The sequence below is a fragment of the Amycolatopsis sacchari genome (assembly GCF_900114035.1).
Taxonomy (GTDB): domain Bacteria; phylum Actinomycetota; class Actinomycetes; order Mycobacteriales; family Pseudonocardiaceae; genus Amycolatopsis_E; species Amycolatopsis_E sacchari.
In genome coordinates this window covers 57,672-171,062 of record NZ_FORP01000014.1, presented here as the reverse complement: position 1 = coordinate 171,062, position 113,391 = coordinate 57,672, and the positions used below count along the sequence as shown (strand labels likewise).

Below are 113,391 nucleotides of genomic sequence, written 5' to 3'. Positions count from 1 at the left end.
GTGGCGCGGCGGATCCGTATGCACATCGAGACGTGGGACCGGACGTCGCTGGAGGAGCAGGAACAGGTCATCGGGCGGACGAAGGGCAGTGGGGCGCCGCTGGGCCAGCAGGCCGAGTTCGACCCGGTGGACCTGCACGTCGGTGGCGCGGGCGGGGAGCCGCTCGTGCCGGTGGACGCGCACATCCGCCTGGCGTCGTCGGAATCGCTAAACGGGGCCAAGATCCTGCGCCGCGGCTACAACTTCGTCGACGGCTCGGACGGCCTCGGGCACCTGGAGGCGGGCCTGTTCTTCATCTGCTTCAACCGCGACCCGCGCAAGCAGTTCATCCCGATGCAGAAAGCGCTTTCAGCGAAGGACGCGATGATGGAGTACATCCAGCACACGGGTTCCGCGCTGTTCGCGGTCCCGCCGGGCGTCTCGGAAAGCGGTTACTGGGGCGACACGCTCTTCGAGGGTTAGGGCTGTTCCGGCTGGGGGCGGCGGGCGTCGCGAGCCAGACATGGCGCCGGGCGGGGCGGCGGGGGGCCGGGCGGGGCGGCGGGGGGCCGGGCGGAGCGGGGCCAGGCGCGGCGGCGCCACGGTGAGCCACCTCGAGCGCGGCCAGCCGGGGTGATCAGGCGGCCTCAGCGAGGCGGGCGGAGCGGGGCCAGGCGCAGTGGGCGGCGCCCGAGCCATCTCGGGTGTGGCGGCGCCGAGCCACCTCGGGCGCAGTGAGCCCCGGCGCTCAGGCGGCCTCGGCAAGACGCCGCCCGGCGTGGCGGCGCCGGGCCACCTCGGGCGCGGTCGGCCCGGGTGATCAGACCCACCCCGGCGAGGCGACCACACCGCCCAGCCACCCCCGCCGTCCCGGCAGGCAGATGCCGCAGCCCCCGACCAACCCCCGGCGCCCAGGCACTCAGCCCAGGCACTCCAGCGCCGCCCGGACGTAAGCCTCCGAGCGGTCCGAGCCTATGACCCCCGCCGCCATCTTGTTCATCGCGTAGCTGATCGTCGTGCGGGTGTCGAGGTCGGCGATCACCACCGAACCGCCCCAGCCGCCCCAGTAGCAGGCGCGGCCCTGCGGCACGTACGGCACCGTGTCGGTTTCGGGCAGCGCGTACCCGATGCCGAACCGCAGCGGGACGCCCAGCACGAGGTCCACGCCGTGGCTCTGCTCGTCGAAGATGATCGAGATCGTGTCGGGGGACAGCAGCCGCACCCCGTCCACGGTGCCGCCCCGCGCGAGCGCGCTGAGGATCCGCGCCAGCGACCGCGCGTTGCCGTGCCCGTTGAGCGCGCCCAGCTCGGCACGGCGCCACTCCGGGGTGTTCGCCAGCTCGGCGCTGAGCGGCGCCCGCATCAGGGTCTTGAACGCCGGGCTTTCCCGGTCCACCTGGCTGAAATCGAAGTCCAGCGGGGGCGGCGGAGTGACCGGCGCGATGCGCGACAAGTCAGCCTCGTCGGCGCCCAGCCGGAAGTCCGCGCCCAGCGGGCCGGCGATCTCGTCCGCGATGAAGTCCGTCAGCGACTTCCCGCTGCACCGCCGCACCAGCTCGCCCACCAGGTGCCCCTGGGACTGCGCGTGGTACCCCGACGCGGTCCCCGGCTCCCACCACGGCGCCTGCGTCGCGAGCCGCCGCGTCGCCTCTGCCCGGTCGTACATGTCTTCCGGCTCGAACGGCTCGTCCCAGCCGGAGACCCCGGCGGTGTGGCTCAGGATGTGCCGGACCTCGACCCGCTCCTTGCCGTTCTCGGCGAACTCGGGCCAGTACTTCGCCACCGGCGCGTACGGGTCGAGTTTGCCCCGGTCCACCAGCATCAGCGCGGCGAGGTTGGTGACCATTTTCGTCGACGACCAGACGTTGGTGATGGTGTCCCGCGTCCAGGGCTCGTCCGCGGTCCGCCTGCCGCCCCAGATGTCGACGACCGTGCGCCCGTCGACGTCCACCACGATCCCGGCGCCGAGTTCGTTCCCGGAGTCGAGCTGCTCTGAAAGCGCTTCCCGCACCGGCTCGAAAGCGGTGTCGCACCGTCCCTGAACCTCCGCCATGGCGCCGTCCTTCCTGCCGCCGAGATCACCAAGGCACAGTCTTGCCGAATCGGTCGAGGTATTCCAGGCCCGGTTTTCCCAGCCGCGACAACAGGACATCCACGATCAACGGCACGGTCTCCGCTACGGTGAACGGCGCTTTCGGCCCGCCGAGCCCGGTGCGGATCCAACCGGGTGCCATGAGCACGAACGAACGCCCGGTTTCACCCTGACGGGCAGCGAAACTGCGCATGAACATGTTCAGCGCCGCCTTGCTGCCGCGGTACACCTCCCGCATTCCGGTGGTGTTGTTGGTGATGCTGCCCTGCCCCGACGACATCGCCCCGATGAGCCCGTCCGGCGCCACCAGGTCTTCGAGCGCTTCGATGACGCGCATCGGGCTGAGCGCGTTGGTGACCATCACCTCGACGAAATCAGCCGTCGGCACCTGCCCGATGGGCGTCCCCTCGTTGTTCGTGGTCCCCGCGTTGACGAAGAGCATGTCCAGCGGCCCCAGCCGGTCGTGCAGGGGTGCGAGCTGGGCGGGCTCGTTGATGTCCAGGTGTTCGACGGTGACGCGGCCGCCGGAGCGGTCCGCGAGTTCGTGCAGGGGCGTCCGCGCGGTGGTGTCCCGGACCGTGCCGACGACGTTCCACCCCCTGCCGAACAGCTCGGCCACCAGCGCGTGCCCGAGCCCGCGCGACGCGCCCACGATCAATGCTGTTGGTGCTGTCATGGCACAAGTCTGTCCCCGTCGTCGCGATCGGAGCACGGATTTCGTACGATTGCCTTCCTCAAGGGAGGCGTCATGGCTGAATCCGGCAGTTTGCACCCGGACGATGTGCGAATCATTCGCGCGCTCCAGATCGCTCCCCGCGCGTCGTTCGCCGCCATCGCGTCCGCGCTCGGGCTCACCGAAAGCACCGTGAACCGCCGGTACCGCCGGCTGCGGGCGGACGGGGTCATCCGCGTCGTCGGCATCATGATCCCCGGGGCGCTGGGGCAGAGCGAGTGGCTGGTGCGGCTGCGTTGCCGCCCGGGCAGCGGCGTGGCGATCGCCGAAGCGCTCGCGAAGCGCGAAGACGTCAGCTGGGTGGCACTGGTCGCCGCGGGCTCGGAGATCACCTGCGCAGTCCGGTCGAGGACTCCGGAGCAGCGCGACGACCTGCTGGGACACCAGCTCCCGCGCACCGCGGCCGTGCTCGACATCAACGCGGCCGCGATGCTCCGCCAGTTCCTCGGCGGCCGGGGCCACTACTGGGCCGCGCTGCAGGGCACGCTGACGCCCGAGCAGGAGGCTGCGTTGGGCAGCGAGGGCGGCCCGTTCACCGAATCTCCCGTGGTGGCGCGGGATCCCGTACCGCTCACGACCGAGGACGAGAAGCTGCTCGCCGCACTCGCCGAGGACGGCCGCGCCGGTCTCGTCGACCTCGCCGCGGCGGCGGACCTCACCCCGGGCCGCGCGTCCCGCCGGCTGCAGACCCTGCTCACACACGGCGTCGTCCACATCGACGTCGAAATCGTCGCGGCGGCGCTGGGGTACCGCGCCGGGGCGAACCTCTGGGTGCGCGTGCACCCGTCGGCGGTCAAAAGCGTCGGCCGCACGTTGGCGGAGCTACCGGAGATCGGCTTCGCCGCGGCCGTCACGGGGCCCTACAACCTGCACGCCGTCGCGTACTGCCGGGATCTCGACGAGCTGTTCGAGTTCACGTCGGACCGCATCGGTTCGCTGCCGGGGTTGCAGAGCATGGAGGTCTCGCCGCTGCTGCGGCACGTCAAGCAGGCAGGGACGCTGCTGTCCGGCGGGCGGCTCGCCTAACCACCCGAGGGCCAGTACCGGCGCCAGCCGTCCGCTTCCAATGTGGACGGTTCGACGCCGGCCGCGCGGGCGTTCGCTTCCGCGGCACGCACATCCGCGGCGAACTGCTTCGCCACGGCGCGGAGTTCGCCCTCCGGGTCCACCCCGGCACGGCGTGCCGTCGCGGCCAGGACGAACAGGCGGCTGGCCGCGTCCTGCCCCGCGGGGAACAGGTCCAGCGGGATTCCCGCGCGCCCGCTGCGCTGGCCGAGCTTCCCGGCGAGCGCGGTCGCGGGCTGGCCGAGCGCGACACCGTCCACTATGGACTTGCGCTGCTTCTCGGCCTGCTTGAGCTCCTCCCACTTCACTTCCTGCCGCTCCGCGGTCGCGATGCGCTCCGCGTCGGCGAAGACGTGGGGGTGCCTGCCGACCAGTTTGGCCACCAGCTCCCCCGCGACGGTGTCGATGTCGAACGGGTCCCCCACGTGCTCGGCGGCGACACGGGCGTGGAAGAGCACCTGCAGCAGCACGTCGCCCAGCTCCTCGCGCATCGCCACGCGGTCCCCGTCCTCGATCGCCTCCAGCAGCTCGTACGTCTCCTCGACGAGGTACTGCCGCAGCGATTCGTGCGTCTGCTCCGCGTCCCACGGGCAGCCGCCCGGCGAGCGCAGCCGGTTCATCACCAGAGCGGCGTCGACGAGCTTCGCCCCGGACGGCTGGCCGATCACGACCGCGCCGGGCAGCACCCGCACCGCCGGGTCGTCCGTGGACGCGGCGAACAGCACCACCGCGCCCTCGGCCGCTTCGGCGGCGAGCACCGCCGGGTCGGGCGCCGGTTTCGCGCCCAGCAGGTCGGTCACGTCCTCACCCAGCCCGCTCGCGTACACGGCACGGGCACCCCGCAGGTGCGGGAACGCCGCGGGCGGCACCCCCGCGGCGGCGGAGGTCAGGAGGACGACCGTGGCGGTCAAGGCTGGGCCCCCTTCCCTCGGACGACGAAGCCGGTGGTCTCGGCGGCGCTGGGCGCGACGGACATCGCCACCGGGTCCCACACACCGTAACGCGGGTTGACCTTCAGCCCGCCGTCGTCCGCGTACGGCTGCAGCAACCGCATCCCGATCGCGACCAGCTGGTTGGCCGACGGGTCGGAGGACTGGTCCCCCGCCTGCTGCGGGGTGGACAGGTCGCGCTGCCGGACTACCGCGATGATCCACCCGGCCTGCTCGCTGCTGGGCTGGAACGCCACGACGTCACCGGGCAGCGCCCCGAACACGACGGTCGCCGCGAGGTCCGGCGCCTGCACGGCGGGGATGCGCTCGCCCACGTTCGTCTGCGTGCCCGAGGCGGCGTCCTCCCGGATCACGCGCGTGGCGGCGTCCGGTCCCGCGGCCATCCGCTCGGCCTTGGCAAGCGCTTTCTCGCGCATGCTCTTCGGCTGGGCGCCGCCGTCGTCGGACACGACGGAGGTGTAGTCGAGCGTGACGGTCATGCGCGGGAAGTACTTCTGCGCCAGCGCCTGCATCAGCACCTGGTCGGTGATGGCCTCGCGGTGGTCCCGCGCGCGGTACGCGATCTGGCGCGCCAGCTGCGACGGGTCCACACCGGTGGTCGGCACCGGCACGGCGAGCGGGTCCTGCGCGAGCGTCCGCTCGACGAGGGCCTCGTCGACGACCAGCCCCTCCCGCTGCGCGGCCCTGCCGACCAGCTCGTGCAGCACGAGCTGCGTGACGACCTCCCGCCCCAGCAGGTCGAGCTTGTGCTGCTGGGCGAGCTGCTGCGCGGCGGGCTGGTCCCGCACCGCCTTGTCGATCAGCCCCTGCACCCTGTCCTGCGTGACCTCGCGGTCCCCGAGCAGGAACGCGGCGCCGACCTGGCTCGGCCCCGAGCCGCACCCGGCGAGCAGCAGGCAGGCGGCGAGAACGGCGATCAGCGCCCGCGGGCGCCCCATGATCCGCATCACACCCCGTACCCTCTCACAACCGCCGGGCTTCCGGGACCCCGGTCAGCCGACCGCCGCCGGTTCCTTGGTCAGGTTCGTCAGCAGCTTCGCGCACCACTCCAGCAGCGCCTCGTCCCGCAGCGGCGGCGCGCCGATCCGGCCGCCCGCCGGGCCCTCCGTCGGCTTCGGCACCGAGACCGTGTTCGTGACCGCCTTGAACGTCGCCTTCGGGTACAGCCGCTTGAGCCGGACCAGTTTGGACTCGGGCAGCGGCAGCGGCGCGAACCGGATCGTGTTGCCCTGCATGGTCACCTCGGTCACGCCGGCCGCGCGGCACGAGTGCCGGAACGCCGCGACCGCGAGCAGCCGCCGCACGGGCGCGGGCGGCTGGCCGTAGCGGTCGATCAGCTCGTCCTCGACCGCCGCGAGCGCCTCGCCGTCCGGCGCGGACGCGATCTTGCGGTACGCCTCCAGGCGCAGCCGCTCGCCGGGCACGTAGTCGTGCGGGATGTGCGCGTCGATCGGCAGGTCGACGCGGACCTCGCGCAGCTCCTCCTCCTCGGCGGACTCCACACCCGCGTTGCGGCGGAACACGTCCACGGCCTCGCCGACGAGCCGCACGTACAGGTCGAAGCCGACACCCGCGATGTGCCCGGACTGCTCCGCGCCGAGGATGTTGCCGGCGCCGCGGATCTCCAGGTCCTTCATCGCGACCGCCATGCCCGCGCCCAGCTCGGTGTTCTGCGCGATCGTCGCGAGCCGGTCGTGCGCGGTCTCCGTCAGCGGGGACTCCGCCGGGTACAGGAAGTACGCGTACCCGCGCTCGCGGCCACGGCCGACGCGGCCGCGCAGCTGGTGCAGCTGCGCGAGGCCGAGCAGGTCGCCGCGCTCGACGATCAGCGTGTTCGCGTTGGAGATGTCCAGACCGGTCTCGACGATGGTGGTGCAGACCAAGACGTCGTACTCGCGCTCCCAGAAGCCCTGGATGATCTTTTCGAGCTTCTCCTCGTTCATCTGCCCGTGCGCGGTCACGACACGCGCCTCCGGCACCAGCTCCCGCAGCCGCCGCGCGGCCTTCTCGATCGACGAGACCCGGTTGTGCACGTAGAAGACCTGGCCGTCACGCAGCAACTCGCGCCGGATCGCGGCCCCGACCTGCTTGTCGTCGTACGCGCCGACGTAGGTCAGGATCGGGTGCCGGTCCTCGGGCGGGGTGAGGATCGTGGACATCTCGCGGATGCCGGCCAGCGACATCTCCAGCGTGCGCGGGATCGGCGTGGCGGACATCGTGAGCACGTCGACGTGCGTGCGCAGCGCCTTGATGTGCTCCTTGTGCTCGACGCCGAACCGCTGCTCCTCGTCCACGATGACCAGGCCGAGGTCCTTGTACCGCACGCCGGTCTGCAGCAGCCGGTGCGTGCCGATCACGATGTCCACGTCCCCGGAGGCGAGCCCCTCCAGCACGGCGTCCACTTCGGACTTCGCGGTGAACCGCGACAGGCCCTTGATGGTCACCGGGAACGACTGCATGCGCTGGGCGAACGTGTTGAGGTGCTGCTGCGCGAGCAGCGTCGTCGGCACGAGCACGGCGACCTGCTTGCCGTCCTGCACCGCCTTGAACGCCGCGCGCACCGCGATCTCGGTCTTGCCGTAGCCGACGTCACCGCAGATCACGCGGTCCATCGGGACGCCGCGCTCCATGTCCGCCTTGACCTCGTCGATCGCGGCGAGCTGGTCGTTGGTCTCGGTGAACGGGAACGCGTCCTCCAGCTCGCGCTGCCACGGCGTGTCCGGCCCGAACGCGTGACCGGGCGCGGCCTGGCGGGCGGCGTAGAGCTGCACCAGCTCGGCCGCGATCTCCTTGACCGCCTTGCGTGCCTTGGCCTTGGTGTTCTTCCAGTCCGAGCCGCCGAGCTTGTTCAGCGTGGGCAGCTCACCGCCGACGTAGCGGGAGACCTCGTCGAGCTGGTCTGTCGGCACGTACAGCCGGTCCCCCGGCTGGCCCCGCTTGGACGAGGCGTACTCCAGCACGAGGTATTCGCGCGTGGCACCGGAAATCGTGCGCTGCACCATCTCCACGAAGCGCCCGATGCCGTGCTGGTCGTGCACGACGTAGTCGCCCTTCTTCAGGGCCAGCGGGTCCACCGCGTTGCGCCGACGGGACGGCATCTTCGCACCGAGGTCCTTTGTGGACGAACTGGCCGAGGCGCCGCGGCCCGTCAGGTCCGCCTCGGTGAGCACCACGAGACCCAGTTCGGGCGCGACGAAACCCTCCGTCAGCCCACCACACACGACGGTGACGACCCCGGGCGCCGGTGCCTCCCTCAGCCCGTCCCCGGCCAGCGTCGCGGGGACGTCGGCGCCGGACAGCTGTTCCACGGCTCGGCTCGCGGTGCCGTGCCCGGCCACCACCAGCACGCCCGTGCCGCTCGCCGCGAGGTGCGCACGCAGGTCGGTGACGGCGCGCTCCAGGTCACCGCGGTAGGCGGGCGAGGCCTCGATGGCCACCTGGTACACGTCTTCGCTGGTCAGCTGGGACAGCGTCCACCACGGCCGGTTCGTCTCACCCGCGTGCTTCGCCACCTCGGCGAGGTCGCGGTAGGCCGACGCGCCGAGGTCGATGGGCGCCTGCCCGCCACCGGCCGCCGCCATCCACGACGCCTCCAGGAACTCCTGCCCCGTGCGCACCAGGTCGTGCGCACGGGCGCGGATCTTCTCCGGGTCCGCGAGCAGGACGTGCGTACCCTCGGGCATCGCGTCGGTGAGCAGCTCCAGCTCGCCGTCGCACAGCACCGGGATCAGCGCCTCCATGCCCTCGGACGGCACCCCGCCCGCGAGCTTGGTCAGCATCTCCGCCAGCTGCGCGTCCGCCGCGTACTGCTCGGCCAGCTCGCCCGCCCGCGCCTTGACCTCGGGCGTCAGCAGCAGCTCGCGGCACGGCGGGGCGTGCACGGCCTGGATCTCGCCGGGCAGCGACCGCTGGTCCGAGACCGCGAACGCGCGGATCTCGCTGACCTCGTCGCCCCAGAACTCCACGCGGTACGGGTGGCTGGCGGTCGGCGGGAACACGTCCAGGATGCCGCCGCGCACGGCGAACTCCCCGCGCTTCTCCACCATGTCCACGCGCGCGTACGCCAGCTCGACGAGCCTGTCCAACACGCCCTCGAAGTCGTGCTCCTCGCCCACCCGCAGGTCGATCGGGCTCAGCGCGCCGAGCCCCGGCGCCATCGGCTGGATCAGGCTGCGCACCGTCGCGACGACCACGCGCGGCGCGTCCGGCCCGCGCAGCCGGTGCAGCACGTCGAGCCGGCGGCCCACGGTGTCCGCACGCGGGGACAGCCGCTCGTGCGGCAGCGTCTCCCACGACGGGAAGTCCGAGACCAGGTCGGGGCCGAGCAGGCTCGACAGCGCCGACGTCAGCTCCTCCGCCTCACGGCCCGTCGCGGTCACCGCGAGCACCGGGCGCTTGGCCCCCTCGTCGGCGGCGAGCGCCGCGACGACGAGCTGGCGGACGGTGGTCGGGCCCTGGAGATCGAGCAGCGGTGAGCCGGCCCGCTCCACCACCCCGCGCAGCGCGGGATCGGCGAGGACGGACGACAGCAGACCGGACAACACGCCGTCTGTCACGAAAAACTCCCCTGTACGCAGACATGCGGACGGACCCCTGCCCGGGACGAGACCGGCTGCAGAGGCTCTACCCCAGCCTACGTCTCAACACCGACAGAAGTTCCGCGGCCATCTCCAGTTGACCCGCGTAGGTGCCGGGATCGACCGCGGCGATCCGCAGCAGGACATGCCCGGCGCCCGCCTCGGCGAAACGCGCCAGTTGGGTCGCCAGATCGGGTCCGGTGAGCATCGCCTGGATACGACCGACGAAATCGAGCGGCCGCGCGTACACGGCCCGGCAGTACTCGTCGAGCGCCCGCGTGCCGCGCTCGGCGTCGTCGTCCAGGTACACCGTCGCGAACAACGCGGGCGTGACGTCCCGCCCGCCCTCCCGGATGGTCGCCAGGCCCTTCGCGTAGTCCGCGGGATCTGGTGGGTACGGCAACCACCCGTCATAGAGCTGCCCGGTGCGGCGGAGCGCGGCCGGGGTGATCCCGCCCAGCCACACCGGTGGTCCGCCAGGCTGCACGGGCCGCGGCACCTCGGGCAGCCAGTCGTAGTGCAGGACCTTCCCGTCGAACCGGGCCGGGCGCCCGGTCCACAGCTGCCGCCACAGCGTCACCGTGTCGTCGAGGTGCGAGAACCGGGTCTTGAACCGCACGCCGACCAGGTTGAACTCCTGCTCGCTGAACCCGGGGAACCCGGCCCCGACGCCCACCACCAGGCGGCCGCCGGAGAGCACGTCCAGCGAGGAGAGGGTGATCGCGGCCTGCACGGGGTGCCGGTGCGCCGGGATGAGGACGGCGGTGCCGAGCCGGACCCGTTCCGTCGCCTGCGCGACGGCGCTGAGCAGGGTGAGCGGCTCGAGCCGGGCACGCACCATCGAGTCACCGGCCCACACCGAATCGAAGCCGAGCCGTTCCGCGGTGACGGCGGTGTCGACGATCGCGCGGGACGGCACCTGGGCCGAACCCGAGGGGAGGAGCAGTCCGAATTCCATGATCCCCACGTTCGCCGCTGCCGGGTATCGCCTCAATTCCCCGGCGGGAATCGCCCGGGGTGCCAGGATGATCACGTGCACGAGTTCGGCCCGGCACTGCGGGAATGGCGGAGGCGGCGGCGGTTGTCGCAGCTGGAACTGGCGCTGCGCACCGGCACGACGCAGCGGCACGTCAGTTTCCTGGAAAGCGGCCGGTCCGCGCCCGGGCGGGGCATGGTCGTGCGGTTCGCCGAGTCGCTGCAACTGCCGCTGCGCGAACGCAACGCACTGCTGCTCGCCGCCGGGTACGCGCCCAGCTACCCCGAAACCCGGCTCGACGATCCCGCGCTGCGCCCCGTCCTCGACGGCCTCCGCCGCCTGCTCGACGGGCACCGCCCGTACCCGGCGATCGTGGTGGACCGCTTCGGCGACCTCGTCAGCGCCAACGACGGGCTCGGCGTGCTGACCGAGGGTGTCGCGCCGGAGCTGCTCGAACCGCCGGTCAACGTGCTGCGGCTGGCGCTGCACCCCGAGGGCATGGCCCCGCGGATCGTCAACTTCGACGACTGGGCGCGGCACGTGCTCGAACGCCCCCGCCAGGAGCAGGCCCGTGCCCCGCACGAACGGCACACCGAGTTGCTCGCCGAACTGGAGGGCTACCTGCCGCGTCCGGCGTCCCCGTCGGCCGACCACCTCGGCTTCGCGGTACCGCTGCGCCTGCGGTGGCGCGGCGGGGAACTGCGGCTGATCACCGCGATCACCACGTTCGCGACAGCCGTCGACGTGACCGTTTCCGAACTGCGCCTGGAAACGTTCCTGCCCGCCGACGAGGCCACCGCGGAGGCGCTGTCTCGGGCAGACTGACCGCATGCGCCGGATCGGAATCGTCCTGATCGCCCTGTTGCTGACCGCCTGCACCAGTTCGCCCGCCGCCGTGCGGCAGCAACCCGCCCAGCCCGGGAGCCTCCGCGTCGACGTGGTGGCGAGCGGGCTGGAGCACGGCTGGGACGTCGGGTTCCTGCCGGACGGCAAGCTGCTCGTGACGCAGCGCCCCGGCCGGTTGTCGCTGGTGGACGGCTCCGGCGCGCACGACGTGGCCGCGGATCTGTCCGACGTGTACGCCCGCGGTGAAGGCGGGTTGATGGGGCTGGTCGTGCACCCGGATTTCGCGCAGACGCGGCGGTTCACGATGTGCCACACCCACCAGGAGGGCGGCCGCGCGGTGGACATCCGGCTCACGACGTGGACGCTGTCGCCGGACGAGCGCGGTGCGACGCGCGTGCGGGACCTGCTGACCGGGCTGCCCGTGAACCCCAGCGGACGGCACTCCGGCTGCCGCCCCGCGGTGGCGGCTGACGGCGCGCTGCTGGTCGGCACGGGTGACACGGCGCGGGCTTCGGTCTCGCAGGACCGGCACAGCCTCGGCGGGAAGGTGCTGCGGATCGACCTCAACACCGGCGCACCGTTGCCGGACAACCCGTTCATCGCCTCGGCCGACCCGAACGAACAGCGCATCTACACCTACGGCCACCGCAACGTCCAGGGCGTGGCGGTCCGGCCGGGCACGGGCCAGGTGTTCACGGCGGAACACGGCCCGGCGTTCGACGACGAGGTGAACCTGTTGCGGGCGGGCGGGAACTACGGCTGGGACCCGTCGAAGGGTGACACGGAGACATCGTACGACGAGAGCGTCCCGATGACCGACACCGACCGCTTCCCCGACGCCGTCCGTCCACTGTGGACGTCCGGCGACATCACGGAAGCCATCTGCGGCGCGGCTTTCCTCACCGGCCGGCAGTGGGGCGCCCTCGACGGGCGGCTGGCCGTGGTGGCGCTGAAGGGGCAGAAGATGCTGCTGTTCGGCGTGGCCGGTGACGGCACGATCACCGAGACCACGCTGCCCCGGGAGTTCAACGACACCTACGGCCGCCTCCGCGCCGCCCGGACCGCCCCGGACGGCGCCCTGTACGTCACCACTTCGGACGGCAACGACGACAAGGTCCTGCGGATCACGCCGTCCGGTACCTGACGTGCGTCACGAGCGAGGTCGTCCGGCCCGACAGCAGTTCCAGCTCGCGGCTCGGCAGGCCCTCGAAAAGCCGTTCGCCGCCACCGAGCACGACGGGCGCGATGTGCAGGCGCAGCTCTTCGAGCAAGCCGGCCGCGAGGTACTGGTTGATCGTCGAAGCGCCACCGGCGATCGCGATGTTCTTCTCGCCCGCCGCCTCCCGCGCCTGCTTCAGCGCGGACTCGATCCCGTCGGTGACGAACGAGAACGTGGTGCCGCCCTCCATCACGATCGGCTCGCGCGGGTGGGAGGTGAGCACGAAGACGGGCGCGTGGTACGGCGGTTCGTCGCCCCACCAGCCCTGCCAGTCGAGGTCCCACTCGCCGCGGATGGGGCCGAACATGTTGCGCCCCATGATGTAGGCGCCTGATTCGAGGATGCCGTCCACCTCGGCCCTGTTCTCGTCGACCTTCTCGAACTGCCAGCGGTGCAGCAGCTCGCCGCCCTCGCCGAGCGGGTTCTCACGGCTCTGGTTCGGCCCCGCGACGTACCCGTCCGCCGACACCGACACGTCACACACGACCTTGCTCATGACCGGGCTCCTTCCCTGACTGATTGCGACTTGCAACCGGTTGCCGAGAACTGTACGCATCTCAGGACCGGTTGTAAACTGCAATCGGAAAGAAGGTGGGGTTCGCGTGGACGAACGGCGGTCGGGCTGCCCGATCAACCTCGCGGTCGAGGTGCTGGGCGACAAGTGGTCACTGGTGGTGATCAGGGACATGATGTTCGGCAACCGCAGGCACTTCCGCGAGCTGTTGCAGAACTCGGAGGAGGGCATCGCGTCGAACATCCTCGCGGCGCGGCTGCAGCACCTCACCGACCAGGGACTCGTGACGCGCGCGCCCGATCCGGGGCACAAGCAGAAGGTGGTCTACAGCCTCACCGAGCCGGCGATCCAGCTGGTGCCGGTGATCGCGCACCTCGGCGCGTGGGGCCGTCGCCACCTGCCGGTCACGCGGGAGCTGGCCGTGCGGGCGGAGCTGCTGGAGCGCGGCGGCCCGCAGCTGTGGGAGGAGTTCATGGACGAGCTGCGGGAGCAGCACCTGGGCGTGCCCCGCCCGGCGGGCCGCGAATCGGTGTTCGCCCGCCTCCGGGCGGCTTACGAGGCGGAGCTGGCCCGGGTCCCGGAGGAGCAGCTCGACTGACCGGCGAGGCCACCGCGCCCTCACCGGAGTTCGGCGGCCGGGCGGTGGTGGGCAGCCGCGCGAGAACCTCCCGCGATGACAAGCGCCGTGCGGCGGCACACCGGCGGGGCCCGCGCCCGCCTGCGAGGCGGAGCTGCCTCGCCCGGAGAGCAGTTCGACCAAGCCCACCCCCGAAGAAGCCCGCGCTTGGCCGCAAGCCGCCCCAGGGCGATGACAAGCCGGCCCCCGAAGGAGCCCGAGCGGCCTAACGCCCGAGGTGGGCCCCGCCGTTGAGGTGCAGCACCTGCCCGGTCAGGTGTCCCGCGCCGGGGCTCGCCAGGTAACCCACCAGCTCGGCGACGTCGTCCGGCTTGCCCGCCCGCTTCGTCCGGGTGTGCGCGATCAGCGTGCGCCGCCGCTCCTCGGTGAGCGTGCCCTGGAAGAACTCCGTGTCCTCGATCAGCCCCGGCGCGACGACGTTCGCCGTGATGCCGCGCCGCCCCAGCTCGCGCGAAATGCCCGCGGTCCACGACTCGATCGCCGCCTTGGCCGCGCCGTACGAGCCCGAACCGTTGCTCGCCGCGATGGAGCCGATGCTCACGATCCGCGCCCCGTCGGAAAACCGCGGCGTGAGCGCGGTCGTCACCAGCACGGCGGACAGCACGTTCGCCGCGAAGTTGTCCCGCCAGCTTTCCGCCACCGCGGCCAGATCGCCGATTTCCCGGTGCCAGTCGGTGTTCCCGCCCGCGTTGTTCACCAGCACGTCGACGCGTTCCGGCAGTTCGGGCAGCGCGGCCGTCACCGCGGCGGGGTCGCTCGCGTCGAACGGCACGTACCGCGCCCCGAGCAGGGACGCGGCTTCGAGCAGCACCTGCTCGCGCCTGCCGGTGATCGTGACCCGCTCGCCCGCCTTCGCGAACCACGACGCCACGGCGAAACCGATTCCGGTCCCGCCCCCGGTCACCACGACTTCCCTCGCCACAAGCAGATCCTTTACTGTTAAAGTACCTCGCGTGGCCGACGATACCGAGCAGCCGGAAATCCCGTCAAGCGACGGGGCGGACGCCATCCAGCAGGCGTGGGCCCGGGAACGCCCCAGCACGCCGGTCGGCTCGATCGGGGTCATCACGCGGATCTGGTGGATCGCCAAACTGCTCACCGACGACCGGCGCGCCACGATGCTGCGCCTGGACATGGACGCCGGCACGCTCGACCTGCTGTCCACGCTCCGCCGCGCGGGCCCGCCCTACCGATTGCCGCCGAGCGAGCTGGCGCGCCGCACACTCGTCAGCCCTGGCGCGGTTTCGCAGCGCGTGGCCCGCTGCGAGCGGGACGGGCTGGTGCGACGGCTCCGCTCCCCCGAGGACGGACGCGGCGTGCTGGTGGAACTCACCGAAGCGGGGCACGCGGAGATCGAACGCACGGTGGACGACCTGCTGACCCACGAGGAAGGCCTGCTGTCGGCGCTGACCCCGGAACAGCGCGACCAACTGGCGGGGTTGCTGAAGATCCTGCTGGCGGACCTGAACCGCCGCGCGGGGAACTAGTACAGCCGCAGCTTCGGCTTGTGCTCCAAATGCGACAACCCGTTCCACGCGAGGTTCACGAGGTGCGCGGCCACCTCGTCACGCTTGGGCTTGCGGGCGTCGAGCCACCACTGGCCCGTCAGCGCGACCATGCCCACGAGCGCCTGCGCGTACAGCGCCGACAGCTTCTCGTCGTAGCCGCGGGCGGCGAACTGCTGGCCGAGGATGTGCTCGACCTGGCTCGCGATGTCGTTGAGCAGCGTGGAAAAAGTGCCCGTCGAACTCGCGACGGGCGAGTCGCGCACGAGGATGCGAAAGCCGTCGTGCGAATCCTCGACGTAACCCAGCAGCGCGCTCGCCGCCTGTTCCAGCATCGCCCTCGGATGCCCACCGTGCAAAGTGGACACCATGCGGTCGAGCAGCAGCTGGGTCTCCCGGTCGACGACGACGGCGTAGATGCCTTCCTTGCCACCGAAGTGCTCGTACACCACGGGCTTGGAGACGTTGGCGCGGTGCGCGATCTCCTCGATGGAGGTGCCGTCGAAACCCTTTTCCGCGAACAGGGCGCGGGCGACGTTGAGCAGTTGCTGCCGCCGCTCCGCGCCCGTCATGCGGACACGGACGACCGGCTCCGGAGGCCGGGCGCCCGTGACAGCGTCCTTCTTGCGTCGTCTTCCCGCCACTGGGGCAGGCTACTAATAGGTGGTTATTCGGCGGCCAGGCGGGCGAGCCTCGTCGGGGTCGGCCAGCGCACGTCGTGCACCCAGCCGAACTTCTCGAACAGCCAGATCAGCCGCGCGGAGATGTCGATCTGCCCGCGCTTCACGCCGTGCCGCGCGGAGGTCGGGTCCGCGTGGTGCAGGTTGTGCCACGACTCGCCGAAGGACAGGATCGCCAGCGGCCAGAAGTTCGCCGACTTGTCCCGCGCCGCGAAGGGCCGCTCACCGATCATGTGGCAGACCGAGTTCACCGACCACGTCACGTGGTGCAGCACGCACACGCGCACGAGCCCGGCCCAGAAGAACGCCGTCACGCCGCCCCACAGCGACCACGTCACGAGGCCGCCGATGAGGCCCGGCACGACGAGCGTGAGCAGGGTCCACAGCCAGAAGTAGTCGTCGACCTTCTTGATCGCCGGGTCCTTGAGCAGGTCCGGCGCGAAGCGCTCGGCGTTGCTCTGGTCGCGCTCGAACAGCCAGCCCATGTGCGCGTGCCAGAAACCCTTGGCGATCGCGACCGGCGACGTGCCGAACGCCCACGGTGAGTGCGGGTCCCCGTCGCGGTCGGAGAACGCGTGGTGCCGCCGGTGGTCGGCGACCCAGGTGATGACCGGCCCCTGCACGGCGAGGCTGCCCGCGATGGCGAGCGCGACGCGCAGCCAGCGCTTCGCCTTGAACGAGCCGTGCGTGAAGTACCGGTGGTAGGACACGGTGATGCCGAGACCGCTGATGCAGTAGAAGACCACGAAGAGCGCGACGTCCACCCAGCTCAACCCCCACCCCCAGGCGAAGGGGACCGCGGCCAGCAACGCGACCAGCGGGAGGATCACTCCGAGGTACACCGAGAACTGGACGCCGAAGGGGCGTTGTCCACTGATGACCGGTTTCGGGCCTTTGGTGGGAGTGGGCTCAAGGGTAGCCGTCATGCGCAACCACTTCTTCCTGCGAGAACGACCTGTCACAGGGTCGCCTAACCTACGTTTCCGTAAGTTACGGTACAGGAGGTTTACCCCGCTGGGGAGTGCTCAAACGGCCGCCCAACCCCTCGCCCGCGCGGGGTTTCCGGCGTCGGTATTCTGACCAGGCACGATCCGCCGTAGTGTAATTGGCAGCACTTCAGATTTTGGTTCTGACAGTTCAGGTTCGAATCCTGGCGGCGGAGCTGGAGCGTGCCCGACCCCGACGAGCGAGGGGGTGCCCCCCTGCAAGGCGAAAGCGAGACGAGCAGAAGACCGGCTCTGGCCGAAATGTCGGATGCCTGGCTGGTGGGGCGCGCCCGGGAACTGATCGCCGCGGTCCAGCACACGGACCACGAGGAGCAGCTGGACATCGTCCGCACCCTCGACGAACTGCTCGACGAGACCCAGCGCCGCGGCGAACCGGTGCTGGTCGCGCAACTGCTGCGCGCCGCCGCGCTCGCCCGCCTGGTCACGCGGGGCTACGCCGCGGAAGCCGAGCCCCTGCTCGACGAGATGCTCGCGCACACGCGCCGTCACGGGCTGTCGCTGTACCGCGCGGACGCGCACGCGCTGCGGGGCCGCAGGCTCGTGCTCGCCGCGCAGGAGGACGCCGCGCTCACCGAGATCGCCCGCGCGCTGGCGATCCTGGACGACTCCGACCGGCCGGACATGCACATGCCGCGCCGGGAATGGGCGAAGACGCAGTCGAGCGCCTTCATCGACTGCTGGCTCGTGCTGAACCAGCTCGGCGTGTACGAGGCCGCCGAGGAGGTCATCGCGAGGGCGCACCAGGCGGTCCGCGAAACGGCGGGCCCGCACGAGATCACGCTGCAGCTGATCAACCGCGTCAAGATGCTGCTCGGCTGGGGGCTGCGGCTCGAACGCGTCGACCGGCACCGCGAGGCGGCCACGAAGTTCGAGACGGCCGCGTCGATGGCGGTCGCGGTCGAGGCGCCGTTCGCCGAATCCCTGTTCCCGCGCCGGATCGGCGTGCCCGCGGTCGACCAGGTCGGCGTGCTCGCGGCCGCGCTCGCGTTCGCCGGCCCCGACCCGTCGCACGTGGACCGGTTGCAGCGGCTGCTCATCGAGCCCGGCTACCCGCACGAGCAGGTCATCGTGACCATCGCGCTCGCCCGCTGCCTCGACATCGCCGGCCGCCGGGACGACGCGCTGAAGGCGTTGCAGGCCACCAGGTCGAGCCTGGACGAGGACAACTCGCAACCCTCCATGCGGCTCAACCTGATCCGCGAGCTCGCGCGGCTGGACTTCGAGGAGAACGCGGACCGGGACAGGCTGAACTCCGTCGTCGAGTACGCCACCGTGCTGGAGATGGAGCTGTGGTCGCTGCGCGAGTCGCAGATCGCCACGCTCAACACCCGCCGCGAGCACGAGCGGTTGTCGGCCCAGCACGGCGCGATCAGCCAGCAGGCGTTGCAGGACCCGCTCACCGGCCTGCCGAACCGCCGCGCGCTGGACGAGCACCTGCGCACGCTTTCCCAGTCCACCACGGCCCAGCCGCTCGCCGTCGCGCTGATCGACCTCGATGGGTTCAAGGGCGTCAACGACGAGCATTCCCACGCGGAGGGTGACGACGTGCTCCGCGTCGTCGCGAGCACGCTGCGGGACGCGTTGCGCGGGGACGACATCGTGGCGCGCTACGGCGGGGACGAGTTCGTCGCGCTGCTGCCGGGCGCGCCGGTGTCCGCCGCGAAGCAGGCCTTGATGCGTGCGGTCAACGCGGTGTCGTCCCTGCCACACCACCTCTCACACGGGGTAACCCTGTCGGTGGGCCTCGTTTCGCTGCGCCCGCAGGAGCGGGCCGACCAGGTCCTCGCGCGCGCCGATGCCGCCATGTACCAGGCGAAACGCGGCGGCGGTGACCAGGTGGCGACGGCGAACGCGGTGCCGGGGGACGGGGCGGGGCCGTGGGCGGAGACCGACCCGCCGTCGCTTTCCGAAGAGCTTCCGTAGGATCGGAGCGGCCCGGGACTCGCGCCCCGGTGAAGCAACGCCGTCTGCAGTTGGGAGTGCCGTGACCGGCCCCTTGAGCACACTGGTCCTCGCCGCGGGCGAGGGCACCCGGATGCGTTCCGCCACCCCGAAGGTCCTGCACCCCATCGCGGGCAGACCGCTCGTCGAGCACGCGGTGCGGGCCGCGGCCGGGCTGCACCCCGAGCACCTCGTCGTCGTGGTGGGGCACGGGCGCGAAGCCGTTTCCGCGCACCTGGACCAGCTCGGCAAGGCGCTGGGGCGGCCGATCACCACGGCGGTGCAGGAGACCCAGCAGGGCACCGGGCACGCCGTGTCGTGCGCGCTGGCCACGCTGCCGGCGGAGCTGACCGGCACGGTGCTGGTGAGCTACGGCGACGTTCCGCTGCTGGACACCGAAACGCTGGCCGCGCTGCTCGCCGAGCACCGCGACGAGGGCAACGCGATCACCGTGCTGACGGCCGTCCTCGACGACCCGACCGGCTACGGCCGCATCATCCGCGACGCGGACGGGGCCGTGCGCGGCATCGTCGAGCAGCGCGACGCGACCGAGGACCAGCTGGAGATCTCCGAGATCAACTCCGGGGTGTACGCCTTCGACGCGGCGCTGCTGGCCGACGGGCTGACGCGGCTGTCCACCGACAACGCGCAGGGCGAGCTGTACCTGACCGACGTGCTCACCAATGCCTGCGCCGACGGCCGCAAGGTCGGCGCGCTCGTGGTCGACGACCCGTGGCTCACCGAGGGCGTCAACGACCGCGTGCAGCTGTCGGTGCTGGGGGCGGAGCTGAACCGCCGCATCGTGCGCCGCTGGCAGCTGTCCGGCGTGACCGTCGTCGACCCGGCGACCACGTGGCTGGACGCGGGCGTCACGCTCGCCCGCGACGTGCGGATCGAGCCGGGGGTCCAGCTGCACGGCGAAACCAGCATCGGCGAGGGCGCGGTGATCGGCCCCGACACGACGCTGACCGACGTGAAGGTCGCCGCGGGCGCGAGCGTCGTGCGCACGCACGGCTCGGAGTCGGAGATCGGGGAGCGGGCCAGCGTCGGCCCCTTCGCCTACCTGCGCCCCGGCACGGTGCTGGGCGAGTCGGGCAAGATCGGCACGTTCGTCGAGACCAAGAAGGCGAACATCGGCAAGGGCTCGAAGGTCCCGCACCTGACCTACGTCGGGGACGCCACGATCGGCGAGCACAGCAACATCGGTGCCTCCAGCGTGTTCGCCAACTACGACGGCGTCCGCAAGCACCACACCACCATCGGTTCCTACGTCCGGACGGGCTCGGACACCACGTTCGTCGCCCCGGTCGAGGTCGGTGACGGCGCCCACAGCGGGGCCGGCACCGTGATCAGGCGGAACGTCCCGCCGGGGGCGCTCGCGGTCTCCACCGGACCGCAGCGCAACATTGAAGGCTGGGTGTCCCGGCGCAGGCCGGGCACGCCCGCGGCGGAGGCGGCGGAAGCCGCGCTCGCCGCTGAAGGGAAAACGGAAACCGAGCGGGAGTCGTCAGAATGAGTCCTAAGTCCGGCACGCCGAAGAAGAACCTGATGCTCTTCTCCGGCCGCGCACACCGGGAACTCGCGGAAGAGGTCGCCGAGCACCTCAACGTGACGATCACCCCGCAGACCGCGCACACCTTCGCCAACGGCGAGCTGTTCGTGCGGTTCGAGGAGTCGGTGCGCGGTACGGACGCCTTCGTCATCCAGAGCCACACCACGCCCATCAACGAGTGGGTGATGGAGCAGCTGATCATGGTGGACGCGCTCAAGCGCGCGAGCGCCAAGCGGATCACCGTGGTCATGCCGTTCTACCCCTACGCCCGGCAGGACAAGAAGCACAAGGGCCGTGAGCCGATCTCGGCGCGGCTGATCGCGGACCTGTTCAAGACCGCGGGCGCGGACCGGATCATGACGGTCGACCTGCACACCGCGCAGATCCAGGGCTTCTTCGACGGCCCGGTGGACCACCTGTTCGCCCAGAACCTGCTGGCCGACCACATCAAGAAGACCTACGGCGACGCGGACATCGCGGTCGTCTCCCCCGACTCGGGCCGGGTGCGGCTGGCGGAGAAGTGGGCGGCGCAGCTGGGCGACCGGCCGATCGCGTTCATCCACAAGACCCGCGACCCCGACAAGCCCAACCAGGCCGTCGCCAACCGCGTCGTCGGCCAGGTCGAGGGCAAGCTGTGCGTGCTCGTCGACGACATGATCGACACCGGTGGCACGATCGTGAAGGCGTGTGACGCGCTGCTGGCCGAGGGCGCTGCGGACGTCGTCATCGCCACCACGCACGGCATCCTGTCCGACCCGGCCACCGAGCGGCTGTCGGAGTGCAAGGCGCGCGAGGTCATCGTGACGAACTCGCTGCCGATCCCCGAGGAGAAGCGGTTCCCCGGCCTGACGGTGCTGTCCATCGCGCCGATGCTGGCCGAGGCCATCCAGCAGGTGTTCGAGGACGGCTCGGTGACGAGCCTGTTCGACGGCCACGCCTGAGCCTTCCGCCCGCGGCGAACGACCGGTGCGCGCCGGTCGTTCGCCGCGTTGGTTTCCGGCACGGACTTCCGGTTCGGGATCGCACTGGGCACGGTGGACGCGGGGTTCGCGGCGAAGTGCCGCCGCGCCGAGGAGCTCGGCTACGACGTCATCTCCATCCCCGACCACCTCGGCGCGCCGGCGCCGTTCCCGTCGGTGGTCGCCGCGGCGGCCGCGACCGAGCGCATGCGGGTCGGGACGTTCGTGCTCAACGTGCCGTTCTACAACCCGGCGCTGCTGGCGCGTGACATCCAGTCCACCAGCACGCTGACCGGCGGCCGGTTCGAGCTCGGCGTGGGCGCGGGCCACATGAAGAGCGAGTTCGACGACGCCGGGCTGCCGTGGTGGCCCTCGAAGATCCGCATCGGGTTCCTCGCGAAGACCCTCGAACAGCTGCGCGAACGCGTCCCCGACCTGCCGCCGCTGCTGATCGGCGGCCACGGCGAGGGGATGCTCTCGCTGGCCGCCCAGCACGCCGACATCGTCGGCTTCTCCGGCATCAAGCAGGTGCCGGGCAAACCGCCCGGCACGTTCGAGCAGGCGGACGCCGACGAGCTCGGGAAGCGCGTGGCGTTCGTGCGGGACAGGGCCGAGCGGGAGCAGGAGTACAACATGCTCATCCAGGGGGTCGTGCCCGAGGACCACCCCTACGCCGGCGCCCCGCAGGTCCTCACCGGCAGCCCGGAACGGATGGCGGAGGAGCTGCTCGCGCGCAGCGAGCGCTACGGCTTCACGTACTACACGGTCCTGGAGCCGTCGATGGAGGCGTTCGCGCCGGTCATCGACCTAGTGCGGCCGCGGCCTCGCGCTTGAGCTCGCCCGGGTCGACGGTCGCCACCGGTTCGGCGGTGACCATGGGCGCCGCGGCGACCTTCGCGGAACCGCCCAGCCGCGGCAGCGAGAACTTCACCGAGCACGACAGCGTCGTGCCGGTGTCGAGCGGAGCCACCAGTTCCTGACCGCAGTCCTGCTCGCCGAGCTTCGGCGAGGACACCCGCGACCTGAGCACCAGCCTGGCCGAGGCCTTCGGCGCGTTCCCCAGCAGCTTGGTGTCCACGTGCACGGTGTCGGTGCAGGAGCCGGACGCGCCGCAGTCGAGCGTGTGCCCGGTGACCGTCGTCGTGACCACCGGCCCGGCGACGAACGGCTGCCCGAGGCTGTCCACGGCGTCGTCGAACTCGCGTCGCACCGCGCCGAGACCGGCACCGGGGACGGGCCGCACGCCGATCTGCGCCGGCCCGAAGGTCTGGTCCACGGCGGGCGCCAGCAACGCGGACGCGAAGCTCACCACCCGGTACGGCGGGATCGCCGTGACCCGCAGCCCGGACAGGTCGAACACGTCGAGCCCGTCCGCGAGCGTGGTCCGCACCGGCCGCACGACGTCCGGCACCGCCGCCCGCAGCGCCCGCGCCACCGCCGGCGGGGCGAACGTCCAGCCGGGGTCGAAGCCCAGCGCCGAGCGGGCCCACCGCGTGCCGTACTCGATCGCGCGGTCGGCCGCCATGCCCTGCGCCTGCCAGTGCGCGGCGGGCGCCCGGAGGTAGAGGTCGCCCCCTGCGCGCAACGCCCGGACCTGCTGGCCCCGGATCGGCAGCACGCCGCTGACGAGCCCGTTCCCGGTCACCGTGAACGCGGCTTCCCCGCCCGGCTCGTACGTCACGGCCGTCTCGTCGGCCAGCGCCCCGAGCGCGCCGTCGACCGCCGCACGCACGTCGGGCCCGGCGCCCGACGGCGAAGCCTCGCACGCCGCCAGCGTCAGCACCGCGACGAGAGCGAGAAAGGCGGTCACGGTCCAGCGCGACATTCGGACACCCCCTGACTCAAGCTTCCTACTGGGCCCAGCGACCCACCGCAAGCCCTCGGCCGGGGGTTGCTTACACTGAACAGGTTGTCTCGGCGAGGCGGGCACTCCAGGTACCCCCAGGGCCCGACGTGATCGACGCGGCGGCTTGAGTAGAGCCACGCGCTGTGCACGTTCCGGAAAGCTCGCCGCCGCAGACACCACCCGCCTGATCCCCGTGCGACCGAGTTCCACCGTTGAAGGAGTGCAAGACCGTGTCCGAGGTACGTCTGTCCGTCGAGCCGCGCACCGAGTTCGGCAAGGGCGCCGCGCGCCGCACCCGTCGCGCCGGAAAGATCCCCGCCGTGCTGTACGGCCACGGCACCGAGCCCCGGCACCTGGCGCTGCCGGCGCTGGAGTTCGCCCGCGTCGTCCGCGAGAACGGCAGCAACGCCGTGCTCACGCTGGACGTGGAGAACAACACCGAGCTGGCGCTCACCAAGACCATCACCGTGCACCCGCTGAAGAACTACATCGAGCACGTCGACCTGCTCGTGGTCAAGCGCGGCGAGAAGGTCACCGTCGACGTGCCGGTCGTCATCACCGGCGAGCCCGCCCCCGGCGGCCTGGTCAACCAGGACGTCGACACGATCTCGGTCGAGGTCGAGGCGCTGCACATCCCCGAGCAGTTCGAGGTCTCCATCCAGGGCGCCGAGGTCGGCACCCAGATCACCGCGTCGCAGGTGACCCTGCCGTCGGGCGCCACCCTGCTGACCGACCCCGAGGCCCTGGTCGTCGCGGTCACCGAGCCGCAGGCCGAGACCGCTGACGAGGCCGGCGAGGGCGAAGGCGAAGAGGCCGCCGCGGAGTGACCACCCCCGAGCTGCCCGGGACCGGCGAGCAGGTGCTGCTCGTCGGTCTCGGCAACCCCGGGCCACGTTATGCCGGCAACCGGCACAACGTGGGTTTCATGGTGCTGGACGAGCTCGCGGCGCGGGTGGGCGGCAGGTTCAAGGCGCACAAGGGCGGCGCGGAGGTCGTCGAAGGCCGGCTGGCCGGCCGCCGCGTCGTCCTGGCGAAGCCGCGCTCGTTCATGAACCTCTCCGGCGGGCCCGTCGCGGGCACCGCCAAGTTCTACAAGCTCGAGCCGGCGGGCGTCGTCGTCGTGCACGACGAGCTGGACCTGCCGTTCGGCAGCCTGAAGCTGAAGCTCGGCGGCGGCGACAACGGGCACAACGGGCTGCGGTCGATCACCAAGTCCCTCGGGACGAAGGAGTACTACCGGGTGCGCTTCGGCATCGGGCGGCCGCCCGGCCGGATGGACCCCGCCGATTTCGTGCTGAAGGATTTCTCGACGGTCGAGCGCAAGGAGCTCCCGTTCGAGGTCGACCGCTGTGCTGACGCGGTCGAGGCGCTGATCAGCAAAGGGCTGGTCGCGGCCCAGAACACCTTCCACGCTGGGTAGCGGCTCTTCACCCACACGCGTGGGCTGGTTCTCACCATCGAGTTCATGCGCCGGTCGAACCTTCCGACCGCGGCGTGGCGCGGCTAGGACTGTGTGCGGGAAGCGTCCCGTCCTAGCTGAAGGTGGAGAACTCTTCATGTCCCTTACCGCCGAAGACGTGTACCGCGTGGAGTTCGGCAACGCGCCGATCGGCCGCCGCGGTTACGCCAAGAACGAGGTCGACGCGTTCGTCCGGCGCATCGCGAAGACCCTCGAGGACCAGGACGACCTCACCGCGGCCGAGGTGCACCACGTCATGTTCGACAAGCCGCTGCTGGGCAAGCGCGGCTACGACGAACGCGAGGTCGACGAGTTCCTGGAGCGCGCCGAGGAGACGCTCGCCGCCCGCACGGGGCAGGCGCACCCGCTGCCGAAGGCGCGGACCGGGGCGGAGGAGCCCGGGGTGCACACCCCCGCGCCGCCGCCTCAGGGGGCGGAGTTGAGCAAGTTCTGAGGTTTTGAGGAGGCGGAGCAGGGGGCGGGGCGCTGGGGCGTTCCGCCCTCTTTGCTTGTGTCTGGGGGTGGGGTTGGGCTCTCGGCTTGGGGGCTGGGTCTGGAGCTGCGGCTGGAGCTGAGTTCGGGGCCTGGGGCTGGGTCTCGGCTCGGGGGCTGGGCTGGGCTGGTTCGGTTGGGCTGGTTCGGTTGGGCTGGTTCGGTTGGGCTCGGGGCCTGGGCTGCGGCTGGAGCTGGGCTCGGCGCCTTGCGACTTGGCCTGGGCTCTGGGCCCGGGCTCGGCTGGCGTTGCGCCTGCGGCTGGGATTGTGTCTGCGGTGGGGCTGCGGCAGGAGCTGGAGCTGCGGCTGGGGCTTGGCCTGGACTCGGCTGGCGTTGCGACTGCGGCTGGGGTCGGCGCTGGTGACCGGGCGTGGCCGCCCTGCTTGGGTGCCCCACCCCCGCCCCGATCCTTGAGTGTTCACGGCCGATCGAGGCGCGTAAAGAGCGCCTTCGGCGTCCCTTCGGGATGGCTTCGCCACTCTTGACACGCCAGATCGGCCGTAAGTGCGGCTGGGGATCGGGGCGGGGGTGGGTGCGGGCGGTGGGGCTTCGGTTGGTGCCTTCGGGAAGCGTTCACCGGTGGGCGGCGGGGTTTGCCTCGCCTGTCCGCCGCAGACCGGCGACCGCACAGCCGCCGCTCACCCTCGCTCGGGCCCCAGCCCGGGTCCGGCAAGCTCAGCCGCCAGCCCTCGGGAAAGCGCTTCCCCAGCGCGGCAGCGATCGTGAGCTGCGAAAGGGCAACCCAGCCCAGTCTCCGCCGGAGTTGGAAAGCGCTTCCTCGCGCCGAAGCCCGGCCAGGCCAGGAGACCCAACCCCCGCCGCTCGGGAAAGCCCTTCCCGGCCACCTCACCAGCCCTCCGCCGCCGCGGGAAAGCGCTTCCCGGCCACCTCACCAGCCCGCCCACCGCCCCGGAAAGCGCTTCCCCGCCAGCCCTCCGCTCAGTGCCCTGCCGACTGGTGGATCCGGTCGGCGAACTGCACCGCCGTCGCGGCGCGTTTTACCTTGCCTGAGGGGGTTTTGGGCAGGCTGCCGGTCGGCAGGACGACCACCGCGTACGGGCGCAGGTCCACCGCATCGCGGACGCGCGCCGCGACCTCCTTGGCCAGCGTGCGCTCCGCCTCCGCGTCACCGGCGAGCTTCGATTCCAGCACCACCGCGAACCGCTCGCGCCTGGTGCCCGCGTCGATCCGCACCGCGACCGCGTTCCCCGCCCGCACACCGGACACCGAAGTCGCCGCGCGTTCGATGTCCGTGGGGTAGATGTTGCGGCCGCCCATGATGATGACGTCCTTCTTGCGGCCGCAGATCACGATCTGCCCGTCCACCAGGTACCCGAGATCGCCCGTCGCGAGCCAGCCGTTCTCGTCCTGCGTCGGGACCGGGCCGTCGACCGTCAGGTACCCCGGCGTCACCGCCTCGCCGCGCAGCCGGATCTCCCCGACCTCCCGCTCGCCCAGCCGCTTCCCCTCACCGTCGACGATCTCGGCTTCCAGCCCGTCCAGCGGCCTGCCGAGCACGGCGAACGACCGCACCTCGTCGGTCCCGCGGCGCGGATCGTCCTCCGGCACCGGGACCGCCCGGTTGTCCGCCTCCAGCGCGTCCGCCTCGACGTGGTCCAGCGTCAGCCCGGTGAACAGCGGCGCGAACGACACCGCGAGCGTCGCCTCGGCCATGCCGTACGCGGGGAAAACGCACTCCGGCGGCATCTTGAACCGCGCGCCCGCGTCGGTGAACGTCTTCACCGCCGTCTCGTCGATCGGCTCGGCGCCGTTCAGCGCGATGCGCAGCGTGGACAGGTCGTACGCGTCGTCCTCCTCGACCTTCGCCAGACGGCGGCCGACGATGGCGTACGCGAAGTTCGGGGCGGCGGTCGTCGTCGCGCGGTACTTGCTGATCAGCGCGGGCCAGATCAGCGGCCCCGACAGGAACTCGACCGGCGTGATCTTGATCAGCTCGACGCCGAACGTCATCGGCACGGTGAGGAACCCGACCATGCCCATGTCGTGGAACGTCGGCAGCCAGGACACCATGATGTCCTGGTCGAACACGAACTCCGCGCGGTCGACCATCGCCTTGATGTTGGTGTACAGGTTGCCGTGGGTGATCCGCACGGCCTTCGGCTCAGCCGTCGAACCGCTGGTCAGCTGCAGCAGCGCGAGATCGTCCTCGCCCACCGGCACGGGCTCGGCCAGCGGCTCGGCGTCGAGCAGGTCGGTGATCATCCGGAACGCGATGTCGTGCTCCGTCAGCACCGGCGCGAGCGCGTCGAACGGCTCACCCAGCAGCACCAGCCCGGCGCCGATCATGTTCAGCACCTTGACGGTGTCCCCGGCCCACTCGGCGAGGTCGGTGCGCGGCGTCGGCTGGTGCAGCATCGTGACGCTGCCGCCCGCGAGCCACACGCCCTGCACGGTCGGCGCGATCAACGCCGGCGCCGCCGCCAGCACCGCGACCGGCGTGCCCGGCCGCAACCCGCCCTCGACGAGCCCGCCCGTCAGGCGCTTGGCCTGCTCGTGGACCTCGGCCCACGTCCGGCGCACCGGCTCCTTGGGCTCCCCCGTGACCATCCCCCGCTGCTGACCGCCCCCGGCCGCGGTGGCGACCAGGGTGTCGACGAACCTGCTCATGGGCAAGACAGTACTGCGACGCGCAGCGTCTCGATGAGGGGTGGCGGTCGGGCGAGGGGCCGGCCGGGAGGTACGGCGAGACGGTCAACGAAGACCGAACCGCTCCCGGAAACGGGCGGTGAACAGATCCGCGCCCTTGCGCTGGGAAACCGTCTCGAACGTCGCCGGGGCGACGCCGTCTGCCGCCGGGAGCTGCCCGACACCGCCACGCGTGCCCAGTGGCAGCAGGATCATCAGTGCCGGCATCGGCCGGTGCACGGCTTCCGCTCGTTCACCCGCGAGCTGCGCCCTGATGTTCCGCACCACCACCGGGGCCTGGGTCTGCGCATACGACGCCATCTTCGGGTCGGGGAGATCAGCGAGGTCGCCCAGCGCGTAGACGTGCTCGTACCCCTGGACCTGCAAGCGTTCGGTGACCGGAACCGTGCCACTGCCGGTGAGCGCCACGAGCCTGCCGTCCGCCAGGTAGTCGCTGTTCACCCGGACCCCGAACGCGCGGAACCAGATGTCGGCCGCGAGTTCGCCACCGTCGCCGGTCGTGGCGGTGAACGGACCGAACCGCCCGGGTTCGGTCGGGGGCAGCGCGGTCAGGCCGGTGTCCAGCCGCAGTTCCACCCCGAGTTTGTCGAGCTGGTTGCACAGGTCGTCCCGGACCTCGGGCAGCAGGCGCGGGATCAACCCGCCGGTCGGATCGACGACGGTCACCTGCTTCTCCGGCCAGACCTCCTTGATCTCCCCGGCCAGCTCCACGCCGACCGCCCCGGCACCGAGGATCAGCACGCGCCCGGCGCGGGACAGCTCCCCGTGGCTCGCCCGGAGATCGGCCAGCGCGTCCGCAGTGGACGCCCGCTTCGGCCGGATCGGATAGGGGTAGCTGGAACCCGTGGCGAGCACCAGGTAGTCGCCCTCGACCCGCTCGCCGGAAGAAAGCTCCACTCCTCCCGAGTCGACGGAAACGGCTCTGTCGCGCACCACGCGCCCTCTGTCGAGCAATCCGTCGAAGGGGAAGAAGATGTTGGGCGCCCAGTCCGGCCGGGTCAGCGCCCGGAGCCCTCCGGCGACGTTGACGAACGCGTCCCGCGGGTCGACGAGGACGACCTCCGCGTCGGCGTCCAGCTCCTTGGCGACCAGGGCACCTCCGTAGCCCCCGCCGACTACCACGATCCGGCTCATTTCACCCTCCTGGAAGTTCGCACCTCGAACGATCTTAGTTCGCAGGATGAACGATATTAGTTCGTAGGTCGAACATCAAGGAGCAAGTTGGACAAAGCTGGGGCAGAGGTCAGGAACGAGGAGTCTCGGACGGCTCCATGAAGACCACCGACACCTTGTTGTCGGCCACGACCCGGCTGAGCAGCTGGGCGAGCGTGCGGCGTTCGGTCGCCGTCAACGAGATCTGGAGCTCCTCGATCCGCCGGTAGATGTCGGCGAAAAACGCCTCCGCGATCTCGCGTCCGTGCTCCGTGAGCGCGACCCGGACCGCCCGCGAATCGCCCGGGTCCCGCTCCCGCCGGACCAGGCCGGGCCTCTCCGTCCGGTCGATCAGCCCCGTGACGGTCGATTTGGCCAGCCCGAGCACCGCGCCGAGCTCACCCATCCCCATCGGCCGCGACCGCAGCACGGACAACAGCTGCCCCTGCTGCGCGGTCAGCCCGTATTCGCGGCTCGTTTCGAGGTACGCCGCGTTCACCAGGAAACCGGTCCTGGCCAGGGCGGTGACGATCCTCAGCTGACCACCTTGCGCGCCCACGCGATCAGCATATCCCCAGCCTGCCGAGCCGCTCGGCCCCGGCGAAGACGTCGATCTCCGTGATCAGCCCGTTCGTGACGGTGAAGCCCATGACCACGACCGGCTTGCCGTCGTGCATGCCGACGACCCCCGCCGCGCCGTTGACCAGCGCCGGGACCGGCGCGCCACCGGCACCCGCCCGCGAGAACAGGAGCGCCTGCCCGGCGACCTGCGCGGCGCCCCGCACCCGGCGGCCGGTGCCGTCGTCGGCACGCAGCGCCACGTCGGGGTGCAGCACCGACACCAGCGCGTCGAAGTCGCCGTTCCGCGCGGCGGCGAGGAAGGCGTTCACCACCTCGCGCTGGCGGGTCAGGTCGGCGTCCGGCTCCGGCGCGCCCCGCACCCGCCGCCGCGCACGGCTGGCGAGCTGGCGCGTCGCGGCGGGTGAGCGGTCCAGGATGCCCGCGATCTCGTCGAACGGCAGGCCGAACATGTCGTGCAGCACGAACGCGAGCCGCTCGGCGGGGTCGAGCGTGTCGAGCACGACGAGCAGCGCCAGGCCGACCGAATTCGCCAGCACCGCCTGCTGTTCCGGGCCGTCGAGCAGCTCCACGACCGGGTCCGGCAGCTCGCCGGTCAGCTCCTCGCGCCGCGACTTGCGCGAGCGGAGCAGGTCGAGGCAGACGCGGCTGGTGACGGTCGTGAGCCAGCCACCCAGGTTCTCGACACCTTCGTCACCGGCTCGCGACAACCGCAGCCAGGCCTCCTGCACCGCGTCCTCGGCCTCGGTCATCGAGCCGAGCATGCGGTACGCGACCGCGCGCAGGTGACCGCGGTGCTCCTCGAAGCGTTCGGCCAGCCAGTCCTGTTCGGTCATCGAGCCCCCTCCGGATCCGTGTCACTCTCCCTGACGGACGGGGCGCCGCCGGTGTGACCGGATCACTCGACGAGTTCGGAGGTTTCCAGCCAGCGGGCCTCGACGTCGTCCTTCTCGGCCAGCACCGCCTTGAGCTCCGAGTTCAGCTCCACGAGCTTGCCGGGGTCGGTGGCGTGCGCGGCCAGCTGCTCGTGCAGCTCGGCCTCCCGCTTGGTCAGCACGTCGAGCCGCCGCTCCAGCCTGCCCAGCTCCTTCATCGCGGCGCGGTGTTCCGCGGCGGACGACGTCTTCGGCGCGGGCGCGGAGGCCGGCGCCGGTGCCACGACCACGGAGCGACGCGAGAGGTACTCGTCGATGCCGCCGGGCAGGTGCGTGATCCCGCCGTCGCCGAACAGGGCGTACACCGCGTCGCACACGCGTTCCACCAGGTACCGGTCGTGCGAGACGACGACCAGCGTGCCCGGCCACGAGTCGAGCAGGTCCTCCAGCTGCTGCAGGGTGTCGATGTCGAGGTCGTTGGTGGGCTCGTCGAGCAGCAGCACGTTCGGCTCGCCCATCAGCAGCCGGGCGAGCTGCAGCCGCCGCCGCTCACCGCCGGAGAGGTCCTCGACGGGCGTCCACTGCCGGGCCGCCGGGAAACCGAGCCGTTCCGCCAGCTGCGAGGCCGACATCTCCTGCTTGCCCAGCACGACGCGGCTGGAGATCTCCTCGACCGCTTCCAGCACGCGCAGCTGCCCCGGCAGCTCCTCCAGCTCCTGCGACAGGTGCGCGAGCCGGACCGTCTTGCCCTGCACGCGCCGTCCGCCCGCGGGCTCCGACTCCCCGGCCAGCAGCTTCAGCAACGTCGTCTTGCCGGACCCGTTGACGCCGACCAGACCGATCCGGTCGCCGGGCCCGATGCGCCACGTGACGTGGTCGAGCACCGGCTTGTCGCCCGCGGTCAGACTGACGTCTTCCAGCTCCAGCACGGTTTTGCCGAGCCGGCGCCGCGCGAAGCTCAGCAGCTCCACCGAATCACGCGGCTGCGGGACGTCGGCGATCAACGCCTCGGCCGCCTCGATCCGGTACCGCGGCTTCGACGTGCGCGCCTTGGCGCCGCGCTGCAGCCACGCCAGTTCCTTGCGCGCCAGGTTCTTCCGCTTCTCCTCGGCACTCGCCGCCAGCCGGGCGCGCTCCGCGCGGGCGAACACCCAGTCCGCGTAGCCGCCTTCGTACTGCTCGACGTTGCCGTTCGCGACCTCCCACGTGCGCCCGCACACCGTGTCGAGGAACCAGCGGTCGTGCGTGACGACGACGAGCGCAGTGCGGCGCGCCAGCAGGTGGTCGGCGAGCCAGCGCACCCCTTCGACGTCGAGGTGGTTGGTGGGCTCGTCGAGCACGACCAGGTCGAGGTCGCCCACCAGCGCGGCGGCCAGCGCGACGCGGCGCCGCTCGCCACCGGAGAGGTTCGCGGTCGGCGATTCCAGGCCCAGCGCGGTCAGCCCGAGGCCGTCCACAATGGACCGCACTCGCGCGTCGGCGGCCCACTCGTGCTCGGCGGCGTAGTGGGACAGCACGGCGTCCCGCACCGTGGTGCCCTCGCCCAGCTCGGTGCGCTGGGTGACCACGGCCATCCGCAGGTCGCGGACGCGGCTCACGCGGCCCGAATCGGGTTCGGCAATCCCGGACAGCACCTCCAGCAGCGTGGTCTTGCCGCCACCGTTGAGGCCGACGACACCGATGCGCTCCCCCTCGGCCACACCGAGGGAAACGTTGTCCAGCAACGGCTTGACGCCGTAGGACTTGCTGACGGACTCGAGGTTGATCAGGTTGGCCATTTATGCGTGCACCTGCGGAGGAGGAGTGGGACGAACGTCGTCACCGGTGACGAAACGGGCACCCGGCACCGGTCCGTGTGCCACCCGCGTCGTGCGGCACACGCCCGCGCCCGCCAGCTCGGCCGCCACCTCCAGCGCGGTTTCCGCGTCGGCGCACAGGAAGGCGCACGTCGGGCCCGAGCCCGAGACGGTGCCGGCGAGCGCACCGGCGTTGACGCCCGCGCGCAGCGTCCGGCGCAGGCCCGGCCGCAGCGAGACCGCCGCGGCCTGGAGGTCGTTGCCGAGCAGCAACGCGAGCTGCCGCGGATCACCGGAGGCCAGCGCCTCGACGACCGGGGCGTGCGAACCGACGCGGGGCGGGTTGCCGTTCTCCCGCAACCGGTCCAGCTCGCCGAACACGCTCGGGGTGGACAGTCCTTCGTGGTCGAACGCGAGCACCCAGTGGAAGGTGTGCCGGGACAGCACGGGCACGAGCTGCTCGCCGCGGCCGGTGCCCAGCGCCGTGCCGCCGTAGAGCGCGAAGGGCACGTCGCTGCCGAGCGTCGCGGCGATCTCGGCCAGCTCGTCGCGCCCGAGGTCCAGCTTCCACAGCGAGGACAACGCGACCAGGGTGGCCGCCGCGTCCGCGCTGCCGCCCGCCATCCCGCCGGCGACCGGAATTCCCTTGCGCACCACGACGCGCACCTTGGGATCGGTCCTGCCGACGTGCGCGGCCAGCGCCTCGACGGCGCGCCACGCCAGGTTGTCGGGACCGGTCGGCACGTCCTCGGCGCCTTCGCCGGAGATCTCCAGGCCCGGCTCCTCGGCGACCGCGACCGTCACCTCGTCCGACAGGGACAGAGCGTGGAACACGGTCGTGAGGTCGTGGAAACCGTCCTCGCGCAGGTCGCCGACGGACAGGTGCAGGTTGATCTTCGAAGGCACCCGCACGGTCACTGGTGGCGGTACGACGGCTAGCACCCGTCAAGACTACGTGGCGTCCCCGGCAGGCCGCCCGCGAGGAGAAACAAGGTCGAGCGCGACCTCCAGCGCGACCTTCCCGGGCTCCTCGACGGGGGTGTCCTCCCACATCTGGGGGGCGTTGCCCATGACGAGCGCGGCCAGCGCGAGCCGCCCGCGCAGCAGCGCCGCCGGATCGCGCTCACCGGCGGTGATGATGGTCATCAGTTCCTTCATCCGCGCGACCAGCGGGTTGCGGTCGTGGAAGTCCTTCAGCGCGGGCTGGTTCTCCTGCCACAGCCGCATCACGGCGCCGTACCGCCCCCCGATGAGCGCGGCCAGCCGCCGGATGAGCTCCTGCCGGGTCCCCGCCGGGTCCTCCTGCGCACGCGCCCACTCCAGCACCTCGTCCACCGAGACGGCGAGGTCGTCCAGGAGGCTCGCGACGATGTCCTCCTTCGTGCGGAAGTGGTAGTACAGCGCGGCCTTGGTGACCTCCAGCCGTTCCGCGATCTCCCGCAGCGACGTCTTCTCGTACCCCTGGTGGACGAACAGGTCGAGCGCGACCTGCTGGATCCGCTCCCTCGTGTCGCTGCGACGCCCCGCCATCGCCCACCCCTTCCTGAGAACTTCTCAAACTGACTTGACGCCCGGCTAGTTTTGAGCTTACCTTACGTCCGGCTAGTTAACTTGTCGGCCGTCAAGTAATGCCGACGCCAGCCTACTGCTTGAGGGGAACTCCATGACAACCACACTCGCGGCCCCCGAGGGGGCCAGAACCGACCAGCGCCGGTGGTGGGCGCTGGTCGCGATCGGACTGGCCCAGCTGCTGGTCATCGTCGACACCACGATCGTCAACATCGCACTGCCGTCCGCCCAGCACGAGCTGGGCATGTCCGACGCCGCCCGGCAGTGGACGATCAGCGCGTACACGCTGGCCTTCGGCGGCCTGCTGCTGCTCGGCGGCCGGCTCGCCGACCGGCTCGGCCGCAAGAACACGCTGATCGTCGGCGCGATCGGGTTCGCGCTCGCGTCGGCCGTCGGGGGCGCGGCGAGCGGACCGGGCATGTTCATCGCGGCCCGCGCGGCGCAGGGGGTCTTCGCCGCGATGCTCGCGCCGTCCACGCTCTCGCTGCTCACCGTCACCTTCACCGAGGCGAAGGAACGCGCGAAGGCCTTCGGCATCTTCAGCGCGATCATGATGTCCGGCGCCGCGCTCGGGCTGCTGGCCGGTGGCGCGCTCGCCGAGTACCTCGACTGGCGCTGGTGCCTGTACGTGAACCTGCCGCTCGCGGCCGTCGCCGCCGTCCTCGGCTGGTTCGTGCTGCCGAAGGTCGAAGGGCACCGCGAGACGAAGCTCGACTGGATCAGCGCGATCCTCGGCAGCGGCGGCATCGTCTCGCTGGTCTACGCGCTGTCCGAGGCCGCGACCCGCGGCTGGGGTTCGGGGCTCGTGCTCGGCTTCCTCGCGGCCGCCGTCGTGTTCGTCGTGGCGTTCGTGGTGCGGCAGACCAGGGTTGCGAACCCGCTGCTGCCGCTGCGGATCCTCGCCGACCGCACCCGCTCGGCCGGCTACCTGACGATCGCCGGTGCTTCGTTCGGCATGTTCGGGATGTTCCTGTTCCTGACCTACCAGCTGCAGGCGATCATGCACTACAGCCCGTTCCAGGCGGGGCTGGCGTTCCTGCCGTTCCTGCTGGGCAACGTGCTCGTCTCGACGCTGCTGTCGCGGCGCCTGCTGCCCAGGACGGGCCCGCGGCCGCTGCTGGTGATCGGGCTGCTGCTGATGGGCGCGGGACTGGTGGTGCTGACCCAGCTGACCCCGGACTCGTCCTACTGGGGCCTGATCCTGCCGGTCGAGCTCGTGGTCGGCGCGGGCGGCGGGTTCGCGATGCCCGTCGTCATGAACACCGCGACCGCGGGGGTCGAGGCGCGGGAATCCGGGGTGGCGTCGGCGTTCATCACCACCTCGCAGCAAGTGGGTGCCTCCCTGGGCACGGCGTCGCTGAACACGATCGCCTCCAGCGCGACGGCGTCGGCCGCCGGACTGGGCACCGTCGGTGCCACCGTGCACGGCTACGCGGTCGCGAACGGCTGGGGTGGGGCGATCGTCGCCGCCGTCGCCATCGGGGTGGGGGTGCTCGTCGGGCCGAAGAAGGCCTGACGAGCAGAAGCCGCCCCACAGGTGGGAGGACCTGTGGGGCGGCTTCGCCTGTCTCAGGCGGCGACGAGGTGCTTCGCCGCGCCGGTCAGGTGGGTGACGTGGGCACCGTGCTCCGCGATCCACGCCAGCGCCGGGTCGGCCTGCTCGCCGCGGACCCCGACGCGGAAGCGCGCGACGGGGGTGTCGCCGATGCGGGTCAGCCCGCCGCCGATGGTCGCCAGCTCGACGTCGAACCGGCTCGCGGCCTCGGGCAGCAGGGCGCCGACCGCGGCGAAGCCGATGAGCACGACGTCCGCGGCCCGCTCGTACGCCGCGAGCTGCGACTGGGGGGTGTCGATGGCGGGCAGCAGGGTGTCGGCGATCCGGCTGCCGGGGTCGGTCAGCAGGCCGAGCAGGTTCCCGTGCTCGACGACGCGGCCCGAGTCCAGCACCGCGACCTGGTCGCACACGCGGCGCACGACCCCGCCGTCCTGGGTGGTGAGCACGACCGTCACGCCCAGTTCGGCGCGGGCCCGGTCGAGCACGGTGAGCACCGAGCCGGCCTCCTCGGGGGCGATCCCGCCGGTCGGGTCGTCGGCGAGCAGCACCGCGGGGCCGGTGGCGAGCGCACGGGCCAGCGCGACGCGGCGGCGCTGCCCCTCGGTCAGTTCACCGGGCTGCAGCGTCGCGCGCTGGGTCAGGCCGACGAGGTCGAGCGCACGGCCGACGCGGTTGCGGCGCTGCGGGCCGTCGACGCCGAGCTGCTCCAGCGGGGCGCCGACGTTGCCTGCGACGGTGCGCTCGGCGTGCAGCGGCGCGGCGCCGTCGAGGACGGCGACCTGGCGGCGCACCTCGCGCAGCCGACGCCCGTCGAGCGCGGCGGTGTTCAGCCCGTCGAGCCGCACCGTGCCGCGGTCCGGTTTCTCTTGCAGGGCAACGACCTTGGCGAGCGTCGACTTACCGGCACCGGCCGGGCCGACGACCCCGTACAGCGAACCGGCCCCGATCTCGAGGCTCACGTCGCGCAGGGCGAGGACGGGGGAACTCTTGCCGGGGAAGGACTTGGTCAGGTTCTCGACAGTGATCAACGAAAGCTCCATGGTGTGTGCGCGCGTCGCGAAGAACCGTCCACAGAGGACGGCGGCGGAAGAGAGGATCGAACTCAGCGAAGAGAACGGTCAGCGACGACACGCACACACGGTGCGACGGCACTCATCGACGACCCGGCGCCTGGTGAGCATTCGCGTGCGGTACACAGGTTCCTCCATCGATCCTGGCGGTAGCACCTGCCCTCTCGGGGGGTGGTTGCTGCGACTTCGGCGAGCCAGGTCTCTCAGTCGCTCGGGATGGATACCCTCAAAGTAGAACGGATGTCCTGTGTTCCGCGCAAGTATCCGGGGTCAGATCACACCGCCGGTTCACACGGACGGCAGAGTCTGGGCCAGCCGCTTCGCCCGACCGCCACCCCCCACGGTGACGCTACGCGACGCTGTGTCGTCGCTCCGCGATTTGCGCAAACTCACGGACGGTCAGCTGCTCGCCGCGAGCACCCGGATCGACGCCAGCCGCTTGGAGCAGCTCCCCCGCGCGAGCGGCGGAACCCGCCCACGAAGCGAGTGCGGCCCGCAACGTCTTGCGCCGCTGGGCGAACGCCGCGTCGACGACGGCGAAGACCGCGTCCCGGTCGGCCGACGTGACCGGCTCGGCGGCGCGCTCGAAGGAGACCAGCGCGGAATCGACGTTCGGCACGGGCCAGAACACCGACCGCGGCACCGCGGCGACCTTGCGCGCCGTGCCGTACCACGCGAGCTTCACGCTCGGCACGCCGTAGATCCGGCTGCCCGGCCCCGCCGCCATCCGGTCGGCGACCTCCGTCTGCACCATCACCAGCGCGCGGGCCAGCGACGGCAGCTCGGCGAGCAGGTGCAGGACGACGGGCACGGCGACGTTGTACGGCAGGTTCGCGACGAGCGTCGAAGGCGGCTCCGGCAGCTCCTCCGCACGTAGCCTGAGCGCGTCCCGCTCCAGCACGGTCAGGCGCGCCGCGTCCCCGGGCGCCCGCTCGGCGACCGTCTCCGGCAGCCGCGCGGCGAGCACGGGGTCGATCTCGACGGCCGACACGCGGGCGCCGGCGGCCAGCAGACCCAGCGTCAGCGAGCCCAGTCCGGGCCCGACCTCCAGGACCGCGTCCTCGCCCGCGACCCCGGCCAGCTCCACGATGCGGCGCACGGTGTTCGGGTCGTGCACGAAGTTCTGCCCGAGCTTCTTCGTCGGCCGCACGTCCAGCTCGGCGGCCAGCCCGCGGATCTCGGCCGGACCGAGCAGTGTCGTCACAGCCGGACAGCGTACCGGCAGGCCCCGGGAACGCCGCCGGGCGCCACCCGCGAGGGGTGGCGCCCGGCGAAGAGGCGAAAGGGAGGGAAGGGGTCAGGCGCGCTGCCCGCAGATCGGCCAGGCGCCGTAGCCGCCGCGGTCGTCGCGGACCTTCTCGGCGATCGCGATCTGCTGCTCGCGGGTCGCCTGGCTCGGCAGCGGCGCGTACGCCGTGCCGCCGTAGGCCGCCCAGGTCTGCTTGTCGAACTGCAGGCCGCCGTAGTAGCCGTTGCCGGTGTTGATCGACCAGTTGCCACCGGACTCGCACTTCGCGATGCGGTCCCACACCGAGCCGTCACCGCTGATCGTCGGCTGCTTGGTGCCGACGCGGACGATCTTCGGCTTGGCCTCGGTCAGCACCTTGACCGACAGCTGCTCGCGCGCGGTCTCCTGGCCGTTGCGCTTGGTGATCCGGTAGGTCACCAGCTGCTTGCCGGGCGTGCCCTGGTCCTGCACGACCTGCTTGCCCGCGTCCAGGGTGTTGTCCTGGACCTGCTGGACCGGCGGGTCGATGTCCTCTTCCTGGTTGATCACGGAGATGCCGGTGCGGCTGATGTGCACCTCGGCCCCGTCGGTGAGCTTGAACTGCAGCCCGCCCTCGACCTGGTCGTCGGGGCCGAGCGACAGGTTCTGGTCCCTGAGGAAGTCCGCCGCCGTGATCGCGGTGGTGGTGACCTGGCGGGGCGCGGCGTCCCCGTCGTAGACCGTGACGTGCTTGAGCGTGTTGATGGTGACCGTCGAGCCCGACAGCGGCAGCTCGGCGGTGGGGGCCATCGAGAAGAACGTGCCCTGGCCGAACTTGCCGCTCAGGCCCAGCTGGTCGAGCGCCTCGGCGAGCGTGTCGGCGCGGACCCAGGACTCCTTGGCCTCGCCGTCGACGACCAGGTTGAGGTGGCGGCCCCGCTCGAGCTTGATGACGCCGCCGTCGCCGACCGGCGCCTGCGGGGACGGGGACAGCGCGTCGTGCTCGCCGACGGTGAGCCCGGCGTCCTCCAGCACCTCGCCGACGGTCTTGCCGAAGCTGTGGACCGTCTGCGTGTGGCCGTCGACGTCGACCGTGACGCTCTTGTTCATCGCCAGCGCGGCCGCGCCGCCACCGGTGATGCTGATCAGGAGGGCCAGGACCGAGCCGCGGAGGAACCGCTTCTTCCAGGTCTTGACCGCGGAGACGAGCGCCTTCTCGGGCTCCGCCTCCGCCGTCGCGGTGCGGTCCTCGGAGGCGAGGTCCGGCAGCGCGAGCGCCGGGAGCATGGTGGTCTCGGCGTTGATGAGCCGGATCAGCTCGTCGACGTCGAGCTCGGCCTCGGCCATCAGGTCGTCGGCGTCGGGGCCCAGCACCGTGCGGACGTCGTGCTCGGTGATCGCGAGGTCGTCCGAGAAGTCCCAGTCGTCCTCGGGGTTCGGCCAGTCTTCCGCGCCCGCCGGCGCCAGAGGCGCAAGCAGAGTGCCGACCCCGCCAGCAGCGGTGGACGACCCGAAATAGGCCGTGTCGTCCAAGCGCGCGTGAGCCTGTCTACTACCAGTCACAGCAGGTCGTTCCCTTTCGCACTAGCGGCTCCGCCGTCTCTGTCATCCCCGACCCCGACCTGCACTGACAGAACTGCGGAGGTGCGCAACCGATTAATCGGCCGGCACGATCACGGGACAGTAACGGGTCTGGCGGGGTTGCGCAAACACCCCGCGGAATCTAGTGGCCTTCGTCACTCCTCCGTGTGGCGGGTCCCGCTCCCCGAATGTCGCAATCCGTCAAAGCCGTTGTGACGGAAGGCAACCGGAACACGTCCTCGGCGTTCCGGCAAGCCGCCGAAGCGATCTCTTCGACGGGCTGTTGCCGCAGTTCAGCGAGGTACCGGACGGTGTAGGCCGTGCAGTAGGGCTCGTTGGGCCTGCCGCGGAACGGGTGCGGTGTGAGGAAGGGTGCGTCCGTTTCGACCAGGAACTGCTCCGAAGGGACCAATTTCGCGGCCTCCTGGAGCGCGGTGGCGTTCTTGAACGTCACGGTGCCCGCGAAGGACAGCACGTACCCCGCGTCGACGCAGCGGCGCGCGAAGTCCGCGTCACCGGAGAAGCAGTGGAACACGACCCGCTCCGGCGCGCCCTCCTCGGCCAGGATCCGCAGGACGTCCTCGTGGGCGTCCCTGTCGTGGATCATGAGCGGCTTCCCCAGCCGCTTGGCGAGGTCGATGTGCCACCGGAACGCGTCCTGCTGGGCGTCGTGCGGGGCGTAGTCCCAGTAGTAGTCCAAACCGGTCTCACCGATCGCCACGACGCGCTCGGCGGCCGCCAGACGCTCTATTTCGGACCGCTCGGCATCGCCGAAGTCCTTGGTGCGCGTGGGATGGATCGCCACGGCGGCGAACACCCGGGAGTCCCACGTGGACGCGTCGGTGACCCACCGCGCCGAGGCGAGGTCGTCCGCGACGGTCACCACGCGGGTGACCCCGGCGGCCTCCGCACGGTCCACCATCGCCGCCACGTCCGCCGCGGTCTGCGCGCCGCAGGCGTCCAGGTGCGTGTGTGCGTCGACCACCGGCGCCGGAAGGCGCTCCGGCACCGGCGGCCGCTCCTTCTTATTCGGCACGCTCGATCGGCGCCCACTCCGGGCCGGTCTCGCCGAGCTTCGGGTCCAGCTTCGCGAACAGCGGGGTCGGCTTGGCCAGCGGACGGCCGACCTCGACCGGCGTGGACTCCCAGCGCGCCTGCTCGCCCGCGTAGTTCCCGGTGAGGATCGGGTTGACGCGGCCGGGGATGTCGAGGTCCTCGACGTCCTTCAGCTCCGGCTGCGCCGCCCACACGCCCGTGCCGCCCAGCGCCTCGTGCACCTTCTGCGCGGCGTGCGGCAGGAACGGCGTCAGCAGCGTGTTGGCGTCCGAAACGACCTGCAGCGCGGTGTGCAACACCGCGTCACGGCGCTCCGGGTCGTCCTTCAGCTTCCACGGCTCCTGGTCCGACAGGTACCGGTTGGCGGCGCTGACGACCCGCATGGCCTCCGTGGCCGCGAGCTTGAACCGCGAGCGGCTCAGGTGCCCGCCCACGGTCTCGAACGCCCGCCGGGACACGGCCTTCAGCTCCTCGTCGGCCGGCGCCGGCTTCGTCGGCGCCGGGATCGCACCGTTGTTCTTGTGCGCCATCGAGATGGACCGGTTGACCAGGTTGCCCCACTCGTTGGCCAGCTCGAAGTTGGTGCGCCGGACGAACTCGTCCCACGTGAAGTCGGTGTCCTGCGTCTCCGGGCCCGCCACCGAGATGAAGTAGCGCAGCGAGTCCGGCCCGAACTCACGCAGGAAGTCGTGCACGTAGATGACCGTGCCGCGCGAGGTGGAGAACTTCGAGCCGCTCATGGTGAGGAACTCGCTGGAGACGATCTCGTCCGGCAGGTTCAGCGTGCCGTACTTGCCGATCTCCCCGCCGCGGTCGCCCGCGCCGTTGTGCCCCAGCAGCAGGGCCGGCCAGATCTGGGCGTGGAAGGTGATGTTGTCCTTGCCCATGAAGTAGTAGCCGCGGGCGTCCGGGTTGGTCCACCACTGCTGCCACGCGTCCGCGTCACCCGAGCGGCGCGCCCACTCCACGCTCGCGGAGAAGTAGCCGATGACCGCGTCGAACCAGACGTAGAAGCGCTTGAGCGGCTGGTCGCGCCAGCCGTCCAGCGGAACCTTCACGCCCCAGTCCAGGTCACGCGTGATCGGCCGGGGCCGCATGTCGTCGACGAGGTTCTTGGTGAACTTCAGGACGTTCGGCCGCCAGTCGGTGCGGGTGGACAGCCACTTGCCCAGCGTCTCGGTGAACGCGGGCAGGTCGAGGAACAGGTGCTCGGTCTCGACGAACTTCGGCGTCTCGCCGTTGATGCGCGAGCGCGGGTTGATCAGGTCGGTCGGGTCGAGCTGGTTGCCGCAGTTGTCGCACTGGTCGCCGCGCGCACCGTCGTACCCGCAGATGGGGCACGTGCCCTCGATGTAGCGGTCGGGCAGGGTGCGGCCGGTGGACGGGCTGATCGCGCCGGTCGTGGTCTTGGGCACGACGTAGCCGTTGCGGTGCAGCGCCAGGAAGATCTGCTGCGTGACCTCGGCGTGGTTGCCGGTGGTGGTGCGGGTGAACAGGTCGTAGCTCAGGCCCAGCCCCTGCAGGTCGGAGCCGATCTGGCGGGTGTACTTGTCCGCCGTCTGCTGCGGGGTCAGCCCCTCCTTGTCCGCCTGGACGGTGATGGGGGTGCCGTGCTCGTCCGTCCCGGACACCATGAGCACCCGGTTGCCGGCCATTCGCTGGTAGCGCGAGAAGACGTCCGACGGGACGCCGAAGCCGGACACGTGGCCGATGTGGCGGGGGCCGTTGGCGTACGGCCAGGCCACCGCCGTCAACACTGGGGTGCTCATGCTTTATTAGCGTACGGGGACTGTCGCGTCCGTTATTGGGAGGTGCTGGTGTCGGCGACCCGGCTGCTCGTGCTCGGCGTGGTCCGGATGCACGGCAGCGCCCACGGCTACCAGGTCCGCCGCGAACTGCTCACGTGGTCGGCGGACAAGTGGGCCAACGTGCAGCCCGGCTCGATCTACCACGCGCTGAAGAAGATGACGGCCGAGAAGCTGCTGGAGCAGGTCGAGACGGAGAGCGGCACGGGCCCGGACCGCACCGCGTACCGGCTCACCGAGGACGGCGAGACCGAGTTCCAGCTGCTGCTCGCGAAGTACCTCTCGCAGTCCGGCGAGCCCGACTCCTCCCAGGACGCCTACCGCCTCGGCGCGGCGCTCACCTTCCTGCCCGCGCTCCCCCGCGCGCGGGCCATCTCGTTGCTGCGGCAGCGGGCGACGCAGATGGAAGCGCAGCGGGCGACGGTCGCGGGGGTGCTGGAGCACGGCACGGACTGGGGACAGCCCGCGCACGTCAGTGAGCTGTACCGGCTGTGGGGTGCGCAGGTCGGGGTCACCGTGGAGTGGGCCCGTGACCTCATCGCCCGCCTTGAAGCGGGCGAGTACGTCATGGCGGACGATCCCGGACAGTCATTCGGCCAGCGCCCGGCGTAATCAAGTTTGACCAGCTCCCCATGCTGATGGGTAGAGTGCTGCGCACTTGCTAGTCAAATTTGACTACCGGAAGGGGAGACCATGATCAGGGCACGCGGTCTCGCGCGGCGGTTCACCGCGCGCGGCCGCACCGTCGACGCCGTCAGGGGTGTCGACCTCGACGTGGCCACGGGGGAACTGGTCGGCTTCCTCGGCCCGAACGGCGCCGGGAAGACGACGACGCTGCGGATGCTCACGACCCTGCTGCGCCCGACCGCCGGGGAGGCCACGGTCGGCGGCTGCGACCTGCTGACCGACCCGGCCGGGGTGCGGCGGCGGATCGGGTACGTCGCGCAGAGCGGCGGCACCGCGGCCGAATGCCGGGTGGGCGAGGAGATCGAGCTGCAGGGCCGGCTGTACGGGCTCACGAAGGCCGACGCGCGGAGCCGCGGGGCGGAGCTGACCGAGCAGCTGGACCTCGCGGGGCTCGACCAGCGGCTGACCAAGACGCTGTCGGGCGGGCAGCGGCGGCGGCTGGACATCGCGCTCAGCCTCGTCCACGACCCCAAGCTGCTGTTCTTCGACGAACCGACCACGGGCCTGGACCCGCAGAGCCGGGCCAACCTGTGGCAGCACATCCGGCGGCTGCGCGACGAGCACGGCGTGACGTTGTTCCTCACCACGCACTACCTGGACGAGGCGGACGCGCTGTGCGACCGGATCCTCGTGATCGACAACGGCGAGATCGTCGCGGAGGGCACGCCGGACTCGCTGAAGGCCCGCGTGTCCGGCGACGGCGTGACCGTCGGGGTGGCCGAGGAGCAGGTGGCCGGTGCCGCGGAGGTCGCGGCCAGGCTGCCCGGCGCCCACGAAGTGACCACAGTGGACTCCGCGGTGTCCTTCCGGGTGCCGCGCGGGGACACCGCCATGCCGGAACTGCTGCGGGCGCTGGACGCGGCGGGGATCGCGATGACCTCGGTGCGGGTGCAGCGGCCGACGCTCGACGACGTGTTCCTCACGCTCACGGGCCGCAGCCTGCGGGACGCCGAGCAGGGCACCCCGGCGGGGCAGGAGGCCGTCCATGCGTGAGACGTGGTTGATCTTCCGGCGGGACCTGCTGCTGTCGCTGCGCAACCCCGCCTGGCTGATGATCGGGATCATGCAGCCGGTGCTGTACCTGGTGCTGTTCGGGCCGCTCATGGAAAAGGTCGTCGGGAGCACGCCCGGTTTCCCGCCGGGCAGCAGCTGGACCATCCTGACCCCGGCGCTGATCGTGCAGCTGGCGTTGTTCAGCTCGTCGTTCGCGGGGTTCGCGTTGCTGGCCGACTACCGCAGCGGCGTGCTGGAACGGCTGCGGGTCACGCCAGCGAGCCGGATCGGCCTGCTGCTGGGCAAGGTGCTGAACAACGCGGTGCAGGCGGTGGTGCAGGCGATCCTGATCACGGTGCTGGCGTACGTGGCCTTCGGGCTGGACGCCCCGCTCGGCGGGGTGCTGCTCAGCCTCGTGATCGTGGCGCTGGTCGCGGTCACCCTCGCTTCGGCGTCGTACGCGGTCGCGCTGACCGTCAAGAGCGAGGAGGCGTTCCCGGCGCTGCTGAACGCGGTGCTGATGCCGGTGCTGCTGTTGTCGGGCATCCTGCTGCCGATCACCAGCATCCTGGCGCCGGACTGGCTGTACTGGCTGTCGCGGGTCAACCCGTTCACGCACGTCGTGGACGCCGAGCGCGCCACCTTCCGCGGCGATTTCACGTTCGACGCGCTGTACTTCGGCGGACTCGTGCTGCTGGTGATGGCGGTGCTCGCCGTGTGGTGGGGCGCCCGCACCTTCCAGCGGGAGAACGCGTAGGAACCGCGGGCGGCGGCCGGTTTTCCGGTCGCCGCCCGCGGTGTGAGGTGAATCGGTTCCGGGTGCGTCGGTCCCGCGCCCCGGCGTTTTCGCACCTAGAGTGGCTGCACGACGCCACGGGGAGTGCGAAGGTGGAGGTTTGACCGAGGACGAGACGGCGCGTGGGATCAACCTGTCGCTGCACGCGACCGTGGCCGACTGGGACACGGTCCGTTCTGCCGCGGTCGTTTTCGCCTCGATCACGGTGACGGAGAACGTGAACTGGGCCGACACCGGTGCGCAACGGCAGATCGCGGCCGCGCAGGAGGCCGGCGTGCGCGCGGGGATCCGGCACTACGCCCGGCCCGGTGCCCCGCACGACCAGGCCGAGCACTGCGTGCGGCTGGGCAAGCAGCTCGGCGTGTTCGGCCCCGGTTCGCTCGCCCCCGCGCTGGACGTGGACGCCGCCGGGGTCGACGACCGGTTCGTCAAGGCGTGGATCAAGGGGGTGCGGCAGGCCGCGGGCATCCGGCGCGTGCTCGTCTACGCGCCCTACGACTCGTGGCTGCACCACCTGAACCCGGACAAGTGGGCCGACTCGGACGTGGTGCTGTGGGTGCGGCGGCACAACGGCATCCCCGGCCGCCCCGGCTGGTTCCACCCGCGGCTGGGCGTGCACCAGCACCGCGCGGCGCCCATCGCCCCCGGCCTGTCCGGCCCGATCGGGCTGGACGCGCTCGTCTACCCGTTCACGCTGGCGGACATCCTGTTGTGAGGCGCTCAGCCCGCCAGCCGTGACCGCATCAGGAACACGTTGTACGGCCCCCACTGCGACATGAGGTAGTAGATGTCGGGACCGTCGAGGGCCCACGGGTGCAGGTAGCCGCCGTAGAGGCCCGGGTACTGTGCGCCGGGCACGGCGACCTCGCCAGGAGACCACGGACCGGTGAGCCGGTCGGCGGTGCGGAGGAGGATCGCCCCGCGCGGGTCGTCCAGGTGCAGGGCGAGCCACCGTCCGAAGTGGACATGGTACGCGATGGACAGTTCCCCCACCGGTCCGCTCAGCACCGGGACGGCGGCGAACTCGTCACGGCTCCAGCCGGCGCCCGTGTAGTACTCGTACGCGGAGGCGTCCAGCACCTCGGGCACCCGCGCGCGAGCGAGGTAGGCGTCGCCGTGGCGGCCGTTGGTGGTGCCGAACAGGTACACGTGGTCGCCCTCGCGGGCGAAGGCGCACATCTGGAACGGGTCGTCGCGGCGGCTGGCGCGGTTGATCCAGCGGGCGCCCTCCGGCTTGTGCCAGGTGACCCCGCCGTCCGGCGAGACGGCGATGCCGCCGTAGTTGGTGTGCCAGTGCCCGGGCGGCCCCCACTCGCGGACGGACATGTACTGCACGTACTGCACCCCGTCGATCGCGATGCCCGAATTCGGGATCACGGTCACCTCGTCACGACGCGGGTCGCGCGGGATGACCTGTGCCGCGGTGCCGTCGGCCCGGGGGACGAAGCCGTCGAGGACGAGACCGCGGGAAAGGTCCCTGGTGCGGGAGAAGCCGAGGGCGTTGCACCGCCAGTCCGCGCTGTTCGGGCCTCCCCCGTCCCCGCCCCAGCCCTCGCCGAAGGTGTCACCGAACAACACGAACACGCGCCCGTCGCCGCCGTCCCACAGGATCCCGAGATCGGTCCCGTGCACGGCGAAGCGCTCGTCGGTGTGCCCAGGCCCGGTCACCTTCGCGACCAGCTCCGTCCCCTCGACCTCCATGCGCTCCAGGCTAGGTGCCCCGCCGGTCTGCCACAGCGAGGAATTTCGTGCGCGCTGTCCTTCCTCCCCCGTTCGCGGTAGGGGCGAAGAATCACGCGAAGAACCCCCGCCTGGCGATCGCATTACCCACCGTCCGCAGCGGAGTTCCGTGGGGACTTCCGCCTCCTTGAGGCACGCACGGGCGGGGTGTGTGCTGGCTCCTATGACTCCTTCGACGGTCGAGGCCCTGCGTGAGCGGATGCGCGGTGAGGTCATCACGCGCGACGACGAGAACTACGACGAGGCGCGGAAGGTCTACAACGCGATGATCGACCGCTACCCGCGTGTGGTCGTCCGGCCGGTGAACGCGGGGGACGTCATGGTGGCCGTGGACTTCGCGCGGGACACCGGCGCGGACCTCGCCGTGCGCGGCGGCGGGCACAGCGTGCCCGGCTTCGGCACCTGCGACGACGGCGTCGTGATCGACCTGTCCGCCATGCGCGGCGTCCGCGTCGACCCGGAAAACCGCGTCGCGTGGGCGGAAGGCGGTGCCACGTGGGGCGACTTCAACGCCGCCACGCACGCCTTCGGCCTCGCCACCACCGGCGGAATCATCTCCACCACCGGTGTTTCCGGTCTCACGCTCGGCGGCGGCATCGGCTACCTCGACCGCGGCGCCGGGCTTTCCTGCGACAACCTCGTGTCCGCGGACGTGGTCACCGCCGACGGCCGGTTCCGCACGGCGAGCGAGCACGAGAACGAGGACCTGTTCTGGGCGCTGCGCGGTGGCGGCGGCAACTTCGGGGTCGTGGTGTCGCTGGCGTTCCGGCTGCACCCGGTGCGCGACGTCTACGGCGGGCCCATGCTGTTCGAGCTCGAGCACGCGGCGGACCTGCTGCGGTTCTACCGCGAGTTCATCGTCGACGCGCCCGAGCAGTTCGGCGGTTTCCCTGCGTTCCAGATCGCGCCGCCGCTGCCGTTCATCCCCGAGGAGCGCCAGGGCGAGCCGTTCGCGTTGTTCGTGGCCTGCTGGTCCGGTCCGGTGGAAGAGGGCGAGCAGGCGCTCAAGCCGCTGCGCGAAGTCGCGCCGACCGTGGCCGAGCACGTCGGCCCGATGCCGTACCCGGCGCTCAACAGCGCCTTCGACGGGCTCGTCCCGCCGGGCCTGCAGCACTACTGGAAGGCCAACTTCGTCACGGAGCTGGCCGACGACGCGATCGCCGCGCACGTGGCCCACGGTCCCCGGCTCCCCGCGCTCAACTCCACCATGCACATCTACCCGATCAACGGCGCCTGCCACCGGGTCTCCCCGGACGAGACGGCCTTCGCCTACCGCGACGCGAACTTCGCCGCGGTCATCGCGGGGATGTGGCCGGACCCGGCGCGCAACGACGAAGGCATCCGCTGGGTGCGGGACTACTACGCCGCGATAGCCCCCCACTCGGAGGAGGGTGGCTACGTCAACTTCATGGCGGGCGACGACCAGGACCGCGTGCGCGCGAACTACCGCGGCAACTACGACCGGCTGGCCGAGGTGAAGAAACGGTACGACCCGGACAACCTGTTCCACCTCAACCAGAACATCCTGCCGTAGGCCGCCACGCCTAGGCGCCGCGCGTCTTCGCGTACCGGCCCGGCGACACGCCGGTCACGCGGCGGAAGGCGTTGCTGAACGCGCTCGCCGAGCCGTACCCGAGTTCGTGCGCGATGCCGTCGATGGTCCGGTCCCCGCGGACCAAGGCTTCCCTGGCCAGCGCCATCCGCCAGGCGAGGAGGTACTCGATCGGGGTGACGCCGACGCGTTCGGCGAAGCGTTCCGCGAACACCGACCGCGACAACCGGGCCGTGGCCGCCAGTTGCGCCACCGTCCACGGGCGGCGGACGTCGGCGTGCAGGGCACGCAGCGCGGCCGCGATCGGCGGGTCGGCCAGCCCGCGCAGCAGCCCTTCCGGCGGGGTGCCCGAGGAGCCGGAACTGCGCACGGCTTCGACGAGCAGGACCTCGGCCAGCCGCGGCAGGATGTACGCGCCCCCAGGACGGTCCGAAGTGGACTCGTCTCCGATCAGGCCGAGCAGCTGGGCGATGCGCCGCGTGCCGGGGTCCCCGTCGCGGAGGTGCACCCGGCCCGGCATCAGCTTGGTCAGCATGCCCGCGTTCGCCGGATCCACGAGGAAGTCGCCGCCCACCAGCGTGACCGGCTCCCCGTCACCGGAGCCGAGCACGACCTGCCTGCCGGGCGCCTCGGCCAGCAGCCGCTCCCCGTCCACGGGCGCGGCGTCCGGCTCGCTGGCGAACACGAAGGGACCCGAGCCGGCCAGCAGGAGGAAGTCACCCTGGGCGAGTTCGAGCGCGGACCCGCCTTCGAGGAGCAGGCAGCGGCCGCGTACCACGGTGCCGAAGACGATCTCGCTGTGCGCGGGGAAGCCGATGGCCCACCGCCCCGCGCCTTCGATCCGCTTCCACAGCACGGCGTGCGGGCGCGTGAGGCCGATCAGGTCGGCCAGGGGATCAGTCATCCGGACGCTCTCTCATCTTTTTCGGTCTCTCAATCATAGACAGTCCGAACCCTGGGCCGGAAGCTGGAGGCATGACTGAGCGAGCACCGAAAACGGTCCTGGTGACCGGCAGTTCCTCCGGTTTCGGCAAGGCCGCGGTCACGGCGTTCCTGGCCCAGGGCTGGCGCGTCGCGGCCACCGCCCGGCGCCCCGACGCGGAGCAGGACACCGAAAACCTCTTCACGTGCAGGCTGGACCTGCACGACCCCGATTCCATCGAGAGCGCGGTCGCGGCCACCGTGGAGCGGTTCGGCACGCTGGACTGCGTCGTCAACAACGCGGGCGCCGGGCTGTTGTCGGTGTTCGAGACCACGCCGATGGAAACCGTGCGTGAGCTGTTCGAGACCAACGTCTTCGGCGCGATGCGGGTGATCCAGGCCGCCCTGCCCCGGTTCGCCGACCAGGGCGGCGGGCGGATCGTGAACGTCTCCTCCACCGCCGGTCTCGTGCCCGAGCCGTTCATGTCGGTCTACGCCGCGACGAAGTCCGCCGTCGAAGCCCTCACCGAAGGACTGCGCTACGAACTGGCGGCCCGCGACGTGGTGGTCAAGCTGGTCGAACCGGGGCTGGTGCGGGACACGAACTTCGTCCAGGCCACCGCTGAAGCCTCACTGGCGCTGCCCGTCCCGGACGCGTACCGGGCCGCGGTGGACAAGGTCATCGCCGGTTACCAGGCGGAGTACCCGCACCGGCTGGCCACCGAGGCCGAGGTCGCCGACGCGATCGTCGCCGCGGCAACGGACTCCGGTACGCGGCTCCGCTACCTCGTCGGCGAGGACAGCGAAGCAGCGGCCCACATGCGGTGGTCGACGAGCGAGGAGCAGTACAACGCCTGGGCGCTGGAGCGGTACTCGATCCACTCCTGACCGGGCTAGGTCGAGTTTCGAAGCGGCGGAGCCGCCTCACCACGCAGGCAGCTTGCACCGCTGCGGGTTGTGAAATGGGGCAGTCGCGCGGAGCGCGTCCGTTGAGGGTGGTGGCGGGCTGGCGGGTGGGCGGTCATGAGGAGGCGATCCCGGAGCGAGGGGCCGCCTTGAATCAGCTCAGCCGCGCGGAGGGCGCCCATTGGGGTGGTGGAAGACGTGCGGGGCCCCGACCCGCACCGCCACGCAGACCATTTCAAACATAATTCACGCCCGCCAGCTGTACTCGTGCTCCGGGCGGCCCGTCGCGCCGTACCGCAGGCGCATCTCCACCGTCCCCGCCTCGGCCAGCGCCGTCAGGTAGCGCTGCGCCGTGGCGCGGGCGACGCCCAGCTCCGACGCGACCTCGGCGGCCGACAGCGGGCGGGCGGCGCGCCGGAGCTGCTCGGACACCAGCCGGGCGGTCGCGCTGGACTGGGTTTTCGCCGTGCCCGCCCGGTCCTGTTCGTGCAGGAGCCGGAAGGCGCGGTCGACCTCCTCCTGCCCGAGGTTCCGCTCGTCGGCCACCAGCTGCCGGTAGCGCGCGTACGCGCTCAGCCGCTCCGCGAACTGCCGCGTGGTGAACGGCTTGATCAGGTAGTTCAGCGCCCCGGCCCGGATCGCCGCGCGGACCGAGCGCGTGTCCGCCGCCGCGGACAGGACGATCGTGTCCGTCCGCAGCTCCGGCAGCAACGCCAGCCCGGACTCGTCAGGCAGGTAGACGTCCAGCAGCACCAGGTCCGGCGACAGCTCCCGCACCCGCGCCCGCGCCTCCGCCGCCGTGTGCGCCGTGCCCGCGACCGCGAAACCCGGCACCTCCTCGACGAACCCCGCGTGCACGGCGGCGACCCGGAAGTCGTCGTCCACGATGAGCGTGCGGATCATGCCTCGCCCTCCAGCAGGTCCGGCAGCGCGGCCACGAACATCGCGCCCGCGTCGGCCCCGCCGGCATCCGCGAGCCACACGTCCCCGCCCCGCGCGCGGGCCGCCTGGCGGGCCAGCGCGAGCCCCAAACCGTGTCCCGGCGCGATCTTCGTCGTCACACCTTCGTCGAACAACCGCTCCCGCACCTCCGGCGCGACCCCCGCACCACTGTCCACTACGGACACGTGCAACGTCCTCCCTTCCGCCAGCAACGCGACCTCGACCGTGGCCGGACGGCGCGGGCCCATGCGAGCCGCGTGCACCGCGTTGTCGATCAGGTTGCCGACGACGGTGTTCACGGCGATCGGGTCGGTCACCGCCGTGCGGACCCACGAGTCGTCGGAAAGCCGGACGGTGACGCCCTTTTCCTGCGCCTGCTCGATCTTGCTGGCCAGTATCGCCTGGAGGTACGGGTCGGTCACGCTGTCGCCCAGCGCCTCCGGGCTCGCGATGGAGGTCTCGGTAAGCGTTTGCAGGTACTCGATCGCCTCGCCGTTGTGCCCCAGCTGGAGCAACCCGGAAAGCGTGTGCAGGCGGTTGCTGAACTCGTGCCGCTGCGCCCGCAGACCGTCCGAAAGGGACCGGACGGCGTCGAGTTCTCTCGTCAGCGCATCGAGATCGGTCCGGTCGCGCAGGGTCAGCACCGTTCCGAGGTCGCGGTCGTCCCGCCGCACCGCGCGGGAGTTCACCACCAGCACCCGGTTTCCCGCCACCGCGAGCAGGTTGTCGACCGGCTGCCGTTCCGCCACCGCCTTGCCCAGCCGCGGCGACAAGTCCAATTCGGACACCGGTGCCCCTACCGGCAACGGCTTGCCCAGCAGCCGCTCGGCCTCGTCGTTCCGGGCGGAGACGCGGCCCCGCGCGTCCACGGCGAGCATGCCTTCGCCGATGCCGTGCAACACCGCCTCCCGCTCGTACAACAACTCCGTCAGCTCACGGGGTTCCAGCCCGTGCGTGAGCCGGTTCAGCCGACGGGTCAACAACGCCGACGCGCCCACGCCGAGCGCGAGCGCGCCCGCGGCGAACGCCAGGCTGATCAACAGCAACCGCACCAGTTCCCCGACCGGCGCACCGATCTGGTAACCGACGCTGACCTCGCCGACCACCCGTTCCCCGTCGCGCACCGGCGTCTTGCTCCGCACCGACAGGCCCAGCGTGCCCTCCTGCACCGCGCTGACCACGTCACGCCCGGCCAGCGCCTCGTCGGCCGGGGTGCTCACCTCCTTGCCGATCTGCGCCGGATCGGGGTGGGCGAGCCGGATGCCCCGGTCGTCGGTGATCACGACGAACAACGCGCCGGTCCGCTGCGTCACCGCCCGCACGCGTTCCTGGAGGTCACCGGCGGGCTCCTTCGCGGCGACGTCCGCGACCACCACGGGGTCCACCGCGACCGAGCGCGCGATGCCCAGCGCCCGCTCGCCGTACTGGTCGCGCAGCGTGCTCCACAGCAGCCAGCCCACCAGCAGGAACCCGATCACCAGCAGCAGCACGACGACGCCGATCTGCAGGATCAGGATCTGGCGCGAGAACCGCATCCGGCGGAAGTCCAGCATGCTCCGAGACGATACGCGCTGGTCAAGCGCTCGCGCTAAATGAGCAAAACGTGGACAACGCACAGTGCGCACGCAGAACGTCAACAAGCTTCACGTCGCCTTCACGCACTCCTACGGTCAGCGGGAAACGAGCGCCTGTGACGAAGGAGTCACCCGATGGCCCCTCCCCTGATCGAACTGATCAGTGCCACCAAGAGGTTCCCGAGCGGGAACGGTTCGGTGCACACCGCGGTCCGCGACCTGTCCCTCACCGTCTCCGCCGGCGAGTTCGTCGCCGTCGTCGGCCCGACGGGCTGCGGCAAGTCCACGACGTTGTCGCTGGTCTCCGGCCTGCAGCCCGCCTCCGCCGGTGAGGTGCGCGTGCACGGCGAGCCGGTCCGGTCCATTCCGGACGGTGTCGGCTACATGTTCCAGAACGACGCGGTGATGCCGTGGCGTTCGGTGCTGGACAACGTCGTCTCCGGTCCCCGCTACCGCGGCGCGAGCAAGGCCGAAGCCCGCAGGCAGGCCGCCGACTGGATCGAGCGGGTCGGCCTCGCCGGGTTCGAGAAGTACTACCCGCACCAGCTTTCCGGCGGTATGCGCAAGCGCGTCGCGCTCGCCCAGACGCTCGTGACCCAGCCCCGGATCCTGCTGATGGACGAGCCGTTCTCCGCGCTGGACGTGCAGACCCGCGCGCTGATGCAGGACGAGCTGCTGCGCCTGTGGCAGGGCACCGACGCCGCGGTCATCTTCGTGACGCACGACCTCGAAGAGGCCATCGCGCTGGCCGACAAGGTCGTCGTGATGACCGCCAGTCCCGCCACGGTCAAGGCCGTGTTCGACGTGCCGCTGCCGCGCCCGCGCGAGGTGGAGGAGCTGCGGCTCACCGAGGACTTCCTGAAGATCTACCGCGAGGTGTGGGAATCGCTGCGCACCGAGGTGGACAAGGCCCGCGAAAGGGGTGCTTCCCGTGTCGCCTGACGTGCTCACCGCACCGGCCCCGGTGCTGGAGTCCGAAGAGGACATCGTCGCCCGCGAACGCAGGGCGCACCTGCGGCGCAAGCGGAACACGTGGCTGCTGCGCCTGGCGATCGTCGTGGTGTGGCTCGGCGCCTGGGAGCTGACCGCCACCTACTGGATCGACCCGTTCTTCTACTCGAAGCCGTCGAAGATCGCGCAGCGGCTCGGCGAGTGGTTCACCGAGGGCACCGACTTCGGCCCGATCTGGTACCAGATCTGGGTCACCGTCGAGGAAGCGCTGCTCGGCCTCGTGCTGGGTGTGCTGGCCGGCGTGCTGATCGGCGTCCTGCTGGGCCGCAGCCGCTACCTCGCCGACGTGCTGGCGCCGTTCGTCAAGGCGGCCAACGCGCTGCCCCGCATCGTGCTCGCGGCGTTGTTCTTCATCTGGTTCGGCATCGGGCTGTCGTCGAAGGTCGCGACGGCGTTCGTGCTCGTGTTCTTCGCGGTGTTCTTCAACGCCTTCACCGGCGCCCGCGAGGTGGACCGCAACGTCATCGACAACGCGCGGATCCTCGGCGCCAGCAGGACGCAGGTGCTCACGTCGATCGTGTTGCCCAGCGCGACCTCCTGGATCCTGTCGTCGCTGCACACCGCGCTCGGCTTCGCGTTGATCGGCGCTGTCGTCGGCGAGTACACCGGCGCGCAGGCCGGGCTCGGCTTCCTGATCTCCAACGCACAGGGCACGTTCGACTCGGCGGGCATCTACGCGGGGATGATCATCATCACCGTGGTGGCGCTGCTGGCCGAGTTCGTGATCTCCCGGCTGGAGAACCGGTTGCTGCGCTGGCGCCCGGCGCCCGGCGGCACGGCGGCGAGCGGGATCTGACATGGGGTTCAAGCGCATCACCGGGATCGTGCTCGCACTGGTGCTGGTCCTCGCCGGGGCGACCGCGTGCCGGGACTCCCGCACGCTGAGCACCGGCGCGGACGGCACGCCGAAGATCCGGATCATGGTCGGCGGCATCGAGAAGGTCATCTACCTGCCCGCGATGCTCACCCAGCAGCTCGGCGGGTTCGCCGCGCAGGGCGTGGACGTGGAGCTGCTGAACCAGCCGTCCGGCGCGAACGCCGAGACCGCGCTGCTCGCGGGCGACGTGCAGGGGGTGGTCGGGTTCTACGACCACACGATCGACCTGCAGGCCAAGGAGCAGTGCATCACGAGCGTCGTGCAGATGGCCAACATCCCCGGCGAGGCCGAGGTGGTCAGCACGGCCAAGGCGGACCAGATCCGGGACGCGGGCGACTTCCGCGGCCGCAAGCTCGGCATCACGTCGCTCGGCTCGTCCACGGACTTCCTCACGAAGGCGCTGGCGGGCAAGGCCAGCGTGACCGCGCAGGACTACACGCCGGTGAAGGTCGGTGCCGGGCAGACGTTCATCGCCGCGCTGAACAACGGCGGGATCGACGCGGGCATGACGACCGACCCGACCATCGCCCAGCTCGTGAACACCGGGCAGGGCAAGGTAATCTACGACCTGCGCACCGAGGAGGGCACGCGGGCGGCGCTCGGCGGGCTGTACCCGGCGACGTCGCTGTACATGAACTGCGAGATCGTGCAGCGCTACCCGGCCGTCGTGCAGAAGCTGGCGAACGCGTTCGTGTCCACCCTGCGGTGGATCGACACGCACTCGCCGGAGGAGATCGCCGCGAAGATGCCGGCGTCGTTCGCGGGCGGGGACCCGGCGTTGTACGTGAAGTCGATCAGGGACAGCATCGGGATGTTCAACGCCGACGGGCGGATGGACCCCGCCGGGGCGCAGAACGCCTTGCAGGTGCTGGAAAGCTTCTCGAAGAACGTCAAGAACCACAAGGACCGCATCGACCTGTCGAAGACCTACACGACGGCGTTCGCCGACGCGGCCAAGGCGCAGCTGGGGTGATTTACCGTTCCTTGACCCCGGCTTGAGCTGCGATTTTGCGCCTAAAGTAGCTGTCGGCGGCGGATTTCCCGATTCGATAATGCTCGGTGACCGGCTTTCGTCCCCGCCAGGCAAAGGAATCCGCCATGCTCCCCAGGCCCGCCCGCAGCGCAACCCTGCTCGCCACCGCCGCCGTCGCCGTCACCGCCTTCGCGGGTCCGGCGGCGGCGGCCCCCGTGTTCGGCGCCCACAGCTTCGCGGGCGGGAACTGGGGCGGTTACGTGAGTTTCGGCAGCTTCACCACGGCGACGGCGAGCTGGACAGAGCCGTCGGTGACGTGCAACTCCCGCAACGACCTGTTCGCCCCGTGGGTCGGCATCGACGGCGACGGTTCGTCCACTGTGGAGCAGACCGGGGTCGCGACGGACTGCTCCAGCGGCAGGCCCGTGTACCAGGCGTGGTACGAGATGTACCCGGCCGCGCCCGTGTACTACAGCAACACGGTGAGCGCGGGCGACCACATCAGCGCGACGGTCACCCGCACCGGCACGAACACCTACCAGCTGTCGATCAGCGACACCACGAAGGGCTGGACGAAGACGGTCACGAAGTCGTTGACGTCGAGGCATTCTTCGGCGGAGGCCATCATCGAGTCGCCGACGGACTCGTACCCGACGATCAACGGCGGGGTGACCTTCACCGGCGTGAAGTTCAACGGCACCAACCTGGCGTCGACGTCACCGTCCGCTTTGGACGCCGACGACCGCGGCACGTACACCTGGACGCCGGGCGTCATCGCCTCCGACGGCACGGACTTCACCATCACGCGACACTGATACTCGGCAGGTATCAGGCGGTATCCTCGGCGGGGTGGACGATCTCGAAACCCGCGAGCTGCGGTACTTCGTGGCTGTCGCCGAGGAACTGCACTTCGGCCGCGCCGCCGTCCGGCTCGGGATCGCGCAACCGCCGCTCTCGCGGGCGATCCGCCAGCTGGAGCAGCGGCTCGGTGTCCGGCTCTTCGACCGGGACCGCCGCGGTGCCTCGCTCACCGCGGCGGGCGAGGTGATGTTGCGCGAAGCCAGGGCGGCGCTCGCGGCCGTCGAAGCCGTGGTGCGCCGGACACGCCGGGCCGCGGACGGGAAACGGCCGCTGGTGCTCGTGACGAAGGCCGGGGCCTCGCACGAGCTCCTGCAACGGCTCCTCGACGCGGCGCCGGTCCCGGTCGAGGTCCTGCTGTGCGAGGTCGGCGAGCAGGCGGGGCTGCTGCGTGACGGGCACGCCGACGTGGCGATCATGCACCGCCCGGTCGACGACCTCGCCGGGTTCGACACCGAGGACCTCCACACGGAGGGCCAGGTCGCGATCCTCCCCGCGGCGCACCCGCTGGCGTCGCGCGAGCAGCTCACGATGGCGGAGGTGAGCCACGTGCCGGACCTGCCGATCGCCCGCTGGCCCCGGCTCGACGGGACGTACCCGGAGGGCCCCGGCCCGGAGGTGCACACGCAGTCGCAGCTCGCCCAGCTCGTGGCGCTCGGCAAGACGCTGCTGGTCATCCCGGCCTCCAGCCGCGCCTGGCAGTGGCCGGAACACGTCGCGGTGCCCGTCGTCGACGCACCGCACATCACCACGGTGATCGCGTGGCCGGCCAGCAGCCGCTCGCAGGAGGTCGCCGCCCTCGTCCGCGCAGCCGCCGCCCTCGCCGAAGGCGCGGCGGTTTAAGCGAAGCGGTCGGCGAGGCCGCGGTGCTTCGCGACAGCCTCGGCCGCCTGCTCCCGCGTGATCGCCGCGCCCGGCATCCGGCTGAGGTTCTCGACCTGCTCGGCGAAGCGCAGGTGCTCCCGCCGGGCGTGCTCGCGGCACGGCAGGCAGGTGACGCTCTCGGGCCGGGTCGAGGTGTTCGCGTACGGCACCTGGAGCCCGCAACCCGTGGTCACCACGGCCGGGGCGTCGGGCACCACGCCCAGCAGCGATCCCACCGCGCCGCGGAAGGCGGCGCCGGCCTCGACCACCTTGCGCTCCACGTGGACATGCGGATCGTCCTCGGTCATCCGCACCTCCCTGCTCGCGTCACCGGCGCGGGTCCAGCACCAGCTTCCCGACCGTCGCCCGCGAACGCAACGCCTCGTGCGCCTCGCGCGCCTGGGAAAGCCCGTACTCGCCACCGGCGATCGCGCGAACGCGGCCCGCGAGCGCGAGGTCGAACAGCTCCGCCATGGCCGTGCCGAAGACGTTGCCCGGCAAGGACAACGCGTGCGGCAGCCACATGCCGGCGATCGCCGTCGAGTGCCTGAGCAGGCTGCCCGGCTGCACCGGCTTCGGCTGCTCGCGGCTCGCCATCCCGTAGAACGCCAGCCGCCCGAACGGCGCCAGCGCCGCGACGCTCTGGTCCGTGACCCGCCCGCCGGTCATGTCGAGGACGACGTCCACCCGCTTGCCGCCGTTGGCTTCGCGCAGCGCAGCGGTCATGTCCTCGGCACGGGAGTCGACCGTGACGTCCGCACCCAGTTCGAGCGCCAGCGACCGCTTCTCCTCGCTGCTCGCGGTCGCGATCACGCGGCCCGCGCCCCACGCCTTGGCCAGCTGCACGGCGATGCTGCCCACGCCACCGGCCGCGGCGTGCACGACGACGCTCTCCCCGGCCTCGAGGTGCGCGCTCTTGCGCAGCAGCAGCCACGCGGTCGCACCCTGCACGATGAACGACAACGCGGTGAGGTCGTCGATCCCGTCCGGCACCGGCACGAACATGCCCGCGTCCGCGACCGCCCGCTCGGCATAACCGCCGCCGCCGTTCAGCAGGGCGACGACCCGCCGTCCGTCCGGGGTGCGGCCGACCACCTCGCCACCCGGCACGAGCGGCAGGCGGCTGGGCGCGAGGTAGGTGTTCTCGGCCTGGTGGGTGTCGGCGTAGTTCACGCCGGCGTGGTCCACCTCGATCAGGACCTGCCCCTCGGCGGGCACGGGCTCGGGCAGTTCGACGTTCTTGAGGACTTCGGGACCACCGAACTCCGTCACCTGGACAGCACGCATGCCCCGAACCTTACCCGCCGGTAACACCGTTCCGCCGGGCGGTGAGGACCGCGTCGTACAGCTCCTTCTTCGACACCCCGGCCGCCTCGGCGACCTCGGCCGCCACGGCCTTGAGCCGTTCCCCTTCCGCGACGCGGGCGCTCACCTGCTCGACCAGGTCCGCCACGCTCACCTCGGCAGGACGCGCGCCCTCCAGCACGACGGTGATCTCGCCGCGCACGCCGTCCGCGGCCCACTCCGCGAGCTCGGGGAGGGTGCCGCGGCGCACCTCCTCGTAGGTCTTCGTCAGCTCGCGGCACACGGCGGCACGGCGCTCGCCCAGCGCGTCGGCGGCTTCGGCGAGCGTCGCGGCGAGGCGGTGCGGGGACTCGAAGAACACCACCGTGCGCTGCTCACCGGCGAGCGCGGCGAACCACCGCGCCTTCTCGCCGGGTTTGCGCGGTGCGAAGCCTTCGAAGCAGAACCGGTCGCTGGGCAGCCCGGACACGGCGAGCGCGGTGGTGACCGCGGACGGGCCCGGCAGGCACGTCACGGGCAGGTCCTCGGCGACGCACGCCGCGACGAGCCGGTACCCCGGGTCGGAGACGCTGGGCATCCCGGCGTCGGTCACGAGCAGCACGGTCTCGTCCGCGTGGAGGGCTTCGAGCAGCTTGGGCAGGCGCGCTGTTTCGACGTCCTCGTAGAAGCTGACGACGCGTCCACGCGGGGTCACGTCAAGCGCGGCGGCGAGGGCACGCAGGCGCCGCGTGTCCTCGGCCGCGATGACGTCGGCCTCGGCAAGCGCCGTGACCAGGCGCGGCGACGCGTCCCGCGAGTCACCCAACGGTGTGGCGGCGAGAACGAGCGGCATGGTTCCACCCTACGGCGACGACGAACTCACCTGGTCACCCCTAGGGCCAGCCACTTCCCCACCACCGCCCTCAATGGACACGCTCCGCGTGACGCCTAGTATCAGGCCCGTGACAGCACTGTTGACCCGCCCGTCCCCGGACCCGGTGGAGGCCCTGCGCCCGCCGACCGACCGCGAGGCGACGCTGCTCGGCAGGCCGATGCCCGCCGACCGGCTGCGGGGCTGGGTCGTCACGCTGGTGCTGGGCGCGCTCGCGGCGATCACGCGGTTCCAGAACCTGGGGTTCCCGACCGACAAGGGCACCCCGATCTTCGACGAAAAGCACTACGTGCCGCAGGCGTGGCAGATGCTGCGCAACGGCTGGTTCGAGGACAACGCCGGGTACGAGCTCGTGGTGCACCCGCCGCTCGCGAAGCAGCTGATCGCGCTGGGCGAGTGGATGCTCGGCTACAACGGCTGGGGCTGGCGGTTCGCGTCCGCGCTCGCCGGGACGGTCATCGTGGTGCTGGTGGTGCGCGCGGCCCGGCGGCTGACGCGGTCGACGCTGCTCGGGGCCGTAGCGGGCATCCTGGTGGTCTGTGACGGGGTGCTGTTCATCCAGTCGCGGATGGGGATGCTGGACATCTTCATCGCGTTGTTCTCGTTCGCGGCGTTCGCCTGCCTGCTGGTGGACCGGGACCAGGTGCGGCAGCGGCTGGCGGTCGCGGTGCGCGAGGGCTGGGCGGACGAGTCGCCGTGGGGGCCGCGGCTGGGGTTCCGGTGGTGGCGGTTCGCGGCGGGGGTGTGCGTCGGGCTGACGTTCGCGGTCAAATGGTCCGGGCTGTACTACATGGCGTTCTTCGGGCTGCTCGTCGTCGGCTTCGACGTGGCGGCGCGGCGCGCGGCGGGCGTGCCGAGGCCGTGGCTGGGCACGCTCCGGCGGGACGTGCTGCCCGCGCTGTGGGCGATCGTGGCACTGCCGGCGTTGATGTACGTGGCGAGCTGGTGGGCGTGGTTCGCGAGCGAGTCGGCGACCGACCGGCACTACACGGAGATCAAGGGCATCGCCCCGGGTTTCTGGGGCTGGGTCCCCCCGGCGCTGCGGTCGCTCGGTGACTATTCGATGAACGTGCTGCACTTCCACGAAACCCTGGTGACGCCGAAGAACGATCCGCACCCGTGGGAGTCGAAGCCGTGGACCTGGCCGATGGGCCTGCGGCCGATGTTGTACTACTACGAGTCGGGCACCACGACGTGCGGCAGCACGGACTGCGTCCAGGCCACGATGCTCATCGGCACGCCCGCGACGTGGTGGCTGGCCTTCCCGATGCTGGGCTGGGGCCTGTGGCGCTGGCTGTTCCGGTTCGACTGGCGTTACGCGGCCGTGCTCGTGGGCTACTTCGCGGGCTACCTCCCGTGGTTCACGAACATCGACCGGCAGATGTACTACTTCTACGCCACCCCGATGGCCCCGTTCCTCGCACTGGGCCTGACACTCGCGCTGGGCCAGATCCTGGGCAGCGCGAAGCGAGGTTTCGAGCGCAGGGGGACGGGCCTGCTCGTGGTGGCCCTGTACGTGGGTCTCGTGGTGGCCAACTTCGCCTGGCTGTGGCCGATCCTGAACGGGGATTCGATCTCGGGAGGCCACTGGCAAGCAGAACTGTGGCTCCCCAGCTGGCGGTAAGCAGAAGGAACGCAGAAAGGCCCCACTTCAGCGGAGCGCGGCCTTTCTGCGTCGCTCGTCCTTCAGTTGCCGCTACTGCCGCCGTCGTAAGCCACGGGCTGACCCCTTCCTGCTCCTTCAGTGGACGTGACCGTCCACAGAACCCGGCCAGCGTAGCGCAATGCCATAGCTTTCCCGCGGATGACAGCGCTGCCCGAACGTGTGTTGCACTGAATCGTCGGTAACCGGAATCAGCCGAGGGTCCCCGTCCGGTGGCCTGATGCGGCGCTCTCGTTCAGTTTGCTCCGCGTACCACCAACATGATTCAGGGAGATATCCCTCCTGGAACTTGATCCGGATTGTCAGACCGGCTACAGGCACCTGGCTTTGGTGCAGTCGACCTGGCGCTATGCCGTGGTGGTCGACCTCGACGTTCACCCACAACCGCTCTTCTTTCGTGTTCGAATCGATCGCCTCAGAGGAGAACCAGTGGCTCTCGCCGCGCTTCAGCGCCCTGGGAAAGCGCAGGAGAGTGAGTGAAGGCTCGCCAGGCGGCGATCGTAGCGGCTCGGCCCGGCAACCCCACAGATCCCGCACGGGGACACCGCTGATGTCATCACTCTTGCCCGCAAGGGAAGTTGCCAGGTAGGAGTCGACACCGTCCTCCCGAGCAGTAACGAGCCGTTCTGTGATCCGACGGTAAACTGATCTCTTCTCCATGAAAACCGTCGTCACGAAGAGATCGACGAAGACCGGCTGAGCCCCTTCCGAGGGCGCCCTGTAACCAGACGGCGACCCCACGGTCAGCCCGGTTGAGAGCCCATATTCACTCTGCGATTCCACTTCTCTGGCAAGAGCCACATAATGCGACCAAAGCCTGCCGTCCCCAGCCAGCTGGGAAAGTCGCTCATGAAGCACGGGAGACAACTTTTCAACCAGGGATCGTCGCCACTCCTTGTGCATCGGCGAGACGGTTCTCGAACCAGAGCGACCCGAAGCTTCTTCCATCCGCCTGAGCTGTTCAAAACGAGCGTCGAGGCTCGGTTTCCAATCGACCGGCGTTCCGTCTCCGAGCGACAGCCGGAACGCAGCCAACAAGACCCTGCGACGCCTCGACTCCATCGAGCCAATCCTGCTTATCGAATCGACTATAAGTCCCCATGCCGCCTGAGCTCGGACTTCGACTGCCCCGCCAGGCAGGGAGGCGGTCGGTGCGACCAGAGCCTGCAACCTGGCGTCCGCGTCACCTCCCGGCTCTTCGAGCGCCTCCCGGAGAAGGGCCAGGGGTACCGAACCTTTGTGTGTCGCCAGCCAACGCAGAGCCTGCTCGACGGCCACCACCGACCACCCCAGCCGACCTTGCTCCGGACTCGATCCTTCAGACACTATTCCTCCGACTCCGACTTGGAGGGATGCCGGTTTGGTCATGGTAAGCCAAGCGGGGCAAGCCGCGGCAACATCTCCGCAATCTCCGGCAAAAGTGGGTAACCGAAAATCAAACCAAATAAGTGAAAAAATGGTTTCGGCATACGCCCACTGGCCCAGGGTCGCCTTATGATGAGGTGACCACTCCGGGGTGGCAATGTCCCTCGTCAAGCGTCGGATCGAATCGCTCAGCCGATCAGGCTGTGTTGCGCAATGGACTGTGAAGGCGGTCCTACTCAAGGGTGGCGGCCAACACGCGCCTCAAGCCACTTCCTGCTCATTCCGCCGTTGTCACCAGAAGGGCGTACCGATGGGTAAGGATCTGAACTCTCGCACACCGGCAGGAGGCCCGCCTCGGCCTGACGGCAACCTCGGAGCCGTCCGCAAGCTGGTGAACGGTGTCCTCGTCAGCGTGGGCACGGTCTACTTGGCCACGAACTCGATCGTGGTAACGATCATCGCCGCAGCCGTGGCTGTCGCACTCGCGGCGCTGTACCTGATCGCGCGTCGATAGCCCTTCAGCCCCGCGGCGGCATGACCCTTGTCCCCGAGGGCTGTTGCTGCGCCCTCGGCACGATGCGGGTCACCGGGCCGTCCGGGCTCTTTCCCGCTCTCGCCAGCCAGCCCTCCACCTCGCGCCGGACCACGTTGAGCGTGGGGCGGCGGCGGGGTTCGTTGTCGAGTGAGGCGATCAGCAGGCGGGCGTGCGCCGAGCGCTGCGGGAGCCGCGACACGGGTTCCGCCCTGGCCGCTGCCATGAGCGCCGCCATCGGGCTTTCACGTGTGCCGCGCGGCGGGTAACCCGACAACGCGTAACTGACCGTCGCCGCGAGTTGCCACGCGTCGGACGCCGGGGAGGCCGCCGCGCCCGCCGCCTGTTCCGGGGCCACGAAGTCCGGCGTGCCGATCATCATGCCCGTCGCCGTCATCGTCGAATCGCCACGGCTGCGGGCGATGCCGAAGTCGATCAGGTGCGGGATGCCGCTCGGGTCCAGGATCACGTTGGACGGCTTGATGTCCCGGTGCAGCACACCCTTCTCGTGCGCCGCCTGCAGCGCACCGGCCATCGTCGCCCACAGCCTGCCCGCCGCGATGTCGTCGAGCGGGCCCATGCCGTCGACCGCGGTCGCCAGCGCCTGCCCCTCCAGGTACTCCATCACGAGCGCGAGCCCGTCCGGCTCCTCGACCAGGTCGTACACGCGCACGCAGTTCGGGTGGTTCACCATCGCCAGCGCACGGGCCTCCCGCCGCATGCGCTCCTCGGTGTCCCGGTCCGGCGCGTGCGCGATCTTCAACGCGACCGTGCGGCCCAGCTGGTTGTCCACCGCCTGCCACACCGTGCCGAACCCGCCGTGCCCCAGCCGCTTGATCCGGCGGTACCGGTCACTGCCGTTCGACGTCGAGCCCGGCGGCACCGGCACCGGGCCCGGCGTGGCCGCGAGCTGCGGCGCCGGGGCGATCGCCGTCGGCTTGTACGGCTGCTGCTGCGGAGGCGGCGTCGGCCGCGGCTCCGGCTTCGATTCCGGCCTGGGCTGCGGCGGGGGCGGTGGCTCGGGGCGGCGCTCCTGCTTCGGCCGGTTGATCACCGACCACGGCGGCGGCCCCACGAGCGCGACCGGGATCAGGCCCAGCACAGTCACGGGCAGGAAACCCAGCCACAGGTGCACCGCCGTGTTGGCCTCGACCGTCGAGCTGAACACCGCGAACAGCACGAACGGCACCCACAGCAGCCGGCCCGGCCACTTCTGCCCGCGCCGCATCGCCGTGCGCGCCTGCAGGATCACGAAGAACAGCGACGCCGCGGGCAGGCCGATCAGCGCGCCGAGGTAGTAGCCGTAGGCGAGCTTGTTGCCCGACGGGTAGAACAGCGTCTCGAACACGTTCTGCCCGCCGCCGAGGTACTCGCTCTGCTTGCCGATGAACGAGCAGTAGTCCCGCCCGAAGGTGGACAGCTCGGCGGCCGACAGCCCCGAGCCCTGCCCCGCGAACGCGGCCCGGTAGGTCGCGGACGCCCCGTTCGCCAGCAGCCACGGCAGCAGGAACACCAGCACCAGCCCGGTGACGGCGATCACACCGATGGTCACCGCGTCGTAGGTGTTCCCGGTGAACTTGCGCATCAGCGCGACGATCACCGCGGCCGCGATCGGGAACAACGCGAGGATCGCGCCGGCCGCGCTGGTCGCCCACACCCAGTCACCGGGGCAGAAGCCCGGGTTGAACAGGGAGTGCGCGAGGGACAGCAACCAGCTGGCGAAAGCGTTCACGCCGGTCCCTCCTGCTCGGGTGTTTCCGTCTGCCCCACCCTATTAGCCCGTTGGACGCGCGGCCCGCCCGGCGGGTTGCCGCATCCCGGTTCCGGGTGATGAGCTGTGCACCAGCGGCTTCGACGACGAGGAGGTCTGTCCCGTGGGCACCTACGCCGAGGAGTACCAGCGCAGCCTGACCGACCCCGAAGGGTACTGGCTGGGCGCGGCCAAGGCGATCGACTGGATCCGCGAGCCGGAGCGCGCGCTCGATTCCTCGCGCGCCCCGTTGTTCCGCTGGTTCCCGGGCGGCGAGCTGAACACGGCGTACAACGCACTGGACAGGCACGTCGAACGCGGGCGCGGCGAGCAGGCGGCGCTGATCTGGGACTCCCCGGTCACGTCCTCGAAGCGGACGTACACGTACTCGCAGCTGCGGGACGAGGTTGCCCGCTTCGCCGGTGCGCTCCGTTCGCTCGGCGTCGCGAAGGGTGACCGCGTCATCGTGTACATGCCGATGGTCCCCGAGGCCGTCATCGCGATGCTCGCGTGCGCGAGGCTCGGCGCGGTGCACTCGGTCGTCTTCGGCGGCTTCGCCCCGAAAGAGCTGGCCGCGCGCATCGAGGACGCCAAGCCGAAGGTCATCGTGGCCGCGTCGTGCGGGATCGAGCCGAGCCGCGTGGTCGAGTACAAGCCGATCATCGACGCGGCGCTCGAGACCACGAACCACCAGCCGGACAAGGTCGTCGTCCTCCAGCGCGACGCGCTCCGCGCCGAGCTCGGGCCGCGTGACGTGGACTGGACCGAGCTGGACGCCCCGCCCGTGGACCCGGTGCCCGTCGCCGCGACGGACCCGCTGTACATCCTGTACACGTCCGGGACCACGGGGAAGCCGAAGGGCGTCGTACGTGACGCGGGCGGTCACGCCGTCGCGCTCGCCTGGTCGATGGGCGCGGTGTACGACATCCAGCCCGGCGACATCTGGTGGACCGCCTCCGACGTCGGCTGGGTCGTCGGGCACTCGTACATCGTGTACGGACCTCTGCTCGTTGGGGCCACAACAGTGCTCTACGAGGGCAAACCCGTCGGCACTCCGGACGCGGGCGCGTTCTGGCGCGTCATCTCCGAGCACCGCGTGAAAGCGCTCTTCACGGCCCCGACGGCGTTGCGGGCGATCAAGCGCGTGGACCCCGACGCGCGCGAGCTGCAGGCGTACGACCTCGCGGACTTCAAGACGCTGTTCATGGCGGGTGAACGCCTCGATCCCGAGACGCTGCACTGGGCGCACGAGAAGCTCGGTGTGCCGGTGATCGACCACTGGTGGCAGACCGAGACGGGCTGGGCGATCGCGGCCAACCCGCGCGGGCTCGAGCCGATGCCGGTCAAACCGGGCTCGGCGACCGTGCCGATGCCGGGTTACGACGTGCGGATCCTCGACCAGTCCGGCGAGGACCTGCCCGCCGGCCGCGAGGGCGCCATCGCGATCAAGCTCCCGCTGCCGCCCGGCACGCTGCCGACGTTGTGGGGTGACGACCAGCGCTACATCGACGCGTACCTGTCGCGGTACGAGGGCTTCTACCTCACCGGCGACTCCGGCTACCGCGACGAGGACGGCTACCTGTTCGTCATGGGCCGCACCGACGACGTGATCAACGTGGCCGGGCACAGGCTGTCGACGGGCTCGATGGAGGCGGTGCTGGCGGCGCACCCGGCGGTGGCGGAGTGCGCGGTGATCGGCGTGCGTGACGAGCTGAAGGGTCAGCTGCCGCGCGGGTTCGTGGTGCTCAAGGCGGGGGTGGAGGTCGACGAGGACGTCCTGCGGGAGGAGCTCGTCGCCGCCGTCCGCCGCGACATCGGGCCGGTCGCCGCCTTCCGTCAGGTGTCCATTGTGGACGCGCTGCCGAAGACGCGGTCGGGCAAGATCCTGCGCAAGACGATGCGGGGCATCGCCGAGGGCCGCGACGAGCCCGTGCCCTCGACCATCGAGGACCCGTCGGTGCTCGACGCCCTGCGCGCCGTCCTCCGCTGAACGGAGGCCGTGACGGTCGGTGACGGGAAAGCGCTTCCCGGCCTCGCACCGGGAGCACCCCTCGCCGAGGCGCCGCTCGCCGCGTGGTTCCAGGTCACGGCCGGGCCCGTCCCGGACGGGCGGCCCTGCCGGTGCAGCCGTTCCTGAACTGCGCCGCCGACACGGTCGCCCGCGTCGGTGCACTGGAACTGGACGCGCTGCGGGTACTCCTGCCCGTCCACTGCCTCGACCCCGCATCGCGGCCGGAAATCCGGCGCTCGCCGTCGCTGGTCACGGCTGCCTGGTTCGACGACGGCGATCGGGCCGCACGAACGCCCGCCGGCGTGACACTGGACGGCGGGCGATCCCCGATCGCCGATCACCTGATCTCGCTCGACCACGCGAAGTGGTCCCCGGACGCGTTCGCCGGGCTCCTCGCCGATCTCGCCGCCCGGCGAGGGAGCACGACCCCGCTGCTGCTCACCGTACGAAGGAACTGAGCCGTCCGGGGGAACCGGGCCCACCGCCACCATTGCCATCCACGGACAAGTGGTCTATACCTTTGGGATCTACTCCCCGACAGCCGGAGTGCCCGATGCGTAGACGCGTGTCCCTGGCAAGTTTGTTCGGCGCGGCCCTGCTGACGCTCACCGCCTTCGCCCAGCCCGCGACGGCGGCGGACCAGAGCACCAAACAGCTGGCCGACGTCATTCCCGTCCCCGTGCAGGCCAAACCCGATCCCCGAGCCGACTTCCGGCTCACCCCGGCGACGGTCATCGTCGCCGACCGCGACGCCCGGCAGGTCGCCGACTACCTCGGCGGCCTGCTGCGGCCGTCGACCGGTTACCGGTTGCCCGTCGTGCCCTTCGCGGTGACCCCGAAGATCGAACTCGACGTCGCGAAGACCGCGAAGGTCGGCGCGCAGGGCTACCAGCTCGACGTCACCAAGCGCGGCGTGACCATCCGCGCCAACACCACCGACGGCCTGTTCGCCGGCGTGCAGACCCTGCGCCAGCTGCTGCCCGCGACGATCGAGGCGAAAACCGTGCAGCACAGCCGGTGGGTCGTGCCCGGCGGCAGCATCACCGACTACCCGCGGTTCGGCTACCGCGGCGCGATGCTCGACGTCGCGCGCCACTTCTTCACCCCCGACCAGGTGAAGCTGTACATCGACCAGATCTCCCAGTACAAGATCAACACCCTGCACCTGCACCTGGCCGACGACCAGGGCTGGCGCATCGAGATCAAGAGCTGGCCGCGCCTGGCGACGTACGGCGGCAGCACCGAGGTCGGCGGCGGGCCCGGCGGTTACTACACGCAGGCCCAGTACAAGGACATCGTCGCGTACGCGGCTTCGCGGCACATCACGGTCATCCCCGAGATCGACATGCCCGGCCACACCAACGCCGCGCTGGCGTCGTACGCGGAGCTGAACTGCGACGGCGTGGCACCGCCCCTGTACACCGGCATCGACGTCGGGTTCAGCTCGTTCTGCGTCGACAAGGACATCACGTACAAGTTCCTCGACGACGTGATCCGCGAACTGGCCGCCATCACGCCGGGCAAGTACCTGCACATCGGCGGCGACGAGGCGCACGCGACCACCGAGGCGGACTACCAGAAGTTCATGGGCAACGTGCTGCCGATCGTCGCGAAGTACGGCAAGTTCGCCCAGGGCTGGAACGAGATCGCCAAGGTGAACCCGCCGCTCACGACCGTCCCGCAGTTCTGGGACACCGACGGCCAGGACGACGCGACGGCCGCCGCGGCCGCGCGTGGCAACAAGATCCTGATGTCGCCGGCGAACAAGGCGTACCTGGACATGCAGTACAACCCCGACAGCCCGCTCGGCCTGCACTGGGCCGGCTACGTCGAGGTCCAGGACGCCTACAACTGGGACCCGGCGACGGCCGTGCAGGGCGTGAGCGAGCAGCAGGTCGCCGGCGTCGAGGCGCCGTTGTGGTCGGAAACCCTGACCAACAGCGACGCGATCGAGTTCATGGCGTTCCCACGCCTGCCGGGCATCGCGGAGATCGGCTGGTCACCGCGGTCGACGCACGACTGGAACACCTACCGCGAGCGCCTGGCCGACCAGGCACCGCGCTGGGAGCAGCAGGGCATCGACTTCTACCGCTCGCCGCAGGTGGACTGGAAATAGTCCGGTAGACACTGTCTACATCTTTTGGTACACAAGGTCTTCTTGGGTGAACAACTCATGACGGAGACCTGAATGCAGTACGAACGATTCGTCGCCCTCGGCGACAGCTGCACGGAGGGGCTGCACGACCTGTACCCCGGCAGCCAGCAGTACCGGGGCTGGGCGGACCTGGTCGCGGCGACACTCGCCACGGCCAGCCCCCAGTTCCGGTACGCCAACCTCGGCGTCCGCGGCAGGCGGCTCGACCAGATCATCGTCGAGCAGATCCCCACCGCGCTGGACCTGCAGCCCGATCTCGTGGCCCTGTTCGGTGGCGCCAACGACGTGATGACCAGGAGTTTCCGTCCCGCCGTCGTCGCGAAACGCGTGGACGCGGCCGTGCGCATCCTGACCAGGGCCGTGCCCACCGTCGCGGTGTTCACCCTGCCGGACGTCTCCAGCCGCATGCCGGGGGTGCTGCGGGTGCGCGGCCGCATCGAGGCGCTCAACGACGCGGTCCGCGCGGCGGCGCTCCGGTACGGCGCGCTGCTGGTCGACCTGTCCGACGAGGACGTGCACGACCTGCGGTACTTCGGGCCCGACCGGCTGCACCTGTCCGAACCCGGGCACCGCCGCCTCGCCGCCCACCTGCTCACCCAGCTGGGTGTTCCTTGTGATCCGGAGTGGCTCGCGCCGCTGCCGGGCGAGCCGCTGCAGCCGGGGCTGCGCGCGCACGCGCGGTGGTTGTGGCAGGAGGTGCTGCCGGTCGCGGTGAGCCGCACGCGCAACTGGTTCATCGGCCGCTCGCCCGGCGACGGGTTCACCCCCAAGCGGCCCGAGCTGCTGCCCGTGCTGCCCGACGAACTGAACCCGTGGACAGCGCTCCCCGGCGGCGCCTGATCTCCAGCGCGATCACGCTCCTCGCCGAGGAAGGCGTGGAGGCGGTGACGTTGCGGCGCATCGCGCGGGAAGCCGGGGTTTCCCACGGTGCGCCGCTGCGGCATTTCACGGGCCGCGCCGAACTGCTGTCGGCCGTGGCGAGCGAGGGGTTCGCCGAGCTGGGCGAGGTGAACCTGCCGGAGGCGTCGGCGCTGGACCGGTTGCGCGCCGCCTGCCGGGCGTACCTGACGTTCGCGAAGCGCAACCCGGCGATGTTCGAGCTGATGTTCCGGCACGACCTGATCGACACCGCCGAGCTCGACCAGACCGTGTTCATCCGGTTCACCAAGCTCGTGGAGGCGGCGCAGGCCGAGGGCTGGCGGACCGACGCCGAGCCGCGGATGCTCGCGGCGTCGCTGTGGGCCGCGCTGCACGGCCTGGCGGAGCTGTGGCTGTGGGGCGGGCTCGCCGAGCGCGACCTGCCCGGCACGCTGGAGCTGACGCTGAACGCCTACCTGGACTGAGCTGCGCGCAGCGCCTCCCACGCGGCGTCGACGTGCTCGGCCGTGGTCGTCGGCGCGCCGATCGCCATCCGCAGCCACACGTCGTCGCCGATCTTCGTGTGGCTCAGGTACAGCTGTCCCGAGGCGTTGACGTGCTCCATCAGCGCAAGTGCGTCTGTCCTCAGTGGACGGAAGCAGACGAGGCCGAACGGGTGGTGCGGGCGCAGCTCGAAATCGGGGTCGGCGTCGACGAGCGCCGCGAACCGTTGGGCCAGCGCGATTCCCGTCCGGATGTGCTCGCGCAGGCCCTCGGCACCGTACCAGCGGATGACGGACCACAGCTTGAGCGCGCGGAACCGGCGGCCGAGCGGCACCTGCCAGTCCCGGTAGTCGATCACCTCGCCGGATTCGGTGGCGCTGTTGCGGAGGAACTCCGGCAGGATGGACAGGGCGTCGACCAGCGGGCGGCGGTCGGCGACCCACAGCACCCCGCAGTCGAAGTTGGTCAGCAGCCACTTGTGCGGGTTGGTGGCGTAGGAATCCGCGTATTCCGCGACGCCGTCGTTGATCCACCGCATTTCGGGGCAGACCGCCGAAACCCCGGCGTACGCGGCGTCGACGTGCAGCCAGATCCCGTGTTCGCGGCAGAGCTCGCCGATCGCGCGGACCGGGTCGACGGCGGTGGTGGAGGTGGTGCCGATGGTCGCGCAGACGAGCGCGGGCGTGGCACCGGCGGCGACGTCCTGCTCGATGAGCGTCCGCAGGTGCGCCGGGTCCATCTCCAGCGTCTCCGGGTGCACGGCGACGCTGCGGACGTTGTCCGCGCCCAATCCCGCGATGCGCCCGGCCTTCTCCAGCGACGAATGCGTCTGCGAGGACACGTACATCGTGTAGCGGCGGGTGAGCCCCTCGGTTCCCGCTTTGCCACCGCTGGCCCGGTGCAACGCCGCGACGACCGCGGCGAGCGCCCCGCTCGACGCGGAGTCCTGGATGACCCCGCCACCCGCCGAGTCGGTGCGGAAGCGCTCCGGCAGCCCGAGGAGTTCGGCGAGCCAGTCGACGACGAGGGTTTCGAGTTCGGTGGCGGCGGGACTGGTGGCCCAGACCATGCCCTGGACGCCGAGCCCGGCCGACAGCAGGTCGCCGAGGATGCTCGGACCGCTGGCGTTGGACGGGAAGTAGGCGAAGAAGCTCGGGTGCTGCCAGTGCGTGATCCCCGGCATGAGCACGGTGTCGAGGTCGGCGAGGAGGTGCTCGTAGGGCTCGCCCCGTTCGGGCGGGGACGCGGGCAGCCGCGTGCGCACGTCGCCCGGCCGCACCTGTGCCCGCACCGGGTACTGCTCGACGCCGGTCAGGTAGTCGGCGATCCGGTCGACCACCTGCCTGCCGTACCGCCGGAACTCCTCCGGGGTCATGTGTCCCGTCATGCAGTCCAGTTGATCAGAACGCCGGCGTTCCCGCCACGACCGTCAGCCCCACGCCGACTTCCGCAGCAAGCGCAACCCGTTGAGCGCGACCAGCGCGGTGGAGCCCTCGTGCCCGGCGACGCCCAGTGGTAGCGGCAGGTCGCCGAGCAGGTCCCACAGCACGAGCCCGACGATGCAGGTGGCCGCGATGGCCAGGTTCGCGAGCACGAGCCGCCGCGCCCGCCGGGCCAGCCTGATCACCGAGGGAATGGCGGCGAGATCGTCGCGCACCACGACCGCGTCGGCGGTCTGCAACGCGAGGTCCACCCGTCCCACCGCGATCCCGACGTGCGCGGCGGCGAGCGCGGGCGCGTCGTTGATCCCGTCCCCGACGAGGAGGACCCGGTCGCCCAGCTCGCGCACGGCGGTGACCTTGTCCTGGGGGAAGAGTTCCGCGCGCACGTCCGCGATCCCCACGTCCGCGGCGATCTTGCGCGCCGCTTCGTCGCTGTCGCCGGTCAGCAGGACGGGTTCGAACTCGGCGAGCGCCGCCACGGCGGCCGGTGCGTCGTCCCGCAACCGATCACTGAGCACGATCCGCCCGACCTCCACGCCATCGACGAACACGACCGGCCCAGGCCCGCTCCGGCTGGTCTCGACGGCGCTCGCTGTCGCCCCACGGCCGACCTCGCCCTCGCCTCCGTCCGGCCCACGCCCGATCGACCCAACCTCGCCGTCACCCCCGCGCGGCCCATGCCCGACCTCGCCGTCGTCCAGCCCATCCCCGACCGGCCCGGCCACGCCGTCGCCCCCGCCAGCCCCAAGCCCGCTGCGCCCAACCTCACCGTCGCCCCGGCCAGACCCACGCCCGACGAAGACCCGCCGCCCGTCCACGACGGCCCGCACCCCGACACCCGGCACCGCAGAAAACTCTCGCGCGGAAGATACTTCCAGGCCGCGTTCTTGCGCGGCAGAAACTATCGCGCGACCCAACGGGTGCTCGCTGCCGTACTCGGCGGCCGCGGCCAGGCGCAGCACCTCGTCGTCCGCCTCGACGACCCGCGGCGCGCCCTCGGTGAGCGTGCCGGTCTTGTCGAACGCGACCCGGTCGACGGTCGCGAGCCGTTCCATGACCACGGCCGACTTGACGAGCACCCCGTGCCGGCCGGCGTTCGCGATCGCCGACAGCAGCGGCGGCATGGTCGCCAGCACCACCGCGCACGGCGAGGCGACGATCATGAAAGTCATGGCCCGCAACAACGTCGGCTGCAACGCGGCGCCGAACGCCAGCGGCACGAAGAACAACGCGAGCGTCGCCGCCACGACGCACACCGAGTACCGCTGCTCGATCTTCTCGATGAACAGCTGCGTCTTCGCCTTGGTCGCCGACGCCTCCTCGACCATCGCGACGATCCGCGCGACGACCGTGTCCTCCGCCGTCCGCGTCACGCGCACCCTCAGCGCGCCGGTGCCGTTCAGCGTGCCGGCGAACACCTCGTCGCCCACGCCCTTGGGCACCGGCAGCGGTTCCCCGGTGATCGACGCCTGGTCGACCTCGCTCACGCCGTCGACCACCTCGCCGTCCGCGGCGATCCGCTCGCCCGGCCGCACCAGCACGACGTCGCCGACCGCCAGCTCCGCACCCGCGGCGAGCTCCTCGCCCACCATCAGGTTCCGCACGGAATTGGCCGTACGCCGCGTCGCGACCGCCTCCAGCGCACCGGAAATCGCGAAGATGACGATCAGCAGCCCGCCGTCGAAGACCTGACCGATCGCGGCCGCGCCGAGCGCCGCGACGATCATCAGCAGGTCCACGTCGAGCGTCTTCTCGCGCAGCGCCCGCAGCCCGTCGAGCAGTGGCGCCCAGCCGCCCGCGGCGTAACAGGCGACGTAGAGCGGCCACGCCGGACCGCCCGCGAAGTCCACGGCGAGCGCCGCCAAGAAACATCCCGTGGCCACCACGGCCCAACGCACCTCGGAAAGCATGCCTCCACGGTACAGGAACATATGAAGACATCTACATGTGTTCTCTTGCTAGGATTGCCGAGTGGGGCACGGAGTCGAAGGCAGGCACGCACCGGCGGCGACGCTGGACGCGGCGAGCGCCGCGACCGTCGCGGCCACCCTGCAGGCTCTGGCCACGCCGAGCCGCCTGCTCATGCTGACCCGCCTGCGGCAAGGCCCGTGCTCGGTCGGCGAGCTGGCCGAAGCCGTCGGCATGGAGCAGTCCGCCGTGTCGCACCAGCTGCGCCTGCTGCGCAACCTCGGGCTCGTCGCCGGTCAGCGGACCGGCCGCAGCATCGTCTACAGCCTCTACGACAACCACGTCGCCCAGCTGCTCGACGAGGCCGTCTACCACATCGAGCACCTCCGGCTCGGCGTGCAGGACCGCTCCCACACCGCGTAGCTGGCAAAGTGGGCGGCGTGACCGAACCAGTGCTGGACCTCCGGCCGCCGGCGAACCTGGTCTGCCGCCGCGCGGTGCTGTTCTGGACCACCCGCGCGGCACTGGGCTGGGTCCTCCCGCTCGTCAGCGAACTGCTGTGGCTCGTCTTCGGCGGCGGGACCGCACCGGTGGTCGTGCTGGTCGTGACGGCCGTGCTCGCCGTCGCGCACCTCGTGGTCATGCCGCAGTGGCGCTACCGGGTGCACCGCTGGGAGACGACGGACCAGGTGGTGTACACGCAGTCCGGCTGGTTCAACCAGGAGCGGCGCATCGCTCCGGTCTCGCGGATCCAGACCGTCGACACCGAACGCGGTCCGCTGGAGCGGTTGTTCGGGCTGGCGAACCTCACCGTCACCACGGCGTCCGCGCGCGGCCCGGTGCACATCCACGGCCTCGACCACGACACCGCCCAGCGGCTCGCCGCCGAGCTGGCGACGCGGACGCAGGCGACCGTCGGGGACGCGACGTGACCGAACCGCTGCCGTGGCACCGGTTGAGCGCGAGGATGCTCGCGGTGCACCCGGTCCAGGAGATCGTCCGGTTCCTGCCCGTGCTGATCGGTGTGCTGTTCATCGGCAGCGAGGGGCAGGGGCACATCTGGAGCCTCGTCGGCGTCGGGGTCGCCATCGCGGGCGGGCTGCTGCGCTGGTTCACCACGACGTACCAGATCACGCCGACGCACGTCCGAGTGCGCCGCGGCCTGCTGAACCGGCGCGAGCTTTCCGTGCCACGGGACAGGATCCGCACGGTCGACCTCACCGCGCACCCGCTGCAGCGCGTGCTCGGGCTGAGCCGCGTCGTCATCGGCACGGGCCGTTCGGACCGGCACGACGAAGGGGTCACCCTCGACGCGCTCGCCACGCCGGCGGCGGCCCGGCTGCGTGAGGAACTGTTGCACCGCACGGAAAAGCACGTCGAGCCGACGGGCGTCGTGCTGGCGGAGCTTTCGCCGCGGTGGGTGCGGTTCGGGCCGTTCACGTTGTCGGGCATCGCGACGATCGGTGTGGTGGTCGGTTCGCTGGTGAACCTGTTCAACGAGACCCGGCTCGACCCGGACGACTTCGGGTTGCTGCGCTCGGTCATCGGGCAGGTGACGGCGGTGCCGGTCGCCGTGGCGGTCCTGGAGATCACGGTGTTCGCGGTGGTGCTCGTGGCCGTGTTGTCGGCGCTCGCGTACGTGCTGGCGTTCTGGCATTTCCGCCTCGTGCGCACGGAAGGCACGCTGCACGTGACGCGCGGCTTGCTGACCACCCGCTCGACGACGATCGAGCTGCGGCGCGTGCGGGGCGCGGAGATCAGCGAACCGCTGCTGCTGCGGGCCGCCGGCGGTGCCCGGTGCCTCGCGATCACGACGGGCCTCCGCGTCGGCCGCGGTTCCGAGCACGGCGGTTCGATCCTGCTGCCACCGGCGCCGCTCGCGGAAGCCCGGCGCGTCGCGGGCGAAGTGACCGGCGATCCAGGGCCCGCGGCACATGAGCTGCTGCGCCACGGCCCGAGGGCACACCGCCGCCGCTACACGCGCGCGTTCGCCTTCGCGGCCGTGGTCACGGGAATCCTGTTGGCACTGCACGCTTTCGCCCGGTGGCCGAACTGGCCGTGGCAGGCAGCGCTCGTGTTGTTCCCGATCGGCGCGCTGCTCGCGGAGGACCGGTACCGCAACCTCGGGCACGTGCTGCTGGGGAGCACGCTGGTGTTCCGCCACGGAAGCCTGCTGCGCCGCCGGTACGTGCTGTCCTCGGACGGCGTGATCGGCTGGGTGATGCACCGTTCGTTCTTCCAGCGCCGCTCCGGCCTGCTGTCCCTCACGGCGACGACCGCGGCGGGCCGCCAGCACTACACCTGCGAGGACCTGCCCGCCGACGAAGCGGTCACCCTGGCCCACGACGCGGTGCCGGGGTTGCTGGACCCGTTCCTGGTCAAGCGGTAGCGGCGGTTTTCCCCACCCCAGAAGGGAGGCCGGCACCAACGCGCCCGGTGCCGGGATCGCGAAGAGTGCCGAGCATGACTTCCAAGCTTCGTCGCCTTCCGCTCGTCGGGCTCATGGTGGTGGTCGTGCTGTTCCTCGGCTACTCGCTGCCGCCGTACCTCGGCCTCGACCCGGCCCGCGCCCGCACCGTTCCGCCGGACGGGGTGCCGTACTACTACCCGCTGCTGGTCACACACATCTTCCTCGGTTCGCTCGCGTTGCTCAGCGGTTGCCTGCAGCTGTGGCCGTGGCTGCGGGGCAGGTCCCCGATGGTGCACCGCTGGAGCGGCCGGGTGTACGTCTTCGCGTGCGTCCCCGGCGGGCTCGCGGTGCTGACGTTCAGCGCGGTCACTTACTGGGGTCCGAACCAGCAGGCGGCGAACACGATGCTCGGAGTCCTTTGGGTGGCGACGACGATCGCAGGCTGGCGGACGGCCAGGCGCCGTCGTTTCGCCGAACACCGCGAGTGGATGGTGCGCAGCTTCGCCCTGTGCTTCTCGATCATCCTGAACCGCCCGTGGGGCATGCTGGTCATGGCAATCGTCCACCCGGCCGACGAGGCGGCAGTCGCGCAGGCGGTCGGTGTCGGCGCGTGGCTGAGCTGGGTGGTGAACCTGCTCGCGGCCGAGTGGTGGCTCCAGCACACCCGCCACCGCCGCACGCGGCGGAAGGTCGCGGCAGAACGGGTTCCGGCCGCGGTGGGCGCGTGAGTTCTCGGTGCCCGAAATCCGTCCACCTCCTCCCAACCGGACAGGAGGGTGGTGAGTAACCGCCAATTCAACTCATCATCGCCGGTAATCACCGAATCGTCATTACCACCGGATTGGACGCACGAGTACTGCAGACGGATGACCACCTGCCGCACGTTGCGTCGAACCAAATACCCGCCTATTGCTTTCAACGCACGATCTCTGCCAAGGTCTTGAAACGGATCAGCTAGACGAATTCGATCATGGTTCGTCGTCACCGTCGGGCACGAGGGCACCGGGGAGAGCATATGCGGGTCGTGGCGGTCATGAATTACAAAGGCGGAGTCGGGAAGACCACCCTCACGGCGAATCTCGGCGCGGTCGCCGCGAGCCGGGGCTTGCGGGTGCTGCTCATCGACCTCGATCCGCAGACCAACCTGACCTTCTCGTTCTTCTCGATCGATGACTGGCATGCGAATCTCAAGGACGAACGCACCATCAAGCGGTGGTACGACGCCGAGCTGCCGGGACGAGAGATCTCGCTGGCAGATCTCATCGTTACCCCGAAGCCGGTCAACGAAGCCATCGACCATCCAGGCGGCCACCTCGACCTGATTTCCTCTCACCTCGGCCTGATCGACATAGACCTCGAACTCGCCGCCCGGTTGGGCGGAGCCACCACCCTCGACGGGTCGAAGCGGAAGTTTCTGGACCTGCACAGCTGTCTGCGGCACGCACTCGAGGACGACCGTTTCAGTGAATACGACCTGGTGCTCATCGACTGCGCACCGAATTTCGGCCTCGTCACGAAGACCGCGATCGTAGCCAGTGAGCAAATCCTCGTGCCGGCCAAGGCCGACTACCTGTCCACACTCGGCTTGGACTACCTGGTGGGTAATTGTGCGGTGCTGGTACAGCAGTTCAACGACTTCGTCAATCACAAGCGCACGGCCGACAGCCACCGACCGATCGATCCCGCGTTCCTCGGCGTGGTCTTCACGATGGTGCAGATCTATTCACAACAAGTGACTCTTGCTCAGCACACCTACATCGAGGAAGTACGTCTGAATTCGCAGGTACCGGTGCTGGAGAGCAAGATCCGAAACAGCCCCCGACACTTCGGTGATGCCGGGGAAAGTGGTGTGCCCGCGATGTTGCGAGCCACTGGCAGAGACGAGGTCGTCAAAGAATTCGACCAGTTGGCCGACGAGGTCCTGGGCGCGCTCGACCTGCTGCCGGGTGGTCACCGGTGAACGACTTGAGGAAGTTCGTCGTCCTCCAGGCCCGGCTCTACGAATTCTTGGAACAGCAGGACGACTCGACACTGGAAGCGCTGACCAGAGGTACAGCGAAGCTGGGCGTTGTCCGCGTGGAGGCATCAGCAGTACCGGTCAGCTCGCCACCTCGCGAAGACGTGCACGCGGGCCCCGCTCCGGCGCCGCCCGTTCTCGCCGCATCTCCTTCGGGCAGTCCACTCCAAGTGGCCCACGAAATGTCGTCGCTGGCTTCGGAGCAGCAACGACGGATCTACTTGAACGCGAGCGCGTTACGCGTGAAAGAGCTGCGAGAGGTGGCCAGGATTCTCGGTCTGACCGGCTACAGCGCCTTGAAACGTGCCGAACTCGTCGACCTGCTGGCCCGTTGCGGCCCCGGCCGAGCGGACGTCCGCGGGAACGAAATGGCGAGCACCCGGGTCTCGCGAACGTCCGCCGAACCCGCGAAGACCGACGAGGAGGCAGCGGCCATTGCCTCACACCTGCGCCAACTCGATACCGAGGAAGAGGGCACCGCGTACCTCCGCGCGCAGGATCTCGACCGGGAGAGTCTGCTCGCCGTCGCGGGTCATTTGCAGCTCACGCGGGTGGAGCGGCTCAGCCAGGCAGAACTGGAAAAAAGGGTGCTGAAACAAGCGATCGCGGCCCGGCGCAAGTTCGCCGGACTCCGGAGGTGGTGAGCGCCGGTGACGGGCGAAACGACGGAGGACCGCGGCAATGAGGCGGGCGGCCGGTCGATGTACCTCCTCGGCGGCCGCCGCGTGACGGTTTCCGATCTGCTCGATGCGGGGCTCATCACCAGTGGCACGAAGCTCAGGTTCAAGCGCAACCGCATCGGGGTGACGTACGACGCCACCGTGACCGACCGGGGCCGGATCCGGCTCGAGCCCGACGGCGAGGAGTTCCGGTCACCTTCGCGGGCTGCCATGGTCGCGGCCGGCATGCGAGCGGTCGACGGGTGGCGTGCATGGCTGGTGGTCGACCAGGATCGGCTGTTGGACGCGGTGCGCCAGGAGTTGCTCGACCAGACTATTTCCAGGGCCGCGGCCACCGCGCACCCGCCGAGCGAGGACACGATCCGGCGGCGGGTCCACGAACGATTGCGGCAGGCGCGCAACCGCGCCGAGGAGCATGCCCCAGAGCGGATCTCCGTGCGCGAGCTCCTGGCCCTCTGGGGCGCGACAGAGCGCGGCGACCAAGTCAGTCAGATCGAAGCGGATCTGGCCAATCACGGGTTGATGACCTCCCCGAGCTTCCGAGCGGTGACCCTCGACACCGTGGTTTCGCTGACGACACCACCCGACGAAGTGGAGAGTGCTGCCCTTTCCGCGCGATCTGACCTCGATGATCTCCCGGTCGCCGAGGACGACGAGGGAGGCACCGACCTGGATGTACGGCTCACGGTGGGAAACCTCTCTCCTCTCACCGGCGTCGCCTCCGTGGCGCCCAACAGCACGCTTGAAGAAGCGATCACCAAGATGCTTCTCAACGACTACTCGCAGCTCGCCGTCCTCAGTGGCCCTCGTAACTTGCGCGGTGCCGTCACTTGGCGATCGATCGCGCAGGCGATGCACCAGAAGCCCAGCGCGGGCGTCGGTGACGCGATCGAGCCCCACGTGGAGGTGGTCGCCTACGATCGCGATCTCTTCGAGGTCCTGCCCACCCTGCAACGGCGCGAATTCGTGTTCGTACTGGACGAAAGCAAGAGCATCAAGGGCATCGTGACGACGGCCGACGTAGCCCAGCGCTACGGTGAGATGGCCACGCCGTTCTTCCAGTTGGGCGAGCTGGATCGGACGCTCCGCTGGATTCTGGGCCGCGCCTTCGACGTGGAGACCCTGCAGCGCTTCTGCAGCAGGACGATCAAGAATGCCGACCAGCTCTCGTTCGGCGACTACCAGCACATCCTGGAGAACAGGGAAGTCTGGGAACAGTTGGGATGGCCACTGGACCGGCCCACCTTCATCGCACGCCTGGAGGAGATCCGCCTCATCCGCAACAACGTCATGCACTTCCACCCGGACCCGATCCCGGGGGACGCTGTCGACAAGTTGCGGAGGTTCAACCACATGCTGCACCGCTACCGCGATCCCGCGTAGTCGGTCGAGCAGCCCTGAAGCAAAAAGCCCTCCCGAGTCGCTCCGCAAACGCGGCATCCCCACCCGAACCCCTTACAGGGGCCCGCGCGTCGAAGCAGATGGCGCCGAATGACCACGCGTGGTGCTATGCCGACTCGATCAGGTTCGGACGCTGTGGTTCGCGCAGTCACCGTGATCAAGGGCGTGGTCGTCGGCCTCACCTTGATCTTTCGATCCTCGGGCTGCTGCTCGGCACACGGTATGCGGCTCTTACCGGTGCGTCCCGGGACGTGCTGCGGTCTGCGCGTTGGCCGCTGCTGTTGATCGGAGACCTGCAGGCGCGGTGGTGAGTGAGATGACGCACGAGGGGGCCTCCACGACCAGCCGCGCGGATCGGGCGCCGTTCCGCGCGGCTGGGGATGGGCCGGCCGAGTTGCTCGCGCTGCGGTGCGGCAACTCGGCCGAGATCTTGACGAGGTGCCGTCAGCGGGTGCCAGCCTCGGCGCGCGTGTAGAACGCCGCGAGTTCGTGGGGGTTCTTGGTGTAGACGTCGATCTTGCGCACCAGGCCGTCCTCGACCTGGTGGATCTCGACCATGGTCAGCGGGAACTGCTCACCGGTGGAATGGGCCGTGAGCGTTCCGGTGAGCGTTCCGACGACGCCTGTCGGGCCTTCGAACACCTCGGCACTGGTGATCACGACGTTGGCGTACCCCATCATCGCGCCGAGGATCGACTGCACGAACACCTCGCTGCCCCGGTGCACGCCGCCGTAGGGGAGCTGGGCCGGCTCGTCGACGATCACCTCGGGGGCGAGCTTGGCCAGGACACCCGGCACGTCGCCCTTGCTCAGCGCGTCGTACAGCTCGCGCACGACCTGCGCGGGGCTCTCCGTCAGCGTCTTCGTCTGGTTGCTCATCTTGCATGCCCTTCAGTTTCGTTCCGGTACGGGGAAAGGCCCCAGAGGACTGGGGCACGCACCATGCAACGGCAGGTGGTCGTGACGGGGGAGTTCCTGCTGTGAGGGGTACTGGCAGAGTCCCCCACCGCGCGCGTGGCCTATTTACTCTGTCGTCATGGACAACCGGGACGCAGTCAGCGCTTTCCTCCGCTCCCGGCGCGACAAGATCACCCCGGAGCAGGTGGGTCTGCCGACGTATGGTCAGCGGCGGGTGCCCGGACTGCGCCGGGGAGAGGTCGCCGCGCTCGCCGGGGTGAGCGTCGAGTACTACACGCGCCTGGAGCGCGGAAACCTCCAGGGGGTCTCCGACAGTGTGCTGGACGCCCTTGCCCGCGCCTTGCGGCTGGATGACACCGAGCGCATGTACCTGTACGACCTCGCCCGCGCCGCGGGACCGGCGCCGCGGGCACGGGCACGGCAGCGGGAGGCCCGTCCGACGGTGAGGCCGAGCGTGGCGCGGATCGTCGACGGTATGCCGGGGATGCCGGCCTACGTGATGAACAACCGCCTCGACACGCTGGCCGCCAACCCACTGGGCCGGGCTCTGTACTCGGAGATGTACGCCGACCCGACCTGCGGCGCGAACGTCGCCCGGTTCGCGTTTCTCAATCCAGCAGCCAGGCGGTTCTACACCGACTGGGAGCGCATGGCCCGCTTCGCCGTGGGCGCGCTACGCGTCGAGGCGGGAAGGAGCCCCTACGACCGGGAACTATCGAACCTGATCGGGGAACTATCCACCCGCAGCGACACCTTCCGCGTGCTGTGGGGATCGCACGACGTGCACGTCTTCCGCGAAAGCACCAAACGCCTCAACCACCCGCTCGTCGGCGACCTGGAACTCGACCAGGAAACCATGACCCTGCCCGACGACAGCGGCCTGAGCGTGGTCGTCTACAGCGCACCCCCCGAAACCGCCGCCGAGGACGCCCTGAAGCTGCTAGCCAGCTGGACCGCCACGACCGGACAAGAGCAGAAAGGGCATTCCACGCACAAACCGCCGACCCGCCAGCCCTGACCGGTCACACCTGGAAGGACCGCTGCACCCGGCCGCGGTGACCGGGGTTTGGGGTCCAGGCGTCGCCACGCCCCGACGGGGCAGGTGGAGTGGGTGGTCCGTGAAGAAGACGACTCAACTCGGAGCCGTGTGTCGAACGTGGTTTGTGGAGCTGAGGGGAATGGAACCCCGCGGCAGTCCAGCCGTGGCGCTGCTGGTCGCGGCTTGCCTGCACCTTCGCGGCTGCCCGTAACGACCTACCGCCGCGAGCGGACATCTCAGATATGAATGCAAGACGCTCCAACCCCATAACTCGTCACGAGCGAGAGGTTCGGCGCGTCGAGAAGCACGTCGAGCTTTACCTCCAGGCTTGGACGGTACGTGCTCCCTCCGGCGAGGCTATGCAGGCTAAGCGGGATGCGGCTCGCGCATCGGCCCGGAGGCAAGTAGACCAGCTGGCAACCGACATCAACGACGCTGATCTCGCCGATACCGAGAGAACGGCTTACCTGAAACGACTGGAGGCAGCGCTCGCTGCGTTGCGAACCCAGTCGGCAGGCAAACGCTGGCTACGAGAGAGGATCGCTACGAGACCTCGCACGAAGCGCACCCGCCGTTCCGAGTCCAAGCATGAGCCCCGAATCAGCCTCCGAGCAGTGTCCGGCGGGTTACCAGGGCTCGGGAAACGCGCTTGATCGATGATTGTTCTCGCTGCTTAGCGCTGCCGTCGACTGCGCCGCCAGACACCGGCACCACGCCGCGCCCGCGCGTTCCAGGGCGAGGCGTCGCCGTGGCAGACGCCGGGGCGCAGGTCGGCTGCGAGGTCGTCGAGGAGTGCGAGAGCGCGGACGCGTTCGGCCTTTGGGGCTACCTGCTCGCCTGCTGGTAGCTCGGTCAGCTTGTCGTTGCTGAGGCGGCCGCGGAGCCAATCAGTGAGCAGCGGCAGGTCAGGCGAGGGCACGGGTTAGGTAGGGACGCGGCTTGAGGAGTCCGACATCTGCACTCTCGCGTGTGGACACCACGTCGACGAGCGGGCGGATGCCGTGAAAGTCGAGGTATGTGCTGATCGCGGCGGCGCTGTTGTTGCTCACGATCGCGAGCGGCCGGCCGGAAGCGTGCCACGCCTGGATGAGTTCGTGCGCACCCTCGGTCGTTTCAGCGGTGGTCATGGCCTCGACCTCGTGTGCGGTGAACGCGGCCTCGACGTAGCGGACGTCATCTTCGCTGAGGGAGGCGGCGTACTTCAGCACCGCGAACGGGTTATCGCCGGAAGTCCTTGCCGATGCTCGACCACATGCTGTCGAACCAGGTCCGCACCTGCTCGACGTACTGCGAACCGGTTGGCGTGTCGCCGTTCGCCGAGTGGGGAAACAGGATGGCGCTGCCGTACGGACACGCAAAGGCCCTCCCCGATCACCCGGGGAGGGCCTTTGACCTGCTGTGGAGCTGAGGGGAATCGAACCCCTGACCTTCTCGATGCGAACGAGACGCGCTACCAACTGCGCTACAGCCCCTTGAACTTGCTCGCAGAGCATAGCAACCCCGCCGCAGGGGGTCGGCGAGGGGGGTCCTACTCGCCGACCGCCCGGCGGAACGGGAGGGCGCCGGGGTCGTCCAGCTCGTGGAACGCGGGATCCTCGTCCTCGACGTCGACGACCACCGCTTGCCCGCGCAGCCGCGAAGCGGGCGACGGGCGGCGCTCGATGCCGACCAGCTCGCGACGCGGCTCCTCGGGCACCTCGTACTCGTCGCGCATCACGCGGCGCGGCTGCGCCGGGCGACGGGTGCGTGCGTGGTGCAGGCGCGCGAGCCGCCGCTGCCGGATCTCGTTCTCGATGCGCACCTGCCGCCGCAAGTACACGAGGTACCCCACCAGCACCAGGTCGATCGCGCCGTGCCCCCACCACAGCAGGCTCGACAGGAAACCGGCCACACCGGCGGACACCACCGCCAGCAGGATGAGGGCGAGCACGACCCGCTGCCGGAACGCGTACTTGGCCCGCGCCGCGATCTCCGCCGCCTCCGGGTCGAAGCCCCCGCGCCCAGGCCGGTACCGGCGTTCCCCCTCGGCCTCGACGCCGCGCTCCGACCGGTAGTCGGCCTCGTCGTCGAAGTCGTCATCGGCGTCGAAGCTGCGTCGCGAGGACTCCTCGTGGCTGCACGGGCGCTCCGGCTCGGCGAACTCCTCGGGTTCGGGGTCGATGACCTGCTGAACGGGCTCGGACATGACGGGCTCCTCCCCCTCGTCGGTGCCTACTCCGCTCCGCACGACGCGGGCGGCGAGCGCGGAGTCCGTGGTCCGCACGACGGCCTGGCGCTTCCGCGCGACCATGGGCACGAGCACGACGAGCCACGCGGCCGCCAGTGCGACGATGATCAGCGAGCTGGGCATCTCCCTCTGTCACCTCCCCCGACTTCTGCTACATACCGTCACGCTAGTCACAGGAGTAACAGATCGCCGGGAGCCACGCCGCTCGAAAACAGAAATGGGACCACCGGATCAGGTGAAACTGACCCGATGTGGTAACGCAGATCTCACACGCGCTCAGCGCGGCCTTCCCGCACGAGCCTGCTGACGAGACCGGCGCCCGTCTCCTCGGCCGTGATCGCGAAGCACAGGTGGTCCCGCCACGCGCCCGCGACATCGAGATAGCGCTGGAAGAGGCCCTCCTGGCGGAATCCGGCCTTGGTGAGGACGCGGACGCTCGGCTCGTTCTCGGGGCGGACGGTGGCCTCGATCCGGTGCAACCCGCCGGAGGTCAGCGCGTGGTCCACCAGCAGTGCGACAGCCGCCGTCGCGACCCCGCCGGCGACGACCGTCGAGGACACCCAGTAACCGACCCACGCCGAACGGAGTGAGGCGCGGATCACGTTACCGACAGTGATCTGACCGGCGAACTGGTCGTCCACTGTGATGACGAACGGCAGGCACTGACCACGGCGAGCAAGCCCCCGCAGCGCCATCCACTGCGGCGGCCACGACCAGAAACCGTTGCGGTCCGCCCACGGACCCGGCGCCGTCGGCTCCCACCGCTCCAGGTGCTCCTGGTCCCGCAACCGGATCCGCGACCAGTCCCCCGCGTCCCGCAGCCGGATGGGCCGCAGAGCGACGACACCGGCGCGGACGCGCAGCGGACCGAGCCGGGCGGGCCAGCCGGGGTGTCGCGCTTCGATGTCGTAGGTCGCAGCCTGCACCGGCGTATTTAACCGTCACACCCGTTGTGCGAGGAAGGTCACCCGTACCTGCTCGCCCGCGGGCACCTCCGTGAGGTCCTCGTCCACGTTCACCAGGCAGTTCGCCTCGGCCAGCGACGCCAGCAGGTGCGCACCCGACGTCCCGAGCGGCTGCACGAGGTACTCGCCCGTGCTCTCGTCGCGCAGCAGCTGGCCACGCAGGAAACCCTTGCGCCCCTTGGTCGACGTGATCGGCGACAGCAGCCGGGCGCTGACGATCCGCCGGTGCGGGTTGCGCGTGCCGCGGGCCGCCCTGATCAACGGCCGGATGAGCACCTCGAACACCACCAGCGCGCTCATCGGGTTGGCAGGCAACAGGAACGTGGGCACGGAGTCCGGCCCTAGACGGCCGAACCCCTGCGCCGAGCCGGGGTGCATCGCGACGCGCGTCATGTCGATGTGCCCGAGGTCGGACAGGGCCGCGTGCACCTCGTCGCCCGTCGTGCCCCCGGCCCCGCCGGCGACCACGACGACCTCGGACATCAGCAGTCGGCCCTCCACGACCTCACGCAGCCGCTTCGGCTCGCTCGGCACGATGCCGACGCGGCTCACCTCCGCACCGGCGTCCCGCGCGGCAGCGGCCAGCGCGTAGGAGTTGACGTCGTAGACCTGCCCGACCGAGGGCGTCCGGTCGATGTCGACCAGCTCGTCGCCGACGGACACGATCGACACCCGGGGACGCGGGTAGACCAGCACCTTGGACCGGCCGACCGCGGCGAGCAGCCCGACCTGGGCCGAGCCGATCGTGTCACCCTGGCGCACGGCGACGTCCCCGATCTGCACGTCCTCGCCGGTCCGCCGCACGTAGCCGGCCGAGGGCACGGACCGGTGCACGGTCACGTTCGCGGGATGTCCGTCGGTGAACGCCGTCGGCACCACGGCGTCGGCCAGCGTCGGCAGCGGCGCGCCGGTCACGACCCGCACCGCCTGGCCGGGGTTCAGGCGCCGCGGCTGCCGCGAACCCGCCGGGATCTCGCCCACCACCGGCAGCTGCACGGGCTCGTCGCCCGCCGCGCGCACGTCCACGCTGCGCACGGCGTACCCGTCCACCGCGGCCTGGTCGAAGCCGGGCAGGGCGTGCTCCGCGACGACCTCCTCGGCGCAGAGCAGGCCCTGCGCCTCGGAGATGGCGACCCGGACCGGCCGCGGCCGCACGGCCGAATCCAGTACCAGCGCCAGCTGTTCGTCGACGGGACGGAACTCCTGCTCAGCGGCCTCTGCAGGCTCCGGGGTGGACGGGGTCATCAGCCTTTGTTCTCGATTCGCTCGGCGAGCCAGGTGCGCAGCGACGGGCCGTAGTCGGGGTGGTCGAGTGCGAAATCGACCGCCGCCCGCAGGAACCCGCCGGGGTTGCCCAGGTCGTGCCTGCCACCCCGGTGCACCACGATATGCACCGGATGTCCCTCTTCGATCAGCAGTGCCACCGCGTCGGTGAGCTGGAGTTCACCACCCGCGCCCGGCTTGATGCGGCGCAGCGCGTCGAAGATCGCCCGGTCGAGCAGGTAACGGCCCGCGGCGGCGAACGTCGAGGGAGCCTCTTCGGGCTTCGGCTTCTCGACCATCCCGTGCACTCGTTTGACATCTTCTTCGTCCGTATCGGTGACGTCGAACACGCCATAGGGTGAGATCTGCTCCTTCGGGATGTCGAAGGCGCACAGCACGCTGCCGCCGTGCTTCACGCGGACCTCGGCCATCCGCTCGAGCACCCCGGCCGGCAGCACGAGGTCGTCCGGCAGGAGGACCGCGACGGCGGTGTCCTCGTCGGTCAGGTTCGGCTCGGCCTGCGCGACCGCGTGCCCCAGCCCCAGCGCCTCCTTCTGGATGGCGACCTCGACGTCCAGCAGCCCCGGGCCGCGGCGGACCTTCTCCAGCAGCTCGGTCTTGCCCTTGCGCTCCAGGTTCTCTTCGAGCTCCGGCGCCGAGCGGAAGTAGTTGACCACCGACTCCTTGCCCGGTGAGGTCACGATCACAAGCCGCTTCGCGCCCGCCTGTGCCGCCTCCGCCGCGACGATCTCGATGCCCGGGGTGTCCACGACCGGCAGCAGCTCTTTCGGAACTGCTTTCGTCGCAGGCAGGAAGCGTGTCCCCAGCCCCGCGGCGGGGACGATCGCGGTGCGGAAGGAATGGTTGTCGAAGGCGCCCGTCATGGAGCTAGAGCCTAACCTGCGACTATGCGAGACGGGCGGCACGACGAGCTGGACAAGGGCGGCTGGCGGGCCCGGTTGACCGCGGCACGGACAGCCCTCCCCGTCGCCGCGCGGGTCGCCGAGGCCAGGGCACTGGCTGAAGCGGTCGGCGCGCTGGACCTGCCCCCGACCGTGTGCTGTTACGTGCCGTTCGGCACCGAACCCGGTTCGATCGCATGGCTCGACGTCGCGCGGCAAGCCGGCGCCCGGGTGCTGCTCCCGGTGATCCCGCCGGCGCCTGGCGCGCTGGACTGGGCGGAGTACACCGGGCCGCAAACGCTTTCACCTGGCCGCTTGCGGGGCGTGCTCGAGCCGGCGGGCCCCTGCCTCGGGCCGGGCGCGGTCCGGGAAGCGGGGCTCGTGTTGATCCCCGCACTGGCCGTCGACCGGGCGGGCGTGCGCCTCGGCCGCGGCGCGGGGTACTACGACCGCTCGCTGGGCCACGCGGCCGCCGACGCGACGCTGGTCGCCGTCGTGCGGGACGACGAGTTCGTCGAGCGGCTGCCCGCCGAACCCCACGACGTGCGGATGACCGCGGTGCTCACCCCTGGGCGGGGGTTCGTTCCACTGACCGGCCGGTGACCAAGGTCTCACCGGGGGCCGACATTCTGGAGCTCCGCCCGGTCGTTGCTCCAGAGTGGGACGAACGAGCAGGCCACGGCTACCGGCGGGTTCGATCACCGCGAGGATCGGGACGCGGCCTGGGCGTGACCCCGGAAACCCCGTTTGACCTGCGGGGGAATGGCCCAGTATCGTCTAGCGTTAGCACTCTCGCGGATCGAGTGCCAATGCGCGAAGGAGCACCAGTGCCCACCTACCAGTACGCCTGCAAGGAGTGCGGCCACCAGTTCGAGGCCGTGCAGTCGTTCTCCGACGCCAGCCTGACCGAGTGCCCGAAGTGCACCGGCCCGCTGCGCAAGCTCTACGGCGCCGTCGGCGTGATCTTCAAGGGCAGCGGGTTCTACCGCACCGACTCGCGTTCCGACTCCAAGTCGTCGTCGGGTTCGAGCAAGTCCTCGTCCTCGGCGTCGAGCAACGGTTCGTCGTCCAACGGGTCGAGCAGCAAGTCGGACTCGTCGTCTTCGTCGTCGGCGTCCTCGTCGTCCTCGTCGAGCAGCTCCTCCACGGCAGCCGCCGCCGCTTCCTGACGGCCGAGTTGTCCACAGGCACCCGGTTATCCACAGGTGCTTGATCAGCTCCTTTCCCTCGCGCGGGCACACCCCTAACGTCGAAGTGACGACAGCGGAACCACCGCCGTCGCACTGGCGAAAGGGAGTGTGCCCGCGATGCGTATCCGCCTGTGGGAGATCTGGATCAGGCTGCGTTCTTCCTTGCGCAGCAGGCGTTTTTCGCGATTGCGCCGCCTGGTCGCGGTCGGTCTCCTCGTGCTCGCCGCGGTGTTCGCGGTGCGTTCCCCCGGCGCCTCGCCGCCCTCACCCGAAGCCGCATCAGCCCGCGCGAGTCCCGGCGCTGTCCCCAATCTTGTCCCCGGGTTGTCCACAGTTCCCGTCCGCCTGGCCGACGCCGCTGTGGCCGGTTTGCTCTCGCCTGGCACCCGGGTGGACGTCGTGACGGCTGACGAGGGTGTGAGCCGGGTGCTCGCGCCACTGGCGACGGTGGTCGACGTCCGCTCACCGCCCGCCGGGTCGAGCCGGTTCCTAGCGGGTGAGGACAAGGGCCCGCTCGTCCTGATCGCCGTTCCGCCCGACACAGCGACACAAGTGGCGGCTTCGTCACTTCGGAATCCGGTTGCCGTTACCCTCCGCTAACAGCGTCCGTCGAGGGAGGAGTGCACATGTTCAAGGGCTTCAAGGATTTCCTGATGCGGGGGAACGTCGTCGACCTCGCGGTGGCGGTGGTGATGGGCACCGCGTTCACCGCGATCGTCACGGCGTTCACGAACGGCCTGATCAAGCCGCTGATCAACACGATCGGCGGCACGGACGCGGCGAAGGGCCTCGGCTTCAACATCCTGGGCGACAACGACTCCACGTTCCTCGACTTCGGCGGCGTCATCAACGCCGTGATCAACTTCGCGCTGATCGCCGCGGTCGTGTACTTCGTGATCGTGCTGCCGGTGAAGAAGATCCAGGAGCGCCGCAAGCGGGGCCAGGAACCCGGCCCGGCGGAGCCCACGGACGTCGAACTGCTCATCGAGATCCGCGACCTGCTGCGCGAGCAGCGCGGCCCCCAGAACGAGAACGACAAGGAGACGACGAAGGCCTGATCAGCGCGGGCAGTGCCCGCACAGGAACGGCTGCCGCCAGGGCGGCGGTACGGCGTGGTCATGGTCGGTCAGCAGGGCGGGTTGGCAGGCTGCTGCCGGTCAGTTCCGGCGCGGCTGCCGGGCTGCCGGTCAACTCCGGTGCTTTCGCCGGGCTGCCGGTCAGTTCCCGGCGCGTCCGCCCCGGCTGCCGGTCAGCTCCGGCGCTTTCGCCGGGCTGCAAGGTCAGTTCCCGGCGCGTCCGCCCCGGCTGCCGGTCAACTCCGGCGCATCGGCCCCGGCTGCCGGTCAGCTCCGCGCTCTCGCCGGGCTGCCGGTCAACTCCGGCGCTCTCGCCGGGCTGCAAGGTTGGTTCCGGCGCGTTCGCCCGGCTGCCGGTCAGTACCGGCCCGTCCGCGGGTGCCCACCGGTTCCAACGTCGGCGCACAGCCGGGGGGCACAGGGCGCTGCCGAAGCCTCAAGGCACAGCGCGCATCGGCGCAGGCCAGGCAACCAAGGGTGCAACCCCGGGGCGCCAGCGGCCAGCCACCAGGGTGGATGCCCAGAGCGCTGGCCCGGCCAGCCGGGCCAACCAGGGCGCATCTTCACGGCGCTGGCCCGGCCGATCAGCCCACGGTGCACACCCGGCGCTACCCCAGCCGGGCGGCAAGCCGGAGCGCTGGCCCGACCAGGCGGCAAGCCAAGGGCGCCAGCTCGGCCAGTCAACCCACGGCTGGCCCGGCCAGGCGGCGAACCCAGGGCACTGGTCCGGCAGACGGCAAGCCAGGGCGCCGCCCGGCCAGCCAACTAACCCGGGCTGGCCGGGCCAAGCGGCAAGCCCTGCGTGCTGGGCCACCCAACCCAGGGTGCAACCGAGGCCGCCCGCCTGAGCCATCGCCCGTTAGCAGCCGCCCTGGTCTGGCGGCCGTCGCTGCCCCACGCGGACGGCCGCGATCGGTAGCCCGGCCGCGATCGGCATCCCCGGCTGACGGCCGTGGTCCACGGCCCGCTGCCAGCCGCCGCCAACCCGAGCCGACGGCGGTGGCGTGCCCGGCAGCACCCGAGCCATACCCGCAGCACCCTGGCCGCGTACCCGCGCACGTGGCCGCAGCCGTCGCCCCTGCCTAGCGGTCGTGGTGTGGTGGCCGGTTCTCCCGGTACCACGTCTCGCGGTCGTCGCCGCGGGGGTCGGGGTCGCGTTCGTCCGTGGTGGTTTCCGGGAGCACCTCGCCGAAGACGGCGTCCAGGGAACGCCGCTTCCGGCGGCGCCGGGCGTCCTCGTCGCGGTCGTCGGCGGGCACGGTCAGGACTCGTCGAGGCCGGACAGCTCGTCGATGACGTACGGCACCAGCGCGGACAGCGTCGCCATGCCGTCGCGCACCGCGGCGCGCGAGCCGGCGAGGTTGACCACCAGCGTGCTGCCCGAGACGCCGACCAGCCCACGCGAGATACCGGCGTCCACCGCACCCGCGGCGAGCCCCGACGAGCGCAGTGCCTCGCCGATCCCCGGGATCGGCCGGTCGAGCACGCCCGCGGTCGCGTCCGGGGTGACGTCCCGCGGCGACACGCCGGTGCCACCGACCGTGATCACGAGGTCCACCCCGCCGATCACCGCGGTGTTGAGCGCATTGCGGATCGCGACCGTGTCGGCGTGCACGACGACCACGCCGTCCACGATGAACCCGGCTTCCTCCAGCAACTCCGTGACCAGTGGGCCGGAGGTGTCGTCATGCTCGCCATGCGCCGCGCGGTCGTCCACGATCACCACGAGGGCGCGGCCAAGCCGCTGTGCACTGCGTTCCATGGGGCACACGTTAGCCCGTTGTTACCGAACTCTGACGGCCACGTCCGACCTACTGCGCGTACCCACCACCACCCCATAGCGTGACGAGGGTGCACGTACTCGTCACCGGCGGTGCCGGCTTCATCGGATCGCACGTCGCCGACCTGCTGGCCGCCGAAGGCCACACCGTGACGGTCCTCGACGACCTCCTCCCACAGGCCCACGGCACCGCGACCCCACCGGACTACCTCCAGCACCGGTTCGTGCAAGGCAGTGTCTCCGACCAGGCCCTCCTGCGCGGACTTCTGTCCGAAGTGGACGCCGTCTGCCATCAAGCGGCCGTCGTCGGGCACGGGCTCGACCCCTCGGACGCGCCGGCGTACGCCTACCACAACGACTACGCCACCGCGGTCCTCCTGGCCGAGATGCACGCCGCCGGAGTGGCGAAACTGGTGCTCGCCTCCTCGATGGTCGTCTACGGCGAGGGCCGGTACGCGTGCGCCGAACACGGCATCGTCGCACCCGCACCCCGATGTCAGTCCGATGTGGACGCCGGGCGGTTCGAACCGCGCTGCCCGGAGTGCGGCCGGGACCTCCAACCGCGCCTGGTGCCCGAAGACGCACCACTCCGCCCGCAGAGCACCTACGCGGCCACGAAACTCGCCCAGGAACACCTCGCGGCCGCCTGGGCGCGGCAGGCCGGCGCGACCGTCTGGGCATTGAGGTACCACAACGTGTACGGCCCCCGAATGCCGCAAAACACCCCGTACGCCGGAGTCGCGTCGCTGTTCCGCTCAGCGCTGGCGCGCGGTGAAGCCCCCACGGTCCTCGAAGACGGCAACCAGCGACGTGACTTCGTGCACGTCCACGACGTCGCCCGCGCCAACCTTCTCGCGCTCGAAGCTCCAGGCACACCGGGCGAACTCACCCCGGTCAACGTGTGCTCCGGCGTCCCGCACACCGTCGGTGACCTGGCCCGCGAGCTGTCCCGAGCGTGCCGGGGACCTGCACCACGCGTCGTGGGCGGCGCACGGCCCGCCGACGTCCGGCACATCGTCGCCGACCCGGGCCGGGCCGCGAAACTGCTCGACTTCCGCGCGGTTGTCCCGTTCGAGGCGGGGATCAAGGCCTTCGCCACCGACCCGCTCCGCGCGCCGGTCAGTTAGCGGCGAGGGGCAGCCGGACTTCGAACCGGCAGCCGTCGCCGTGGTTGTGCACGTGGATGCGCCCGCGGTGCGCCTCGACGAGCCCCTTGGCGATCGCGAGGCCGAGCCCGCCGCCGGCGTTACCCGAGCGGTCAGGGGTCCGGGCCTGCGTCCCCCGGAACGCGACGTCGAAGACGCGGTCCAACTCGTCCTCGGGGATGCCGCCGCACCCGTCGTCGACGGAAAGCAGTGCCTCCTCACCCTCGACGCCGACGCGGATCGCCACCGTGCCGTCCGGCGGGGTGTGCCGGATCGCGTTGGACACCAGGTTGCGGACTATGCGCGCCAGTTCGGGATCGCTGCCCGTGACGACGGGCCAGACGTCCGCGTCCGCGAGGACCCGCACCTTCTTCTGGTTCGCCACCACGGTCTGGGCCGCGAGCGCGTCGCTCACCACGTCCTGCAGCGGCACCGCCGACATCGTCAGGCGCAGCGCACCCGCCGTGATGCGGGAGAGTTCGAACAGGTCGTTGACCATGGCCGACAGCCGCGCGGTCTCGCCGTTGATGCGGCTCGCGTAGTCGGCGACCTCGTCCTTCTCCGACACGATGCCGTCCGCGAGCGCCTCGGCCATCGCGCGGATGCCGGCGAGCGGACTGCGCAGGTCGTGGCTGATCCACGCCACCAGATCGCGCCGGGCCGCCTCTCCGGCGCGTTCACGCTCGCGAGCTTCGCGCTCCCACACACTGCGCCGCGCGATGACCCGGCCGAGCAGGACCGCCGCGGGCACGGTGACGAGCGCGACGAGCAGGCAGACGAGCAGCATGGTCATCAGCGCCGGGGTGAACATGAACCCGCTGATGGCGAGTACACCCGTGAGTGTGGCGAGGACGGGGATCAGGACAAGGACGGTGAGGGTCGTGGTGAGGGACCCGCGCCGGAGCCAGTAGAGGACGAGGCCCCCCACGAGCGCGACCGGCAGCGTGAAGGCCACGGCCAGCGGCAGGATGTGCCAGACGTGCGCGAGCATCTGGCCGAACGACTCACCGGATTCGATCATCGCGCTCTCCTCCCGCGAGGCTCATCTTGCGCCGATCGGGGACCGGGGGCCGGGCTGCCGGGGCGGGCAGCTGGCGGCAGGCACCGGGAACGGCGGACGGTTGAGGGACGTGGTCGCGGAACCGGGCGCGGAAGCTGACCGGCATCGCGGGCTGCGGACGGCGGAGGTTCGCTGGCGCGGAACAAGCCTTGGCCGCGGCCCGGCACGGGGGCAAGCCGAGGGGTACGACCCGGCGACAAACGCGGCAGGCAGCCCCTCCGCAGCACGCCGCCGAGGGCAGTCGGTGGCGAAGGTGAACCGGGGCGCACCGCCGAGAGCCATCGGCACCGGGATGGAGCAGGGGTGCGCCACCGAGGGCCTTCGGTGCCGGAGAGGAACCCGGGGCGCACCACCGAGGGCAGTCGGCGGCGAAGGTAAACCGGGGCGCACCGCCGAGAGCCATCGGCACCGGGATGAATCCAGGGCACGCCATCGAGGGCCATCGGTGCCGAAGATGAACCCAAGGCACGCCATCGAGGGCGGTCGGGCCGGAGATGAACCCAAGGCGCACCGCCGCGGGCGATCGGTGCCGGAGATGAACCAGGGGCACGCCATCGAGGGCGATCGGTGCCGGAGATGAACCAGGGGCGCACCGCCGAGCGCCGTCGGCGCCAGGGATGAACCCCGACAGCACGCCGCCGAGGACGATCGGCGGCGGGGATGAACCGGGGCCCGGAGGTTGGGTGCCGGACCCGGCAGCCAACCTCCGGCACCCAGCCTCCGCAAACGACGGCCGAACACCCCAGACCCCCGCGAACCCCTCACGTCCCCACCGGGTCGTACCGATACCCGACGCCCCAGACGGTCGCGATGCGGGTTGGCTTCGCTGGGTCGCGCTCGATCTTTTCCCGTAGGCGGCGGACGTGGACCGTCACCGTGGACTGGTCGCCGAAGTCCCAGCCCCACACCTTTTCCAGCAGGTCGGCCCGCGAGTACGCGACACCCGGGTGCGCGAGGAAGAACGCCAGCAGGTCGAACTCCCGCGACGTGAGGGGCACCTCGACCCCCCGGAGCGTCGCCAGGCGGGCGCCTGGCTGGAGGCGCAGATCGCCGTCCGACACCTCCGCGGCGACCGGCTCCACGCTCGGCATCCGCGCCCGCCGCAACACCGAACCGACCCGCAACGTCAGCTCGCGCGGGCTGAACGGCTTCGTCACGTAGTCGTCCGCACCGAGCCGCAGCCCCGCGATCCGGTCCTCCTCCTCACCGAGCGCGGTCAGCAGCACCACCGGCACCTGGCTCGACCGCCGCAACCGGCGGCACACCTCCAGACCGCTGAGGCCGGGCATCATCACGTCCAGCACCACCAGATCCGCCGGCCGCTCGGCGAACGCACGCAGCGCCGCCGCCCCGTCCCCGGCGACCTCGACCGTGCAGCCGCTCGCCTCCAGGTACCGCCGCACGACGTCGCGCACCGTCTCGTCGTCGTCCACGACGAGCACGCGGCCAGACTCGGTCACCACCACATCCTGCACGCTACCCCGCACCACCGACAGCCGCCGTAAGACGGCGGTAAGAACCCGAGCACGTCAGATTTCGGTAAGCGCCGCAACGGTTCCGCTCTGTCCACCCCGGACTTAACGTCGATGCCCATGAACGCGGACACCGTCCTGCCGTGCCTCGACGAGGCGGCGGCCCTGCCCGGCCTGCTGCGTGCGCTGCCACCCGGGTTCCGGCCGATCGTGGTCGACAACGGCTCCGTCGACGGCTCACCGGAGATCGCCGCCGCGCTGGGCGCGAAGGTGGTGCACGAACCCCGCCGCGGCTACGGCGCCGCCGTGCACACCGGCCTCGAACACGCCACCACCGACATCGTCTGCTTCCTCGACGCCGACGGCTCCCTCGACCCCGCCGACCTGCCGCGCCTGGCCGGAGCCGTCGCACGCGGCGCCGACCTGGCCGTGGGCCGTCGACAGCCGGTCGCGCGAGGGGTGTGGCCGTGGCACGCCCGGCTGGGCAACAACATCCTCGCGCGGCTCCTGCGCCGACGAGGCGTGCCCGTGCACGACATCGCACCGATCCGCGCCGCACGACGGCAGGCGTTGCTGGACCTCGACGTCACCGACCGCGCCTTCGGCTACCCGCTGGAACTCCTCGTGAAAGCCGGGCGCGCCGGACTGGTGATCGAGGAGTTCGACGTCGCGTACCGGCCGCGCGCCGCCGGCACGAAGTCGAAGGTGTCCGGTTCGCTCCGCGGCACCGCGCGTGCCGTTCGCGACATGGCGAAGGTGCTGCGCCGATGACCTTCTGCCTGCTCGTCGTCGCCAAGGCACCGGTGCCCGGGTTCGCGAAGACACGCCTTTGCCCGCCGGCCACCCCCGCGCAGGCCGCCGACATCGCGGCCGCCGCGCTGCTCGACACGCTCGACGCCGTCGCCGCGACACCGGGCGCCGTTCCCGTCGTCGCGGCCACCGGCGACTTCCGGCGCGCCGCCCGCGGCGCCGAGCTGGTGCACGCGCTGTGGCCGCTGACCGTGGTCGAACAGCGCGGCGAAACCTTCGGCGAGCGGCTCGCCAACGCGCACCAGGACGCGAGCCCGGATGGCCTCCCGGTGCTGCAGATCGGCATGGACACCCCGCAGGTCACGCCGGACCTCCTCGCCGAGGCCGCCGCGGCGCTCGGCGAACACGGCACCGTGCTCGGCCCCGCCGAGGACGGCGGGTGGTGGGCGCTCGGCCTGACCGACGCCGCCGACGCGAAGGTGCTCACCGGGGTGCCGATGTCCCGCCCCGACACCGGACAACGCACCCGCATCGCCCTCAGCGAAGCCGGTCTCGCTCCGACCGACCTACGCAGTCTGTCCGATGTGGACACGATGACGGACGCCCGCCGCGTCGCGCGCCTGACAGGCGGGCGGTTCGCCGAAGCGGTCGTGGCGGTGGCACCGTGACCCCCTTCGACGCCGCGCTGCTGAGCAGCACCTGTGTGTTGGAACTCGCCACGGGTGAGCGGATCGAGCTGCCCACCGCACGCTGGCGTGCCGAACCGGGCGAGGGCGACGAGCTGATGCTCACCCGGTGCGCGGGCCCGACGCTCGACATCGGCTGCGGCCCCGGCAGGCTCACCGCCGAGCTGACCGCCCGGGGCGTCCCGGCACTCGGGATCGACGTGTCCCCCACCGCCGTCCGGCTCACCCGCGAGCGTGGCGGCACCGCGTTGCGCCGGGACGTCTTCCGGCGGCTGCCGGGCGAAGGGCGCTGGCGGCACGCCCTGCTCGCCGACGGCAACATCGGCATCGGCGGTGATCCCGTCGCGTTGCTGCGGCGGGTCAGGGATCTCCTCGCCCCGGGCGGGCGGGTGCTGGTCGAGCTCGAACCCGGCCGGGTCGCCAGCCGTGACCGGGTGCGCATCGGCGACGGGCCCTGGTTTCCCTGGGCGCGCTTGGGTGTCGGCGCGCTCGGCGGCATCGCGGACGCGGCCGCGCTGCGGATCGGGTGGACGGCCGCCCACGGCTCACGGCACTTCACGGAACTGGTGCGGTGAAAAAACGGGCTCCCGGCGGAAAACCCGCCGGGAGCCCGGAGTTGGTCTCGGCCGCCTGCGCGGCCGAGCGTCTACTTCACCTCGACCGGCTGGCCGCCGAGCGTCACCTGCACGGTGCGGCCGTCGCTGAGCGTGAAAGTCACCTTGTCGTTCGGCGCCCTGGTGCGCACCGCGGCGATCAGGCCGTCCGCGTCGTTGATCACCTGGGTGTCGACCTTCGTCACCACGTCGCCCGCCTTGAGCCCGGCCTGCTCGGCGGGGCTGCCGGCCTGCACCGACTGGATCAGCGCACCACCGGACTGGGCGTCGCTCACGCCGGCACCGATGTAGGTCTGGGTCGCCTTGCCGGAGTCGATGATCTCCTGCGCCGTCCGCCGCGCCTGGTTGATCGGGATGGCGAACCCGATCCCCGCGTTGGTCGCCTCGGTCTGCTGACCGAAACCGCCGGAGGACTGCGGGCTGTAGATCGCCGAGTTGATGCCGATGACCTGCCCGGACAGGTTGACCAGCGGACCGCCGGAGTTGCCCGGGTTGATCGCGGCGTCCGTCTGGATCGCGCTCATCACCGTCGTCTGGTCACCGCTGCTGCCGCCGGCGCGCACCGGCCGGTGCAGCGCGCTCACGATGCCCGACGTCACGGTGCCCGCCAGCTCGAACGGCGAGCCGAACGCGACGACGGACTGCCCGACCTGCAGGTCGTCGGAGTTGCCGAGCGACACCGGGGTCAGGTTCTTCGCGCCCTGCACCTTGACCACGGCGACGTCCGTCGTCGGGTCGCGGCCCACGATCGTCGCCGTCGCCTTCGTACCGTCCTGGAACACCGCCTGGATGCTGCCGCCGTTCGCGGCGACCTCCACGACGTGGTTGTTCGTCAGGACGTAGCCGTCGGTCGACAACACGAAGCCCGAGCCCTCGCCCTGCTCCTGGCTGCCGGACACGACGAGTTCGACGACGCTCGGCGAAACCTTCTGCGCCACCGCCTCCACGCTGCCGGACGGCGCCGCGCTGGTCTGCTGGTTCGGCACCGGCTGGTTCAGCGCGTTGTAGGCGACGCCACCCCCGGAGTTCTGCGAGGCGAAGTAGCCGCCCGCGCCACCGGCCGCGCCGCCCACGACGAGCGCGAGCACCGCCACACCGGCGACGAGGCGGCCGGATCCCTTGCGCTGCTGCGGAATCGCGGCCTGCTGCTGCGTCGTCGGGTACGCGGCGGTCTGGTACGGGTGCTGTGCGGTCTGCGACGGCGACGTCCAGGGGTACGCCTGCTGCTGGCCCTGTGCCGACCAGGGGCTCGGCTGCTCCCCACCGAAAGACGTACCCCGCGGGGGCGTGCTCGCGTCCTCCTGCGCCGGACGCTGCTCCGGTTGCGGGTCCCGGGGGGCACCGCCGCCGTGCGGTGCGCTGGGGTCGTTCTCGGTCATGTCCTCACCATGTCGGTCGGTCCTGAGAGCTGGCTGAGCCCAAGCTGAGGGTCCGACATGAGTATGCCGGGAAGATCAGGGGTGCGCCGCCCGCAGCCGCTCCGCGATCTGCTCCGGGGTGGCGTCGTTGATCCACACGCCCATGCCCGACTCCGAGCCTGCCAGGTACTTCAGCTTGTCCTTCGTCCGCAGGATCGAGAACAGCTCCAGGTGCAGCCAGCCCAGCTCGCGGTCGACACGCACCGGCGCCTGGTTCCACGCCGCGATGTAGGGCAGCGGCCGGTCGTACAGCGCGTCGCAGCGGCGCAGGACCTGCAGGTAGACCTCGGCGAAGTCGTCGCGCTCGGCGTCGGACAACGCGGGGATGTCGGGGACCTGGCGGTGCGGCACCAGCAGCACGTGCACCGGCCAGCGCGCGGCGGGCGGCACGAACGCCGTCCAGTGCTCCCCCTCCGCGACGACCCGCGTCCCGGCCTCGCGCTCGGCGGCGAGCACGTCGCCGAGCACCGGACGCCCGTGTTCGGCCTGGTAGGCGCGGGCCGTGTCGAGCGCGCGGCGGGTCTTGGGCGTGACGAACGGGTACGCGTAGATCTGCCCGTGCGGGTGGGACAGCGTCACGCCGATCTCCTCACCCCGGTTCTCGAACGGGAAGACCTGCTCCACACCGTCCAGAGTGGACATGGATGCGGTGCGGTCGGCCCACGCGTCCACGACCGTGCGCACCCGCCGCGGGCTCAGCGTCGCGAAGGAGCCGTTGTGGTCACTGGTGAAGCACACGACGTCACAGCGGCCGCGACCCGGCGCCGTGGGCACGAGGCCAGCGCCGTCCACACTGGACGCTTCGCCGCTGACGTGCTGGGAGAACGAGGGGAACCGGTTCTCGAACACCACGACGTCATAATCGGACTCGGGGATCTCGCTGGGCTTGCCCGGCTTGCTCGGGCACAGCGGGCACAGGTCGGCAGGCGGCTTGTACGTGCGGGTCTGCCGGTGCGCGGCCATCGCGACCCACTCGCCGGACAACGGGTCACGGCGGATCTCCGAGCTCGCCGCGACCGGCGGCAGGTCGCGCGTGTCCACGGCGTCGCGCGCGTGCGGCGCTTCGTCGTAGTAGATGATCTCCCTGCCGTCGGCGAGGTGCCGGACCGTGCGTATCAACTTTCCTCCGCCTCGTTCACGTCGGCGACCACCAGCTCGCCCACGTGCTCGGCCAGTGTCTCGCGGGCGGCGGCCGGGAGCCCGTCATCGCTCACCACGACGTCCGCTTCCTCGAGATCGGCCATCGTGGAGATGCCGACGATGCCCCATTTGGTGTGATCGGCGAGCACGACGAGCTTGCGGCCCGCCTCGACCAGCGCGCGGTTGGTCTCGCTCTCGTCGAGGTTCGGCGTGGTGAACCCCGGCCCCTCGGCCATGCCGTGCACCCCGAGGAACACCTGGTCCAGGTGCAGCCGCCGCAGGCTCGCCACCGCGACACCGCCGACCAGCGCGTCCGACGGCGTGCGCACGCCCCCGGTGAGCACGACCGTCCGCTCCGGCTGCCCGGACTCACGCAGGACGTCGGCCACCCGGATGGAGTTCGTGACGATCGTCAGCCCCGGCACGGAGTCCAGCGCGCGGGCGAACGTCCACGTCGTGGTGCCCGCGGAGATCCCGATCGCGGTGCCCGGCCGGACCAGCCCGGCCGCGAGCGCGGCGATCGCCTCCTTCTGGGCCTGCTGCTGCTCGGACTTCGCCTCGAAGCCCGGCTCGTCGGTGCTCTTGCCGAGGTTCGCCGTCGCGCCGCCGTAGACCTTCTCGACCAGTCCCCGGCTCGCCAGCACGTCGAGGTCACGGCGGATCGTCATGTCGGAGACGCCGAGCCGCGCGACCAGCTCGCTGACCCGGACCGCGCCCGTGCGCCGGGCCTCCTCCAGGATCACCGCTTGCCGCTGCCGCGCCAGCACCTTCGCTCCCTCGCTCGCCAACTACACAAAATCCTACACGAATAAACATCGCGGGGATCTCGCTCAGGCGGGTGCTCCCGGCAGCCGGATGGTCAGCAGTGCGCCGCCCTCGGGGGCGCGGCCGGCGTAGACCGTGCCGCCGTGCCGTTCCGCGGCCTGCTTGACGATGGACAGGCCCAGGCCGGAACCGGGCAGGGTGCGCGCCTCGGAGGAGCGGTAGAAGCGGTCGAACACCTTGGGCAGGTCGGCCTCGGCGATACCGGGGCCGGAATCGGCGACCTCGATCACCGCGGTGCCGTCGCCCAGCGGGTACATCCGGACCCGCACGGTGGACCGCGGCGGCGAGAACTTCACGGCGTTGTCCAGCAGGTTCAGCACCGCGCGCTCCAGCGAGCTGTGGTCGCCGGTGAGCACCCACGGCTGCAGCTGCACGTCGAACTCGATCTCGCCGGCACGGCGGCGGGCCCGGTCCAGCGCCCGCTCGATGACCTCGATCATCTCGACGCGCTCGAAGTCCGTGCGCGGCTCGTCCTGCCGCGCCAGCTCCACGAGGTCGCCGATGAGCTGCGTCAGCTCGTCCAGCTGCGCCTTGATGTCGGTCTCGATGTCCTTCCTGACCTGCTCGGACAGCGTCGGCGCGCCCACCCGGTTGGCCGACAGCAGCAGCTCCAGGTTGGTGCGCAGGGAGGTCAGCGGGGTGCGCAGCTCGTGCCCGGCGTCGGCGACCAGGCGGCGTTGCCGTTCCTGCGACTCGGCGACGGCGCCGAGCATCGTGTTGAAGCTCGTGGTCAGCCGGGCCAGCTCGTCGTCACCGCTCACCGGGATCGGACGCAGGTCACCCGTCCGGGCGACGTATTCGGTGGCCGACGTCAGCCGTTCGACGGGCCGCAGCCCCGTGCGCGCCACGGCTGTCCCGGCGAGCGCGGCGACGATGATGCCGCCGCCACCGATCAGGATGAGCACGATCGCCAGCTGGTTGAGCGTCTGCTCGGTCGGTGTGAGCGACTGGGCGAGCACGAGCGCCTGCCCCGGCCCGTAGTGCAGCGAGACGACGCGCATGTCGGTCTTGTCGTCCGTGCGGATCGAGGAGGACGCGGCGCCTTGCGCGACGGCGATTTCGGTCTGCCCGACCGGGGGCTGGCGCCCGCCGGGCGGCAGGGTGAGCCTGCCGTCGGAATCCAGCAGGCAGATCTGGATGTCCGTGCTGCTCAGGAGCGCGCCGGGGAACTCCTGGATGCCCTGCCGGACCTGCGGGGTCTGCGCGGCGGCGATGGCACGGACCTGCAGGTTGTCGTCGACCTGCTGGTAGAGGTTGTTGTAGACCGTGATGTACGCGCCGAGCGACACCAGCACCATCACCCCGGCGACGCACGCCGCGGCGAGCAGCGAGACCCGGGCGCGCAGGGAGATGCGGCGCTGGGGCCTGCGTTCGCCGACGTCGACGACGCTGACCGGTTCGGTCAGGATCTGGCTCACGGCGGGGTTTCCCTGAGCACGTAGCCGACTCCGCGGACCGTGTGGATCAACCGGGGCTCGCCGCCGGCCTCGGTCTTGCGGCGCAGGTACCCGACGTAGACCTCCAGCGCGTTGCCCGAGGTCGGGAAGTCGTAGCCCCAGACCTCCTCGAGGATGCGGCTGCGGGTGAGGACGTGCTTCGGGTACGACATGAACAGTTCGAGCAGGGCGAACTCGGTGCGCGTGAGGCTGATCTCGCGCTCACCCCGGCGGACCTCGCGGGTGCCGGGGTCGAGCGTCAGGTCGGCGAAGGTGAGCTGCTCCGCGTTGGCGCCCGCCTGTTCCTCGCGGGAGGCGCGGCGGAGCAGGGCGCGAAGGCGCGCGAGGAGCTCTTCGAGCGCGAAGGGCTTCGGGAGGTAGTCGTCGGCCCCGGCATCCAAGCCGGAGACGCGGTCGGACACCGTGTCGCGGGCCGTGAGCACGAGGATCGGCAGGTCGTCGCCGGTGCTGCGCAGGCGGCGGGCCACCTCGAGGCCGTCGAGGCGGGGCATCATGACGTCGAGGATCATGGCGTCGGGCCGGTCGTTGATGACCCGTTCGAGTGCCTGCGCACCGTCGCCGGCGAGGTCGACCTGGTAGCCGTTGAACTCCAGCGAGCGCCGGAGCGACTCCCGGACCGCCCGATCGTCGTCGACAACGAGTATGCGCATGTGGACAGTGTTACCGACGGTGCTGAGACTCGCCTGAGAAGGTGTTAGAGCTGGTCCAAGAGTCCGCCGCGGTAGGCGAGCAGCGCGGCCTGCACGCGGTTGGCGGCGCCGATCTTGGACAGGACCGCGGAGACGTAGCCCTTGACCGTGGCCTCGGACAGGTGGAGCTTGCCGCCGATCTCGGCGTTGGACAGCCCCTGCCCGATGAGGGCGACGACCTCGCGTTCGCGTTCGGAGAGGCTGGCCAGGAGCTTGCGCGCGGGCTGGGCGGCGCGCTGGCCCTCGCGGTGGGCGCGCACCATGCGGGCCGCGACGCCGGGGTCGAGGACGGCGCCGCCGCGGGCGAGGTCGCGGACCGCGCGCAGCAGGGCGGCGGGCTCGATGTCCTTCAGGAGGAACCCGTTGGCGCCCAGGCGCAGGGCCAGGCTCACGTACTCGTCCATGTCGAAGGTGGTGAGCATGGCCACGGTCGGGGGTGTCGGGAGGGCGAGGATCGCGCGGAGGGCGCGGATCCCGTCGTCGGGTGCGCGCATCTTGATGTCGAGCAGCACGACGTCCGGCTGGAGGCGGCGCGCGGCCTCGACGGCGGAACGCCCGTCCACGGCCTCCCCGACCACCTCGATGTCCGGGGCGCCGGCCATCATCCCGCGCAGACTGGACCGCACCAACTCCTCGTCGTCAGCGAAAACCAGCTTGATCAACGGGCCCTCCGGTGGTTCGGTGGAGCGGGGTTTCCGCGTCCGTCACGGAAGGTTACCCAGTGGTAGCGCTGGAGTCGATACGCTGTTCGCCCGCACCGTGTTTCACCGGGAGCCCCCTCGTGGGCGGCCCCGCAGGCCGGTAGAGTGACGCCGGTAAGCCCTCGTAGCTCAGGGGATAGAGCACCGCTCTCCTAAAGCGGGTGTCGCAGGTTCGAATCCTGCCGGGGGCACACAGGTCCAGGTGAGAGCAGGTTTCGAGCCGTCTGAAGGCCCGCGATTGCGAACCTGCTTCCGAAAACTCGCCGGATCGCACAAGCCGCCGGGGCGCACCCGGGTGTGTACTCGGTCGCGGTCGGCGCGCCGGTCCGCGTCGCGGGCACCGCTGCGGTCTACCTCGCGGTGACGATCCGGTGGCGCGCGAGTCGTCTTCCACACGGTGTGCGCGGAGTCGACGGCGTCGACCGCCCCTTCGGCCGTGCCGTGACGAACACGAGCCGCACGGCAACGGGACCGGTGAACGGCTCGCGTTCGCCGGCGGATCGGTCAAGGCATCCCGGATGGCCCGCGCCAGGTCTTCACGTGCGGAGAGTCCTCCATCTGCACGATGCCCGCTCTATGACAGGCCGGACTGGCGCCGTTCGGGCGAGAAGGCCCAGACGGACACCCACCGGACCAGGGCACCGGTCAGAGCAGGGCATCACTTGACGTCGTCTACGGCATTGGCACGACGGGACGGTTGCGATGAAGAACCATCGGTGTGGATCAGTTCCTTCCGGGCACTGTCGCGGAAACCGTCGAGCTTCCGAATGAAACCATCGGCATCGAACGTACGAGTCTCTATACTCTTGTCAACGAAGAACAGAATTTGCGCCGTGGCGTCAAGAACCTCCTGCGAGCCAATCAGGCGAATAAGCGTGTAATCTGCCCAAAGATCGTGTCGTGCGGCCTTGGCACCCATCCTGCTTTCCCGATCTTCCTCATTGGCTCTGGCCAGCCGGGTAAGAGCTTGGCGTGCGCTTCCAATGTGCAGGTACAAGGCTGCGTACGCTTCCATGCGTTTGTCGAACAAGCGGTACGCGTCTTCGCGCGCGTACTGCTCAAGCCGCATGGCGCGCGCCCCTTTGGCCTGAAAGTGCAGAGTCAACAGCGAACTGATGATTGTCAACATTCCACCTGTCGCGGCAAGCAACAGGGACGCGACGACGCTGGGCAACGGACCTCCAGTGTGGTGAACCGGCGCTTTCTGGGACGGATGAACACGGATTCCCTGGTGTCTTTCAGCTGTCGTTCGGTCTGGTCGCCAGGACTGGGTCAGTTGACCGCGCCGGACACGGAGCCGTCAAGGAGATGACCGGCGAAGGTTGCCGCTAGCCTGGCTCCGTGCGGGAGGGCGAGTCGCGGCCGGTACTGGCGATTGGCCGGCACGGGCTCGCGCTCGGACTCGACGACCACGGCCAGTGGATCCTCTGCGAAACCCCGGCGGCTATCCACCCGGTGTCGGACAAGCTCATGGCGATGCTCCCGGTGCTCGAGCAGTCGTACACCGAGGTCATGCGCCTCACAAACACTCCTGACACCAGATCCGCCCCGCCTTGGGACGAGGTGCTGCGACTCGCATTGGAATGGCCGACGGACTACTGGCCGGATCGAGCGCTCGATCGGCTGGAGGCGGGATACTCCGTCCACAAGCTCGCCGGTGCTCTCAAACGGATCAGCGAGTCGTCGGCCCGTTCTCAGCAAACCCGTCACCGAGCACGTCGCCTGCTGAGGCGCTGCTGACAACCGCGGGGATCGGGGATCAACAAGGGTTCGGCATCCCACCTGCCGCACGAGAAACACCAGGAACAACGCCGTGTTCGGCCAATCACCCGGCAGCGCGCCAACCCTTGCCTGATCGACAGCAGAACAACAAGATGGTTCCCGGAGTGCCCGCGTGTGATTAAGGGGGAATTGCTTTGGCGTTGGACGGCCCAGGATTTCACGTCGATATCGATGCTGTCGACCAGGCCGCACGTGGCATCACAGGAAGTGTGCAGGACCAGGACAACTTCGAACTTCGGGGGCTTTGCGGGGAACCCGAGTTGTACGGCCACGAGGCTCTGCACGACGCTTTGATGGACTTCTGCGTCAAGTGGAGTGACGGCCTCGATGTCCTCACTGACGACGCGGGGGCGATCGGCGAGACGCTGACCAAGGCCGTGCGGGCATATCAAGCCATCGACGAGGCCACTGCCCGAACACTCGCGGGTGATCCTGCCACGGGGGCAGTGGAGGATGGCTGAACTCGGTGACACCCAGGACCCGGCCGCTCTGATCCCGGGCAAGCCCGAGGCGATCGAGGAAAACGCCCGGGTCTTGCGAGCGCGCGCGGACGAGGCGGACAACGCGGCGCAAGGGCTACTGGCCGTGGATACCGGTTCCTGGGAGGGGCCCGCCTCCCGCGCCTTCCACGACAAGTTCAGCTACGAGCCACGCAAGTGGTTCGCCGCCGCGGATGCCCTTGGCTCGGCTGCCGACGCGCTCGAAAACTATGCCGCGACGTTGCGATGGGCCCAGACGCAGGCTGGGGAAGCCATCGCGCGCTGGAACCAGGGGCAAGCCGCGACCGCGAGAGCGACGGCTGAGCACAACCAGGCCGTGGCGAACAACCAACCCACACCGCCGTTCACGGACCCCGGCGCGGGTGACCGCGACGCGGCACGCGCGCTGCTCGCCCGCGCCCGAAGCCAACTCGCGGAAGCCGGAGACACAGCTGCCGACGCGTTGCGGAACGGCGCAGCCGCCGCTCCGGAGAAGTCGAGCTGGCTGGACGACGTCGGCAACTTCGTCGCCGACGTCGGGGCCCATCTGGTGAACGGGTTGGCGTCGTTCGGCAACGCCATGCTCAACCATCCCGGCGACGTGCTGGCCGCCGCGGCCGGCGCCGGGCTCACGGTCGTCAGCGCCGCTGGAGAAGGAATCGGCATCGTCCTGGACGCCACGGGCGTAGGTGCGGTCGCCGGTGTTCCCCTCAACGCCGTGTCCGCGGCGGGCATGGCCACCGGGGCCACGATCACGGCGGGCGCCGTCGCACACATGGCGGTGAACGCTGCCGGTGACGACCACGTCGAAGTCGTTCAGCGCGGAGGTGGTGACGCGGAGCCGACTGCTTCCCCCATCCCCGCCAAGGGCTTGGCCGAGCAGTTCAAGGAGGGGACACCGCCGAAAGCGTCCGACCTCGAGCGCTATGCGGAATCCCAGGGCTGGACCCGCACCCAGACGCCCAACGGGCCACCCAAGTACGTTGACGAGAACGGCATCCCGCGGATGACGATCAAGCAGGGCAGCTCGCGCACGCCTGGCAGCGAGAACCCGCACGTCGAGCTGAGGAACGAACATGGGCAGCGAATCGACCCGCAGGGCAACCCGGTGAACCGGCGCAGCCCAGGCAACCACACCCCGATCGAGTGGGACCTGTCATGACCAAGAACTACCCCGAATTCCCGGACCTGACCGACGTTTACCTGGAGGACAGCTACGTCCTCGGAATCTCCGAAACCCCGGGCACCGTGGTGTTCTCACTCGACCTCGTCCTGACTCCCGGGCACCCCCGGTACCAAACGCCGCCCCCCGACGAGCAGTACTGCTACGCCAAGGCCGAACTCGTCTTCGCCGAGGTGACCGGCGTCCGCTGGCCTCGCCGCAGCGACCTCACGTTCACCGATGCCACGGGTGAGGTCGACCTCGGGAACATCGACACCATGGTGTACCGGAACGACCACTACGAACTGACCGGCGACTGGGGCGAAGTCCACATCTACACGACGCAGCCACCTCGCCTGACTTTTGGTTGACGTGCGGCGATCCTCGGCAGGCAGAGTCCGTCGCGGCGCTATCCGCGAGGCAGGATCCGCCTCATGGAGACGGAAGTCGTGGTGGCGGTGGCCATGGTCACGACCGCCGCGACAAAGGTGGCGGCCAGCCGCGGGGCCGGGAGTGGGGCATCACCACCGGCGCCGTCCGCGATCGAGAGCGTGATGAGGATGCCCAGGGCGTTCGTCACCAGGGCACACCACCACATCGCGAGCACCAGACGGCGGACTCCGGCGAAGAAGTCGGCGTCCAGCGCCGGGATGGTCGGAGTGCGGTCTCGCGCTACCACTACGCCGACCCCGCCGAAGAGGAGACTGGCGGCGCCTCCGCTCAGGAAGGCCAGCCCCAGGTAGAAGAACGGGTGCGTGCCCGTCGGAGCCGTCAAACCCAGCGTGACCAGGACGACCACGACGGCCGCGCTCACGCCCAGCGAAAGCGCGGCGATCCGCCCGGCACCAGGTAGGCCCCACAACGGGAGCCCTCTCCGATCGTCCACAGTGGCGGAGCCTAGCCATCACACGGCCGGCCCGCCCGTCAAACCCCCAGGTCCTCCGGGGTGAGGAGCATCAGGTCCGCTGCCTCTACTGCGGTCGCGGTCGCCAGCCTTGACGCCTGCCTGTCCGCCATCTGCTCGAACACCCGCCGCGCCGTGCGGCCGTTGCCGAAGGTGCCGTCCTTCGGGATCTCCTCGAAATACCGCAGCAGGGCCTCTTCCGTCCCCGGAGCCAGCTGGTAATCGTGCTTCTCGCACTGGAAGCGCACGATCGTGACGAGTTCTTCCGGCGTGTAGTTCACGAATTCGATCGTGCGGCTGAAACGGCTTTCCATACCCGGGTTGGCTTCCAGGAACTCCCGCATCTCCTTCGAATACCCCGCCGCGATCACCACGATGTCGTCGCGGTGGTCTTCCATCAGCTTGACCAGCGTGTCGATCGCCTCGCGGCCGAAGTCCGGGCCGCTGCCGCCGCGGCCCGACGACAGCGTGTACGCCTCGTCGATGAACAGGACACCGCCCAGCGCCGACGTGAACGCCTCCGTCGTCTTGATCGCCGTGCCACCGATGATCTGCGCGACCAGGTCCGCCCGCGAAACCTCCACCAGGTGCCCCGAACGCAGCACCTTCAGCTGCGCCAGGATCTCCCCGTACAACCGCGCGACCGTCGTCTTGCCCGTGCCCGGCGGGCCCGCGAACACCAGGTGCCGCGCCATCGGCGGCGCCGACAGCCCCGCGTCCAGCCGCCGCTGCGCCATCTTGTTCAGGTTGACCAGCGACGTGACCTCCCGCTTCACCTCCGCGAGACCCACCAGCCGCTGCAACTCCACCAGCGGGTCCGACGCCGCCTCCGCCTTCTGCCGCTGCGGCTGCGCGACCGGCTCCGCCACCGCCGCGGCCGCCGCCGTGCCGACCGCGTCCGGCATGCCGTTGCCCGTGCTCGTCAGGCCCGCCACCACGATCGCCTCGGTCGGCTGGAGGCTGCGCACCCCGCAACCCCGGTTGTCCCGCACCGTGCAACCCGTGACGCGCACCGCGTCCGCGGTCTCCAACAACAACCCGTCCGCCGCGCCGCCCACGAACTCCGAGTCCGCCACCGTGCCCGTCGAGCCCTCCGCGAACCGCGCGCCCGCACCGCCGCTGCCGTGCACCCGGCACCGCTCCAACGTGACCTCCGCGCCCTGCTCAGCCCGCACGCCTTCGGCCCCGCACCCGCCGAGGTCACCTTCGGACAACGTCAGCGCGGCACCCGTCACCACGACCCCGGCGTCGCTCACGCCGCGCATGCTCAGGCCACCCACCGACGGCCGCGCGCCGCCCGTCACGACCACACCCGCGCCGCCGTCGATCTCCACGTTCTCCAGCCGGCCCCGCGAGCCGCCGGCGACCTCGATCGACGCCCCGTCGCACCCCCGCACCCGCAGGCCGCGGAAGAACGGGTCCGACGAGTCGTCGATCCGCACACCCGAACGGCAACCGCTCACCACGACGCTCGCGAACTCCGTGCCGCTGCGATCGGCCAGCGCGATACCCGGACCCTCCACATCGGACACTTCGCAACCCGTCACCGTGCCCGCCGCGCGGCCGGTGAACCGCAGGCCGCTCCCCGCGGCGCCCTGGACCCGGCAGCCCCGCAACGAGGGCGCACACGCCTCCGCGACGAAAACCGCCTCCGCACCGGCGCGCTCGACGAGGCAGTCCTCCAGCACCACGCTGCCCGAGGTCGCCAGGTAGAAGCCGATCCCGCCGCTGTCGGAGACCGTGAGCCTCGTCGCGGTCATCCCCGCGTCCTGCTCCACCGCGACCGCGGGCTTGCCCGTGCGGCTCACCGCGGTGTCCTCCACCGTCAGCCTGCCACGGCCGTTGAGGCAGATCCCGTTGCCGGACGCCGTGTCCACGGTGCACGCCCGCACCCGGAACCCGCCGTCGTCCGCCACCACCACCGCCGACGTGCCCAGCTCACCGAGCCGGCAGCCGTCCAGCACCCCGCCGTCCGGCGACGTGACGACGACCCCGGCGCCCTGGTCGTTGCGGATCTCGCACTCACGCATCAGCACCGCGCCGCTGTCCCGCGCGTACACCGCCGCCCAGCTGCCCGCCCGCACCTCGCACTCGGTCAGGCTGAGCTGCCCGCCGGTGACGAGCACCGCGGGGTTCTCCGGGTCCGTGGATTCGACCACCAGCCCGGACAACGCGGCCGACTCGGCCGTCAGCACGACGGTCACCCCCTCGTCGGCGACGAGCCGCACCGTGCCGGGACCGTGCTCCGCCGTGATGGTGACCGCCTTGTCCAGCACCAGGTTCTCGGTGTACCGCCCCGGCCCCACCACGATCACCGCGCCCTCCGCCGCGCGCGCGACCGCGTCGGCGATCCGGCTGTGCCCGGTGCCCGCGCTCTGGGTGACCGGGATGACGTGCTGACTCACCTGCGTTCCTCCCTCACGCACCGACCGCTTCGAGCCGCCCCTGCAGGCTGGCCGCCGCGAGCCCGTGCCGCGTCCGGCAGCCCGCCTTGAGGAACAGCCGCGTGAGGTGGTTCTCCACCGTCTTCTCGCTCATCCGCAGCTTCAGCGCGATCTGCCGGTTGGTGCGGCCCTGCCGGATCAGCTCGACGATCGCCAGCTCCACTTCGGACAGTTCCGCGCGCCGCGACCGGGCGACCGGCGCGAGCACGCCGCGCCCTTCCATGTGCTGCTTGACCTTCGCGCGCAGCCGCGTCGCGCCCAGTTCGCGGGCCAGCCGGTACGCCTCGTGCAGCCACGGGTCAGGTTCCTCCGCGACCTGGCCCGCCACGAGGCACGCCCACGCGAGATCCGGCAGGTGACCGCGCGCCCGCACGAGCCGCTCGCCCGCCTCCGCAGCGGCGCCGTCCCGCTCGACCAGCCCGCGCACCAGCGAAACCGTCTCCTGCGACACGGCGCTGTCCTCCCGGGTGTGCCGGGCCTCCGCCTCGCGCAGCGCCTGGTGCGCCCATCGCGTCCGGCCCGCCTCGACGGCGATGATCGCCAGGCGCACCAGCAGCCGGTGCTGGCCGGGTTCACCGCTTTCCCTTTGCGTGTAGGCATCCCAGCCCACGCGCAGCGCCTCGTCGAACTCGCCCGCCTCGTGGTGCAGCCCGCACTCCACCCAGCCCCGCAGCACGCCGAACCGGCCGGTCCGCTCCACCGACTCCAGCCACGCCACGGCGCGGCGATCCCTGCCGTGCCACACGCACATCTCGGCGGCGAGCAGCCGTGCGATCGCGAGCATCGCGGGGTCGGCGTGCTCGCACGTCTCCAGCTCGCGCGCGGCGCTGACGGCGTCCGGCCACCTCGCCTCGCGGAAACCGGTCACCACGCGGTGGAAAGCCGCCAGCGGCCCCGAATCCGGCAGCCGGTAGGCGGGGCCGAACATCGACCGGAAGACCGTGGCGAGGTCGCGGATCGCACACGGCCCCCCGAACTCGGCCATCGTCCGGCGCCGCAACTCCACGGCCGGGGTGGGCCAGCTCGCCGCGAGCCCTCCGAAGGCCGACACCAGCTCCGGCGCTGCCACCGGGTCCCCGGCGAACCAGCGGTCGCAGAAGCGGAAGGCCTCGTGCTCCCCCAGAGCCGCACGCACGCGCGCGGCGACCGGCTGTCCCAAGTGGACGGACGCCAACGCCGCCGCCGTGGCGAGTTCGGCTCGGGCAACTGTGCTCGCGGGCAGCCTGTCGGTGGCGGCGAGTTCGTCCACCAGCTCGGCCATGCGGTCGTACTTGCCCGCCTGGAACAACAACCGGACCAGCTCGGTCTGCACCGAGTCGCGGTCGGCGTGGCGCAGGGCGGCGTACTGCCGCTCGGCCGCACACGCCGGGTCGCGGGTGGCGACCCGCTTCGCCTCCTCCTGCAGGAGGGCGGCCAGTTCCGGGCTGGGCGGCAACGCGCGCCCCGCGGCCGCGACGTGGTCGGCGAGCACGCCGGGGTCCGGCGCCATGCGGTCGCCCATCGCCAGCAACTGCCCGGCGACGGCCGCGTGCAAGGCGGCCACGGCGTCCGGCCCCATCCGTTCCCGCACCGCGGCGGCCAGCGCCGGGCACGGACAGCTCAGCTTTCCCTGTGGGTCGCTCAAAAGAGCGCCTGCGCGCACCAGCCGGTCCACCGCCGCGCCGCACTCACTCGCGGACCTGCCGGTCGCCGCGGCGAGCACGGGGGTCTCGTCGACCGCGAAACCGGCGGCGCTCGAAGCCAGGACCACCAGGTGCCGCCCGGTTTCGCCCAGCGCGTCGACCTCGGTGAGCAGCGGGTGACCGGCGGGCAGCGCCACCGGCTCGGCCGGGTCGCGCAGGCACAGGTGGGTCTTCACGAACACGAGCCGGTCGCGCTCGCGGAGGTCGGCCACAGTGGACCGGACGGTGCCGGGGTTGCCGTACAGCGAGCCGAGGCTCGCCCGCAGGGCCCGGCTCAACCCCGCGTCGACCGGGGTGTTGGCCAGCTGGCGCACCAGTGCGTCAACGTCCTCATCGGACAGCGGTGCGAGGTCGACGGTCCGGTCCGCGAGCGCACACAGCTGCGCCGTTTCGTCCGGCTCACGCGTCTCGTCGAGGCACGTGGCGACGACGTGGTGACCGGCGCGGTGGGCCGGGGCGACGGCCAGCACCGCCATCGGCACGACGTCGATGTCGTCGGCCAGCACGGTGACGGGGCCTTCGGCGGCGATGCGGGCGAACATCCTGCTCAGCTCGGTGAGCAGGGCGGACTGGCCCCAGGCCGACGCGTAGGTCTCCGCCGTCCACAACCGGCTCACCGCGGTGATCGATTCGGCGAGCCGGGGGTTCGCACCGAGGCTCTCGAACTGCTCGCGGATCGCCGTCAGCACCGCGTGCGCGCCGAAGAGGTCCCAGTCCGGACGGTCGATCCGCGCGAACGGGATGGCCAGCACCGTGCCGGAGAGCTCGCGGCCCAGCTGGGTCAGCAGCGCCGTCCGGCCGCTGCCACGGGCACCCCTGACGACGACGAGCGCCGGGTCCTTACCGCGGCACGCCTCGGTGAGGGCTGCCAGCTCGGCCTGCCTCCCGACCAGTTCACCACGCTGGCGGGCCATCCGACGCTCCTTCCCGCTGCACCTCGTCCCACGGTTCGCCACTGTTCGACGAGCACCCGGCTCCGGCCGTTCCGCGACCGGATAACCCGTCCGGTCCGGCGCGCGGCTGAGCCAGTGGTAATCGATCGGGCACGTGAGAGGACCGTTCGGACCGGCGCGAAAGCCGACACTGGGGAACTTCCCCCATGGAACACCTCCGTGCGGGCAACTCCTGCCGGAACCAGCTTCTGACCTGCGACGTCCAAGTTCACGCCAGTCGCCCCTTCGATCACGACGCCGTGTTCGTTCGGGAACACCGGAGCAGCCGGAACGCGCGAGTCTGGAGATGATCGTGGCCGTGGACGAGATACTCGACATCGTCGGCTCGCCGGGGAAACCGCCGCTCGTCACGATCACCGGGCCCGCCGGGGTGGGGCGCACCACACTCCTGGCGCGGCTGCGCGAAGCGCTGGCGCAGCGCCGGATCCGCACGGTCACCACCCAGTTCGCCCCGACCGCCGCGGGCGTGCCCGCGGGGCTCGCCCTGCGTCCCGGCGGGAGCCAGGAGCGCCGGCTCCGCCCGCCCGCCGAACCCCTGCCGTCCCCGGACAGCCCCGCGCCGTCGTGGTCGCCGCTCGGCCCGGTCGCCGGCGCCGCGACCGATCCCGGCGCGGCCCGCTGGGGTGCCGCCGCGGCCGCCGCGCCGCTGCTGGTCACCGGGAACGCCGTGCTGCTGCTGGACGACGTGCAGTGGATCGACGCCGACACCCTCGCCGTGCTGGAAGCCCTGGTGCGCCGCATCACCGGCACGACGGTCACGTGCGTCTGCGCCATCCGCACGCCGACCTCCGGGATCCTGCGCACGGAAGGGCTCGCCGCGCTGCGCCGGTTGCGCGCGGACGGCCTGGTGCACGAGGTGCGACTGAACCCCATGGGGCGCACGGAGATCGCCCGCACCGTGCGGGAAACCACGCAGGCCGCGCCGGAGGACGCGCTCGTCGACCGGCTCGCCGCACTGACCCGCGGACTGCCCGCCGCGCTCCACGACGTCATCGACGTGATGCGGCGGGACGACGTCCTGCGCGTCGTCTCGCGGCACGCGTACTTCGTGCCCGGCGCGGATCCCGTGGCACTGCCCCCGGACCACCAGCTCCTGCGCGTGATCCGCGTGCTGGGCGCGGAAACCTGGGCCGTGGCCAGGGCGATGGCGGTGCTGCA

At 70.8% G+C, this 113,391-nt stretch carries 106 protein-coding genes, 3 tRNA genes and 1 riboswitch (2 of these 110 running past the window's edge); of the genes, 54 read left to right on the top strand and 55 right to left on the bottom strand.

What is annotated here, in order from left to right:
* Nucleotides 1–462: the 3' portion of an iron uptake transporter deferrochelatase/peroxidase subunit gene (gene efeB, locus BMZ92_RS22865; RefSeq protein WP_091511212.1), read on the top strand. It extends 771 nt beyond the left edge of the window; only the last 462 of its 1,233 coding nucleotides appear in the window; its start codon lies off the left edge, out of view; it ends in the stop codon at nt 460–462.
* 436 nt (nt 463–898) lie between these two features.
* Here efeB and BMZ92_RS22860 read toward each other — a convergent pair whose 3' ends face one another.
* Both BMZ92_RS22860 and BMZ92_RS22855 read right to left on the bottom strand, forming a co-directional pair.
* Nucleotides 899–2,032, bottom strand: coding sequence for a serine hydrolase domain-containing protein (locus BMZ92_RS22860; protein ID WP_091511127.1), 1,134 nt, complete (start codon nt 2,030–2,032; stop codon nt 899–901).
* 25 nt (nt 2,033–2,057) lie between these two features.
* A complete protein-coding gene (locus BMZ92_RS22855; protein ID WP_091511124.1) occupies nt 2,058–2,747 on the bottom strand; it encodes an SDR family NAD(P)-dependent oxidoreductase in 690 nt (229 codons plus the stop codon).
* Between the two features lie 105 nt (nt 2,748–2,852).
* Between BMZ92_RS22855 and BMZ92_RS22850 the strand changes: the two genes are divergently transcribed.
* Nucleotides 2,853–3,830: an Lrp/AsnC family transcriptional regulator gene (locus BMZ92_RS22850; RefSeq protein ID WP_245783203.1), complete on the top strand. Its 978-nt coding sequence runs from the start codon at nt 2,853–2,855 to the stop codon at nt 3,828–3,830.
* Here BMZ92_RS22850 and BMZ92_RS22845 read toward each other — a convergent pair.
* From BMZ92_RS22845 to BMZ92_RS22830, 4 genes are all read right to left on the bottom strand, one after another.
* Nucleotides 3,827–4,780: a nucleoside triphosphate pyrophosphohydrolase gene (locus tag BMZ92_RS22845; protein WP_091511118.1), complete on the bottom strand. Its 954-nt coding sequence runs from the start codon at nt 4,778–4,780 to the stop codon at nt 3,827–3,829. The genes BMZ92_RS22850 and BMZ92_RS22845 overlap by 4 nt on opposite strands.
* The gene (locus BMZ92_RS22840) at nt 4,777–5,757 is read right to left on the bottom strand and encodes a hypothetical protein (protein ID WP_342743515.1); all 981 of its coding nucleotides are present in this window, start codon (nt 5,755–5,757) and stop codon (nt 4,777–4,779) included. The genes BMZ92_RS22845 and BMZ92_RS22840 overlap by 4 nt, the downstream gene beginning before the upstream one ends.
* A gap of 54 nt (nt 5,758–5,811) precedes the next feature.
* Nucleotides 5,812–9,360 (bottom strand): transcription-repair coupling factor, encoded by a 3,549-nt coding sequence (mfd, locus tag BMZ92_RS22835; RefSeq protein ID WP_091511209.1) that lies wholly within the window; start codon nt 9,358–9,360, stop codon nt 5,812–5,814.
* 82 nt (nt 9,361–9,442) lie between these two features.
* Nucleotides 9,443–10,354 carry an LLM class flavin-dependent oxidoreductase gene (locus BMZ92_RS22830; RefSeq protein ID WP_091511206.1) on the bottom strand — a complete coding sequence of 304 codons (912 nt, stop codon included), beginning with the start codon at nt 10,352–10,354 and terminating at the stop codon, nt 9,443–9,445.
* 75 nt (nt 10,355–10,429) lie between these two features.
* Here BMZ92_RS22830 and BMZ92_RS22825 point away from each other — a divergent pair, with 75 nt between their 5' ends.
* Both BMZ92_RS22825 and BMZ92_RS22820 read left to right on the top strand, forming a co-directional pair.
* Complete coding sequence (locus tag BMZ92_RS22825; protein ID WP_091511112.1) at nt 10,430–11,197, top strand: helix-turn-helix domain-containing protein; 768 nt, start codon at nt 10,430–10,432, stop codon at nt 11,195–11,197.
* 4 nt (nt 11,198–11,201) lie between these two features.
* Entirely contained in the window at nt 11,202–12,362 is a 1,161-nt protein-coding gene (locus BMZ92_RS22820; RefSeq protein WP_091511111.1) for a PQQ-dependent sugar dehydrogenase, read from the top strand.
* Here BMZ92_RS22820 and BMZ92_RS22815 read toward each other — a convergent pair.
* On the bottom strand, nt 12,343–12,933 hold the full coding sequence (locus tag BMZ92_RS22815) for a dihydrofolate reductase family protein (protein ID WP_091511108.1): 591 nt from the start codon (nt 12,931–12,933) through the stop codon (nt 12,343–12,345). The two genes, BMZ92_RS22820 and BMZ92_RS22815, sit on opposite strands and share 20 nt — an antisense overlap.
* A gap of 106 nt (nt 12,934–13,039) precedes the next feature.
* On the opposite strand from BMZ92_RS22815, the gene BMZ92_RS22810 reads away from it, so the two are divergent.
* A complete protein-coding gene (locus tag BMZ92_RS22810; RefSeq protein WP_091511105.1) occupies nt 13,040–13,549 on the top strand; it encodes a winged helix-turn-helix transcriptional regulator in 510 nt (169 codons plus the stop codon).
* A gap of 244 nt (nt 13,550–13,793) precedes the next feature.
* Here BMZ92_RS22810 and BMZ92_RS22805 read toward each other — a convergent pair whose 3' ends face one another.
* Nucleotides 13,794–14,516 carry an SDR family NAD(P)-dependent oxidoreductase gene (locus BMZ92_RS22805; RefSeq protein WP_177228827.1) on the bottom strand — a complete coding sequence of 241 codons (723 nt, stop codon included), beginning with the start codon at nt 14,514–14,516 and terminating at the stop codon, nt 13,794–13,796.
* 25 nt (nt 14,517–14,541) lie between these two features.
* Between BMZ92_RS22805 and BMZ92_RS22800 the strand changes: the two genes are divergently transcribed.
* A complete protein-coding gene (locus BMZ92_RS22800; RefSeq protein WP_091511203.1) occupies nt 14,542–15,075 on the top strand; it encodes a MarR family winged helix-turn-helix transcriptional regulator in 534 nt (177 codons plus the stop codon).
* Here the strand turns inward: BMZ92_RS22800 and BMZ92_RS22795 are convergent.
* Nucleotides 15,072–15,665 (bottom strand): TetR/AcrR family transcriptional regulator, encoded by a 594-nt coding sequence (locus BMZ92_RS22795; RefSeq protein WP_091511103.1) that lies wholly within the window; start codon nt 15,663–15,665, stop codon nt 15,072–15,074. The genes BMZ92_RS22800 and BMZ92_RS22795 overlap by 4 nt on opposite strands.
* Nucleotides 15,666–15,760: 95 nt before the next feature.
* Nucleotides 15,761–16,699 (bottom strand): acyl-CoA desaturase, encoded by a 939-nt coding sequence (locus BMZ92_RS22790; protein ID WP_091511101.1) that lies wholly within the window; start codon nt 16,697–16,699, stop codon nt 15,761–15,763.
* A gap of 164 nt (nt 16,700–16,863) precedes the next feature.
* On the opposite strand from BMZ92_RS22790, the gene BMZ92_RS22785 reads away from it, so the two are divergent.
* The 5 genes from BMZ92_RS22785 to BMZ92_RS22765 all read left to right on the top strand — a co-directional run bounded on the left by BMZ92_RS22785 (nt 16,864) and on the right by BMZ92_RS22765 (nt 22,066).
* Nucleotides 16,864–16,935, top strand: a tRNA-Gln gene (locus tag BMZ92_RS22785).
* Between the two features lie 85 nt (nt 16,936–17,020).
* Nucleotides 17,021–18,703, top strand: coding sequence for a GGDEF domain-containing protein (locus BMZ92_RS22780; RefSeq protein ID WP_091511099.1), 1,683 nt, complete (start codon nt 17,021–17,023; stop codon nt 18,701–18,703).
* A gap of 61 nt (nt 18,704–18,764) precedes the next feature.
* Nucleotides 18,765–20,237: a bifunctional UDP-N-acetylglucosamine diphosphorylase/glucosamine-1-phosphate N-acetyltransferase GlmU gene (gene glmU, locus BMZ92_RS22775; protein ID WP_091511096.1), complete on the top strand. Its 1,473-nt coding sequence runs from the start codon at nt 18,765–18,767 to the stop codon at nt 20,235–20,237.
* Nucleotides 20,234–21,214 (top strand): ribose-phosphate diphosphokinase, encoded by a 981-nt coding sequence (locus BMZ92_RS22770; protein WP_091511093.1) that lies wholly within the window; start codon nt 20,234–20,236, stop codon nt 21,212–21,214. The genes glmU and BMZ92_RS22770 overlap by 4 nt, the downstream gene beginning before the upstream one ends.
* A gap of 48 nt (nt 21,215–21,262) precedes the next feature.
* Nucleotides 21,263–22,066 carry a TIGR03621 family F420-dependent LLM class oxidoreductase gene (locus BMZ92_RS22765; RefSeq protein WP_091511090.1) on the top strand — a complete coding sequence of 268 codons (804 nt, stop codon included), beginning with the start codon at nt 21,263–21,265 and terminating at the stop codon, nt 22,064–22,066.
* On the opposite strand, the gene BMZ92_RS22760 is transcribed toward BMZ92_RS22765, so the two are convergent.
* Nucleotides 22,032–23,057 carry a hypothetical protein gene (locus tag BMZ92_RS22760; RefSeq protein WP_091511088.1) on the bottom strand — a complete coding sequence of 342 codons (1,026 nt, stop codon included), beginning with the start codon at nt 23,055–23,057 and terminating at the stop codon, nt 22,032–22,034. The genes BMZ92_RS22765 and BMZ92_RS22760 overlap by 35 nt on opposite strands.
* 251 nt (nt 23,058–23,308) lie before the next feature.
* Here BMZ92_RS22760 and BMZ92_RS22755 point away from each other — a divergent pair, with 251 nt between their 5' ends.
* The 3 genes from BMZ92_RS22755 (at nt 23,309) to BMZ92_RS22745 (ending at nt 24,991) form a co-directional block, all read left to right on the top strand.
* Complete coding sequence (locus BMZ92_RS22755) at nt 23,309–23,905, top strand: 50S ribosomal protein L25/general stress protein Ctc (RefSeq protein ID WP_091511200.1); 597 nt, start codon at nt 23,309–23,311, stop codon at nt 23,903–23,905.
* Entirely contained in the window at nt 23,902–24,498 is a 597-nt protein-coding gene (gene pth, locus BMZ92_RS22750) for an aminoacyl-tRNA hydrolase (protein ID WP_091511086.1), read from the top strand. Before BMZ92_RS22755 ends, pth begins: the two co-directional genes overlap by 4 nt.
* A gap of 136 nt (nt 24,499–24,634) precedes the next feature.
* Entirely contained in the window at nt 24,635–24,991 is a 357-nt protein-coding gene (locus tag BMZ92_RS22745; RefSeq protein ID WP_091511084.1) for a DivIVA domain-containing protein, read from the top strand.
* 980 nt (nt 24,992–25,971) lie between these two features.
* Here the strand turns inward: BMZ92_RS22745 and BMZ92_RS22740 are convergent.
* From BMZ92_RS22740 to BMZ92_RS22710, 7 genes are all read right to left on the bottom strand, one after another.
* Nucleotides 25,972–27,660: a fatty acyl-AMP ligase gene (locus BMZ92_RS22740; RefSeq protein ID WP_091511082.1), complete on the bottom strand. Its 1,689-nt coding sequence runs from the start codon at nt 27,658–27,660 to the stop codon at nt 25,972–25,974.
* Between the two features lie 84 nt (nt 27,661–27,744).
* Nucleotides 27,745–28,833, bottom strand: a complete 1,089-nt coding sequence (locus BMZ92_RS22735) for an NAD(P)/FAD-dependent oxidoreductase (RefSeq protein WP_091511079.1) — start codon at nt 28,831–28,833, stop codon at nt 27,745–27,747.
* Nucleotides 28,834–28,942: 109 nt separating this feature from the next.
* Nucleotides 28,943–29,410: a MarR family winged helix-turn-helix transcriptional regulator gene (locus BMZ92_RS22730; RefSeq protein ID WP_091511076.1), complete on the bottom strand. Its 468-nt coding sequence runs from the start codon at nt 29,408–29,410 to the stop codon at nt 28,943–28,945.
* A 4-nt stretch (nt 29,411–29,414) separates the two neighbouring features.
* Entirely contained in the window at nt 29,415–30,266 is an 852-nt protein-coding gene (locus BMZ92_RS22725; RefSeq protein ID WP_091511075.1) for a sigma-70 family RNA polymerase sigma factor, read from the bottom strand.
* Between the two features lie 62 nt (nt 30,267–30,328).
* Complete coding sequence (locus BMZ92_RS22720) at nt 30,329–32,083, bottom strand: ABC-F family ATP-binding cassette domain-containing protein (RefSeq protein WP_091511072.1); 1,755 nt, start codon at nt 32,081–32,083, stop codon at nt 30,329–30,331.
* Entirely contained in the window at nt 32,084–33,043 is a 960-nt protein-coding gene (locus BMZ92_RS22715) for a 4-(cytidine 5'-diphospho)-2-C-methyl-D-erythritol kinase (RefSeq protein WP_091511070.1), read from the bottom strand.
* A 9-nt stretch (nt 33,044–33,052) separates the two neighbouring features.
* Nucleotides 33,053–33,631, bottom strand: a complete 579-nt coding sequence (locus BMZ92_RS22710) for a TetR/AcrR family transcriptional regulator (RefSeq protein ID WP_091511068.1) — start codon at nt 33,629–33,631, stop codon at nt 33,053–33,055.
* 133 nt (nt 33,632–33,764) lie between these two features.
* Here BMZ92_RS22710 and BMZ92_RS22705 point away from each other — a divergent pair, with 133 nt between their 5' ends.
* Nucleotides 33,765–35,186, top strand: coding sequence for an MFS transporter (locus BMZ92_RS22705; protein ID WP_091511066.1), 1,422 nt, complete (start codon nt 33,765–33,767; stop codon nt 35,184–35,186).
* Between the two features lie 53 nt (nt 35,187–35,239).
* On the opposite strand, the gene BMZ92_RS22700 is transcribed toward BMZ92_RS22705, so the two are convergent.
* The 5 genes from BMZ92_RS22700 to metG form a co-directional block, all read right to left on the bottom strand.
* Nucleotides 35,240–36,253 carry a methionine ABC transporter ATP-binding protein gene (locus BMZ92_RS22700; RefSeq protein ID WP_091511198.1) on the bottom strand — a complete coding sequence of 338 codons (1,014 nt, stop codon included), beginning with the start codon at nt 36,251–36,253 and terminating at the stop codon, nt 35,240–35,242.
* Between the two features lie 173 nt (nt 36,254–36,426).
* Nucleotides 36,427–36,518: riboswitch (SAM riboswitch) on the bottom strand.
* 126 nt (nt 36,519–36,644) lie between these two features.
* A complete protein-coding gene (gene rsmA, locus BMZ92_RS22695) occupies nt 36,645–37,499 on the bottom strand; it encodes a 16S rRNA (adenine(1518)-N(6)/adenine(1519)-N(6))-dimethyltransferase RsmA (RefSeq protein ID WP_091511063.1) in 855 nt (284 codons plus the stop codon).
* Between the two features lie 93 nt (nt 37,500–37,592).
* Entirely contained in the window at nt 37,593–38,981 is a 1,389-nt protein-coding gene (locus BMZ92_RS22690; protein WP_177228826.1) for a resuscitation-promoting factor, read from the bottom strand.
* A 244-nt stretch (nt 38,982–39,225) separates the two neighbouring features.
* Nucleotides 39,226–40,092, bottom strand: coding sequence for a TatD family hydrolase (locus BMZ92_RS22685; RefSeq protein WP_177228824.1), 867 nt, complete (start codon nt 40,090–40,092; stop codon nt 39,226–39,228).
* 16 nt (nt 40,093–40,108) lie between these two features.
* Nucleotides 40,109–41,908, bottom strand: coding sequence for a methionine--tRNA ligase (metG, locus tag BMZ92_RS22680; protein ID WP_091511056.1), 1,800 nt, complete (start codon nt 41,906–41,908; stop codon nt 40,109–40,111).
* Nucleotides 41,909–41,956: 48 nt separating this feature from the next.
* On the opposite strand from metG, the gene BMZ92_RS22675 reads away from it, so the two are divergent.
* From BMZ92_RS22675 to BMZ92_RS22660, 4 genes are all read left to right on the top strand, one after another.
* Nucleotides 41,957–42,556, top strand: a complete 600-nt coding sequence (locus BMZ92_RS22675; protein ID WP_091511054.1) for a PadR family transcriptional regulator — start codon at nt 41,957–41,959, stop codon at nt 42,554–42,556.
* Nucleotides 42,557–42,637: 81 nt separating this feature from the next.
* Nucleotides 42,638–43,624: an ATP-binding cassette domain-containing protein gene (locus BMZ92_RS22670; protein ID WP_091511052.1), complete on the top strand. Its 987-nt coding sequence runs from the start codon at nt 42,638–42,640 to the stop codon at nt 43,622–43,624.
* A complete protein-coding gene (locus BMZ92_RS22665; RefSeq protein ID WP_091511049.1) occupies nt 43,617–44,381 on the top strand; it encodes an ABC transporter permease in 765 nt (254 codons plus the stop codon). Before BMZ92_RS22670 ends, BMZ92_RS22665 begins: the two co-directional genes overlap by 8 nt.
* Before the next feature lie 139 nt (nt 44,382–44,520).
* Nucleotides 44,521–45,135, top strand: a complete 615-nt coding sequence (locus tag BMZ92_RS22660; protein ID WP_091511047.1) for a GH25 family lysozyme — start codon at nt 44,521–44,523, stop codon at nt 45,133–45,135.
* A gap of 5 nt (nt 45,136–45,140) precedes the next feature.
* Here BMZ92_RS22660 and BMZ92_RS22655 read toward each other — a convergent pair whose 3' ends face one another.
* Nucleotides 45,141–46,121, bottom strand: a complete 981-nt coding sequence (locus BMZ92_RS22655; RefSeq protein WP_091511044.1) for a glycoside hydrolase family 183 protein — start codon at nt 46,119–46,121, stop codon at nt 45,141–45,143.
* A 202-nt stretch (nt 46,122–46,323) separates the two neighbouring features.
* Between BMZ92_RS22655 and BMZ92_RS22650 the strand changes: the two genes are divergently transcribed.
* Nucleotides 46,324–47,694 carry an FAD-binding oxidoreductase gene (locus BMZ92_RS22650; RefSeq protein WP_091511042.1) on the top strand — a complete coding sequence of 457 codons (1,371 nt, stop codon included), beginning with the start codon at nt 46,324–46,326 and terminating at the stop codon, nt 47,692–47,694.
* A 10-nt stretch (nt 47,695–47,704) separates the two neighbouring features.
* Here BMZ92_RS22650 and BMZ92_RS22645 read toward each other — a convergent pair whose 3' ends face one another.
* The gene (locus BMZ92_RS22645; protein ID WP_091511039.1) at nt 47,705–48,616 is read right to left on the bottom strand and encodes an AraC family transcriptional regulator; all 912 of its coding nucleotides are present in this window, start codon (nt 48,614–48,616) and stop codon (nt 47,705–47,707) included.
* Nucleotides 48,617–48,687: 71 nt separating this feature from the next.
* Here BMZ92_RS22645 and BMZ92_RS22640 point away from each other — a divergent pair, with 71 nt between their 5' ends.
* Entirely contained in the window at nt 48,688–49,521 is an 834-nt protein-coding gene (locus BMZ92_RS22640) for an SDR family oxidoreductase (protein ID WP_091511037.1), read from the top strand.
* 264 nt (nt 49,522–49,785) lie between these two features.
* On the opposite strand, the gene BMZ92_RS22635 is transcribed toward BMZ92_RS22640, so the two are convergent.
* Together BMZ92_RS22635 and BMZ92_RS22630 are read right to left on the bottom strand one after the other, a co-directional pair.
* A complete protein-coding gene (locus BMZ92_RS22635; RefSeq protein WP_091511033.1) occupies nt 49,786–50,442 on the bottom strand; it encodes a response regulator in 657 nt (218 codons plus the stop codon).
* Nucleotides 50,439–52,034: a sensor histidine kinase gene (locus BMZ92_RS22630; protein ID WP_425425847.1), complete on the bottom strand. Its 1,596-nt coding sequence runs from the start codon at nt 52,032–52,034 to the stop codon at nt 50,439–50,441. The genes BMZ92_RS22635 and BMZ92_RS22630 overlap by 4 nt, the downstream gene beginning before the upstream one ends.
* Before the next feature lie 156 nt (nt 52,035–52,190).
* Here BMZ92_RS22630 and BMZ92_RS22625 point away from each other — a divergent pair, with 156 nt between their 5' ends.
* The 5 genes from BMZ92_RS22625 (at nt 52,191) to BMZ92_RS22605 (ending at nt 56,617) form a co-directional block, all read left to right on the top strand.
* Complete coding sequence (locus BMZ92_RS22625; RefSeq protein WP_091511031.1) at nt 52,191–52,997, top strand: ABC transporter ATP-binding protein; 807 nt, start codon at nt 52,191–52,193, stop codon at nt 52,995–52,997.
* Nucleotides 52,987–53,862: an ABC transporter permease gene (locus BMZ92_RS22620; protein ID WP_091511028.1), complete on the top strand. Its 876-nt coding sequence runs from the start codon at nt 52,987–52,989 to the stop codon at nt 53,860–53,862. Before BMZ92_RS22625 ends, BMZ92_RS22620 begins: the two co-directional genes overlap by 11 nt.
* Nucleotide 53,863: 1 nt before the next feature.
* A complete protein-coding gene (locus tag BMZ92_RS22615; RefSeq protein WP_091511026.1) occupies nt 53,864–54,916 on the top strand; it encodes an ABC transporter substrate-binding protein in 1,053 nt (350 codons plus the stop codon).
* A 125-nt stretch (nt 54,917–55,041) separates the two neighbouring features.
* A complete protein-coding gene (locus BMZ92_RS22610) occupies nt 55,042–55,731 on the top strand; it encodes a G1 family glutamic endopeptidase (RefSeq protein ID WP_091511024.1) in 690 nt (229 codons plus the stop codon).
* 34 nt (nt 55,732–55,765) lie between these two features.
* Complete coding sequence (locus BMZ92_RS22605) at nt 55,766–56,617, top strand: LysR family transcriptional regulator (protein WP_091511021.1); 852 nt, start codon at nt 55,766–55,768, stop codon at nt 56,615–56,617.
* Here the strand turns inward: BMZ92_RS22605 and BMZ92_RS22600 are convergent.
* Genes BMZ92_RS22600 through rsmI form a run of 3 tightly spaced genes read right to left on the bottom strand, consistent with a single transcriptional unit; the run spans nt 56,614 to nt 58,775 of the window.
* Complete coding sequence (locus BMZ92_RS22600; protein WP_091511019.1) at nt 56,614–56,946, bottom strand: hypothetical protein; 333 nt, start codon at nt 56,944–56,946, stop codon at nt 56,614–56,616. The two genes, BMZ92_RS22605 and BMZ92_RS22600, sit on opposite strands and share 4 nt — an antisense overlap.
* Before the next feature lie 19 nt (nt 56,947–56,965).
* Nucleotides 56,966–57,925, bottom strand: a complete 960-nt coding sequence (locus BMZ92_RS22595) for a quinone oxidoreductase family protein (protein WP_091511016.1) — start codon at nt 57,923–57,925, stop codon at nt 56,966–56,968.
* 10 nt (nt 57,926–57,935) lie between these two features.
* Nucleotides 57,936–58,775, bottom strand: a complete 840-nt coding sequence (gene rsmI / locus BMZ92_RS22590; protein WP_091511014.1) for a 16S rRNA (cytidine(1402)-2'-O)-methyltransferase — start codon at nt 58,773–58,775, stop codon at nt 57,936–57,938.
* A gap of 109 nt (nt 58,776–58,884) precedes the next feature.
* Here rsmI and BMZ92_RS22585 point away from each other — a divergent pair, with 109 nt between their 5' ends.
* Nucleotides 58,885–60,438 carry a dolichyl-phosphate-mannose--protein mannosyltransferase gene (locus BMZ92_RS22585; RefSeq protein ID WP_091511011.1) on the top strand — a complete coding sequence of 518 codons (1,554 nt, stop codon included), beginning with the start codon at nt 58,885–58,887 and terminating at the stop codon, nt 60,436–60,438.
* 117 nt (nt 60,439–60,555) lie between these two features.
* On the opposite strand, the gene BMZ92_RS22580 is transcribed toward BMZ92_RS22585, so the two are convergent.
* Both BMZ92_RS22580 and BMZ92_RS22575 read right to left on the bottom strand, forming a co-directional pair.
* A complete protein-coding gene (locus tag BMZ92_RS22580) occupies nt 60,556–61,755 on the bottom strand; it encodes a hypothetical protein (protein ID WP_245783202.1) in 1,200 nt (399 codons plus the stop codon).
* A gap of 605 nt (nt 61,756–62,360) precedes the next feature.
* Nucleotides 62,361–64,106, bottom strand: coding sequence for a serine/threonine-protein kinase (locus BMZ92_RS22575; protein WP_091511009.1), 1,746 nt, complete (start codon nt 64,104–64,106; stop codon nt 62,361–62,363).
* 142 nt (nt 64,107–64,248) lie between these two features.
* Between BMZ92_RS22575 and BMZ92_RS22570 the strand changes: the two genes are divergently transcribed.
* The 5 genes from BMZ92_RS22570 (at nt 64,249) to BMZ92_RS22550 (ending at nt 69,633) form a co-directional block, all read left to right on the top strand.
* Nucleotides 64,249–66,114, top strand: a complete 1,866-nt coding sequence (locus BMZ92_RS22570) for a propionyl-CoA synthetase (RefSeq protein ID WP_091511006.1) — start codon at nt 64,249–64,251, stop codon at nt 66,112–66,114.
* A 131-nt stretch (nt 66,115–66,245) separates the two neighbouring features.
* Nucleotides 66,246–66,593, top strand: a complete 348-nt coding sequence (locus BMZ92_RS22565) for a hypothetical protein (RefSeq protein WP_091511003.1) — start codon at nt 66,246–66,248, stop codon at nt 66,591–66,593.
* 95 nt (nt 66,594–66,688) lie between these two features.
* Complete coding sequence (locus tag BMZ92_RS22560) at nt 66,689–68,251, top strand: beta-N-acetylhexosaminidase (RefSeq protein ID WP_091511001.1); 1,563 nt, start codon at nt 66,689–66,691, stop codon at nt 68,249–68,251.
* 72 nt (nt 68,252–68,323) lie between these two features.
* Nucleotides 68,324–69,130, top strand: a complete 807-nt coding sequence (locus tag BMZ92_RS22555) for an SGNH/GDSL hydrolase family protein (RefSeq protein ID WP_091510999.1) — start codon at nt 68,324–68,326, stop codon at nt 69,128–69,130.
* Nucleotides 69,103–69,633: a TetR/AcrR family transcriptional regulator gene (locus BMZ92_RS22550; protein ID WP_091510996.1), complete on the top strand. Its 531-nt coding sequence runs from the start codon at nt 69,103–69,105 to the stop codon at nt 69,631–69,633. Before BMZ92_RS22555 ends, BMZ92_RS22550 begins: the two co-directional genes overlap by 28 nt.
* Here the strand turns inward: BMZ92_RS22550 and BMZ92_RS22545 are convergent.
* Both BMZ92_RS22545 and BMZ92_RS22540 read right to left on the bottom strand, forming a co-directional pair.
* On the bottom strand, nt 69,621–71,027 hold the full coding sequence (locus tag BMZ92_RS22545) for a pyridoxal-dependent decarboxylase (RefSeq protein ID WP_091510994.1): 1,407 nt from the start codon (nt 71,025–71,027) through the stop codon (nt 69,621–69,623). The genes BMZ92_RS22550 and BMZ92_RS22545 overlap by 13 nt on opposite strands.
* Before the next feature lie 54 nt (nt 71,028–71,081).
* Nucleotides 71,082–73,004 (bottom strand): HAD-IC family P-type ATPase, encoded by a 1,923-nt coding sequence (locus BMZ92_RS22540; RefSeq protein ID WP_091510992.1) that lies wholly within the window; start codon nt 73,002–73,004, stop codon nt 71,082–71,084.
* Between the two features lie 61 nt (nt 73,005–73,065).
* On the opposite strand from BMZ92_RS22540, the gene BMZ92_RS22535 reads away from it, so the two are divergent.
* The 7 genes from BMZ92_RS22535 (at nt 73,066) to BMZ92_RS22505 (ending at nt 79,492) form a co-directional block, all read left to right on the top strand.
* Nucleotides 73,066–73,425, top strand: a complete 360-nt coding sequence (locus tag BMZ92_RS22535; RefSeq protein WP_091510990.1) for an ArsR/SmtB family transcription factor — start codon at nt 73,066–73,068, stop codon at nt 73,423–73,425.
* Nucleotides 73,426–73,442: 17 nt separating this feature from the next.
* Nucleotides 73,443–73,934, top strand: a complete 492-nt coding sequence (locus BMZ92_RS22530; protein ID WP_245783201.1) for a PH domain-containing protein — start codon at nt 73,443–73,445, stop codon at nt 73,932–73,934.
* The gene (locus BMZ92_RS22525) at nt 73,931–75,391 is read left to right on the top strand and encodes a PH domain-containing protein (protein WP_245783200.1); all 1,461 of its coding nucleotides are present in this window, start codon (nt 73,931–73,933) and stop codon (nt 75,389–75,391) included. Before BMZ92_RS22530 ends, BMZ92_RS22525 begins: the two co-directional genes overlap by 4 nt.
* A 74-nt stretch (nt 75,392–75,465) precedes the next feature.
* Entirely contained in the window at nt 75,466–76,140 is a 675-nt protein-coding gene (locus BMZ92_RS22520) for a DUF2306 domain-containing protein (RefSeq protein ID WP_091510988.1), read from the top strand.
* A gap of 287 nt (nt 76,141–76,427) precedes the next feature.
* Complete coding sequence (locus BMZ92_RS22515; RefSeq protein WP_091510985.1) at nt 76,428–77,372, top strand: ParA family protein; 945 nt, start codon at nt 76,428–76,430, stop codon at nt 77,370–77,372.
* Complete coding sequence (locus tag BMZ92_RS22510; protein ID WP_143249924.1) at nt 77,369–78,073, top strand: hypothetical protein; 705 nt, start codon at nt 77,369–77,371, stop codon at nt 78,071–78,073. Before BMZ92_RS22515 ends, BMZ92_RS22510 begins: the two co-directional genes overlap by 4 nt.
* Nucleotides 78,074–78,079: 6 nt before the next feature.
* Entirely contained in the window at nt 78,080–79,492 is a 1,413-nt protein-coding gene (locus BMZ92_RS22505) for a CBS domain-containing anti-phage protein (protein ID WP_245783199.1), read from the top strand.
* A 462-nt stretch (nt 79,493–79,954) separates the two neighbouring features.
* Here BMZ92_RS22505 and BMZ92_RS22500 read toward each other — a convergent pair whose 3' ends face one another.
* Nucleotides 79,955–80,389 (bottom strand): nuclear transport factor 2 family protein, encoded by a 435-nt coding sequence (locus BMZ92_RS22500; protein WP_091510981.1) that lies wholly within the window; start codon nt 80,387–80,389, stop codon nt 79,955–79,957.
* A 157-nt stretch (nt 80,390–80,546) separates the two neighbouring features.
* Between BMZ92_RS22500 and BMZ92_RS22495 the strand changes: the two genes are divergently transcribed.
* Nucleotides 80,547–81,446 carry a helix-turn-helix transcriptional regulator gene (locus tag BMZ92_RS22495; RefSeq protein WP_091510978.1) on the top strand — a complete coding sequence of 300 codons (900 nt, stop codon included), beginning with the start codon at nt 80,547–80,549 and terminating at the stop codon, nt 81,444–81,446.
* Between the two features lie 926 nt (nt 81,447–82,372).
* Here BMZ92_RS22495 and BMZ92_RS22485 read toward each other — a convergent pair.
* The 6 genes from BMZ92_RS22485 to BMZ92_RS22460 all read right to left on the bottom strand — a co-directional run bounded on the left by BMZ92_RS22485 (nt 82,373) and on the right by BMZ92_RS22460 (nt 86,806).
* Nucleotides 82,373–82,675 (bottom strand): HAD family hydrolase, encoded by a 303-nt coding sequence (locus BMZ92_RS22485; RefSeq protein ID WP_091510976.1) that lies wholly within the window; start codon nt 82,673–82,675, stop codon nt 82,373–82,375.
* 191 nt (nt 82,676–82,866) lie between these two features.
* Nucleotides 82,867–82,939: transfer RNA gene (locus BMZ92_RS22480), tRNA-Ala, on the bottom strand.
* 56 nt (nt 82,940–82,995) lie between these two features.
* A complete protein-coding gene (sepX, locus tag BMZ92_RS22475; protein WP_091510974.1) occupies nt 82,996–83,817 on the bottom strand; it encodes a divisome protein SepX/GlpR in 822 nt (273 codons plus the stop codon).
* A 143-nt stretch (nt 83,818–83,960) separates the two neighbouring features.
* Nucleotides 83,961–84,620: a GNAT family N-acetyltransferase gene (locus BMZ92_RS22470; RefSeq protein WP_091510972.1), complete on the bottom strand. Its 660-nt coding sequence runs from the start codon at nt 84,618–84,620 to the stop codon at nt 83,961–83,963.
* A 15-nt stretch (nt 84,621–84,635) separates the two neighbouring features.
* Complete coding sequence (gene glp / locus BMZ92_RS22465) at nt 84,636–85,904, bottom strand: molybdotransferase-like divisome protein Glp (protein ID WP_091510970.1); 1,269 nt, start codon at nt 85,902–85,904, stop codon at nt 84,636–84,638.
* The gene (locus BMZ92_RS22460; protein ID WP_091510967.1) at nt 85,904–86,806 is read right to left on the bottom strand and encodes a UTP--glucose-1-phosphate uridylyltransferase; all 903 of its coding nucleotides are present in this window, start codon (nt 86,804–86,806) and stop codon (nt 85,904–85,906) included. The genes glp and BMZ92_RS22460 overlap by 1 nt, the downstream gene beginning before the upstream one ends.
* Nucleotides 86,807–86,830: 24 nt before the next feature.
* Between BMZ92_RS22460 and BMZ92_RS22455 the strand changes: the two genes are divergently transcribed.
* From BMZ92_RS22455 to mscL, 4 genes are all read left to right on the top strand, one after another.
* Nucleotides 86,831–87,427: a 5-formyltetrahydrofolate cyclo-ligase gene (locus tag BMZ92_RS22455; protein ID WP_091510966.1), complete on the top strand. Its 597-nt coding sequence runs from the start codon at nt 86,831–86,833 to the stop codon at nt 87,425–87,427.
* Between the two features lie 224 nt (nt 87,428–87,651).
* Entirely contained in the window at nt 87,652–87,993 is a 342-nt protein-coding gene (locus BMZ92_RS22450; protein WP_091510963.1) for an FmdB family zinc ribbon protein, read from the top strand.
* A gap of 138 nt (nt 87,994–88,131) precedes the next feature.
* Nucleotides 88,132–88,614, top strand: a complete 483-nt coding sequence (locus BMZ92_RS22445; RefSeq protein ID WP_091511188.1) for a hypothetical protein — start codon at nt 88,132–88,134, stop codon at nt 88,612–88,614.
* A 26-nt stretch (nt 88,615–88,640) separates the two neighbouring features.
* Complete coding sequence (gene mscL / locus BMZ92_RS22440) at nt 88,641–89,072, top strand: large-conductance mechanosensitive channel protein MscL (protein WP_091510960.1); 432 nt, start codon at nt 88,641–88,643, stop codon at nt 89,070–89,072.
* Between the two features lie 1,100 nt (nt 89,073–90,172).
* On the opposite strand, the gene BMZ92_RS37500 is transcribed toward mscL, so the two are convergent.
* Complete coding sequence (locus tag BMZ92_RS37500) at nt 90,173–90,349, bottom strand: hypothetical protein (RefSeq protein WP_091510958.1); 177 nt, start codon at nt 90,347–90,349, stop codon at nt 90,173–90,175.
* Between the two features lie 2 nt (nt 90,350–90,351).
* Entirely contained in the window at nt 90,352–90,852 is a 501-nt protein-coding gene (locus BMZ92_RS22430) for a MogA/MoaB family molybdenum cofactor biosynthesis protein (RefSeq protein WP_091510955.1), read from the bottom strand.
* An 89-nt stretch (nt 90,853–90,941) separates the two neighbouring features.
* Between BMZ92_RS22430 and BMZ92_RS22425 the strand changes: the two genes are divergently transcribed.
* Nucleotides 90,942–91,997: an NAD-dependent epimerase/dehydratase family protein gene (locus tag BMZ92_RS22425; protein ID WP_177228823.1), complete on the top strand. Its 1,056-nt coding sequence runs from the start codon at nt 90,942–90,944 to the stop codon at nt 91,995–91,997.
* Here BMZ92_RS22425 and BMZ92_RS22420 read toward each other — a convergent pair.
* A complete protein-coding gene (locus BMZ92_RS22420) occupies nt 91,990–93,036 on the bottom strand; it encodes a sensor histidine kinase (RefSeq protein ID WP_091510952.1) in 1,047 nt (348 codons plus the stop codon). The two genes, BMZ92_RS22425 and BMZ92_RS22420, sit on opposite strands and share 8 nt — an antisense overlap.
* An 800-nt stretch (nt 93,037–93,836) precedes the next feature.
* Entirely contained in the window at nt 93,837–94,535 is a 699-nt protein-coding gene (locus BMZ92_RS22415; protein ID WP_425425845.1) for a response regulator transcription factor, read from the bottom strand.
* A gap of 132 nt (nt 94,536–94,667) precedes the next feature.
* On the opposite strand from BMZ92_RS22415, the gene BMZ92_RS22410 reads away from it, so the two are divergent.
* The 3 genes from BMZ92_RS22410 to BMZ92_RS22400 are packed head-to-tail and all read left to right on the top strand — an operon-like array spanning nt 94,668 to nt 96,558.
* Complete coding sequence (locus BMZ92_RS22410; RefSeq protein ID WP_091510947.1) at nt 94,668–95,318, top strand: glycosyltransferase family 2 protein; 651 nt, start codon at nt 94,668–94,670, stop codon at nt 95,316–95,318.
* Nucleotides 95,315–95,965, top strand: a complete 651-nt coding sequence (locus tag BMZ92_RS22405; protein WP_091510944.1) for a TIGR04282 family arsenosugar biosynthesis glycosyltransferase — start codon at nt 95,315–95,317, stop codon at nt 95,963–95,965. The genes BMZ92_RS22410 and BMZ92_RS22405 overlap by 4 nt, the downstream gene beginning before the upstream one ends.
* The gene (locus tag BMZ92_RS22400; RefSeq protein ID WP_091510942.1) at nt 95,962–96,558 is read left to right on the top strand and encodes a class I SAM-dependent methyltransferase; all 597 of its coding nucleotides are present in this window, start codon (nt 95,962–95,964) and stop codon (nt 96,556–96,558) included. Before BMZ92_RS22405 ends, BMZ92_RS22400 begins: the two co-directional genes overlap by 4 nt.
* Before the next feature lie 71 nt (nt 96,559–96,629).
* Here BMZ92_RS22400 and BMZ92_RS22395 read toward each other — a convergent pair whose 3' ends face one another.
* The 6 genes from BMZ92_RS22395 to BMZ92_RS22370 form a co-directional block, all read right to left on the bottom strand.
* A complete protein-coding gene (locus BMZ92_RS22395; RefSeq protein ID WP_091510940.1) occupies nt 96,630–97,976 on the bottom strand; it encodes a S1C family serine protease in 1,347 nt (448 codons plus the stop codon).
* A gap of 75 nt (nt 97,977–98,051) precedes the next feature.
* Nucleotides 98,052–99,134: a galactose-1-phosphate uridylyltransferase gene (galT, locus tag BMZ92_RS22390; protein ID WP_091510938.1), complete on the bottom strand. Its 1,083-nt coding sequence runs from the start codon at nt 99,132–99,134 to the stop codon at nt 98,052–98,054.
* Nucleotides 99,131–99,922 (bottom strand): DeoR/GlpR family DNA-binding transcription regulator, encoded by a 792-nt coding sequence (locus tag BMZ92_RS22385; protein WP_091511187.1) that lies wholly within the window; start codon nt 99,920–99,922, stop codon nt 99,131–99,133. Before BMZ92_RS22385 ends, galT begins: the two co-directional genes overlap by 4 nt.
* A 63-nt stretch (nt 99,923–99,985) precedes the next feature.
* On the bottom strand, nt 99,986–101,386 hold the full coding sequence (locus BMZ92_RS22380) for a HAMP domain-containing sensor histidine kinase (protein WP_091511185.1): 1,401 nt from the start codon (nt 101,384–101,386) through the stop codon (nt 99,986–99,988).
* An 8-nt stretch (nt 101,387–101,394) separates the two neighbouring features.
* Entirely contained in the window at nt 101,395–102,087 is a 693-nt protein-coding gene (locus BMZ92_RS22375; RefSeq protein ID WP_091510935.1) for a response regulator transcription factor, read from the bottom strand.
* A 44-nt stretch (nt 102,088–102,131) separates the two neighbouring features.
* Complete coding sequence (locus BMZ92_RS22370) at nt 102,132–102,788, bottom strand: response regulator (RefSeq protein WP_091510932.1); 657 nt, start codon at nt 102,786–102,788, stop codon at nt 102,132–102,134.
* Between the two features lie 157 nt (nt 102,789–102,945).
* Here BMZ92_RS22370 and BMZ92_RS22365 point away from each other — a divergent pair.
* Nucleotides 102,946–103,018 (top strand) — tRNA-Arg (locus BMZ92_RS22365).
* 467 nt (nt 103,019–103,485) lie between these two features.
* Here BMZ92_RS22365 and BMZ92_RS22360 read toward each other — a convergent pair.
* A complete protein-coding gene (locus BMZ92_RS22360) occupies nt 103,486–104,001 on the bottom strand; it encodes a hypothetical protein (RefSeq protein ID WP_143249923.1) in 516 nt (171 codons plus the stop codon).
* Nucleotides 104,002–104,168: 167 nt separating this feature from the next.
* On the opposite strand from BMZ92_RS22360, the gene BMZ92_RS22355 reads away from it, so the two are divergent.
* From BMZ92_RS22355 to BMZ92_RS22340, 4 genes are all read left to right on the top strand, one after another.
* The gene (locus BMZ92_RS22355) at nt 104,169–104,567 is read left to right on the top strand and encodes a hypothetical protein (protein ID WP_091510928.1); all 399 of its coding nucleotides are present in this window, start codon (nt 104,169–104,171) and stop codon (nt 104,565–104,567) included.
* A gap of 176 nt (nt 104,568–104,743) precedes the next feature.
* Entirely contained in the window at nt 104,744–105,070 is a 327-nt protein-coding gene (locus BMZ92_RS22350; protein WP_245783198.1) for a hypothetical protein, read from the top strand.
* Nucleotides 105,063–106,250, top strand: coding sequence for a putative T7SS-secreted protein (locus BMZ92_RS22345; RefSeq protein WP_091510927.1), 1,188 nt, complete (start codon nt 105,063–105,065; stop codon nt 106,248–106,250). Before BMZ92_RS22350 ends, BMZ92_RS22345 begins: the two co-directional genes overlap by 8 nt.
* Nucleotides 106,247–106,621 carry a hypothetical protein gene (locus BMZ92_RS22340; protein ID WP_091510924.1) on the top strand — a complete coding sequence of 125 codons (375 nt, stop codon included), beginning with the start codon at nt 106,247–106,249 and terminating at the stop codon, nt 106,619–106,621. The genes BMZ92_RS22345 and BMZ92_RS22340 overlap by 4 nt, the downstream gene beginning before the upstream one ends.
* 38 nt (nt 106,622–106,659) lie before the next feature.
* Here BMZ92_RS22340 and BMZ92_RS22335 read toward each other — a convergent pair whose 3' ends face one another.
* Genes BMZ92_RS22335 through BMZ92_RS36970 form a run of 3 tightly spaced genes read right to left on the bottom strand, consistent with a single transcriptional unit; the run spans nt 106,660 to nt 112,194 of the window.
* A complete protein-coding gene (locus BMZ92_RS22335; RefSeq protein ID WP_245783197.1) occupies nt 106,660–107,136 on the bottom strand; it encodes a hypothetical protein in 477 nt (158 codons plus the stop codon).
* A 38-nt stretch (nt 107,137–107,174) separates the two neighbouring features.
* The gene (locus tag BMZ92_RS22330; protein ID WP_091510919.1) at nt 107,175–109,559 is read right to left on the bottom strand and encodes a right-handed parallel beta-helix repeat-containing protein; all 2,385 of its coding nucleotides are present in this window, start codon (nt 109,557–109,559) and stop codon (nt 107,175–107,177) included.
* Between the two features lie 13 nt (nt 109,560–109,572).
* Nucleotides 109,573–112,194: an AAA family ATPase gene (locus BMZ92_RS36970; protein WP_177228821.1), complete on the bottom strand. Its 2,622-nt coding sequence runs from the start codon at nt 112,192–112,194 to the stop codon at nt 109,573–109,575.
* A gap of 337 nt (nt 112,195–112,531) precedes the next feature.
* Here BMZ92_RS36970 and BMZ92_RS22310 point away from each other — a divergent pair, with 337 nt between their 5' ends.
* Nucleotides 112,532–113,391 carry the start of an AAA family ATPase gene (locus BMZ92_RS22310; RefSeq protein WP_177228820.1) on the top strand. Its footprint extends 1,891 nt past the window's final position, so only the first 860 of its 2,751 coding nucleotides appear in the window; it begins with the start codon at nt 112,532–112,534; its stop codon lies off the right edge, out of view.

Bases quoted from the DNA above. Each gene is read 5' to 3' on its own strand.
- BMZ92_RS22745 (WP_091511084.1), top strand. From the start codon at position 24,635: ATGTCCCTTACCGCCGAAGACGTGTACCGCGTGGAGTTCGGCAACGCG.
- BMZ92_RS22500 (WP_091510981.1), bottom strand. From the start codon at position 80,389: ATGAGCAACCAGACGAAGACGCTGACGGAGAGCCCCGCGCAGGTCGTG.
- BMZ92_RS22625 (WP_091511031.1), top strand. From the start codon at position 52,191: ATGGCCCCTCCCCTGATCGAACTGATCAGTGCCACCAAGAGGTTCCCG.
- BMZ92_RS22790 (WP_091511101.1), bottom strand. From the start codon at position 16,699: ATGACGGCTACCCTTGAGCCCACTCCCACCAAAGGCCCGAAACCGGTC.
- BMZ92_RS22495 (WP_091510978.1), top strand. From the start codon at position 80,547: ATGGACAACCGGGACGCAGTCAGCGCTTTCCTCCGCTCCCGGCGCGAC.
- BMZ92_RS22600 (WP_091511019.1), bottom strand. From the start codon at position 56,946: ATGACCGAGGACGATCCGCATGTCCACGTGGAGCGCAAGGTGGTCGAG.
- BMZ92_RS22410 (WP_091510947.1), top strand. From the start codon at position 94,668: ATGAACGCGGACACCGTCCTGCCGTGCCTCGACGAGGCGGCGGCCCTG.
- BMZ92_RS22855 (WP_091511124.1), bottom strand. From the start codon at position 2,747: ATGACAGCACCAACAGCATTGATCGTGGGCGCGTCGCGCGGGCTCGGG.
- metG (WP_091511056.1), bottom strand. From the start codon at position 41,908: ATGAGCACCCCAGTGTTGACGGCGGTGGCCTGGCCGTACGCCAACGGC.
- BMZ92_RS22560 (WP_091511001.1), top strand. From the start codon at position 66,689: ATGCGTAGACGCGTGTCCCTGGCAAGTTTGTTCGGCGCGGCCCTGCTG.
- BMZ92_RS22645 (WP_091511039.1), bottom strand. From the start codon at position 48,616: ATGACTGATCCCCTGGCCGACCTGATCGGCCTCACGCGCCCGCACGCC.
- BMZ92_RS22545 (WP_091510994.1), bottom strand. From the start codon at position 71,027: ATGACCCCGGAGGAGTTCCGGCGGTACGGCAGGCAGGTGGTCGACCGG.
- BMZ92_RS22725 (WP_091511075.1), bottom strand. From the start codon at position 30,266: ATGACCGAACAGGACTGGCTGGCCGAACGCTTCGAGGAGCACCGCGGT.
- BMZ92_RS22595 (WP_091511016.1), bottom strand. From the start codon at position 57,925: ATGCGTGCTGTCCAGGTGACGGAGTTCGGTGGTCCCGAAGTCCTCAAG.
- BMZ92_RS22540 (WP_091510992.1), bottom strand. From the start codon at position 73,004: ATGCTTTCCGAGGTGCGTTGGGCCGTGGTGGCCACGGGATGTTTCTTG.
- BMZ92_RS22455 (WP_091510966.1), top strand. From the start codon at position 86,831: ATGCGAGACGGGCGGCACGACGAGCTGGACAAGGGCGGCTGGCGGGCC.
- BMZ92_RS22630 (WP_425425847.1), bottom strand. From the start codon at position 52,034: ATGCTGGACTTCCGCCGGATGCGGTTCTCGCGCCAGATCCTGATCCTG.
- mscL (WP_091510960.1), top strand. From the start codon at position 88,641: ATGTTCAAGGGCTTCAAGGATTTCCTGATGCGGGGGAACGTCGTCGAC.
- BMZ92_RS22710 (WP_091511068.1), bottom strand. From the start codon at position 33,631: ATGGCGGGGCGTCGCAGCGACACGAGGGAGCGGATCCAGCAGGTCGCG.
- BMZ92_RS22520 (WP_091510988.1), top strand. From the start codon at position 75,466: ATGACTTCCAAGCTTCGTCGCCTTCCGCTCGTCGGGCTCATGGTGGTG.
- BMZ92_RS22345 (WP_091510927.1), top strand. From the start codon at position 105,063: ATGGCTGAACTCGGTGACACCCAGGACCCGGCCGCTCTGATCCCGGGC.
- BMZ92_RS22375 (WP_091510935.1), bottom strand. From the start codon at position 102,087: ATGCGCATACTCGTTGTCGACGACGATCGGGCGGTCCGGGAGTCGCTC.
- BMZ92_RS22670 (WP_091511052.1), top strand. From the start codon at position 42,638: ATGATCAGGGCACGCGGTCTCGCGCGGCGGTTCACCGCGCGCGGCCGC.
- BMZ92_RS22840 (WP_342743515.1), bottom strand. From the start codon at position 5,757: ATGGGGCGCCCGCGGGCGCTGATCGCCGTTCTCGCCGCCTGCCTGCTG.
- BMZ92_RS22640 (WP_091511037.1), top strand. From the start codon at position 48,688: ATGACTGAGCGAGCACCGAAAACGGTCCTGGTGACCGGCAGTTCCTCC.
- BMZ92_RS22860 (WP_091511127.1), bottom strand. From the start codon at position 2,032: ATGGCGGAGGTTCAGGGACGGTGCGACACCGCTTTCGAGCCGGTGCGG.
- BMZ92_RS22655 (WP_091511044.1), bottom strand. From the start codon at position 46,121: ATGGAGGTCGAGGGGACGGAGCTGGTCGCGAAGGTGACCGGGCCTGGG.
- BMZ92_RS22705 (WP_091511066.1), top strand. From the start codon at position 33,765: ATGACAACCACACTCGCGGCCCCCGAGGGGGCCAGAACCGACCAGCGC.
- BMZ92_RS22720 (WP_091511072.1), bottom strand. From the start codon at position 32,083: ATGGCCAACCTGATCAACCTCGAGTCCGTCAGCAAGTCCTACGGCGTC.
- BMZ92_RS22615 (WP_091511026.1), top strand. From the start codon at position 53,864: ATGGGGTTCAAGCGCATCACCGGGATCGTGCTCGCACTGGTGCTGGTC.
- BMZ92_RS36970 (WP_177228821.1), bottom strand. From the start codon at position 112,194: ATGGCCCGCCAGCGTGGTGAACTGGTCGGGAGGCAGGCCGAGCTGGCA.
- BMZ92_RS22830 (WP_091511206.1), bottom strand. From the start codon at position 10,354: ATGGAATTCGGACTGCTCCTCCCCTCGGGTTCGGCCCAGGTGCCGTCC.
- BMZ92_RS22340 (WP_091510924.1), top strand. From the start codon at position 106,247: ATGACCAAGAACTACCCCGAATTCCCGGACCTGACCGACGTTTACCTG.
- BMZ92_RS22515 (WP_091510985.1), top strand. From the start codon at position 76,428: ATGCGGGTCGTGGCGGTCATGAATTACAAAGGCGGAGTCGGGAAGACC.
- BMZ92_RS22740 (WP_091511082.1), bottom strand. From the start codon at position 27,660: ATGAGCAGGTTCGTCGACACCCTGGTCGCCACCGCGGCCGGGGGCGGT.
- BMZ92_RS22735 (WP_091511079.1), bottom strand. From the start codon at position 28,833: ATGAGCCGGATCGTGGTAGTCGGCGGGGGCTACGGAGGTGCCCTGGTC.
- rsmI (WP_091511014.1), bottom strand. From the start codon at position 58,775: ATGCCGCTCGTTCTCGCCGCCACACCGTTGGGTGACTCGCGGGACGCG.
- BMZ92_RS22650 (WP_091511042.1), top strand. From the start codon at position 46,324: ATGACTCCTTCGACGGTCGAGGCCCTGCGTGAGCGGATGCGCGGTGAG.
- BMZ92_RS22555 (WP_091510999.1), top strand. From the start codon at position 68,324: ATGCAGTACGAACGATTCGTCGCCCTCGGCGACAGCTGCACGGAGGGG.
- BMZ92_RS22395 (WP_091510940.1), bottom strand. From the start codon at position 97,976: ATGACCGAGAACGACCCCAGCGCACCGCACGGCGGCGGTGCCCCCCGG.
- BMZ92_RS22815 (WP_091511108.1), bottom strand. From the start codon at position 12,933: ATGAGCAAGGTCGTGTGTGACGTGTCGGTGTCGGCGGACGGGTACGTC.
- BMZ92_RS22820 (WP_091511111.1), top strand. From the start codon at position 11,202: ATGCGCCGGATCGGAATCGTCCTGATCGCCCTGTTGCTGACCGCCTGC.
- BMZ92_RS22780 (WP_091511099.1), top strand. From the start codon at position 17,021: ATGTCGGATGCCTGGCTGGTGGGGCGCGCCCGGGAACTGATCGCCGCG.
- BMZ92_RS22420 (WP_091510952.1), bottom strand. From the start codon at position 93,036: ATGATCGAATCCGGTGAGTCGTTCGGCCAGATGCTCGCGCACGTCTGG.
- glp (WP_091510970.1), bottom strand. From the start codon at position 85,904: ATGACCCCGTCCACCCCGGAGCCTGCAGAGGCCGCTGAGCAGGAGTTC.
- BMZ92_RS22460 (WP_091510967.1), bottom strand. From the start codon at position 86,806: ATGACGGGCGCCTTCGACAACCATTCCTTCCGCACCGCGATCGTCCCC.
- BMZ92_RS22635 (WP_091511033.1), bottom strand. From the start codon at position 50,442: ATGATCCGCACGCTCATCGTGGACGACGACTTCCGGGTCGCCGCCGTG.
- BMZ92_RS22665 (WP_091511049.1), top strand. From the start codon at position 43,617: ATGCGTGAGACGTGGTTGATCTTCCGGCGGGACCTGCTGCTGTCGCTG.
- BMZ92_RS22795 (WP_091511103.1), bottom strand. From the start codon at position 15,665: ATGACGGGCGCGGAGCGGCGGCAGCAACTGCTCAACGTCGCCCGCGCC.
- BMZ92_RS22770 (WP_091511093.1), top strand. From the start codon at position 20,234: ATGAGTCCTAAGTCCGGCACGCCGAAGAAGAACCTGATGCTCTTCTCC.
- BMZ92_RS22405 (WP_091510944.1), top strand. From the start codon at position 95,315: ATGACCTTCTGCCTGCTCGTCGTCGCCAAGGCACCGGTGCCCGGGTTC.
- BMZ92_RS22610 (WP_091511024.1), top strand. From the start codon at position 55,042: ATGCTCCCCAGGCCCGCCCGCAGCGCAACCCTGCTCGCCACCGCCGCC.
- BMZ92_RS22430 (WP_091510955.1), bottom strand. From the start codon at position 90,852: ATGGAACGCAGTGCACAGCGGCTTGGCCGCGCCCTCGTGGTGATCGTG.
- sepX (WP_091510974.1), bottom strand. From the start codon at position 83,817: ATGCCCAGCTCGCTGATCATCGTCGCACTGGCGGCCGCGTGGCTCGTC.
- BMZ92_RS22760 (WP_091511088.1), bottom strand. From the start codon at position 23,057: ATGTCGCGCTGGACCGTGACCGCCTTTCTCGCTCTCGTCGCGGTGCTG.
- BMZ92_RS22445 (WP_091511188.1), top strand. From the start codon at position 88,132: ATGCGTATCCGCCTGTGGGAGATCTGGATCAGGCTGCGTTCTTCCTTG.